This window comes from Paenibacillus riograndensis SBR5, assembly GCF_000981585.1.
Lineage (GTDB): Bacteria > Bacillota > Bacilli > Paenibacillales > Paenibacillaceae > Paenibacillus_AQ > Paenibacillus_AQ riograndensis.
Genome location: NZ_LN831776.1, coordinates 2,148,848 through 2,264,190, shown reverse-complemented (window position 1 = coordinate 2,264,190; position 115,343 = coordinate 2,148,848). Strand labels below are relative to the sequence as shown.

The following is a 115,343-nucleotide window of genomic DNA, read 5'->3' as shown; positions in this document are numbered from 1 at the left end:
TAAATGCCTACGCCGTTACAGATGGGGGAATCGCTCGTATTTTAAGCGGTAAAAGTAATATTTCGGAAGGTTACACTTATAAGATCAAAAAATCGGGCACTTACTATGTCTCGGCAGTTGCTGAATTTTCGATTATGGATAATGGAAATAGTAAAGATGTGAAAATTAAAACAGAGTCTAAAAAGCTGGAGGTAAAGTAAATTTGAAACGGGGTTCTGATCGGGGGGGCTGATCCTGAAACCCGAATTTGGAAATGATGTTCAAGATGAAAAACAGCCCGGAGTTTATAACCACAGCGATTTCCTCACCGTAACAAAATCGACGGGGGCACGCTGGGGGTACGTTGGAGGCACGTTGGGGGCACGGATGGTTGTACCCTAGGCAAAACTAGCGTCATTTGGCCTCTTCGGGATCGATCCGCAGCTCTTGCGGACAGGAGAGCCTTTATTTTGCCGATTCAGACGGTTCAGCAGGTTATGCGGACTGAGATGCCGCTATTTGTCCGATCCCCCCTCATTTCAGCCTCGAATGAACAAAATAACGGCTCCTGAGTCCTTTATCCGTCAGGAAAGCAAACTTTTTGGCAAAATAAAGTCTCCTCTGTCCGCTAATTCCTCCGATGGAGCTTATTCCGCCTGCACCTCCTTATTCATCTGAAGCTTTATAGCTATCCACTTTGTTAGCATTGTATAATTTCCTAAGAAATCACAAAAAGCCGCCGATCGGCGGCCTTTATGATAAAAAAATTTGCTAGCCCTTCGGGCGCACAACGAGTGCGGCCAGGAAAGAGAATACAATGGCGGCCGATATCCCTGCACTGGTTACATCAAATATGCCGGTAACGACTCCAATCCAGCCATCCCGTTCCAGCTCGGTCAACGCGCCGTGCACCAGGGAATTCCCGAAGCTGGTAATCGGCACACTCGCCCCGGCACCGGCAAATTTTACGAGCGGATCGTATATGCCAAAGGCATCAGCGGCAGCTCCGGCCACCACAAGCGTACTCATGGTATGGGCGGGTGTCAGCCCCAGCACATCCATCAACAGCTGGCCGATGACACAGATGGCACCCCCAATCAGGAAAGCCCATAAATAGATCATGCTCCATCACCCCCCATCTCCAGGGCTACAGCATGGGCTACACACGGAATCGTCTCTCCCTGCTGGTAAGACAGCGGCGAGAGCAGTGCGCCGGTAGCCACAATCAGTACCCGCTTCAGCTCTCCTTTTTTCATCCGCTTGAGGATATGGCCGTAGGTTACCGTTGCAGAGCAGCCACAGCCGCTGCCCCCGGCAATTACATATTTCTGCTTGTCCAGATCGTAAATCATCAAGCCGCAGTCTTTGAAATCGGTCTGTTCCATGGGAATGCCTTCCTTGGCCAGCAAATCCTTGGCAATCGGCAGGCCTACACTGGCAAGGTCTCCGGTAACAATCAGATCATAATGCCCGGGTGAAAGGGCAGTGTCGCGGAAATGCGCAGTAATCGTATCCGCAGCGGCCGGAGCCATGGCAGCCCCCATATTAAAAGGGTCCTTGAGGCCCAGGTCCATTATGCGGCCCATCGTTGCCATAACGACATGCGGCCCTGCTGACGTGCCGTCATCCCGGCCGATAACCGCACAGCCTGAGCCTGTAACGGTGTATTGGGCGGTTGGAGGCTTTTGCGAGCCGTATTCCGTGGGATAGCGGAACTGCTTCTCGACCGTACAGTTATGGCTGGACGTTCCCGCCAGTGCATATTTGCCGCCGCCTGAATCCACGATCATTGAGGCAATGGCCAAGCTCTCCATAGAAGTGGAACAGGCTCCGAATACTCCCAGGTAAGGCACACCCAGCTGTCTCGCCGCAAAGGAACTGCTGATAATCTGATTCATCAGATCGCCCCCGACGAAAAATTCCAGTTGTTCCTGCTCCAGCGAAGCATTGATGAGTGCCAGCTTGGAGGCTTTTTCGAAAAGGGTGCGCTCGGCCTTCTCCCATGTTTTCTCGCCCATTTTCAGCGAATCATAAATAAAATCAAAATCTGAAGTCAGAGGCCCCTCCCCTTCCTCCGGGCCAACAACTGCAGAGGAGCCGAGAATAACCGGACGGGTAGTATACTGCCACGTCTGGCTCCCAAGCTGCTTCATAGGTGTCCACCTCCAAAGCCCAAAATGGCATAGATTACGCCTACGACAAATGCGGCGACTACCCCGAACACAATAACAGATCCTGCCAGCTTGAACATGTTGGCGCCTACCCCAAGCACAAGTCCCTCCGCCCGGTGCTCAAGCGCTGCGGAGCACATGCTGTTGGCGAACCCTGTGACAGGAACCGCTGTGCCTGCACCACACCATTGCGCAAGCTTGTCATATACGCCAAAGCTAGTCAGAATCACGGAGATCAGGATCAGTATGGCAACAGTAGGGCTGGCCGCTTGCTTTGAGGTCATATCAAAGATCGCCATAAACGCCTCCTGGATGCCTTGTCCAATCACGCAGATCAAACCGCCCGAGAGGAAGGCACGGATACAGTTTTTGAACACCGGACGGGACGGAACGTAAGGCTTGGACAATTTTTCATAATCGTTCGGGGTCAGAGTGTCAAGCTTCAGCTTAACCCCTGATTTTCTGGTTTTTGCCGGCAAATCGGACACCTCCGTAAAAAGGATGCGAAAGAGAGGCCTGCACCCGTTAAGACTCAGGCATCTCCCTTCGTTAGAAGTTTTTCCTTATTGTTCGCCATTTGCCGTTCCGTTATGTCCCGCCAGTTTCAGGTAAAATACAGCAGCACAATAACCAGCACGATGAATAGAATCAAGATAAGCACAGCTTGGCGCTCAGCAATATAACGCGGGCTGTATCTCCGGCGTATTCTGCGGGCGTCCTGCCTGCCGGATACACTTTGGGCCCATGCCCGGGGAACACTTCCTGCCACCCTCATCCGCTTCGCTTCCTTTCCCGGCCCCTGCCTGCAGAGCCATTATTGCATAGTATTCGCAGCAGTAGTGCCGGGTGTTCATTTTGCCCTCCAGTCATGGACAATTCAAGCTGCAATGTTCATACTAGATGACAGTAAAGGAGCGATATGCACAATGAATCCAGAAACACTTGATCTGTTCAAAACACTGACTGAATTCCCCGCAGCCCCGGGCTTCGAACGCGAATTGCGCGCCTACGTCAAGGATGCACTGGCACCCTATACCGACGAGTTCGTACAGGACCGGCTTGGCAGCCTGTTCGGCGTGCTGCGCGGGGAAGAGAACGGGCCCAAAATCATGGTCGCCGGGCATTTCGACGAAGTGGGCTTTATGGTTACAGGCATTACCGATAAGGGGATGATCCGTTTCCAGCCCCTGGGCGGCTGGCTGGCCTCGGCGGTCGCCTCCCAGCGGCTGCAGATTATCACCCCCAAAGGCACACTTACCGGCGTTGTCGGCAGCACCCCGATCCACCTGCAGAGCGACGAAGAACGGAAGCAGCCGGGCGACATCCGTAAAATGTACATCGATATTGGTGCAGACAGCCGCGAAGAAGCGCAGAGCTTCGGCGTAGCTCCAGGGCAGCAGATTCTCCCGGTCTGCCCGTTCACTCCGCTGGCGAACCCCAAGAAAATTATGGCCAAGGCGTGGGACAACCGCTATGGCGTAGGTCTGGCGATTGAGCTGGTTCAGGCGCTGCACGGCAAGAAATTACCGAATACTGTCTTCGCCGGGGCAACCGTACAGGAAGAAGCAGGACTGCGCGGTGCGCGTACCGCAGCCAATCTGCTGCAGCCGGATATTTACTTCGCCCTCGATGCCAGCGCCGCCGCTGATATGACCGGCGACCGCCAGGCTTTTGGCCAGCTGGGCCAGGGTGCGCTGCTGCGCATCTACGATCCGACGATGATTACACACCGGGGATTAATCGAGTATGTACAGGATATGGCGGATACCCATAAGATCAAATACCAGTATTTTGTCTCGCAGGGAGGCACAGATGCCGGTCAGGTGCATGTCAGCGGGATCGGCGTGCCGTCAGCTGTCATCGGCATCTGTTCACGCTATATCCATACCGCTTCCTCCATCATTCACAGCGATGATTACGCGGCTGCCAAAGAGCTGCTGATCAAGCTGGTGGAAGGGCTGGACCGCACAACGCTGCACACCATACTTGAGAACAGCTAAGAGTGGAGAATCTGCAGCCTAATAGAGAACCGGCTGAACCGGAAAATCTGCAGCTTAATAGAGAGCTGAACCGGCTCTCCCACTCGCCTGAAAGGGACAGTGTGCATTAATTGCACAACGGGCTGACCAGGAATAGCTTTCCCGGTCAGCCCGTTTTTTATGGATATGGGTACGGATCAATCAGTTTCGCGAACGCACCTCCTGGCGCATGAACAAGTAATAGGACAAGCCGAAACAGAGTGCAGTTGCGGCAAGCAGTCCGGTCAGCTGCGGCCAGACCAGCAGCAGGCTCTGCCCCAGGGATAACGGGCTTGAGATCGCGCCCACCAGCTGGTCCATCGTCAGCGGACCCAAGGAACGAATTCCCGGTGAGAGCAGCGTGGTGATGGTCTCGGAGAACAGCTCGGTCGGCGAAAGCCGGTTCAGGGCAAGAATGAAATGGACATGGCGGAGCTGCTCGCCCACCGTGGCCGTCTGGGAGACGGCGGTGGCACTGTCGATCAGGCTGATGATCATGCTGTAGAACAGCGTCAGAAACAGCCAGGCAGCGATACCCGACAAAGCGGAGGTGGCCGCCTGGCGGAACCGGATCGAGAACAGAATGGACAAATTCAGCCAGAAGCCGATATAGACGGTGGCGATGATCAGAAAAAACAGGATGCGCCAGAACTCCTCCGGAGTCGGCGGATAGCCAATAGTAAGCAGGCCAAGCCCTGTAACCAGCAGCCCCAGAGAAAACACCACGACGGCTATCAGCAGCAGTGAAGCGGTGAATTTTGCTTTTAAAAAATCATCCCGGTAAACAGGCTGCGAGAGCAAACGCCCCAGGGTCCCTTTGTTCCGCTCCGAATTCACTGCGTCGAAGCCCAGCGAGATGCCGATCAGCGGACCCAGCCAGGATAAAAAGGTGGTGAAGGTCGGTATGGACAGGGTGCTGCTGGACAGCGTGAACATTTTCAGAAATAAAAAGGTTGCCGGCCCCTGATCCGCCTTCCCTCCGCTCTTGATGGAGCTGATGGAAGAATAAATCGAGCCGATGCAGGCCAGTACGATAATGCCGATCAGGATGGTGAACCGCCAGCTGCGGACATGATCCCCCATTTCTTTTTGCACCATGACCCAGAAGGCTGACCCGCTGCCTCCTTCCCGCCCATCCTGCCTGCTGTCCACCCCCTCGGGGGTTTTGCCGCCTCCCCGCAGCAGGGAACGCAGCCTGGACCAGCCCACACGCAGCGGCGCCGCAGCGTTTTGCGCTTTTACGGTCATCATCCTTCCTCCTTCCTTTCAAAGTAACGATGATAGATCTCATCCAGCCCAAATTCCTTGCGGGTGATGAAATACAGCTCCGCACCGCTCTGTATGACCTGAGCGGCGATGGCAGAGGTCAAGTTCCGGTCGCAGGTCAAGGTGGCCAGCACGCTGCCCGGCGGTGCATTCTCCCCCTTCCAATCCTCTGTTTCCATCCTCTGCACGCCTTCGATCGCCTGCAGTCTTCCGGCCAGCTCCGCACTCCAGGGCTGAACAACCAGCTCCACCTCGAAGCGCAGCTCCTGATTAAGCTCCCTGGACAACGTGGCGATATCCCCGCAGGCGATGAGCCGGCCTTTAACAAACAGTCCCACCCGGTCACAGATTTGCTGCACCTGCTGCAACTGATGGGAGGATAGCAGCACGGTGATGCCTTCATTCCGGCTCAGATCCGAAATCAGCACCAGCAGCTCCCTCACCCCTTCCGGGTCGATGCCGAGCGTCGGCTCATCCAGAATAATGACCTCGGGATTCTTGATCAGCACATCGGCCAGGCCGAGCCGCTGCCGCATCCCGCGGGAATAGGTGCCTACTTTGGCCCGTGCGCTGCCGGACAGCCCGACCTTTTCCAGCAGCCGCTTCGCGCTCCGCTCTGCTTCCTCCGCTTCAATCCCGTTAAGCCGGGCCGTATAGATCAAATTATCCAGCCCGGTACGGTCTTCGTAGAACCCGATATCATCAGGCATGTAACCCACCCGGCGCTTAACCTGCAGCGCATACCGCGCTGGATCATACCCGCAGATCAGCGCACTGCCGGAGGTGCGCTCCGTCAGGCCGAGCATCATTAGTATCGTTGTTGTTTTGCCGGCACCGTTTGGGCCCAGCAGCCCGAAAACCTCCCCTTTGCGGATCGCAAGGCTAAGGCCGTCCACAGCAGTAAAGGTGCCATACTGTTTGGTCAGACCGTTTAATTCAATAACAAATGAATTTTCTTCGTTGTTAACAGAATAATTGTCTCTACTTACCGCTCCCGATGTTAAGCGCTGCTCGATATTTGTATCCATAACATCACCGTCTTCCGAATTTGCGGAACAGGTAATAGATTCCGCCAATGACAGCGGCAATGATCAACACGCCAATCCAGCCCCAGAATACGGAGGTCTTTACGGTAACCCGCATATCGGCCGTGGCTGATTTGGCTGCGGAAGCGGCGCTGAGCGTAACCACATAATCCCCCGGCAGCGAATTGCCGCTGGATTTAATAATGGCCTGGGTGGTGGCCGTCTCTCCCGGCGCAATCGTGCGGACGGTGGAAGGATCGAAGGAAACCTCCCAGCCTGTAGGTGTGCCCTGTGAAGTCAGGGATACATCCTCAAGCGGAGCGCTGCCCGTGTTCGTAATGACCAGATTAATCCGCCGTTCCCCGCCGGCTTTTACATCTGTGCTCAGCAGATTGTCGGAGGTGCTGAGCTGAATCCCATAGGTCCCGGTGACTACCGCTTCCAGCTCAGCCTGGGTACTCGTCGATCCGCTTGTCGCCGTTACCGGGATTTTGTAGGTGCCCGCCTTCACCTGTTCCGGCGGCTTGGCTTCGATACTGATGTTCTTCTCTGCTCCGGCCTCCAGTGCAACAGAAGTCACGCTGTTGCCGTCCGCCTTAATCCGCACATCCCATCCGTCCGCAGCCTGGGCGGCAAGCGCGTAGGACTGCTTCTGTGCGGTATGATTCCGCAGCACCGCACTGTATGTGAAGGTGGTATCGGAATGGCCTTCCATATTGGACTGATCGACGGCCAGCTCGGTTTTGAAGGTTCCCTGCTCCGATACATTGACCTTAAGCGTCAAAGAATCCTGCCCCGGAGCATTTACAGCAAAGGTATAGCTTCCCTTGTTGATCTTCAGCGGCACCTCAAGCTGCAGGTTCACGCTCTGTGTATCCCCGCCCTTGACAGCGAGCTGCTGAACCTGCCGCCCGCCTGCCGTCAGCTCATACTTCCAAAAGTTCCCCCCTGCGTCAAAGGACAGCCCCACCTTCTGGGTAGCCGTGCCGTGGTTGATTACATCCACCGGATAGGACACAGATTCACCCGGAGCGGCAGACAGCTCAACATAGGGTGTATACAGCTCCACCGTTCCCGCAGCCGCCGCTTTGGGCAGCCCTGCATTTGAACTCCAGACCAGGCCGGACAGCAGCAGGATCAGCAGTGCCGCCAGCGGTTTACCGCATCGTTTTAACATCAATAACTCCTCCTTCGGTAGTTCATCCGATAAAGATACGAACGGCAACCGCGTTTGGATTTACTCCGGAAAATAAATTTTTTGAGGACTTTCAAAAGAATAATTTTAGTGGTAAAAAGGAGAAAAGGGCCAGAAAACATGCTGCGCCTGCTCATCTTTTTTGGAAGCGCTCATCCAAGGCCGCAGCGGAACTATCGCCAAGCGGAAGAGTAAAGTTCGACTACCCAAGAGCTACTCCCCCAGAGCTTTGGCTGCTAACGGCTCGGTTGAATGGTGTCGAGCAGGGCAATTCTAGTAGAGTAATTTCGGGTAGATGAGGGCTTCTGATCTCCGGGTAACTTTAAGTTGTAAAAAGTACAACTAAATGGAGGCGTCAGACCTCCTGGTGACTTTTAGTGGGAAAAAGTACAACTAAACAGAGTCAATCGCTGCTTAAGTAGGGAAATCATTCAGAATAAGTGTACAAAATCCCACTAACTTCTCTGAGGAACGGATTCCAAGCAAAATAGTTGTACTAATTCCACTTAGCCTTCAGTTCGCAGGGACAATCCTCCACAGAGCTGCTATATGATGCTGGTTCGGCACCGGTATCGATGGAACATATCTGGAATATTAGGTGTTTTTTGGAGATGGGTTGGAGTTGAATTGGATCTAAATAGAGTTTGATAGAGTTTGTTTGGAGATTGATAGAGCTGGTTTGAAGAGTGGTGGAAATATATGTAAATTAATATTGACTTTTGAGTAGAGTTTCAGTGGAGTTTGATTATGCTTGATCGGAGCTAGAATTAGGTTGAAATGGAGCTGGAATTGAGTTTGAATTAGGTTGGTTAAAGTTCAGTCAGGTAAAAGGTTTAGAGAGAAATTGAACGGCATATGCACCGAGGATGTTGCAAAGGGAGGAGAAACAGCGATGGACCCCCACAACGAGGCGATGGCCGCGGCGCTGGCGAAAATGTGCGAAGGCTCCACAGCCGCGTTTGACGAATTTTATGGCTGCTATGCGCCTTTCGTCATGCAGATCGCCTACCGGCAGACACAGGATTGGATGGAGGCGGAGGATATCTGCCATGACATTTTTCTGGAGGTGCTGCGGAAAGGCAGAGCCTACGACGCTTCACGCGGCACGGTCAAAGCTTGGCTGGCGGTGATGACGCGCAGCCGCTGCATCGACAGGCTGCGGCGCAAGGCCCGCACCGAACCGCTTGCCAATCCCGAGACTCAGCTCAGGAATCAAGACGGGCCGCAGGAAGATGCCGCGGTGCGCAAGCTGCAATGCGAAGCGCTGGGTGATGCGCTGCAATCCCTTCCGGCCAACCAGAAGAAAGCAATTCTCGGCTCCTATTATGCCGCCCACACGCATCAGGAGCTTGCAGATTCCTGGAGTGTTCCGCTGGGCACGGTGAAATCATGGATTAAATACGGTGTTGCCAATATGCGCAGGCAATTCATCAAGCAAGGCTGGATCGAGCAGCCGGAAGGAGACATCTCCCATGAACCGTTACAAAAACGAAAATCCTGAACCTTCGTACAGCGGCAGGGGCTCCCGTGTCCCCTTCCGCCATTACAGCGAGGAGGAATGGATCGATTGGATCGGCAATGACATACAGGGTGACAAACGCGCCGAGATGGGCCGCCATCTGGAAGACTGCCAGGCCTGCCGTGAGCTTTATGACACCTGGCTGCCGCTCCTGGCACAACCGGCCCCGGAACCGGAACCGGCAAGACGCGCGGACGGATACAACGCTTCAGGAGGCGGGTATATCGGCGGCTCATCAGGGCAGCAGTCCCCCCTCTACCCGTCAAGTGCAGTGCGGCGGAGGTTAAGACGCCGCGTCCGCTGGACGGGATGGCGGCGCAGAATAGCAGGCCTGCGTCCGGCCTACCGGCGCGGGGCGGCGGCACTCGCCTTGTGCGGCGCAGTGGGCATCATGCTGCTCGGCCTGTTTGGGACGGAGCAGGACGGGCGCTCGGAGCGCAACCGCTATGTGAGCAGCTATGAGCCCCAGGCTATGGCGGTGCTGAACAGGCCGGAGACGGTTGCCTATCCGCTGGACTGGAGCCGGAAGGACCAGTTCTCCGGGAATGTCTGGTACAACGGCAGCTCCCAGGAACTGTTCGTGCTGATCGAGGATGTCGCGCTCAGCGACGGCCTGTCAATCCAGGCCTGGGCTGTTAAGAACGGCAATCGGAATACGCTGGGACTGATTCAGATTGAAGATGCCAAGGGCCATCTGTATGTAAAAGGCAGCCAGCTGCGAGAAGCGGACAACATCGCGCTGACGGTCGAGCCGACAGGCGGCAGCCTTAGCCCCACTTCACCGGATGCCGCTTGGGTGCATCTGCTTAAGCGATAAACGATTTAGCAGGATGCATTCCATGCAGTAGACATCCATGCCGTTTTTTCGCGGCACTTCAGGCGATGAAATTTCGGGGAAGTGCCCCCAATTCGGCTTTGCCAAATTGCCCCGGAAAGCTATTGCAGAAAATTTAGCTGATCCGGCTGTCGAGCTGAATCCGGGGCTGTTCTATTGCAGAAAATACAGCCTGCCGCGTATTTGGGCAATCTCCCGTGTCCAGCCGATACAGAGGCTAATCTGTTGCAGAAACTCTCTGCACGAAACCTCTGTTCACAACAAAAGAGGCTTTGCGGCTCAGCCGGTGCACAAGCCGGCTGAAGCACAAAGCCCCTGTTTGGACTATTTTTATTTCAATTTTGCATACTCTGACATTATGGACTGGTGCACCGTATGGTCTGCAGCAATACCTGTGTATTTTGTTACAGCGGCTTCGGCGCCTAGCTCTGCAATCGCAGCCTGAAGCTCAAGAGCTTCAGGGTCATCCTTCACATCAAACAGCAAAGCTCCGGCCATGGAACGGGTCAGGGCTGTATAGCCCAGTCCTCTGTCGTACGCTTGCAATGCCGGAGAGACCAGGCGGTCATTCGGAGAAAGCTTGCGCAGCGGCGAGCGGCCGACACGGGACACTTCATCCGTCAGCGCCGGGTTGCGGAAGCGTTCCAGGATTTTGTCGATATACTTGCTGTGCTGCGCCTTATCGAAGCCGTGCTTCTGAATCAGCACTGCACCGGTTTCCTCCAGCACTTCACGGACCTGTGCAGTCAGAGCTTCATCGGCCATGGCCTGCTGGATCGTCTCATAGCCCCGCAGGTAGCCCAGATAGGCCGCCGAGCAGTGTCCCGTGTTCACCGTGAACAGTTTGCGCTCAATGTATGGCTCAAGATTGTCCACATAATGAACCCCCGCTACAGGCACATATCCGGGAATCATCTGCGAGGAATCAATAACCCATTCATAGAATGGCTCCACCACTACCTTCAGGATATCCTCATGCTGCTGCAGCGGCACAATCCGGTCCACAGCCGCATTCGGAAAAGCAACGGAGACATCCGCTTTGGAGCGGGACTCCCCGTCCAGCTTGGCATACACCAGCTCTTTGAGCTGGGCGCTGCCGCCGATGGCATTTTCGCAGGCAATGACATGCAGCGGAGCGTTGGAGACCGCCACCCGTTTGCGGATGCCATCTGCAACCACACCGGCAATATGCTTAAGGATGGTTACTCCGACAGCCGTGGTGACCAGATCAGCTTCAGCAATGGACGCCGCCACTTCCTCTGCATGGGTCACGCTGCTCAGCGCAGTCACATTTTTGACGATCACGGTTTCCTGCCCTTCGCTGGCCAACGTCACCGGATATTCCTTCCGCTCCTGAAGCTGGGATACAAAAGCCTCATTCACATCAACGAAGCATACCTCATACCCTGCCTGCGACAGCAGCAAGCCGATAAAACCTCTGCCGATATTGCCCGCACCGAAATGGACCGCCTTCATTACTCCAGTCCTCCTTCAAAGATTGCAATGACATCGGCCGGGGTAGGGGCATTCATCACCCGTTCAATCGCATCGTCTTCCGTAAAAATCATCGCCACATTCGTCAGCACTTCCATATGCCCGTCTCCGGCGGCTGCAATGCCAATGACCACAAAAGCCGGCTCATCCCCGCCAAAATCCACACCGTCCGGAAAACGGATAACCGACAGCCCGGTGGATTTGATAAAAGGTCTGGCTTCCTTGGTGCCATGGGGTATCGCCAGCCCTCCGCCCATATAGGTCGACACCACCTCTTCGCGCTCCAGCATTTTGGGCACATATTCCTCTGTTACATGTCCGGCATCGACAAGCAGCTTTCCAGCCATAGTGATCGCTTCGTATTTATCTTTGGCGGCACCGTTCATAATCACTTTATTTTCAGACAGTATACTCATATGGTTTCTCTCACTTTCACATTTTATTTTCAAAAAAATGAAGCAGCTCCGACGATAAATACTGCCTGATCTCGGGCTCAGTCCGTTCCTCCAGCAGTTTGACCAGCTCCGAATTCAGCAGCAGGGCGCTGATCTCGCTGAGCACCTCCAGACTCTCCCTGGACAGCCTGCGCGGAGCCAGCATCAGCAAAATAACGCGGACCTCGGTTCCGCCCTCCAATAGCACCGGCTGACTCAGCCGGTACAGTGTCAAGGAGGACATATGGACATGGCTGCTCCGGGTATGGAACAGCGCAAGCCCTGTATCCGGAATCACCTGGCTGGCCATTCGCTCCCGCTCCAGCAGGCGCTCCAGCACGATACCGGCGTCACCGACCACACCGCTGCCATTCAAAAGCTCCAGCGTTCCGGCCAGCGTACGGGATAAGGACAAGCCGGTGTTGTCCAGCGGGTGGAAGCGGAAACGCTCCAGCAGGCTGACTGTCTCATCCAGAATTCCCTTGTAGCTTTTCAGCCGGCCCAGCGCAGCTTCCTCACGGACCGGCTGATCAGACTCGCCGGGTGAAGCCGGCTCCCGGTTCTTCAGCGTGATATTTTGGATATACTTCAGCAGCTTCTCTATCTCTTCCCCTGTAAGCAGGGGGCTGATTTTGATATAGCGTTCCTTGTCGATCGGCAGGTCAATCGTAGAAATAATCAGATCATAATCCGTACCGGGCAGACGCGCGGCCTCATACCAGGAGATGTTGCCAAGCACCTCAATCTGCGGCATCTCCTTGGCCAGCCTTGTGGCGAGCAGCCTGGAGGAGCTGAGGCCGCTGGCACAGACCAGAATTGCCCGGACACTGCGCTTCAGCTGGTTCAGCCTCTCCATGGATGCGCCAAAATGCATGACCAGAAAACCGATCTCTTCGTCCGGAATCGTCAGCTCCAGCTGGATATCCTGGGCAGCCGCACGGACAATAGTGAATAAATAATCATAGTCCTTGCGGATGGGCCCAAGCAGCGGATTACGGATACGCGTGCCTTCCCGGATCCGCTTCAGCGCCGGGTCCATATGCTCCAGCAAGCCTTCCCGCAGCGAACGGTCCCGCTCAAAAGGCAGCCCCGTGCGCTTCGCCACGCTCTCTGTCAGCCTGTATACAATCTCCATCAGCTCCATATCGCCGTAAGCGACGCCGCTTGAGGAGAACGACTCCTGTACCCGGTCGAACAATCCGGCCATGTAGAGAATCTCCGCGCGGGCAAACTCCTGTCCGAGTGCCGCTTCCAGCCGCTTCGCGAACTGCTCCGCACCGGCAATGCTGCGGTGATCGGATACCCGGGAGAATCCGGCTTCTTCGCTGCTGTTAATCCCCCGGCCGATCTCGATCCGCCGGGTGGTCACAGCCAGACCCAGCAGCATTTCCATGTAGACGATTTCGGGAAGCTCCGCAGTCCACTTCCATTCCATGTCCCACAGTATGCTCTCCACAGTCATCAGACTTACTTTGCCTACGGTAGTCAGCAAAAGGCGGAAAACCGGGTTGCTCTCGGTCCGCGGCGTATGTCCTACCAGATCGGACAGGTCCAGATACTCAGCAGCCAGCCTGCAGATGGCCCGGCGCTTGTCGGCTTCCTGACCCGTAATCTCAACACCGTACCCCCGCCTTCGGACCAGCTCCAGACCGAATTTGCGGACCCACGGCTCCAGCTCATCCAGGTCATAGCTGATCGTCGCCACCGTTACCTTGAGCGAATGGGCCAGCGTGAACAGCTTCACCGGTTCTTCGGCTTCCAGCAGCGTGCAAAGCTCATAGATTTTGCGGTCCTCCCCGGAGTATTCCGCAGGCTTTTCTTCCCGCAAAAACAGACGCAGCTCCGCAAGAGCGGCCTCAGATCCGCTCAAAGCGATGCCTTTTCCTGATTTCCTGATCAGATCGAGCCTGAAATCCCCCAGAAGCCGCTCAATATCCTCCATCTCCCGGTGAACCGTCCGCACGCTTACCCCGGTCGACTCGGCGATTTCTGCAGCAGTGATCTCTTCTTTCACACCCAAGAGAATCCATAGAATCTGGCGCTGTCTTGCGGTAATTTTTTTCATCATCTGCGAACCCTCGCCTTAACTGGAGACAAACGCTGGCCTTGCATGAGGGCCAGCGTTTGTCTCCTAATTTAGCTGAATACAGATTGACCCTGCTTTCCTTACTTCAAACGTTCCACCAGCTCGTCATATTTCGGGCTCTTCAGGAAATTGTCTATCGAGATATGCTCTGCGTTCGGATTGCTGGCAATCGCCCGGTCCGTCAGTGTTTTCTGGGTGACTACAATATCAGCATCCGCAGGGATTTCACTGACCGCAGAGTTCACAACCGTGATGTTGACGCCTGCATTCTGCAGCTTCTTCCGCAGAACGGAAGCGCCCATTGCACTGGAGCCCATACCTGCGTCACAAGCAAAGACGATCTTGTTGACATCTGCTTTGTTGCGTACGTTGGCCGTTACATTAGGAGTGATTACATTTGCTGTAGTTGCAGCTGCTGATGGGTTAGCCGCAGTGCCGGCAGCTTTCATTTCACGCATTTTTGCAGAGGCTTCTTCCAGATCCACATCATCCTCGTTGTTCTTGCTGCTGGTCTTAAGCAGAAGCGCAGCGAGCAGGAAGGAAACAACGGTTGCTACAATAACACCGGCGAACATCGGTCCATAACCGCCCTTAGGCGTCATGGCAAGGTAAGCGAAGATACTGCCCGGAGATGGCGAAGAAGTGAGTCCCGCTCCAAGAAGCTGGAAGGTAAATGTACCGCTTACACCGCCGCCGATGACTGCCAGAATCAGACGCGGATTCATCAGGATATACGGGAAGTAAATTTCATGGATACCCCCCAGGAAGTGAATGATCACCGCACCAGGTGCGGAGGATTTGGCCGAACCTTTGCCAACCAGCCAGTAAGCAAGCAGGATACCAAGACCTGGACCCGGGTTGGATTCCAGCATGAACAGGATAGATTTCCCGATCCGCGCCGATTCTTCAGCAGCAATGGGACTCAGAATTCCGTGGTTGATCGCATTGTTCAGGAACAATACCTTTGCCGGCTCGATAATGATGTTAACCAGCGGCAGCAGGTTATGATTGACAAGAAATTCAACACCGTTAGACAAAATATTGGTCAGCCCCTGAACCAGCGGCCCGATCCCTTTGTAGGCTCCCAGCGTCAAAATACCGCCGATAATCCCGAGCGAGAAGTTGTTGACCAGCATTTCAAAGCCTGCCTTGATTTTCCCTTCAACCGCACGGTCGAAGAGTCTCAGCACCCAGCCCGCCAAAGGCCCGACAATCATGGCTCCAAGGAACATTGGAATGTCTGCCCCGACGATAACCCCCATGGTCGCAATCGCACCGATGACACCGCCGCGCTTCCCGTTGATCATCTGCCCGCCTGTATAACCGATAAGCAGCGGCAGCAGGAACTTGATCATTGGGTCAACCAGCATTGCCAGATCTTTATTGGGTAACCAGCCGGTCGGAATAAATAAAGCCGTAATTAACCCCCAGGCGATAAAAGCGCCGATGTTCGGCATAACCATACCGCTGAGCATGCGGCCGAATTGTTGAACCTTCACCCTTACACCACCGGATGAAGTTTGCGTTGTTGCTGTTGTGGCCATTTAAAATGCCCCCTTATGTTAGTGAATGGGACGCCCCATCTTGAAGCGTTTTGAAAGGTTATCCCTTATGCAGACATCGTAAATCAAAGCGCTTTCTTTGTCAGCAAATTGAAAACACGGTTTCGTCATGAACATTGTTGACAACATTTAAGAGTTCCTGCCAAAGGGCTATTTACCGGCATTTTTCCTCCTCCGAACGGCCTAATGTGCAAAAACGGAAGCCTGCATTTTACCGCAAGGCTTCCGCCATTAGATTCATTATTCAAATGTAAAAACCGTTAATCGAAACCTTATTTTGGTAAAAGTTATCCTTTTTTGTTCTGGCGGGTGTCTTTGTAACCCCCATGGATCAGACCAAGCCGCATCGTGTAGCAGCAGGTCCGTTCAAAGTGATCCATACTTTTCCGATCCGCCGCGCCCCCTCACCGGCTCGTCATTATAGGATGCACCATTCTCCGTAGTATAAACCGGAATATCTCCATACAATTCATAAATGCGGCTAGAACGGTGTAAAACCCCTGCGGATAGATCGGCCAGCCGATATCCGTGTGCTCATCCCCCACGTTCACCGTACTGATCTGCATTAGCCCGCCTTCGCTGACATGCCGGGCATCAGTCCCGTTAAATAATAGTTGATGCCCAGCATATCAAGCGGCTCGCTGATCAGCTGCATATCACCTTCCGCAATCTGCCAGGAGCGGATAGAGCTCCAGCGGCCCGCTTGGGGCGGAATCAGAGGTACTTTTACCTCTCATTTGGCTCAGCGGCCTGCTTGGGGCGGAATCAGAGGTATTTTTACCTCTCATTTGGCTCAGCGGCCTGCTTGGGGCGGAATCAGAGGTATTTTTACCTCTCATTTGCCTCAGCGGGCCGCTTTGAGCGGAATCAGAGGTACTTTTACCTCTCATTTGCCTCAGCGGGCCGCTTTGAGCGGAATCAGAGGTATTTTTACCTCTCATTTGCCTCAGCGGGCCGCTTGGGGCGGAATCAGAGGTATTTTTACCTCTCATTTGGCCTAGTAGCTGGGCGCACTGTGAATAGCGAAGAATCCGAACTAGCCGCGCCCAGCAATAGCACCTTTGCCGTTGTTTCCTCCTCTGCCGGCTTCGCCGCGCCCAACCAAAAAAAGGCCGTCCCCAAACTCCCGGGACAGCCTCTCCATAACTAAACTCAAATCATATCCAGCGGCACCTTCCAGGCAGGCTGAGGAAAAGCATCATCGAGCTTCCAGCATTCCTCTTCGCTCAGCCGGATCTTCGCGGCTTCGGCGTTTTCGGTGACATGCTTGCGGCTCGATGCTTTGGGGATGGCAATGATATCGCCTTCCCGGATGCTCCAGGCCAGCATGATCTGCAACGGGGTTGCCCCATGTTTCTCTGCTATCTCGCGTACCGTCTCATTCTCAGTCACTCCTTTGCGGAGCTTGCCTGCCTGGGCCAGCGGAGAGTATGCCATTACAGGGATCTTGTGGGTACGCTGCCATGGCAGCAGTTCATGCTCAATGCCCCGGGAGCCGAGATGGTAGAGGACCTGATTTACAGCACAGCGGTCTCCACCAGGAATGCGCAGCAGCTCCTTCATATCCGCGGTATCGAGGTTGGATACGCCCCAGCGGGCGATTTTACCGGAGGCTACGAGCTGCTCCATCCCCTTCACCGTCTCTTCCAGCGGGACTTTCCCCCGCCAGTGAAGAAGGTACAAGTCCAGATGATCCGTTCCCAGGCGCTTCAGACTCTCTTCACAGCTGCGGGTTATCCGGTCCAGACCGGCATTTTGCGGGTGCACCTTGGAAACGAGAAAAACCTGATCCCGGATGCCCCGGATGGCTTCACCCACCATTTCCTCGGAACGGCCGTCCCCATACATTTCGGCGGTATCAATGAGATTCATGCCCAGCTCCACCCCCAGCCTGAGAGCAGCTATTTCTTCGTCACGCGTGGCTGTGCTGTCGCCCATGTTCCAGGTTCCCTGGCCCATTTTTGTCACGGCGGTTCCGTCCTTGAGTGTGATAGTACCGGATATATTGGTGTTCATGAACAAAGTCTCCCTTAACCATTAAATTGGATTACCTTATTATACCTACTATATATACTTACCATGTTACCTCAATCGAAACATCGTACAGGTATCCATTTCGTGAAAACTGCTGCCGCATAGCCTGCTATGACCATCCGAAAGTATGCTGCAGACAGCCGGGCATGTCCATTTCATTGCCTTCACTGCAAAATCAGCCTAATAATTTGAGGCCGACGGCTGCTCCGAGAATCATTACGATGCAGATGATCCGCCGTAATTCGCGTCCCTCCCCATAGAGCAGCATACCGAGCACCGCTCCCCCGGAAGCGCCAATCCCTGTCCATACCGCATAGGCCGTCCCCATCGGGAGCGTGTTCATCGCCTGGGACAGCAGCAGCAGACTGCCGCCAAAACCCAGCAGGAACAGACAGAAGGTCGGCCAGGTCCGGTCCCGCTGCAGCTTGCCGAGCATAGCCACTCCGAGCATCTCGCAACAGCCTGCGGCAATCAGCATCAGCCAATCCATGTTAAGACACCTCCTTTGAATGGGAATTTCCGGTAACCAGCTTCAATCCAATGACTCCGGCCAGCAGCACCAATATCAGCACCAGCTTGATCAACCGGAACGGTTCACCGAACCAGAGCATATCTGCCAAAACAGTACCGGCCGTGCCTAATCCGACAAATACAGAATATACCGTCCCTACCGGCAGCTTTCTGCTCGCCGCGATTATGGTATAGAAGCTGACCAGCAGCGCCAGCCCCGTAATCAGCCATTCCCAGGGAACAGAAGCATGCTTCAGTCCGATCACCCACACTACCTCCAGACAGGCGGCGCCTGCGATTTTGAACCATGCGCTGTTGTTTTTCATGCTTGAATCTCCTCCTCTTTTTCCAAAAAAATAAACCCGGAAGGCCATCGTCCAACGACGATACCTCCCGGGCTTTTATCCCTCCGTGTAGACACGGAACTATAATTCCGTGCGTTTTCCCTCGGACCTGCCGGCCTGAATGCGCCGCGGAACCCTAGAAAACTAAAAAAAGAATTATTATGTTACAACGTATGTTAGCAAATTACCGGGCGAAAGGCAACCCCTAGATTCCGGAGCAATTTCCGCCCGTCTAAGGACGGAGGACACCTCTTTAGACCAAAAGAACCGCTGCCGCATCACTGCGTCAGCGGGTACTTATGGCATCTGCGAATTCAGCTTCTTCAGCGGATCACGTTCTCCCGATCCCCTTTATTTCGCTGCCGCCAGCGCATTCAGCTGCCGCAGATCCTGAGCCAAATCCTCCTCGGTGTAATTCCCCTGCCCGAAGCCGATCATGGCCCGCAGCGGCATATATTTCATCATCGCGACGAACATGTCCGGATTATCCTCCATCGCACTTTCGAGTCCGAAAATACTGCTGAATTTCTTCGCGTGCTCTGCTGTAAGCGGATTGTCCAGCAAATCCCCGACGGTAGTATTGCGGTGAAAGCTCACTGCTATCTCCGTCGTCGAAGCCACTTCAAGGAAAGCATTCAGACGGATATCGCGGGAGGAAGCGCCGACCCCAATCCGGAAAGCTCCGCTCTCGACATGCCAATCGCCAAGCTGCACATTGTAATAGGCAAAAGCCCGTTTATCCAGTGTAAAAGACACCCCCCGCGCCTCTCCGGGCTGCAGTGCTACCTTCTGGAAGCCTTTCAGCTCCTGCAGCGGCCGGATGACACTGCTCTCCACGTCACTGACATAGAGCTGCACGATCTCCTGCCCGGTCCGGCTGCCGGTATTCTTCACGGTTACGGTGACCTGGACGGTTTCAGTATCGTTTATGCCGGTTTTATCCAGCACCAAGTCACTATATTCAAATTCGGTGTAGCTCAGCCCGAAGCCGAACGGGAACAGCGGCTCCATCTCTTTTTTGTCATAATAGCGGTAGCCGACGAACAAGCCTTCCTTGTATTCCACCTTGTCGCCTTCACCGGGAAAATTCAGGAACGACGGGTTGTCGCTTAGCTTCACAGGGAACGTTTCGGCCAGCTTCCCGCTTGGACTAACGACGCCGAAGAGCAGGTCGGCAACCGCGCCGCCGAAAGCCTGACCGCCCAAGTAGCCTTCCAGAACGGCCTTCGTTTTGCCGATCCAGGGCATTTCTACCGGGGAACCATTGCTCAGCACTACGATAATATTGTCCTGCACCTCAGCCACCGCCCCGATCAGCGCAATGTGGCTGGCGGGCAGCGACAGATGGCTGCGGTCATACCCCTCCGACTCGTATCTGTCCGGCAGCCCAAGGAACAGCACTGCGGCATCCGACTTGGCGGCTGTGTCGCGCGCTTCACGCAGAAGATTTTCGTTCACATCATCGCTGCCCAGCTCATAGCCCTGCGCATACAGGAAGCTTGCAGCATCTCCCGCCACCGCCTGCAGTTCTGCAAAAGCATCATCCAGCCTCGTCGGATTCACATGCGAGCTGCCGCCCCCCTGATAACGCGGCTTCTTGGCGAACTCACCGATGATGGCAAGCGTGCCTTGCGGGGCCAGCGGGAGAAGGCCGTCTTCATTCTTCAGCAGCACCATGCTTTCCCTGGCCACCTCACGCGCCAGACGGTGGTGCTCGTCCGGCTCAAACGGGATGTTCTCTTGGCGGTTCTCCTCCCGCTTGAAAATAAAGCCAAGCAGCCGCTCCACCGCAAGGTCCAGCGTCTCTATGGACAGCTCGCCGCTGTTCACAGCAGCGACGATTTTGGCATCTCCGATCCCTCCGCTTGAAGGCATCTCCAGTTCAAGCCCGGCCTGCAGCGCCTTCACCCGCTCGTTCACCGCTCCCCAGTCGGACACTACGAAGCCTTCAAACCCCCACTCGTCCCGGAGAATCCGTGTCAGCAACGTTTCACTTTCCGAAGCATATTCGCCGTTCACCCGGTTGTAGGAGCACATGACGCTCCATGGCTGGCTTTGCTTCACCGCCCCTTCGAAGCTCGCCAGATAAATCTCCCGCAGCGTCCGCTCGTCAATCACCGCATCGGTGGACATTCTGCGGTGCTCCTGGTTATTGGCGGCAAAATGCTTCAGCGATGTGCCCACTCCCTGGCTCTGCACACCCTGAATATGATTCGCGGCCATCTCCGAAGACAAATAAGGATCTTCAGAAAAATATTCAAAATTTCGCCCATTGAGCGGGGAACGTTTGATATTGGTGCCTGGTCCCAGCAGAACGGCCACATCCTCAGCCTGGCATTCTCTGCCCAATGCTTCACCGACCCGGCGGATCAGCTCCCGGTTCCAGGAAGAAGCGAGTCCTGCCGCTGAAGGGAAACAAGTGGCAGGCACGCTGTTATGAAGACCCAGATGGTCTGCGCTCTCCGCCTGTTTGCGCAGGCCATGCGGACCGTCTGTCATCATTACAGACGGGATGCCCAGCCGCTCAATCCCTTGGGTATGCCAGAAATCAAGGCCTGAGCAGAGTGCGGCCTTCTCTTCAAGCGTCAATTGCGAAATGAGATGTCGAATGTCAGTAGTCATGGGGAAACCTCCTTGAAAGTGCTTTCTTATTTTTCATTCTAATATACTTCACGGCAGATTTATGGCAGAATATTTGTATTCTTGGTATTTTCATTAGGTAAAGGGGGAGGGAACATGCTGGAGCTTCTGGAGGATCATGAACGGATTCCTTATATTTGCAGGCTGCTGTACGAAGCTTATCGGCTGCCGGTGGCATGGATGAATTCCAAAGGCGAAACGGAGCAGACACCCCATCCGTCTGCCCACATCCGGCCTCCGGTTGAAGGCGTCCAAGGGCTTCCGGCTGAAGTTCTAGAAATGATGCAAGAGGCCGCAGACAGCCGGAAGGATTCAAGGACTGCTGCTTTTCCGCTAATCTGCACAACGGCTTACCTGGAGAATTTCATCGTCCTCCCTCTATACGGAGAGCTGGAGCCGGCCGGGGCCATCGTTATCGGCCCTTCGCTGTACGCTCCCCTGACCGAAGAAAATGCGGGCATCTTGCTGCGTGACCACAACATTCCTGCTGGAGGGCAAGAGGCCTGGCTGCAATATTACCGCAGTCTGCCCGTGCTGGACCGGATGCGGCTGTATCATGCGGCCATTCTGCTGTATACGCTGGCTACCGGCCAGGCTCTGTCCATCAGCGAGCTGCTGCAAGATTCGCAGCCCCTCCAGACTGCGCAGCTTAAGGACAGCGCACCTGATCTGAATCTGTCCTACCGGCGGGAGAATATCTGGCTGCACCATGATCCGAGCCAAGAGCGCGAGCTGTTCCGGCATATCCGCAGCGGAGACAAGGGCGGGCTGCTCCAGACTCATGCAGGCTTCAACGAAGATCAGTACGGGCTGCTCTCCAAGACAAGCCAGCTGCGCAGCAAAAAGAACCTCGCCATCTCCTCCATCACCCTGGCGACCCGCGCCGCCATTGACGGAGGGCTGTTCTGGGAGATCGCCTACACGCTGAGCGATTTTCATATTCAGCACATTGAGGAGCTGAAGGATATTCCGGCGGTGGACCGTGCCCAGCTTGCGGCTCTGTGCGATTTTGCCGATCATGTGAAGGACAACCGCAGGTCCAAGCTGTCCCGCACCTCTGCGCTGTGCCAGAATTATATTTTCAACCATCTGTATGAAGAGCTTACTTTGAGCAGGCTTGCGGGCGTTGCCGGGCTGAATGCCAGCTACCTCTCCCAGCTGTTCAAGAAGGAAACGGGCCTTGCCGTCAGCGATTACATTCAGCGGGAACGGATCGAGGAGGCCAAACGCCTGATGGAGCTGCCGGGGATCACCCTGTCGGATATCGCTACCCGGCTGCATTTTAACGACCAGAGCTATTTTACCAAAGTATTTAAGAAATATACCGCCACCACCCCCAAGCAGTTCCGGCATGACCGGGGGATCATCTGATAGCTGCAAAGGACTTGCCTGTGGCTGGTTCTTTTGGTTCTTTTGGTTCTTTGTTTTTTTGTTGGGTTTCTTTTCAATTTGGGTGAAAATGCAATCCATCCTTGCAAATTCATCTCACGCTCATAGTTGCTTCTATAGTGTGCCGCGCTGCGGCTGGATTCTATTGCACTTTCTGCAGCTGATTATCCCCAAATCAGACAAAAAACAGATTCTGTTGCACTTTATACAGCAGAATCAAGGAAATACGCTTAATAGGAGCCTAACTCAAGAAATCAATTGCACCAAATACAGCAGAATGCCATTTTGCCGCAGCAGATTGAGATTCTATTGCACAAAATACAATCAAGCTGCAGTTTACTGTCGTTTCTTTTCCTCACCTCCCCTCCCTTACTCCCTCACCTAGCCGTAATGCAAACTCTGCCACACTCTCCGCACAGGATAGAGGCATGGCTGCAATATTATGGTACAATTCTGATAAGTGACCTTAAATTTAGGAGGGATCGGATTGGGTATTGGCATAATTTTTGTTGTAGTGTTCGTTTATATCGTCGCTAAGGCCATTCTGAGAGATAACAACAAACGCGGTACTAGCGGGAGATACAGGAATAATTCCGCCGACAGCTTCTTTTTCACAGGAAACGGAGCGGACCTCACCCCGGGAGACAGTCATAAACATCATCCCGGACATCCTCATCATGACGAGAACAACAGTAATGACAGCCACAACAATCACAGCCACGGCGGGAGCAGCTGGGGCAGCGGACATGGCGGTCACGGCAGCTGGGACAGCGGACATGGCAGTCACGGCGGCTGGGACAGCGGAGGCCATAGCGGAGGCCACGACAGCGGGGGCTTCGGCGGGGGCGATTCCGGCGGCGGAGATGGCGGTGGTGGCGGTGGTGGGGACTGAGCCTCACAGACTTAAGAACCCGCTGGCGAAATGCAGACAGCGGGTTCTTTTTGGCCAGATTATTGAATCAACCCGCCATGAAACCTGCACTCATAGACTTTGTCTGCCCCGTTCCAGATCTCCTCGTACCCGCTGAACCACTGGAAATCACCATCCACCGTACATTTGTATGTAAAACCGTCTCTCCGGTAAGTCTCCGGACCTCTGAAGGGTTTGTCCTCAGGCACATGCAGCAGAGCTTCCTTCAAAAAATCGCCGCTAAAGCCATCCGCAAGCACCCTTCCAGCATAGTTCAACGCCCAGACCGGTTTCCCATCCTCCCACAGGGCTTCTTCCCCGGCAAACTTTTTTGTTCCCAGGTAGGTATCCAGATACTTTAGATTTCCTTTTTGAAATGCCAAATCATGCGACTGCGGGCGGGACGGCGGCGTTTCCGGGCCTTTACCCGCATAAGTTTCCTTTTTGGCCACCAATAAAAAATCAATGATTCCCTTCATTTCTTGTCCTCCTCTGAACTTTGTGATCCGCTTCATTATAGAACATCAGTTCCCATCTATACAGTTAAATAACTTACACCCCATGACCCCAGAACATGCAAAAAGCCCCGCATCTTCTGAATCACCAGAATATACAGGGCCATGCTGTATTTCATTCTACGCGCTGAAATGGAAACGGCTCAGCAAAACCTCGCCGCCAAAGATCAGATAAACATCTGTGTTCCCGGCATCAATGCCTACTAGGACGGACTGGCTTTTCCAGTCCTGAATTATACCGCCAGCTGGAATCTCCAGCTTACCTGCCAATTTCCCCGCCGGACCTCCGGTCCGGATCTCCAGGCTGCCGCCTTTGGCCGAGGATACAAGGCCCTGGAACTCCGCTGCACCCTGTGCGAAATCCACATCCTTAAAGGCGATCCAGGCTCTGTCCGCTGCCGGGTGAATGGATGCGCCGCCCGCCTTGCACTCATCCAGATATACTTTGTCATAGTCATCGTAGTTCTCGGCTTTGACCGTGGTATACAGATTACGCGGAGGTACAGTATCGCCCTGCACATACACGCGGCCGGTCAGTTGAATGTCGCCCGAGGAACGGCCAATCATGATCTCGTATTCACCTGTTTCCACACAGTATAACTCCCGCGTCACATCCCAGAAGGCCAGCTCGGCCACTGGCAAAGTGAATGCAACCGTCCGGGATTGCCCGGCGGCAAGATGAATTTTTTCGAAACCCTTGAGCTGCTTCAGCGGACGCTTCACCCGGGAGGACAAGGCGCGGATGTAGAGCTGAACCACTTCGCCGCTGTCTACCGTACTGGTATTTTCAATTTCCACTGACAGGTTAATCATTCCATCCGGCTGCAAGTCCCCCTCCGCCAGCGACAGATTGCGGTAAGCAACCTGGGCATAGGTTAGGCCATGACCGAACGGATACAGCGGCTCCCCGTCAAAGTACATGTAGGTTCTTTTGCCTTTGATGATATCGTAATCCATGAGGTCAGGAAGCTGATCCACGGAACGGTACCAGGTCATATTGAGCTTGCCCGACGGACTATAGTCACCGAACAGAACATCCGCCACCGCGTTGCCCAGCTCCTGTCCGCTGTGGGAGGTGTACAGCACCGCCGGAATATTGTCATCAATCCATGTAGAAGAAATTGGATAGCTGCCCACGATAACTACTACAGTATTGGGATTGGCTTCGTACACTGCCTTGACGAGACGCTCCTGCTCTTCCGGCAGCACAATATCCGGTCTGTCGATTTCTTCCTTGCCGTTCAGCAGCGGATGGTTGCCGACGAACACAATAGCGACTTCAGCGGCTTTGGCCGCTTGGACTGCCGCCTCCACGCCGTTGACAACGATATTTTTATGGAAGGTACGGTCTTCGGCACTGGCATCCTGCTCACCAGCCTGAAGAGTACCATCTTCCGCGCTAACAGAGATCAGCTTGTCATTCCAGGTGCGCAGGCTGACTGCTCCCCCGTCTTCCGGCACCAGATTCAGCGATTCCTTCACATACCAGCCATAGATTTCATCCGCAGAAGCTGTCAGGGTGCCGGCATCACTCAGCGTAACATATTGCCCCCGGCTGGTGGCTTCCAGCGTATGGGCCGTCCAGCCCCAGGCCGTATGGCGGAACATTTCTCCGCGCTCCGGCACATCATGCAGCACCGCCAGCCTTCCTTCTTCCCCGGTCATTCCCACGGCCTTGCCGCTGGCTGCCGATTTCAGAATAATGCGGTCGTCCCCGCTCTCAAAAACAACCTGCTTCCCGGCCAGCTTTTTGGTCACACCCTGCAGCGGAGTCACGCCATAAGCCAAAGTGCCGGAATACCAGTCTCTGAAGGCTTCATCCGCCAGCGGCCCAATGACCGCGACCTTGGACAACTCTTTGGTGCTGAGCGGAAGGGCCGCATTGTCATTCTTCAGCAGGACGATAGACTGCTTCGCAGCCTCCAGGGACAGCTTGCTGTGTTCCGTGCTGAGAATGACAGAATCGTCTATGGCTGCGTACGGATTGCCTTTTTCAGGATCGAACTCGCCCAGCCGGAAGCGGACCCGGAACGTATTGAAAAGCGCGCGGTCCAGATCCTCCTCAGTCAACAGACCTTCGTGCAGCGCCTGATGAATAACCTTAATCGTCTCCTCCGTTTCTTCAGTAACACTGTCGATGCCGTTTTTGATCGATTCTGCCATAGAGCGGGCGAATGATTCGTAATATTTATGGTCTTTTACAATCCCGAACAAATCTCCGGCATCGCTTACAATAAAACCATCCATTTCCCATTCACCCTTCACAATCTCCATGACCGCCGGATGCAGGATCACCGGGACACCGTTCACCGAGTTGTACGCCGTCATCATCGACTGCGCGCCGCCTTCCTTGAAGGCAGGCTTGAAGGCTTCCAGGTAATACTCGCGCATATTGCGCGGATCAATGCTGGACGAAGCCACTCCACGGTCAATCTCATTGTTGTTGCCAAGAAAATGCTTGAGCGTTGCTACCGCTTTCAAATACTTGGGATGGTCGCCTTGAATGCCCTTCACGAGCGCAGTGCTGAGACGGCCCGTCAGTTTGGGGTCCTCGCCATAAGCCTCTTCCGTTCTGCCCCAGCGCGGGTCGCGCTCCATATCTACTGTAGGCGCCCACAGAGTCAGGCCATTCACTGCCGGATTTTTGCGGTAAAATGCTCTGGCTTCATCCCCGATCGCTTCACCGATCTTCTGCAGCAGCTCCGGGTTCCAGGTGCAGGCCAATCCGCCCGGCTGCGGAAAAGAGGTGGCTGCGCCAAGCCAGGAAATCCCGTGCGCCCCTTCCGTACCATGCTTATAGCCGCCTATTCCTAAACGTTCGATAGCTGCTTGGTATTGGGGCATCAGGCTTACCTTCTCGTCCAGCGTTAATCTGGAGAGCAGGTCCTGCACACGTTCATTCAGCTGCAATTCCATTTGTTGAAAGGGAAAGGTTCCGGTTTCCATTGAGCAGACACTCCTTTTGATCTTTATGATAACGGTTTCATCTATCTTTCCTATCATAAAAGATTCCCGCCGGGAGCAACACCTGAACAATTGACAGAAAAATCAGTTCAAAATTAGAGATTCGGGCGGAGATCTGCGTCTCAGCCTGAATTTAGGGCGGGCATGGCGCCTGCGCGCGCTTCAACAACGGCATTTCTGCCGTTGTTTCACTCACCTATGACCGGCCAGCCCCCTTTCACCACAGCTGTTCGTCGGAGAAGGAATGAATCACCTCATATCGGCAAACTCTCCTTCCACTATTCGTAGGCACAGGTCTGAGCCTCCCTTTTGCACAAAGCGCCTGCAGCATATTTCGAACCGTCCGCAGGTTGACTCCAAGCTCCTTGACTACGTCAACCGGGCGGATCAATCCATCCCGGGAAACCGCAAGCCGGATCATCTCCCGCTCCAGACGAGTAAAATGCTCCATTGCGTTATTCCCGCTGATAAACGGGGCCACCAGGGTCCTTATCAGCGAAATTATAAGCTGCGGGCTCGCTTCGAGGTCATCATAGGGAATCGAAACTACCCGATAGCCGGCAATTTGCAGAAATGTTTCACGGTTGAGCTCTTGCCGGTAACGGGTACGGTCCATATTCTGCACATGCGGGCCGTAGCCCTTCACTTCGAACGCGAATTTCACTTGCCCCGGCCTCCAGACAAGATCAACAAAATAGGGCCTCCCTCGCCAATCTACGACCTCATATTCGGGGTGAAGGTTCTGTAGTGTTCCCATCATCGGCCACCATATCTGCTCCAGAAACATGCGCTCTCCGTGACCATGTCCCCGTTCCAGGCGATCTCTTCTTTCCCCTTTCCTACGGTCCAAGTGATACTTGAGCCAAGTGCTGTGTTCTTCTTGAAATCCCATAACATGCAAACTCCTTCCCGTGGACGCAAAAAAGTCCCGGACCCATGAATCCATGAGTACGGGACGTGCTTCGTCCTTTTGGAAATAAGTATAGGGTGGCGTGCCCGCGGCTGTCAATGAACCTGCTCAATAAGCAAACCCTGATCCGGCTGACCTTGATCCTGTAACAGCAATTGATCCTTCCCGTTACCATGTACACAGCAGCCATATGCCGCTTACTATTGTGCTTTGCGGCTTCCGGTGTGCTGTTCGCCGCTTACTATTTGTGCTTTGCGCTTACTGCTTGCTGTTTGCCGCATACTGTTTGCGCCTCAACGCTTTTATGTTTGAGCCTTTCTCTCTACATTTTGAGCAGCTCGCGGATATCCTCTTCAGACAATCGGGAGGCCTTGTTCTCGCCTGACTCAATGATTTCTTCGATCAGATTCTTTTTGCGCTGCTGCAATTCCAGAATCTTCTCTTCAATCGTCCCTTCCGTTATCATACGGATCACCTGCACCACATGGCGCTGGCCCATCCGGTGGGCACGCCCAACCGCTTGTTCCTCCACTGCAGGATTCCACCACAGATCATATAAAATAACAGTATCTGCACCCGTCAGATTAAGCCCGGTTCCCCCTGCCTTGAGTGAGATCAGGAAAACTTCCCCTTCCCCCTCATTAAAGCGGCGGCAGAGTTCAACGCGTTCTCCTGCTGGCGTCGATCCATCCAGATAAAATGGAATAATCCCTGAAGCAGTAAGACTTTCCCGTATCAACTGCAGCATGCTTGAAAATTGGGAGAACACGAGCATTCTTTTACCGGAAGCACGGCATCCCTCTACCAGTTCCAGCAATTGGTCAAGCTTACCGGAGCCCCCTGTATAGTTCTCTACAAAAAGAGAGGGGTGGCAGCAAAGCTGCCGTAAGCGGGTAATGCCCGCCAAAATTTTCATGCGGCTTTTCTGAAAGCCTTCCCCCTGTAAATCCTGCTCAGTATCCTCACGAAGCTTGGACAAGTATGCAAGATAAAGTTGTTTCTGCTCCAGCAGCAGTTCCGTTCTCTGAACCGTCTCAATACGGTCCGGCAATTCCTCCAGCACATCCTTTTTCAGCCTGCGCAGTATAAACGGAGCAACGATACTGGAAATGCGGTCTGCCGGGAGCTGCCTGAACGATTGCCGGCCGGAGAAGAGGAGCGGGGACACCGTGCCGATAATAGACTCCAGCTCATCAATAGAATTCTCGATAGGTGTTCCTGTCAGAGCAAATTTTCTTGCGGCCTTAATGGATTTTACTGCCTGTGCTGTCTGGGAGGCGGCATTTTTGACCGCCTGAGCCTCATCAAGTATCAACGTATGAAAGCTTTTACCGGAATATAGATCAATATCCCGTCGCAACAGCGGATAAGAAGTGATGATTACCTGCGCTTCTTCGTTGTCAATTCCGTCCAGCAATTCGCTCCGCTCTTCCTTCTGCCCGGCGGCTACCAGAATCTTAACCTCTGGAGCAAAGCTGGCAAACTCATTGGCCCAGTTGTACGTCAAGGAAGCGGGACAGATGATCAATATCTTGGTTTTCTCCGGGTTTTCTTCAAGCTCTGAGCAAATATAGGCGATACTTTGAATGGTTTTGCCAAGCCCCATATCATCCGCCAGTATCCCGCCAAACCGGAAGCGCGATAAGGTTTTCATCCATTGGAACCCTTTCACCTGGTAGTCGCGAAGAATGTCTTTCATCTGTCCGGGAAGCTCGAAATCCATATTTTCCGGCTCCTTTAACTGATCCAGAAAAAGCCGGAGCGACTTGCCCCACTTCATAGCTTTGGTGGAAGTCCTCCGCTCGGGAAGCTGCAAGGCATGAACGGAGGGAAGCTGAATGGACGGCGCTTTAAGATCCTTTTTACCCAGATTCAGCCGGTCAGCCATGGTGCGGAACTCATGAAAACCCTCTGTCTGAAGAGACAGGAAGGCCCCGCTGCGAAGCCGGATATACTTCTTCTTTTCCACAATGGCCTGCATGACGCGAGTGGTTTCCTTTTCATCCAGTCCTTCCATTTCAAAAGAAATATGAAGCCAGTCCAGCCCTTCATTCAAGTCTGCCCGGACTTTCGGCGAAGCCTGACGCTTCATAATCAGATTCTGTGCCGCTGCGGTCAAGTAAATATCCGCATATTCTTCAAGTGAGGGTACGAATTCATGGAGGGCTTCATACATCCCTAATTCACTTGCGGAAACCCACTGCCTGCCTTCCCTGTTCATGGAGGAGCGATCCAGCATCCCAATGATCTCATCTTCCTTTTGCACATTTCGGACAAGAATAATCTCGCCATTCTTCGCATAATCCTGATGGCTGCTTAATGGATCAATGACAATGTCCCCGTAGTGAAACTCAAGAGTAGTCAGTAGCTTGCCTTCCGTATAATCCAGGTAGATTTTGCACTGCAGCTCCGGCTGAATGATCCGTTCCTGAACGGTCTTGTCCACCTTGACAGCACCCAGCTCCCTTAACGCAGGAACTACCCGCTGTATAAAAGGTTCTATTTGCTGAGAAGAGATTGCCAGCCCTTTGGAGGCAGAAAGAGTCTGCTGCAATTGCTCAATCCTGTGAAGCGCAGCAGGATCCTGACTGTAGATTTTCCCTTCGACAATCATACTGGAATATTCCGGGAAAACATTGCATTTCTCAATTCCCGAAGCTGACAAAACATAGTCCTTCGGCCCGCCTTTGCCAATGGAGAAGCTAAACGGAGGAGCCTCATTTATAAGTTCCGCCCGCGTTCCCGGCTGTCCGAAACTTCCCAGTACAACATTTACTTCCGAAAGAAGCGGTTTAAGCTTCTCCCAGCCCAGCGGAGGAACCGCAATGGCTCTGCCATCGGTTGTTCCTGCATAATCATAGTAACCGTAAGCGGAGGTTCTATAGACTTTCTCGGTATTTTTGATTAAAATCAACGCATTCAAAAAGGCTAAATCAGCAGGATTTATTTGCTGCTTTTTCGGATCAAAAGTGAAATGACTGGTGAAATAATAAGGCAAATGCTGCTCCACATGCTCCAGGAAACGGTTGATTTTGGATACCACATACAATCGCTTGACACCGACCCTCATTTCAAGCGAAAACGCTGCAGTTCTATGGGAAATACCGGTTTTTAAAATAAACTCAAACTGCAGCTGCTCAGCATCACCGAATAAAGAGCTACTGTCGTGAGCAGGGCCCGTATTGGACTCCGAAAAGGATGAAATAAGCTGTTCTGCCGGTTTATAGGCCTGCCCAGCTGCTGGTTTGCCCTGAGCAGTTTGTTTCTTCAATATAGAATCAAGCATTAGGTCAAGGTCAAAGGAAGTTGTCTGTTCTAGATGCTGTGGCTTATCCTTAACTGAATCCTTCTGCCCAAGTCTGGAAATGGCAATAAGCGTTGCCGCCTCATGTTTGCAGGAGCCGTAGTCCTTAAAGGCAGGGCAGGCACAGTCAGAATCGACTATAAATGCTTCTTCATCAAACTCAATCCTCACCTTGTAGGATTTGCTTCCCTTTACCTCAGCGGTATAGCAGTTCCCTATTTCATTGCACTCCAGATTATGGACACGTCCGGCTTCATAATAGGCCTTGCCGCGCTTGTAAAAAGTATCTCCGCATGTTTCCCTTATCTCTTTCAAAGTAATAAAAATCATAATCGCCCTCTTTCATTCCTTGGCAACCCTCAAGTCGTCAAAAACTTCCGCGCATCTTCCGAAAGTCCGGAGAGGTCCTGATCCCCGCCGGTGATGACATAGGTGCCTTCCAGCATAGAATCAGGCGGCCGGTTGCGCGCTTCCTTAGGTGAGATGCCGTATCTGGCCTTGAACACCTTGTGAAAATAGGAGTACGTGCCAAATCCGCAGGTCCCGGCGATATTTTCCAGGCTTAAGTCGGTATAGCGGATACGTTCCATGGCGTTGGACAGCCGGATCTCCTGGGTATAGCGGATAATCGTAAAGCCGGTCAGCTTTTTAAAAAGATGGACCGCCCGGGACACGCTCAGTCCGGCAGCCTTGGCAACCTCCTCCACCCGCAAGCGGCGCAGCGCATTCACATTAATGTACCTCCGCATGAGCACCACCAGCTCATTGGAACGCCCCTCCGGGTCCTGCCGGGAGACGGCATCTACCGCTAAGCGGTCTAGCGACAAACATAAAGCGCAGAGCAGATGACGGATCAGTTCAGGATTCCTCTGCACGATCCGGTGCTGCTCAATATAGAGCTGCTGCCATAAGGACAGCATTCCGGTATCCATATGTATCCGCTGCTGGATCGGACGGGACTGGGCTTTCCACCACTCTTCGATCCATGAGCCTTCGCACAGCAGATAGTAATCGCCGCTCTCAATCTTCCCGTCCATTTCCTCCACCTCTAAATGGTACGGTTCTCCGGGGCGGTAGATCAGCAGATCTCCAGGTTCAATGATACTCATTTTCCCGTTCACCAGCGCTCTGCAGCTGCCCACTACCTGGAGCCGGAACAGAAAAAAGGGCGGCGGTGTAAAGGAGGTTTTAAATGGAAGGGTATGAAAAGAGTACGCGCAGGCATGCAGCCTCAAATCCATGGCATTCACCGTCCCAGCCAAATAGTAGAGATTTTCGAGCAGATAAAACATTCTTTAATCATCGGTAATTAACTATACTATAACCAAATGAAAGATAAAGCTGCAAGCTGCTTCTGAAGGAGATCCTACCGCTGATATGTTGAAACGAACCCGTAATCTTTTCCTGATTCCAGGCTATCCCGTCTTTTTGAGCTGCATGATGCTGCAGGGGATGGCTATATCCATCAGCTCCCCTTTTTTGGCTGTTTATTTCACAACAAAGCTTGGCGTATCCGCAGGCACCTTTGGTATTTTCACAGCAATAACCATCATAAGCGGCGTATGGCTCAGCATGTGGATTGCCCAACGTTCCGACAGCGGGCTGAACCGTAAAAAGCTGATGGTCACCGCCATGTTTTTTAATGCGCTTGCTTTTGCCGGCTACCTCTTGATCCATGAGTTCTATGGGCTGCTGCTGTATATGGCCGTATTCACAGCTCTTGGCGCTCCGGCCATGCCGCAGCTGTTCGCCAGTGCGCGTGAGGCTGTCAATGCCAGCAAGTCCGCAGATCACGCTTTTGCCAATTCTACGCTTCGCTCCATGTTTTCACTCGGTTTTATTGCCGGTCCGCTGGCCGGCTCGGCTCTGATCCATTATTTCGGATTCCCGGGGATCTTTATGAGCACTGTGCTGATTTTTTTGATGAACGCCCTGCTGATTATGATCTTTGTAAAAGCCCCTGCCGCTCCGCCGCAAACCGCGGGCAGCAAGCAGCAGCAGCAGCCGGTCAGGCTCCTTCAGAACTCCCGGGTCCTGATTCCCTTTCTGGTATTGACGCTGCTCTATTCCGGGCATTGGATCAACAACTTGAACATTTCCTTGTTTATTACAGACACGCTCGGCGGGGACACACAGAATGTGGCATCGGTATCGAGTATTTGCGCACTGCTTGAGATCCCGCTGATGCTTGTGCTGGGCCTCCTGTCCGCCAAATATTCCGCCCGCCTGCTTATGGTCTGGGGGATAACGCTGGGAGCGGCTTACTACATTGTCGTGCTGTTCTCAACTTCATTGTGGCAAATCCTCGCCGGACAGGTGCTGCTTGCCTTCTTCGTTGCGGTTATTTCCGCCATCGGCATCAGCTATATTCAGGATTTGCTCCCGGACCTGCCTGGATATGCTTCAACGCTGTATACCAACTCCACTACCATCGGAAGGCTGTTTGGAAGCTTGGCTGGGGGAGCGGCAGCGCAGTGGTTCGGGTACAGAAACGCCTATTGGGTATGCCTGCTGCTGGGAATGGTCTCGCTGGCCTTGCTTGCACTCCCCCGGCATTCGGCGGCCGAAGAGGCCGCCCATTCAACCAGCATCACATAACAGGAGGAATCTGCAATGAAAATCATACTTGTTGACGACAAACCCCAAATGCGCAGTGAATTGAAGCTTTTGCTGGAGACGCTGCCCTTTGCATATGAAGCGATTCTGGAAGCCGCCTGTGATTCCGGGGCCATCCGGCTGATCGAGCGCCATAACCCGGATATCATTGTGACCGACGCCAAGCTGCTGATCAGCGAAGCAAGTGCGCTGGAACGGGTGAATGCCAGCCAGACTCATGGCACAATCATTGTCACCAGCAGCTATGAATTTATTCTGGATGCCTTCTGCAAAGGCGGGATGGACACTCTGCTCAAGCCTGTTGCCAAGGAAGAGTTGAAATATGCTGTACTTAGAGCGGCCAATGGCATAAGGCAAGAATGCTTGTATGGTGAGCCGGGGGTTGCTCCTGCGAGGTAGTGGATTGAGGGGGAGGGCCTCTGATTGCAAGCAGCAAAAGCCGGCTATAGTGGAAAAAGTAAACTTAAATCTCCCCATCTCCTTCTCCAACAAGCGCATGTGGGAAAAAGTACACTTAATCCGGCCGATTTGCCTCTTAGGAGGTGATTTCACTAAAAATAAGTCTACTTATTCCAACTAATGCCTCTGTGTAACGCGATTTGAGCACATTTAGGTTCACTAATTCCACTTAAGCAGCCACTCCCTTTTGTGGGCGAACATATCAGTTCTGGCCTCAGGGCTCCTCTGTCCGCTTCTGGTCCGCTTCAGCCCGCTGGTAGAGCCCAATCCTCCTGCATCGCTTATATCCCTGAGGCTTCCAAAATCTCCGCATTTTTTGACATTGCATAATCTCCTATACAAGAACAAAACCAGCCATCACCGGCTGGTTTGCAGCAAATCCACTCCCTCTTCTTCTAACGTTTCTATTAGATTTCCCTCCAGAAAAACGCTTATCCCCCAGTTACACCGTCGGAATCGTTCCTCCGTCAATCACATATTCACTGCCTGTAATCGAAGCCGCCCGGTCAGACACCAGGAATGCCACCAGCTCACCAACCTCCTCCGGCAGGCCGGGGCGGCCAAGGGGGATGCCGCCAAGTGAATCCATCAGCTGCTGTAAGGCAGCCTCGCGGCTTCCTGCCGCCTGGACGATCCGGTCAATCATCGCTTCCGCCGCTTGGGTCTGGATAAAGCCCGGAGCCACGGTATTAATGCGGATGCCGCGCGGCGAAAACTCATTGGACAAGCCTTTGCTGTAGTTGGACAGAGCTGCTTTGGCTGCGGCATAGGCCAGCGTAGTTTCATACAGCGGCAGACGTCTCTGAATAGAGGAAATATGGACGATGGCACCGTAGCCCTGCTCCAGCATCATCGGCAGCAGCCCGCGGTCCAGCCGGACAGCAGCGAGCAGATTCCAGTTCAAGGCCTGCAGCCAGTCTTCATCGGTCAGGACAAGCGCCCCGCCCGGAGGCGTGCTGGAGCCTCCCACATTGTTCACCAGAATATCAATGCCGCCGAGCACTTCTTTTACCCCGCGAATGACCTGCTCCACTCCTTCAGGTGTGGCAATATCCGCCTGCACGAACAGCCCCGGCTCCTGAAGATCAGCAGGTAGCGTGCGGGCCGTCGTCAGTACTGTTGCACCGCTGGCTGCCAGTCTTTTGGCAATGGCTTCCCCCATGCCCCGGGTTCCTCCGGTCACCAGTACTCTTTTCCCTTCAAATTCATGTAACGGGTCTTTATAAACTGCTGACATTTCTGCTTCCTCCTTATGATTGTGATGCTGCTGCGGGCACACCTTCAATAATGATCCCGCGGTAGGTTCCGCCCCGGAGCCGATGCTGTACCGCATCCTGGTAAGCAGGACTGTAATACCAGACCTTAGCCTCCTCAAAGCTGGGGAACTCAAGAATGGCCGCTCCTTCAATAGCGGGACCCTCGATCACTTCATGGGTTCCATACACCGCAAGCGGGGTTACGGGATGGCCTGCCAGACCGTCAGGCGCTTTTTGTGAATAGATGCGGAGCTCTTCCGGGTTATGGCTCTGCTCACGGATAAAAATAACATAGGCGCTCATTGCTCCCCTCCGTTCATGTCCTGTAAGTGTTGTACTGCCGTGTCTGCTTGTCAGGCACACCGTTAGTTTACATCGCCTTTTCATATAAGTATAATTTATCTTATTCATCTGATTGATTACTATTATTCATATAAAATGGAGGGGCTTCTCCTGGAACTCACACAATTGGAATACTTTATTACCGTCGCCAAGCTTGAGCATATGACCAAGGCCGCCAAGGCACTTAACCTGACCCAGCCTGCCTTAAGCCATGCCATTTCCAAGCTGGAGGATGAATTGGGGCTGCCGCTGTTTGACCGGGGCGGGCGGAATATCCGGCTTAACCGTTACGGGGTGCAGTTCGCCAAGCGGGTGGAAGAGGCGCTGCGCAGCATTGAAGGCGGGATGCAGGAGATCAGAGAGTGGTCCGATCCGGATACCGGCCTGATCTCCATATCCTATCTGAACATTCTTGGGGTGGATCTGGTGCCTAACCTCGTCCAGAAGTATATGCAGGAGCACCCTAAGGTCCGTTTTGAATTGTTTCAGGGCAACCTTGGGGATCTGGATGAGCATTTCGAGCTGGGCAGCTCGGACCTGATAATCACTTCCCGGGAATCCACCGTGATGAAGCACGAATGGCTGATTATTCAGAAGGTACCGTTATATATCGTTGTTCCCGCCCGTCACCCCTTTGCCCGGCAGTCTTCACTTAGTCTTACCAAGCTGTCCGGCGAGCCTTTTGTCGGTCTCAAAAAAAACTGCGGCCTCAAAGCCACCATCACCGCCCGCTTCGAAAATACCGGATTTCAGCTCGCTTCCACCTACGATGCGGAGGATCTGGTTACAGTAGCCGGCTTCATCAAAGCAGGACTCGGCGTATCTGTCCTTCCGCAAACGCCGGGGCTCATGCTGGAGGGGCTTGCCTGGATTCCGATTGCCGAGGAAGGCTGGGTATGGGAAATCGGCCTCAAATGGAGAAAAGACCGCTACCTTCCGGCAGCGGCCAAAGCATTTATTAATTTTATTGAACAGCTGCAGGTCAGCTCCGCCACAACTACACAACCTTAATCCGAAACGCTTCAATACTGGCTTGATTCCCGTTAATCGTCAAAGCTGCATCATAGTAACCCCGGTCCCCGTTCGGCTTGCATTTATAATCCCCGGAGCATCCGCAGACGAAAAACTTAGTTTGGGTAAAGCCGGGGTAGATATTGTTAAGCTTGCGGTAAAATAAATGTCCATGGTGGGTAAAAATCGCCAGCACCTTGTCTCTGGCCTTGGCAGGAATCGAAGCAAAAAATCTGCCCGTCTCGGCCCCGCTTAACACATGGCTGGACTCAACCGTAATCCCGCTTACCTTCAAGGGCCAATGAAAATCAATAATATAAAAATGCTGGTCATCCAAATTCGTAAGCAGATTTATACTGGCTGGAGTGAACCGTCCAAGCGCACAATCCAGCCACACATACTTCACCTTGCCCTGTGTCCCCGGAAAATTCATTTTCCCTGAGACGGCCCCCAGATATTTGGTGAACAGATTCACCGTACTTGCCTCCCAATTGCCTATCGAAGCTTTGTAAGGAATATTGCCAAGTGTGCTGGTCACGGTATCCTTGAAGTCTTTGTAAAAAGCATCCGCATGATTCCCATGATCCGCACCTGCCTGCGCGTTGTCGCCTCCGAATATCACGAACCTCGGCTTGACGCCAGCGACCGCTTTAGGCAGAAGATTCTTGAAGATGCTGGAGCTGTTCCCATATCCCACATGGCTGTCCCCGATCACCGCAAAACGGATAATCTGGGCTTTGGCCGATGGGCCGGCTGTCCGTGTACGTACAGTTCTGGAGGACAGTGTTCTTTTTTTGACAGGTGAAGCCTGCTTTTTCATCGCTTTTCCCGCCTCTCTCTTATCGGTTAATAATATGTAATAGTATGTATATTCAATACCAAGTTACATATCTTGGACAAAAAGAGGCGGGGCCGGAGAAAATAACAGCCAGCAGCCAAGCTGTATTCCTATGTTCCGGGAGTCCGTTCCATTTCCTGCAGAAACTGTTCAATTTGCTCCATATACCCGTTAACCGTAATTTGTCTTGGGGGTAGTCATTCTATGATTACAATGGCTCGGCTTTGATCAGGCCGTATAAAACAATATCACTCATAGCCTTGATGCCGGATTCGAAGCTGACCTGATGGCCCGCAATAAACTCATAGTCCAGCAGCTTTTTCAGAGTCTCATTCAGCATAAGCTTGAGAATGACGGTGTCCACCTTATGCAGCTCGCCGCGGTTCATTCCTTCCTCCACCAGTTCAATGACGCCGTCCCAAATCCTATCCAGGTGATGATTCGCCTTCTCGTAGAGCCGGGGATAATACCGCTGAAAGTCATCCATGTGCCGGATAATCGTGCCAATCGAATAGGCGTCGGGAATATTCTGAAAATACAGCCGGATCTTCTCCTGAATCGGAAGTCCCTCATCTTCCAGGATGTCCGTATCGGATTGGATAATCTGCGAAAAGACGAAGTCAATCGTTTTCTCTATCATTTCATCCTTGCTTGAAAAGTAGGTATACACTGTGCGTTTACTCGTGCCCAGCTCTCGCGCCAGATCCTCTGTAGTAAACCGCGTGCCTTTGGCTCCAAAGCATTTTAAAATTTTCAAATAGACCTGGTTGTCCATGTCCTTGCCAGTCCACCCTTCATTTATACAAGTTGAACTTTAGTTTTACATTGTCGGGTATGGTCGACTACGGGGAATGTTTGGACTTCCAGCCGCTGTTGTCCCCAGATTTCTTGATTGGAACCGCCTTTAGCGGTTGAAATCCGGTGACAAAGGCGGACGCTACCGCTCTTCCAGTTCCAAACTTCCCCTCCGCACTTCTACCCTTTTTATGAATTTTTCAAGTTCAACTTATATCTTACCGTCTGCACCTGAACCCTCAGGTAAGGATACGCGGAAGGGGTTTTACCATACGGTACAGATAATACGGTTTCTTCTCTATGGAATCCGTAATCTTGTATCCCAGCCGTTCATACAGCTTGATGGCCCGGAAGTTCTCTTGCCGGACGGTCAGGGAGCATTTGCCGTAGTTGCTTAACCTGGCTTTGTCCTCTGCATAATGGATTAGTCTGGAACCTACCCCGTACCCCCGGCTTTCCGGCAATGCTGCCAGCGCTCCGATATGGTATTCATCCGCTCTTCCCTCATTCAAGCTTACCATAGACCACAGCTCCTGCAAATGCAGCAGCGAATGCTTGATGAGCTTCCATTTCCGCAGTTTGATCAGCTCACGGGCGGTGGGCCAAGCCAGCTTATCCATCACAGATACCGGGTAGCAGGAAACGATGCCTATCGTCCTGTTGTCCAGCCTTGCTTCAAAAGCATATTGATGGCTGAAACGGTTTTTTCCGAGAATCCATAACTTTTGCAGGGTGTTCTCAATTAATGCTTTATCTGCCGTTCCGATCACCGGGTAAGCCATATAATCCAGTGCCATTCCCAGGAGTCTGCCTCCGGACGCCGATTTGGGGCTGCCATGTGTGATTGAAATATGATCCATCTAAAAGCTCCTTCCGATATTACAATGGTACTATAATGGTTTTTATAGTACCAAAATACCTGAATCCCTGCCTTTTGTCAAACAGAGCCTGTTAACGGGTCACACCTAAGGATTCATGTTTCCTGCTACGTCCAATCCTTTACATGCCAAAATACATAATGTATCAGGACCAATATTGTAATAAGGAGCTGAGTACCGTGGCCCAGATTCTCGATTTCAATAAAAGCATTACCGCCAGCTTCAGCCAATCCATCTCGATTCCCGTTGTTGCTTCGCCTTCGAGCAATACGCTCGCCCAATTCGGTCTGACAACCGGGACAGGCGGAAATGTATGGCTTGATGCTTCGGTCGGCACCCAGACCACCCTGGGCAGTCCGGATCTGCTGTTCACCATTTTACGGGGAAGCACGACAATTTTTTCAATTACGGCCAGTGCGCTAAGCATCAACCAATTTGATCCGATCAGCTTTTCTTTTGTGGACAGCAATTTTACTGCGGGGTATTTTGCCTATACCCTTACCGTATCTCAGGTTAATTCCGCTGTCCTGAACAGTGCAAATCTGGTAGGTCCCGTGTTGTTCTCGGGCCTGTCCCTGGTGTGACCGCCATGCCGCAGATTATTGATATTGGTAAAAGCATCCCGTCCAGCCTCTCCCAGTCCACCTCATTATCCGTTATAGCATTTCCAAGCAGCCTGATTCTGGGGCAATTCGGATTAAACGTCTCCACTGGCGGATCTGTCCTGCTGGAAGCAACCATCGGCCTGCAGAATACCGGCAGCAACCCTCCCGATGTGGTCTTTACGATCGTGCGCAATGCGGTGCAGATCAGCACCTTCCGGTCCAGCAGTACCGCTGCCAATGCGTTTGATGCGGTCAAGTTATCTTATGTAGATTCAGGACTTACTTCCGGCTACTACGCTTATGCAATAACTGCCTTTTCTGTATCGGGCGGAAATCTTCCCAACATAATCGGACCCATTGTATTTCAGGGCCTGTCCATTCTTTAAGCCCCGCAGAGGGAGTACGTCCTCCCTCTGTGATTATACATATTCTGGAATCCCGGTATAGGACAAAACCGCTCCACATACGTTTTACTAAACGCCTTTCAACCAAGGCCGGAAGGAGTTCATGCCATGCCTTTTACAACGGGAGCGGTATACAATCCCCCGACAGGCTCCACCCATTTGGACAGGATCCAAATCTCCTGCTTGAACGATTCCATCATTTCCCCCATTAATCTCTCCCTGCAGATTTTTCATTTCCGGGGAGCAAGCTTCACACGTGTTGCCGTCGGAGAAACCCTTTTCCAGCTTAATCCCCAGCAGCTTCTTGCCCAGACCTATTCCGTTACGCTTGCCGATTATTATGAGGTCCAGATCAATTTCTACAGTGCAGTAGACACCATTATCAACATCTTTGCGCTGGATGCGGGCGGGAACATTCTGGACCGGATTCTGCAGCCAGAGCTTACATATATTGACCGGTTATCAATTATTTCTACCTAGAAATGAGGGGATCCATTGGCTAACGTGAACATTACTGCCGCACTGCCGGGGAATCATATCGAGCCCTCGATTGCGGTAAGTACGCTGAACCCCAATATTATGTGTGTCGTGGCCGTTGAAGACAGTACAGGAACCGCATTAACAGGCTTTTACCGCTCCATCGACGGGGGAGCGACCTGGTCAACTACCGTATTGCCGCAAGCACCAGGGTACATGAGTGCAGAAGCCCCGACGATCGACTATACATTTCCCGACACGTTCATCGTGGCAGTTCATTACTTCAATGAATTTATGGATGGTACGATTGCTACCTACACTTCTTTTGATAACGGAGTCACGTTCAATCCCCCGGTCATTGTACAGCGGGGGTTTGGATTATATGTCCACAATGATGAGCCTTTTATCGCTGTTGACCGTTCTCCCTCCAGTCCGTACCGGGGAAATGCATATGTAGGCTATACGCCCATTTATGATCTTTCCCAGAACTCGGCTATCTTCTTCCAGCGTTCTCTGGATGAAGGAATAACCTGGGAACGGCCGCTGCGCATCTCCGATCCCAGAGGCGAGCTTGACCGCGCTGCCCTTGCTGTCGGACTGGCCGGAGAGCTGTATGTCGGTTTTATTCAGACCCGCTCTGACCTCCCGACCAACGCATATGTCAGGGTATCGCTGGATGGAGGTGTTTCCTTCAACCCTCCGGTAACCCGGGGAGCTACGTTCATCGCCAGCACGGTTCCCGTGCCGAGTCCCCTGCCTGTGCCCAATTATGCGTTCCGGGTGCAGACGAACCTCAGCCTGGGAACCGACATTTCCGCCGGGCAGTTCGGGGGATTTGTGTATGCGGTCTGGAATGATTTCCGCCTGGGGTACGCAGATGTCTTTTTTTCCCGTTCCCCGGACGGGTTGCTGTGGTCCACGCCTGTTACGATTACAGGAGCACCGGCAGGCTCACAGAACTTCTCCCCTTCCATTACCGTCTCCCCCTCCAACGGAACTGTACGGGTGATTTATTACACCAACCGGGTGAACGGGTTTCTTCTGGATGTTTTTGTGGCCGAGTCCTTCAATGCCGGCGTCTCCTTCGCCAACCGGCGGATATCCGACGTTTCCACCAATCCCAACGGCAATTCTCCTACGCCTGTTCCGCTGATTGGCGATTATATCACTGCGGCCACCAAATTCCCGGATACGCTGGCCGCCGTCTGGAACGATTCACGGCTTGGCAAGCAGGATATCATTTTCGGAAACTAAAGGCTTCACATGAATTAGTTTGCTCCAGGACATACTATGCTGCAAGTAGAAACGGCTGCGCCGGCCTTTTGAACGCGCGGGCTTTCTAAAATTAAAGATAAAAGGAGCATATGTATGTCTGGGATTTTAGGCGGAAATGCAAAAGATGAACCGATGCATTATGGAGAAATCTATAATGTCTGGCAGGCTTCGATGGTCGCAAAGGGGGCTATTTCCTATTACCGTGCCTTTCTGAACCATGCGGGTGACCATGATCTGAAAAAAATCCTGAGCGCATTGATTGATCAGGCTGAACTGGAAGTAAGCGAATGCGACAAATTATTGACAGACAACGGTATTGGCACTGCTCCGGCATTGCCCGACCGACCCCAGGCCAAGCTTGAAGACATTCCCGTGGGGGCAAGATTTACAGATCCCGAAATTGCCGCCAAAATTGCCGCCGATGTGGCCACTTCCCTGGTAGCCTGCAGCCAAGCGATGGGACAAAGCATCCGTGAGGATGTCGGCGCCTTATTCGGCAAATATCACATGACCAATGCAGCCCTTGGAGTCAAAATTCTGAATATGCTTAAAGAAAAAGGCTGGCTTATTCCTCCGCCGCTCCAAGTCAAAAGACAAGAGACTGTGAACGCTTAAAACAGGATCAGCCCTTTCGTTTCCAGACGGGAACAGAAAGGGCTTTGTCTTTGTTTGCTCCCCGGAATAACGGGGTACAAGATCATTAGCCGCTCGGATGAAATCCAATCTGTTTCAAACGGCTCAGCGCTGGACTGGGTCTTTTTGTCATAACCTGGAGTTTACTTTTGAGCGGGACGGCTATAATATACATCATTCGAGTGTTTGGAGGAACTTCTATGCATACCAGAGAACAAGCATTCCAAGCGGCAGGCAACGGTACAACAATTCAGCGTGAAGCACTTCATCATGTTCCCCACAGCAACTGGGCGTATCTCTATGACAAGGATACCTTCCATCTGCGTGTCCGGACAGGAAAAGCGAATGTGGACCAGGTCTTTGCGCTCACGGGAGACAAATATGACTGGGAGCATTATCATGAGGAGCACAGGATGCAAAAAATAGCATCCGACCAGTTCTTTGATTATTGGGAAACGGCTGTGAAGCCGGAAAACAAGCGTTTCTCTTATGCCTTCCGCATGCAGGCAGGAGACGAGACCCTCTGGATGACGGAAACCGGGTTTTTCACAGAACTGCCGGCACCGCCCGAAGGTTACTATGAACGGCCTTATATCCATGAGGCCGACCTGTTCAAAGCCCCCGAATGGGCCAAATCGGCCGTGTTCTATCAGATCATGCCGGACCGTTTTGCCAATGGAGATCCGGGAAAGGACCCGGTGAATGTGGCGGCATGGGGAGATACGCCCACAGCGGAAAGCTTTTTTGGAGGCGATCTGCAGGGCATTATGGATCATCTTGATTACTTGGCCCGGCTCGGGATTACAGCCATTTACCTGACGCCGATCTTTGAAGCGCCAAGCAATCACAAGTATGACACAACCGATTACCGGAAGGTTGATCCGAATTTCGGTGATGTGGAGCTGCTCAAGAAGCTGGTGACAACCGCCCATGCCAAGGGAATCCGGGTGGTCCTTGACGCCGTATTTAACCATATCAGCGCACAATCCCCCCAATTCCAAAGTGTGATTGAGCATGGGGAACAATCGGAATATGCCGGCTGGTTTCATATTCATAATTTCCCGGTGAAGGTTACGGACGGAAAGCCCAATTATGATGCCTTTGGTTTTTTTGCGGACATGCCTAAGCTGAATACAACGAACCCGGAGGCCCGGAAGTACCTGCTGGATACCGCCGGCTACTGGCTCGAGGAAGTGGGGATTGACGGCTGGAGACTGGATGTGGCCAACGAAATTGACCATACATTCTGGAGGGACTTCCGTAAGCTTGTCAAAGACATTAACCCGGAGGCTTTTATTATTGGTGAGGTCTGGAGCGACTCCATGCGTTGGCTGAACGGGGATCAATTCGATTCCGTGATGAATTACCCGTTGACCAGCCGTTTGATTGAATACCTCAACAATGGCGATATAAATGCCGGGCGTTTTGGCGGGCAGCTCGGGAATCTTCTGATGCGTTACCCGCAGCAGGCCAACGAGGTGCTGTTCAACCTGCTGGCCAGCCATGATACCCCGCGGATTCTCACACAGCTGGGCGGGGACCCGGGAAAGCTGAAGCTGGCCGCCGCCTTCCTGTTCACCTTCACAGGCACTCCCTGCATCTTTTACGGCGATGAAATCGGTCTTGAGGGTGAGGGTGATCCGGATTGCCGCAAATGTATGATCTGGGAGGGGGAACGCCAGAACCGCGATCTCTTCGAAAGCTACCAGTCTCTGATCCGGCTGCGCAAGGCGTTTCCGGCTTTGCAGACCGGCCGTTTCCGCATCCTGTCGGCTGATCCGCAGCAGCGCGCTTTCGTCTATGAGCGGGTGGATGAGAATGCCCATTTCGTCATTTCCCTGAATCCCTCGGAGCAGCCTGCCACCCTGCGACTTCCGCTTGAAGACCGCTTTCAGGATGCCCTGAACGGTGAGAAGCTTATTCCTTCGGACGGACAGATGGTGCTGGATCTTGCTCCATACAGCTACAAGATTCTGATCAAAGAGACGGACCGGCCGCCAGCCCTATCTCAACCGGCGCCAACGCGCGGGTATGATCCAGATAAATAAAAGCGTCATAAACGTCTAGGAAGGATTGAGGGGACATAATTGCCCCTCTCCCTTTCAGGATGGTAGACAACACCAATAGCCCGGTGTCTAGCTGCCCGGTCTGAAGCTATTGAACATTGGGAAGGGACAAGACCTTGTCTGCTATCACTGATCTGCTGGGGATTGTACTTTTGAATATACCCAAAACTTCGCCTCTCCTCTCCATCCTGATCGCTTAGCGTGCACGCTGCCGCAGCAGCGGGTTGCTTCTGACCCTCCCGGACTTCAAGGGCTTATCCTCCTTATTCCCGCCTTCGCTCGGCTTCACCGCGAACAGCGTCAGCAATCCGCCGACTGCGCCGGTAGCCGCCATCGTCCCGAACAGCACCCAGTGCCCCCGGGTCATCAAAAGCGAAACAACAGGCGGACCCAATGCTACACCAATAAACCGCATGCTGCTGTATAAAGAGGTAATCGTCCCCCGGTTTTCCTTCTCAATGCTTTCCGTAATCAAGGCGTCCATGCAGGGCAAAGCCACCCCAATCCCGATTCCGCTTAGACTCAGAAACCCGACCATGAAATAAATATTTTTATTAAAGCCGGTAATGATCATGGCTGCCGTCAGCAGCACCATGCCTCCAAAACCAAGCCATTTCATAAGCGCTTTGTTTTGCCCAATGATTTTGCCGCTGCCATAAGAGGCCAGACACAGCAAAGCCAGCGGAACCGCCAGCACAAAACCCTTGGAGGAGCCGTGCAGATTGTATTTCGCTTCCAGGGTTTCGGATAAATAAAACAAGACCCCGAACGTAACAAACATACAGATTCCGCCTATCGCAAAAATGGCATAGAGCCAGCGGCCCCTTTCATGCAAAATATCCTTGATTTCCCCTAAAAACCGGCGCAGCGCTTTCTTCTCCGGCTGCTCCCCGGCCTCCGGTTTCTTGACCAGGAACACAACCAGCCCAAACGAGATCAGGCAAAGAATCGGGATTGCCATAAACGGGGCATACCACACCACTGTTCCCAAATAAGCGCCGAGAATGGGGCTAAGCACCTTGCCAAAGGTATTGGAGGTCTCCACAACACCCAGGCCTTTGCTGACTTCCTTCTCATCCTTGAACAAATCGCCAATAAAAGGAATAACAATCGGGAAGGCTCCTGCAGCCCCGATCCCCTGGATGAAGCGCCCGGCCAGTATGACCCAGTAGGCACTCACTCCATTCATAAACCACGCTGCGGCAACACAGCCGGCTCCGCCTAAAGCGGCAATAATCAGGCTGGGCAGAATAACCTTTTTCCGTCCGAAACGGTCGGATAAGTACCCGGCAATCGGAATCATCAGTATTGCAATTAGTCCGTAGACGGTGATAATCATACTGACCTGAAAAGCGCTGATCCCTAGCTCATTGGAGATTTGCGGCAGGATGGGCAGCAGCATGGAGTTGCCCAGTGTCATGATCAGCGGGATGGAAGCCAGTGCCGCCAGAGCCCCTTTCTTTCCCTTCATGATAGGACCACCTTTGTCGTTATTCACATGTTGATATTGTGGTTTCTTCTGGGCGATTTATGCACACATAGCCAGAAGGAAAAATGTCCCTGAGGCTTATTTTTGTTGTCCTAGAACCCTGCCTGGAAGAATAAGCTAGCTACAGAATAGTAAAAGGAGGGCGGGGACTATTAATGTATTCATAGGGTATATCTTTTTGGGGCTCTCCCTTTCGGCTCCGATTGGTCCGATTAACGCCGCACAATTGGACAAGGGTATCCGCGGGGGCTTCCTGCACGCCTGGTTAGTGGGGCTGGGGGCTATCAGTGCAGATATCATTTATATGCTCCTGGTATATTTTGGAGTCATCCATCTGCTGGATGCGCCGTTTGTCCGGGCTTTTCTATGGCTGTTTGGTTTTTTTGTGCTGGTCTATACAGGTGTGGAGAGCATCAAAAGTGCAGGGATGATTACTGCTTCGGAAATGCGAGACAGTGAAGCCTCCCTCGCCAAATCCTATCTGGCAGGCTTCCTGATGTCTCTATTTAATCCGCTCTCCATCCTGTTCTGGCTGGGGATTTACGGCTCTATCCTCGCCAAAGCGGCCAGCGAATATCCTCTTCAGCAGCTGCTGATTTACAGCGGGGCTATTATCCTGGGAATTCTTCTCTGGGATGTAAGCATGGCGGCAGCCTCCAGCGTGTTCCGCAAATTGCTGACGGCCCGGGTGCTTAAGGCGATCTCCGTGCTGTCCGGCCTCTCCCTGGTCGCCTTTGGCTTTTATTTTGGGGTACAAGCCATGCGGATGCTGTTTTTCCATTAGAGCCTGCTTTACTGCGTACCTTATGAACAATGAGGTCAGTCCCTACAATCAGCGCTACGAGCAGCAAGCTGATGTAGAGTCCAGGGCGGCTGAGCTTGTGAAAAAGAGTCCCGGCAACCGCCAGAACGATGAGCACCAGCCCGGTCCAGCGTTTCAATCCGCTCCATTTCACAGGCTCCAGCAGCTTCCCTGAAGACAGCAAAATAAAAGACCAGTTATACAAAAGCATCAACCCGGCTGCCGTAGTGATGTATTCATAGACTTTCCCCGGGAGCAGCAGAGACATCACGATTGCGGCAATTAACCCCCCGGAAATCAGACACAGGGCGTACAGCGGATATTTTCCCTTCAGCTTCTTGGAGAACAGCCGGGGCGCATCGCCCTCCTGTGCCAAGGTAAGCATCATTGATGTCACAGCGTAGAGCGAAGCGGTCATCGTTGAAAATCCGGCGATGATCAGTACACCGTTGAACAAATGCGGCACAAAGGCCAGATGATCGCTGCTTAAGGCAAGCACAAATGGGCTTTCTTTAGGATTAAAAGCGCTTAAAGGCACCATGGTCACCGCCAAGCCGATCGAGATGACATAGACGGCTGTCAGCGTCAGCAGCATCACCTTTCCTGCCTTCGGCGCCTCCTCCGGTTTGTTCAGCCGGTAAGACATAATTCCTAGTACTTCAATGCCGCCATAGGCGTAAAAAGCAAACAGAAATGCCGACCACAGGCCTATCCCGCCAGCTGGAAACAATGCCTTAGCCGTAAGCGGAAGCTTCGGTGTATATTTGCCGCCCCCGATCCATCCCGCCAGCAAAGCCGCTGCCAAAACCATAAACATAAGAATGGCCGCCACCTTGATGACTGCCAGCACATTTTCGACACGGTCAAACCCTTTATTGCCGAAGAAGACAATCAACAGCCCCAGCAGGCCAAAGCCTGCGGCGAAGATCCACATAGGCACTGCCGGAAACCAGAACCGGGAAAAAATAGCCAGGGCGGTCAGCTGGCTGCCCATGATCAGCAGCTCCGAGAACCAGTACACCCAGCCGCTGGCAAAGCCCGCCCAGCTCCCAAAGGCTTTTTTGGCATAGGAACGGAAAGACCCCTGCTCCGGGTGATCCGCCGTCATTCTGGATAAGGCGTCAAATACAACATAAGTACCTGCGGCGGCAAGAATATACACCAGCAAAACCGCCGGTCCTCCAATGGAAATCGCCAGACTGGACCCCAGAAAGTAACCGGTGCCAATGGTACCCGCAACGCCCAGCAGACTTAGCTGCCACCATTTCAGTTTTTTGTCATCTTTTGCCTTCCCGGAAGCTTTATCCAAATCAATTCATTCCTCACCTGTTTGGGATTTTAAATGCTCACCTTCCTTAGGCTTCCCACACCTGTTAGTTTTCATTATTGGCCAGGCATTTAACAATGCAATCCATGATGCTATGATGATGTACGCAGAAGTCAAATTGATTTTTCAGACGGTTACAAGGAATTGGAGGACCAAAGAAATTATGGACGATATCCGGGAATTCTCCCATGTGTGGATGGGCAAGCAGCCGTTCTACCGGATGAAGGCCCGGGCTGTTTTCCAGCTGATCGTGTACCGGCTGCTTAGCATCGCCCACCATCAGGAGGCGCCCTCCCCCCCCTTCTAGATATCCATGTCTTTGCCTGTATAATCCACGAACCTGAACCGGCCTTGCGGAGCAATGCGCTGCTCCATCAGGCTGATAATCCCCCCGGCGCTGCGGCGCGGGTCTGTCGGTGCCTCTGCCCCGCCCATGTCCGTATGCATCCAGCCGGGATGCACACTGAACACCTGTATGCCGCGTTCCTGCAAATATACATGCAGCTGCTGTGAGAACATATTCAGCGCCGTTTTGGAAAGGGCATAGGGATAGTCACCAGGATACGCATTGGAGATGCTTCCCGCTTCGGAGGAGATGTTGATAATCGAGCCTTCCGGTTCCGTGAGGAGCGGCAGAAAATGCTTCACCACCCGCATCGGCCCGTACAAATTAATATCCATCGTGGTCAGCATATCCTGCAGATCCAGCGCTTCAATCGGTGTGTCTCTGGCTGTCAGGACCGCCGCATTATTAATAATCGCGCCGAGCGTCCGTCCTTGCCCTTTCAACGCCGCGGCCAGCGAGGCAATTCCCGCTTCGTCCGTCACATCCAGTGCGGCAATGGTCAGCTTCGCTCCATGGATTGCAGCAAGCTGAGCCAATGCCTCCGGTTCCTGCCCGGGATGGCGGATCCCGGCGATGACTCCATGCCCGCGGTCCAGCGCTTCGGCTGCCAGCTCAGCACCCAGCCCCCGCCCGGCACCGGTAATTAGAATATTCATAGTGCATCCTCCTGTCTTTACATCCGCTAGTTGTTATCGTTCTCCAGAAGTTCCACCAGCACCTTCAATTCCTTGAACGTATCCATATAAGCATAACGCCCTCCGGTATACTCCCCCTTCTGCTGGAGCGGGAAGCCCTTGCCTTCGAGCAGCATGATCTTTTCCTTCATTCCTTCAACGACAAAAGCAATATGATGCGGACCTTCCCCATGCTCATTCAGGTAATCGCGCCACGTGCTCGGGTGATGATCCGGTTCAATCAGCTCCAGCTGCAGGGAACCCATATCGAAAAAAGCGAGCTTGGCCCGCGCCTCCGTCGCCCCGCCGTTATACCGGGTCTGAGCAAGATCTGCCGTATCCGTCACAACAATATCCGGCTTTTCCAGTCCAAAAAAGTCTGCATATGCCCCGCTAACCTTCTCAATGTCGTTCACCAGAATTCCAATCTGCGTAATCACATGATTGCCCAGCCATCCTGACATGTATCATAACCTCCTTGTATTCTGACCAGTCTACCATACCTGCACGATGAAAAGGCTGTCAAGCCTGGGAGGGAGGCCGGTTGCGGGCAAATCAGAGGTATTTTTACCTCTCATTCTGCTCCGTAGGCCGGTTGCGGACGGATCAGAGGTATTTATACCTCTCATTTTGCTCCGTTGGCCGATTCTGGGCAAATCAGAGGTATTTTTACCTCTCATTCTGCCCCGCTGGCCGGTTGCGGGCGGATCAGAGGTATTTTTACCTCTCATTTTGCTCCGTTGGCCGATTCTGGGCAAATCAGAGGTATTTTTACCTCTCATTCTGCTCAGCTGGCCGATTCTGGGCAAATCAGAGGTATTTTTACCTCTCATTCTGCCCCCTAGGCCGATTCTGGGCAAATCAGAGGTATTTTTACCTCTCATTCTGCTCCGTTGGCCGGTTGCGGGCGGATCAGAGGTATTTTTACCTCTCATTTCGCCCCGCTGGCCGGTTGCGGGCAAATCAGAGGTATTTTCACCTCTCATTCTGCCCAGTGGTTTGCTTACACCTGCTCGTAGTAACCCTACCATAACTCGTCTTCCATAAAAGAATGAATATATTCATACCGACACACTCTATTGCTGCCAGGGGCCAGAATGGGTCTGAATCTCCCTTTCACACATAAAGAATTCATCAGTTTTTTAACTGTGCGCGGATTCACTCCAAGCTCGTTTACGAGATCAACAGGCCGGATGGATCCGTTCCAACGTGCCGCTAACCGCAGGATGTCGCTCTCCAGCCTTGTATACGGACGGCCCTCTCCCTCCGCGTTCTTCAACATACATGGCGCGAGCAAGGATTTGAATAGAGAAATGGTCAACTCCGGTGCGGCCTCTAGATCATCATAGGGAACCGCCACCACACGATACCCGGCGATTTGCAGATAAGTTTCTCTGTTTAATTCCTGCCGGTACCTGGTCCGATCCGTCTGCTGCACATGAGGCCCGTACCCCTTGATCTCAATGGCAAACTTAACCTGTCCCGGTTTCCAGACCAGATCAACGAAATAAGGCCGGCCCCGCCAATCCGAGACCTCGTATTCCGGATGAAGATCATCCATATGACCAAAAATCGGCCACCACACCCGCTCCACAAACATTTTCTCACCATGCCCGTGCCCTCGCACCAACCGGTCTAGTCGTTCTCCTGTTCTACGTTTCTTATGAGAATCCAGCCACTTTTGGTGTTCTTCAGCAAAACCCATTCCCCAACTTCCTCCTCTGCACAAAAAAATCCCGCACCCCAAAAAGCCATGGGATACGGGACGTTCTTCGTCCTTTTTCTAGATTATAGTGTGCACACTTCTCCCTCGTCAATGACATCACAGTAAGGTAATGCTATGAGAATAACCCTCACTGCCAAACACCGGATCTTCCACCCTGTTCAGCTCCTTTGAGCCTTTCCGTAATTAATGCCGTTGTCAGGCATCCCAGCGAGTAAAATTTGGAAAATTCTAGATTTTTTGTTTCGGTTAATCGGCGTCCGGTTATTTAATGGAATCTCTACAATACATCAAGGGGTGAAGAGCGATGGACCTTAAAAGAAGATCACGCCTGATGCAGCAGTTTATTTTTGTCGGGCCAACTTCGCTGTTTTTCTTTGTGATTGTACTGATTCCATTCTTTTTGGGGCTTTATTACTCGTTTACCAGCTGGAACGGAATCTCGCGGCATGTCGGGTGGACCGGGCTGCGGAACTATATCCATATTTTCACCAAGGACCCTTCTTTCCTGAATTCATTCTGGTTCACGGCCAAATTCACTTTTTTCGGCCTCGTGCTGACGAATCTGCTGGGCTTCATGCTCGCTTATGTGCTGACCCGCAAGCTGTTTACGCGCAATGTGCTGCGAACGGTGTTTTTTGTCCCCCATGTCATTGGCGGCTTGCTGCTCGGGTTCATCTGGCAATTTATCTTCGTCAGAGGGTTCGCCTCGGTGGGGCAGGCTACCGGCTGGTCCTTTTTTAATCTGCCTTGGCTCGGTACAGGAGCTACATCGTTTTGGGCTATAGTAATCGTTTTTGTCTGGCAAAATGCGGGTTATCTCATGGTGATCTACATCTCGGCCATCAACAACGTTCCGCAGAGCCTGATCGAAGCCTCCAAAGTAGACGGAGCCGGACGGATGCAGGCCTTGCGCCATGTTACCATTCCGCTGGTGATGCCGGCTGTAACCGTTTGCCTGTTCCTGTCCATCTCCTGGTCCTTCAAGCTGTTCGACCTGAACCTGTCGCTGACCAAAGGCGGCCCCTTCAAAGCCACCGAGTCGGTCGCGCTTAATATTTACAACGAGGCCTACACGATCAGCAGGTTTGGGATGGGTTCGGCCAAAGCGATGATTTTCTTCGTCATTGTCGCCGTCATCTCGCTGCTGCAGGTTAGGGCAACCAAGAAAAGAGAGGTGGAGCTGTAATGGAGACAACCGCCAAGAAATTCAATGTCCCCCTGCTGCTGACTGAGCTGCTGATGATTCTGCTGGCTCTTGTTTTTCTCGTTCCGTTTTATTTCCTGCTGGCCAATTCGGTCAAAAGCTACAGCGAAATTCTGTCGGATTCCTCCGCACTGCCCACGGTGTTCCAGTGGAACAACTACGCGGAAGCCTGGAAAGCTACCGATTTCCCCCATGCCTTCCTGAACTCTTTGGTGGTCACGGTGACCAGCAATGTGCTGCTGGCCTTTCTCTGCTCTATGTGTGCCTATAAAATGGTGCGCAACAACAGCAGATATAACCGCATTCTTTATGTGGCTCTCGTAGCGGCGATGGTCATTCCTTTTCAGGCGATTATGATCCCGCTGGTACAGATCGTCAGCCGGCTCGGTGTGATGGATTCGACGGCTGGCCTGATTCTGGCCTACCTGGGTTTTGGTGCTCCCATGACCGTCTTTCTCCTCCATGGATTTGTGAAATCCGTCCCGATCGATATCGAGGAGGCTTCGCGGGTGGATGGAAGCAGCCCTTACGGCACCTTTTTCCGGGTCGTTCTGCCGCTGATGCAGCCGATCATCGTTACGGTCATTATCCTGAACACCCTGTGGATCTGGAACGATTACCTGATGCCTTCGCTTATTCTGCAGTCCCCGGCGCTCCGCACCATTCCCATCGCCACCTACACTTTCTTCGGGCAGTATACGAAGCAGTGGGATCTGGCGCTTCCGGGTCTGGTGCTCGGGATTACGCCGGTGGTCCTCTTTTTCCTGCTGATGCAGAAGTATATTATTGAAGGCATTGCCCAAGGCTCTGTCAAGGGCTGAGAATAGCAGTAACTTTCAGGCAGAGAGGATGAATGAATATGAGAAAAATCCGTGGACTTCTCCTCGCCTGCTCCCTGCTGCTGGCTGCGCTGACAGCCGGCTGCGGACGCGGCACGGACGAGGCGGGCGGGATCAAAACCGTGCATATCTACCAGTTCAAGGTCGAAATATCCGAAGCGCTGGCTAAGCTGAAGACTGAATTCGAGAAGGAACACCCGGACATCCGGCTGGAGATTCAGAGCGTCGGCGGCGGCAGCGACTATGGCGCCTCCCTGCGGGCGAAGTTTTCTTCCGGGGATGAGCCGGATATCTTCACCATCGGCGGCAATAATGAACGCGATATGTGGCTGGAATATCTGGAGGACCTGAGCGGGGAAGCCTGGGCCAAGGATGTGAAGCCGCTGGCCGCTGAACAAATGACCGTAAACGGCAAACTGTACGGCATGCCGATGAATCTGGAAGGGTACGGCTTCATTTATAATAAGGATCTGTTCAAGCAGGCCGGAATTACCCAAAAGCCGCTCACCCTGACCGCGCTGCGGGAGGCGGCCGAAAAACTGAAGGCCGCGGGCATCACTCCTTTTGCCAACGGGTATCAGGAATGGTTCGTGCTCGGCAACCACAATGTGAACGTAGCCTTCGCCCAGCAGCCCGATCCTGAAAGCTTCATCGCCGGTCTGACAGACGGCTCCAAGCATTTCGCCGGAGATCCGGTGTTCTCCAAGTGGCTTGATCTGCTGGACCTGACGGTAGAATATGGCAACAAAAACCCGCTCTCGACCGACTATAATACCCAGGTCACTATGGTGGCCAGCGGGGAGGCAGCGATGATGCAGCAGGGCAACTGGACCCAAGGCCAGATCGACGGCATCGACCCGGATCTGAATCTGGGCATCCTGCCGATGCCGATTGACGATACGCCGGAAGACAACGACAAACTCTATGTAGGGGTCCCAAGCAATTGGGTCGTCAACAAGTTCTCCCCCGTCAAGGAGGAGGCCAAAGTCTTCCTCGACTGGCTGGTCACCTCGGAAACGGGCAAAAAGTATATCACCAAGGAATTCCAGTTCATTCCTGCGCTCGACAGCATCCAGGGAACCAAGGAGGATCTGGGTGCCCTTGGATCAGAGGTGCTGGAATATACGGATAAGGATCAGGCCTTGACCTGGAACTGGTCGCGTCTGCCTAACGGCATGCCGCAGGAATTATCCAGCAACATCCAGGGTTATCTCGGCGGCAAGCTGACCAAAGAAGGAATGCTGAAGGAGTTCCAGGTCAACTGGGATAATCTCAGTGTGCAGTAATGGAGGTACGGCTGGTCAAAATCCGGTTGTTGATTTCAGAGTGCCAAGGAGCATCCTGGGCGTGATTTTCCCTTCTGAATGTGGCTGTACTTTCTTTTGAGCGTGACTGATCGTGACTGCACCTTTCTCTGAACGTGACTGCACTCCCCTCTAATCGCAATTGCACTTTATGCAGCAGAATGCTCCTTATTTTTGGGTAAACCGCATTCTGCTGTATTTTGTGCAATTGATTTCTTGCCTGCTGCTTAAAAACACCTTTTCCGCTACCTTCTGCTGTACAGAGGGCAATAGATTAGTTTCGAATCGAATCGGCGCACAAGCGGCCCGATAGGCCCATCTTAGCTTTTCAGGCTCGCATGAAAGAATTAAATGCTTGTACGCTTGCGGTATTGTGTCGGGGTCATGCCTTTTAAGCGCAGAAAGGTCCGGTAGAACTGAGTAACACTGGAGAATCCCAGGCTGAAGCTGATGTCTGTTACCGATTCCTCGGACAGCCGCAGCCTTTTTCCGGCTTCGTTTATACGAAGTCTCAATACATACTGATAAGGCGTGAACTGCGTCAACTGCTTGAATGAACGGATAAAATGATACCGGCTCTGCAGGGCAATGGCAGCCATGGACTCAATATCAACAGCTGTCATATAGCAGCTATGCAGATAATCGAGTACCCGGGTCATGTGGGGATCAGACGTATAGGGACGAGAGACAGAATTTTGCAGGCCGGGCCGGTCTGATTCCCCTTCTCCCTGCAACAGCCGCTCAAGGTATAGCTGCACCTGAAACTCCATTTGCTGGACCATTAGAGAGTCCGTTTCATTCCCCAGCAATTCATATGACCAGCTGCGGAAGAGCGCAGTGATCTCTTTGGGGTTAAAATCCCGCGCCAGCCTGTATTCCTGTGAGTCTCCGGGCGCCTTATGATTCAGCAGACTGCCGCGGAACTTAATTACGATCACCGCCGATAAAGCTCCAACCTGAAAAGAATGTTCGGTTCCGGGATGCTGCAGCAGACCTTCACCCGGCTGAAGAAGATAGGTTTGCCTGTTCTGCAGTAAGTCACATGTCCCTTGTACGGGCAAGGTGACCTGATACCAGTCCGCATGCGCATGCGGAGTGTTCGCAAAGCCGTTTTTGCCTTTCCACAGTTCAAAGGTATCGGTCAGTAAATTAATCTCCATACGATCATCACCTGCTGCCATTATAGCAAAAAGTGCTCCATTTACGAGCACTTTGCACAATGACTTTCAGCTTGGAGCGGTTTATGATATGAACAATATAGCTGCAGAAAGAAGGTCACTCTCATGATTATTGATTTGCACGATGTAACGTGGACCCAAGGCATCCACACCTTGCTGAACGGAGTTAACTGGACCGTACGTCCAGGTGAGCATTGGGCGCTACTCGGCTTGAACGGGTCCGGCAAAACCACGCTGTTAAATATGATCACCGGGTACCTCTGGCCCACAACCGGCAGCATCTCTGTGCTGGGTGAACGTTACGGCGAAGTAGACCTGCGTGAAATGCGCAAATCCATCGGCTGGGTAAGCTCCTCCCTGCAGGAGAAGCTCTATGGCACCGACCGTACACAGAACGTTGTCATCAGCGGCAAACATGCCACTATTGGCCTGTATGACCACTTGACAGAGCAGGACACCGTGCGTGCCGGAGAGCTGATGAAGCAGCTGGGCTGCTTTCACTTATGGGACCGGGAGTACAGAACCTGCTCCCAGGGCGAGAAGCAAAAGCTGCTCATTGCCCGTGCGCTGATGGCAGATCCCCGTGTGCTGATCCTGGACGAGCCCTGCAACGGCCTGGATCTGTTCTCACGGGAACGGCTGCTGGACAGCATCCGTGAATTAGCCCTGTCAAAAGAAATGCCGACGCTAATCTATGTTACCCACCACACTGAAGAAATTCTGCCAGTGTTCAGCCACACCCTGCTGCTGCGGAGAGGCCAAGTCGTGCAAAGCGGCCTGACCTCTGAAGTTCTGACAGCCGGGGTGCTGAGCGATTTCTTTGAATCCGAAGTGATCGTGGAACGGCATGGAGAACGGGTCTATGTGCGTGCCGCTCAAAATTGACTGACAGGACTGATTTCTTACAGCTCTTGTCCGCCCTGATAGACCGTTTCGTCCTGACGAACCTCCCTACCCGCTGCTTTGGCTTGCTCAAGCAGCTTGGTAGCGTCATCTTGCGGCCTATATCCGATTAAATCCTCCAGGTAACCGATGTTGTAATAGTTGTCGCTATTGGCAGAGGTACCATATAGATTCAAATATTTCAGCCCCTCATCCGCTTCAATGCAGCAAACGATCAGTTGCAGCATGTCGCGTTCAGAAATCCAGATATGCCCCGCGCGTTCCGAATGAGGACGGTCGTCCCCGGGAAAGTTGCCGATTCGGATATTGAAAGATGAGATTTTGCCTTGGTCGGAATATAGGCGGCCAAGCAGTTCAATATAGCATTTGCTCAGCCCATAAAAGCTATCCGGCCGGTAAGGGTCCGTCGGCTCCGTTTTTTCATCTGTCTTATAAAAGCCGGTAGCATGGTTGGAACTGGCGAATACCATGCGCCGCACTCCGTTTTGCACCGCCGCTTCAAATAACTTGTACGCCCCACTCACATTTCCCGGCAGCACCTTTCCCAGGAAATCTTCATTATCCTTGATCCAGGCGAAATGAAGCACCGTATCGACACCCTGTGTCAACTCCGCCAGACGTGCTTCATCCGCGACATCCATTTGGACGATTCCTTGTGATTCATCTGCTTGTATATCCGCACCCGCAACATCATACCGGCCGTCTTCCTGCAGCCCCCGGTAAATCACATTTCCTATTCTGCCCGCAGCTCCCGTTATCAATAGTTTACGTTTCACTGGTCACACGCCCCTTTCCCGTTCCCGCCTAACACGAACTGGTTAACTGTTAGTTATTACCCGCAGGGATAAGGAAATATACAATGAATCCTACTATGATATCGCTGAAGCTCCTTACAATGAATTCGGGTTTATTTCGAGCGCAGCGAAGTGATCTGTTTCGCAAGGTAAGAAGGCGTATACGGCATGTCATTCCGCAGCCAGGCGATAATTGTACCAATCAAGGCGGCGGAGCCGTACCAGGTCGCAATATCCTTCTGTATAGATACTTGGGAAGTGTCGGCGGCACTCACCCCTCTCTCCACCCGTGCAGCAATCATATCAGCAATCAGATTGAACAGGCGATCCGAAAAAATCGAGCTTCGTCTTGAGGTAAGCACCGTCTTGTAGAATCTCGCATTTTCGGCAATATACTTAAGCAGGTTCTCAAGGACGGGCCAGTCCTCATGTTCTCCCGGCTCTGAATTCCCCGCAGCATTGCTGTTCACTACCCTGGTTATGTCCTCGACCATTTCATCCGCCATCTTTTCCAGCATGTCCGGGATATCCTTATAATGAAGATAAAAAGTAACCCGGTTAATCTTGGCCCGCTCTGCAATCCGGTTTACCGATATTTTCTGGACATTCATTTCTTCCATCAGTTCCACAACAGCATCTTTAAGCAGCTCACGCGTTCGGACTACACGGGGATCCGTACGGGGCGTTGTATGATTCATCCTGCTCTCTCCATTCTTCTACCTTTTACAGGCAGACTACATTTTCTTCAAATTTGTAGTTTTTCAGGCTGAAAAGCTACAAATATCAACCGATTGTAAACTAATAAACACTTTCACGAAAATCGTTGCTTGCTTGCATGAAAATTTCATCTATAATCAACTTTATACATTGTAAACTATACAACACATTGTAAATTTAGTCTATGATCGGCGATTTGAAAGGATGGAGTGGAGTGAGTAACAAGACAGAAGCAATAAGCAGTTCCGTGAAAAAAGGCCCCATATTGTTCATTATGATTTTGGGCGCCTTTCTGGCGACACTGAACCAGACGGTCATGAGCGTTGCCACGCCGGAACTAATGCATGATTTTAATATTACGGCTGCTACGGCGCAATGGCTGACCACCGGGTATATGCTGGTTAACGGGGTACTCATCCCGATTACAGCCTTTCTGATGCAGCGGTTCACCACGCGTGAGCTGTTCCAGAGCTCGATGTTTATATTTTTGGCCGGAACGGTTGTATCGGCCCTGGCAACCAGCTTCCCCATTCTGCTGACCGGGCGAATGATTCAGGCCGCCGGCGCCGGGATTATTATGCCGCTGCTTACCAACGTCATCTTAACCCTCTTCCCCCGCGAAAAACGCGGAGCAGCCATGGGTATGGTCGGGTTAGCGATTATTTTTGCACCTGCAATCGGCCCTACGCTGGCCGGATATATTTTGGAGCATTATTCATGGGAGACTATGTTTTACGGGATGCTCCCGCTGACTGCCATTGTAATTATCTGCGGATTTATCTATTTGAAGAATGTAGCGGAACGCTCGTACCCCAAAATTGACCTGGCCAGCGTCATCCTCTCCACCGTCGGCTTCGGAACATTGCTGTATGGCTTCAGCCGGGCAGCCAGCGCAGGATGGTCGAGCGCAGAGGTAATTGCTACTCTGGCAGCCGGCGTCCTGTCGCTCGGTTTGTTCACCTGGCGGCAGCTGGCTTCTTCCAGCCCGCTGCTTGATCTCCGGGTCTTTAAATACAACATGTTTTCGTTAACTACGATTATTAATATCGCAGTTACGATCATCATGTATGCGGATATGATGCTCCTGCCTCTGTATCTGCAGAATGCCCGCGGCTATACAGCGATGGAATCCGGCTTGCTGCTGCTTCCCGGCGCGCTTGTCATGGGGCTGCTGATGCCGGTCACCGGCAAGCTGTTCGACCGGTTCGGAGCCAAATGGCTTGCCGTCACCGGTCTGCTGATCACCATTGTAACGACTCTGAGCTTTGTGAACCTGACGGATTCGACCAATTACACGTACCTGGTGCTGATGTCAACCGGCCGGCGGATCGGGATGGCATTGCTGCTCATGCCTATTCAGACCTTAGGCTTGAATCAATTGCCTTCCAAGCTGAATGCGCACGGAACGGCGATCTCCAATACGATCCGGCAAGTGGCCGGTGCCGTAGGAACTTCCCTGCTCGTCACCGTGATGACCAGCCGTACCACAACACACTTGATGGATATGATGGCTGCAGGCGGAGCAAAAGGCGCCTCCAAGGAACATATGATTATGGAAGCTTCTATCCAGGGGATCAACGATGCCTATCTCGTCATTGTAGGTATCGGCATCATCGGCTTGCTGCTGGCCTTCTTCATCAAACGGGTCGGGCAGGCTTCCGATCAGGAGCCCGGAGCGCAGCTGAAGCAGGCTATTGCTGAAAAAGCGTGAGGGCTGCAAAAGTGGCTTCAGAACCAAAACGGCTGTGCGGTCCTCCACGGGACAGCGCAGCCGTCTTGGTTCTAGCGTTACCTGGAGAACGACTCCCCATAAATCCTACGGCAACTTTTTAAGTGGAAAAAGGTACACTAATTTGCGGGAGTACCCTACCCTCGGGCAGATGAAGTGGAAAAAGGGACACTAATTCAGCTCATTTCGCCATGAGACAGGAGAAGTAGCCCAATTAAGTTTACTTTTTCCACTTCAATCTCAGGATTTCTTGATTTTTGGAAAAATAAGTTCCCTTTTTCCAACTAGCACCTGCGAGGAACCGGTAAAGACGGATCGCCCTATTCCTTCTCGATCGATCCGCAGCCGTTACGGACAGGAGAGCAATTATGGATAGAAGATTCGGCTATTCCGCAGGATTACGGACGTCACTTCCCCCAAAACATATAAATTTTTAAAAAAAGAGATCAACGGTAATGACTCCGTTGATCTCTTTTTGCCGTCTTGCTCTACTTTTCTTGACCGGATTTCGCTGCCGTCCCTTCAGCACTCATTCGTCTTCTCTGTCCGCTTCACTCCGCTGACGGCCTGATTTCTTCTGTGCCTTTGAAGCTTCCATGTGAATCAGGGTTTATTCTCCACTTCTGACGCATTTCATCTGTTCGATACTCCTCTAAAGTAAGTTTGGAGCCATCCCCGGATATGGCCAGAGCCAGATGTTGATGGGCAGAGATAATGGCAGCCGAGCCATCCTCATTCTTCTGGATGATCCACCGCTGATTATTGTAGCCCAGATAAGAATATAGCTGGATTCTATTCTGTCCGGTGTCCAGATCAAGCGCCTGTCCGGCAGTCGTGCGGATGGAGTAGGAGCCTGCTTCATCTCCTGTCGGCACAAACACCCATTTCTGATCCGTGGCTTCATTGGCATTCCGCACTTTAACAGCTTCGCCATTTGTCAGGCTGTCTGTATACAGGGATTTCCCGGAGGCAGTATTCACCAGGCTTGAGGTCATCAAGTCCGCTGGCGCTCCCCCGGTCACCTTTACATTCTGAAAAGAAGCCTCCCCGCCAAAAACATGAAGCCCGAAATGGCCCTCCGCAAACGTACCGTCCTTCAGGTCCATGATCTGCCGTCCTCCCATATACACGATGATGCGCGGGCCTTCCGCTTGAATCTTGATGTTGTAGGTTTGACCCGGCAGGATAAAGGCCGGATATTTCGCCAGAACCTGCCGTTCCTCGAACCGCCCGTCGAGCTTGTAGAACAGGCGGACAGACTTCATGTTCGGGTCCAGATTCAAGTAGTAGCCGCTGCGCCCATCCCCGCTTGCACGGAACAGAAGCGAACCCGCCCCGCCGGATTCACCAAGCTTCATGTCGGCTTCATACGTAAAATTACCCGCCTGCTCTTGGGCCATGTGATTTGCGTCGCTGGAGTATTTCCCGCGAATGCCATCCCCTGTGGCGATCCATGAAGCCATGGACAAGTCCTGGGTCCAGCCGCTGAGATTGGTATGAAATTCGCCGCCGTATACTTTTACCACCAGGCTGGCAGATGCCTTGCCGTTCGGGGTGGATACCGTAATGACGGCCTCCCCTGCTTTTTTCGCCTGAAGGGTTGCCTGGGAAAAATCCGCTGCACTAATACCGGCCACCTCTTCATTGCTCGACTTCCACTTCAGCGGGTGAACCCCATTGCCGGGCCCGTTCTCCACTGCCGCCTGCAGCGTCACGCTGTCCCCGGTCTCCAATTCACGGTCAGCGGTATCCATGGCAATCCGGGTGGCTGCGCTGCTGTCTGAATTCCATACCGGTCCCAGCTTATTCACTTTCAGCGATATCACCTTCACCATGCCGCCCTGGCTGTAGAAGCTCATTGCCCTGCTGGCCGGGTCAGGAAAAATGACTTCAGAGAACACCGCCTTGCCCCCATTGCCAAAAACCTCAACAGAAGATTCATCCACCAAAATCCGCAGCTTGATCCGCTTGTTCTCCGCTGTCATAGCCGCTTCATGTCTTGTACTAAAAAGACTGGAGAAATCCGTTACCCCGGAAGCGGACCGGTCAACGAATAGCTGGCTTTCGCCTACCTTGTAGCCAACAACCGTCTTCTGATCCGCTCCTTCACGCACGTTAAACCCAAACTCTGTTGCGGTGCTGCCGTCCGGAATCTCCAGTTCGGCTTCAATTTCATACGCACCGGCTACAAGACCCTTCAGCAGGTTGGGAGAAGAAGAATTGACCCTCTTATCCGCTGCAGTGAACAGCCTGCTCCGCAGCTGCTCTATTTCCTTAACCGGACTCTGGGCAAGCCGGAGCCCCTCAGGGGTCATGACCAGGGTAACCTCTCTCGGAACCGTCAACTCACCCTTCCAGCCTGAAGTAGGGAAAGCAAACGGATAATCCCAGTTGGACATCCACGCCAGCATCACTCTGCGCCCATCCGGCATGTCCGAGAACGACATGGAGGCATAATACTCTTTGCCAAAGTCTGTCCGCAAGACCTTCCCGGCCGGGTTGTCATTCACGAATTTACCTTCAGCCGTCAGACTCCCCACAAAATATTCCGAATCCGAACCTCCAGTTGCCGGATTCGCGCCCGTGCTGATCATGAGCACCCATTTCTTCTGCGATGTCCCCTGTACAGTCAGCGGGAACAAGTCCGGGCATTCCCATACACCGCCGCGGACATAATCCCCATACCCCCAATTATCGGTCAACGTCCAGTCCAGCAAATTGGTTGAGGTGAAAAACCGGATATGATCGCCACCGGACACCACCATCACCCAGCGGTTATTCCCGTCATCCCGGACCACCTTGGGATCGCGGAAATCCCAGCCTCCCGGATCTTCTCCGTTTTTACCGGGGTTCTCAATCACAATCGGACGGTCCTTGGCGTATTCCCAGGTGCGCCCCTTATCCTTGCTGTAAGCCAGGCCAATCCGCTGGTTGCCGTTCGGGCCATCCGGGTTATAGGAAGTATAATAGGCAATCAGGCCTTTGCCCCCCGAATCTGTGAACAGACCTGATGCATTCGCTGCATCCGCTACAGCAGCCCCGGACCAGATATGCCCGTAATCATTCCATGGAAGGGCAATCGGCAAGCGTTTCCAGTTCAGCATATCCTTGCTGACGGCATGAGCCCATGTGCCTCCATCCTGATGGAAGAGATGGTATTCGCCTTCGAAATAGACCAGCCCGTTCGGGTCACTGGCGGAACCGCGGACCGGCGAATAATGATACCGGGGACGGAAAGTTTCATTATAGTAGCTGTCCGCGTCCGTGAGATAGGTTTCCTGAAAGTAAGCGTTTCCCGTTTTCACCACAAGTCCGGCGTGTCCGGTTGAATACGCGGTATCTTGTATATCAATTGCCGCCGGGGTATACCCGTCGAGGAACACTTGAATCCGGCTGCCCTTGGCCTTGATTTCCACATGATGTTTGGCTCCGGTTCTGCTCGGATAAAGGTGCTCTGAGCTTGCAACTACAGTTCCGTCCGCTTTTGCCAGCTTGACACCGACCTGGTCCCCTTCCCTCGCAAGGACAGCTTCATAGCCGCGGACGCCATCGGCAGAGGAACGGAAAGCCAGTGCCGCAGCAGCATTGGAGCCCAAAGAGATGGTTCCTTCATATACCAAATCGGCGGCTTGCCTAGAATAGATCCGCTGTGCTTTGCTCCCGTTTGCAGAGGTACCTTTTTGACCTCTGAGGTCAGGCTGCCACTGTCCTTTATTCATAAGCACCGGACCCAGGTTTCCTTTCAGATCACTTACCGTTATATTCTGGAACAGAGCAGAACCATCCCGCACATGGAGTCCAAGACGGCCGGAACGGTATGTACTGTCCTGAATCTCGATCACAGGTTTGTACTGATTCCCCCAATATACCTTCAGCGATGTCCCTTCAGCCTTTACTTTGAGATGATAGATTTCCCCTTCCTTGAGGGAAACCTGTCGTTCTTCGTATAATTTGCCCGCCCCTCCTGCCGCATCTTTCAGGCGGATTACCCCGGACCCGGGTGCAAGCTGCAGCATATACGAATTCTTCCCGTCATCATCCGAACGGAAGATCAAAGAAGTATCCGCTTTCAATTCCTTGAGCATCACATCGGCTTCGTACAAAAAATCCTCTGCCGCTGTTTCGGACACAGCCATTACATTCTGCTGCGGATCGGATGTCAGCAACAGCCCTTCTGCGGTATTCTTCATCTCTCCTTTTCCTTTGACTTGCCATCCCGTCAGATTTGTTATTACCTTGGCAGCGTTCTCATTAATTGCAAGCCCCTCCTTGTCCGGTTCCCCTGTCCCCTGATCTGCTGGCGCAGCCCAGCCCGTGGCAGGATTTACTGCGTAAAGGCCCGAGGAAGCCATCACGGTTCCTATAACCAGCAGAAAGCACAGTACTGTCCTGAATTTCTTCTTCATCTGTTGTCCTCCATTTCCCGTCTGCGCAATTTTCATCCTCTTGTTAAAAAGCTGGCCAGTTACGGTTGCATAACTGGCCGGATGCCTATGGCGAAGCTTTTCTACACAGGTGTCAACACATTCTATTGCACTTTCTGCAGCAGATAACCCGTAAATTGGCCGAAAAATTCAATCTGTTGCACTCTGTACAGTAGAATCCCGTAGAATAGCTGGTTTTGACTCCAAATCTGAAAATCTATTGCACGAAATACAGCAAAACGCGATTTGTTACAGAACCATAAGTATTCTATTGCAATAAGTGCAGTCAGGAAAAATCTGCAAGGGTTATTTAGCTGCCTCATGCTTCCAAGCCGCAAGCCCCAACGCCAGAGCGCCGTATAATCCCGCCTGCGGGCCAAGGCCCGGCGGAACAATATACTCATCCATGTGATCCAATAGGGAACTTGAACGGACATAACCGTTCAGGTTCCGCAGCACCGCCTGCCGGATCAGCGGGAACAGCTGCTGCTGCTGCATCACGCCGCCGCCCAGAATAATTTTGTGCGGAGACAGCAGCAGAATGGCACTGGTTATGGACTGGGCAATATAGAAGGCTTCCATTTCCCAGGCGGCATGGTCCAGCGGCAGCTCATGGCCCTTTTTCCCCCATCTGGCTTCAATGGCAGGACCTGCCGCCATCCCTTCGAGGCAGTCCCCATGATAAGGGCACACTCCCGCAAATTTATCTTCCGGGTGCCGTCTGGTCAGCACATGCCCGCCTTCAGGATGCACAAGGCCATGGATGATGGTACCTTCCGAATACACGCCGACACCGACACCGGTACCTACGGTATAGTACAGACAGCTGGACAATCCTTGCGCAGCCCCCCACTTGGCTTCGCCATATGCGGCTGCATTAACATCGGTATCCCAGCCAAAGGGGACGGGAAAGGCATGCCGTAAAGTCCCCAGCATATCGTAATTCTCCCACCCTGGCTTAGGGGTGGACGTAACGCAGCCGTAAGTCGGACTCTCCGGGTTGATATCGATCGGGCCAAAGGAGCCCACTCCGATCGCCTCTACCTCTTTGTCCTGAAAATATTCAATCACCTGGGGGAGGGTCTGATCCGGATGTCCGGTTGGAAGGCTGAGCCGGTCCAGAATTTCCCCCTTTTCATCCCCGATCCCTAATACGAATTTGGTTCCGCCTGCTTCAATGGCTCCTATACGCATTCCGTCAGCCCTCCGATTGCCGGTCATCGCCGATTGCGGCAGGCAGAGCTAATTTGTAGACCTCCAGTGAAAGAAACGGCGTCTCTTCATGTTCGGCAAACGCAGCAATACCCGCAGATTCAGGCTTAGGGAAGATAAGATCTGTAATGACCGCCTGGCCCCCATTGCCGAACACTTCAACTGAAGTACGGTCGACATAAATGTGAAGATCATGGATCTCTCCCGGAGCCTGCAACGCCGCCGAATGACGTCCGGGGTACCGCTCATGGAAGCCGGTCAGGCCGGAAGCCGCCCGGTCTACATACAGCTCTCCGGTCTGCGCATCGATTCCGGTCACGGTTTCTTCCCCCGCCCCGACTCTTACCTTGAATCCGGCAGACATGCCACGGGGCAGCTTCGCGGCGATCTCGTAAGCATCCAGCTGAAGACCGGCTAAAGAAGCATTGACTTCTTGCACAGTAACGTCTTTGAGTGAAAGCACCGGGATGCGGGCCGCCTCCAGTTCTTGGGCCGGCTTCTGAACAAGCAGGATGTTCCCTTCTCTGGATTCAAGGTACAGTTCTCTTGGCAGGGTCATCGCCCCCCGGAACTCTTCTGCAGGAGTCTGCTGCGCATACATCCAGTTGCTCATCCAGCCGATAAACAGGCGTCTTCCATCGGCTTCAGGCACATCCGACCAGCTTACTCCTGCATAATTGTCCCTTCCATAATCCAGCCAGCGGATCGTCCGGGAATCCTCGTCCGGAGTAAACACATTTCCATCGAAATCACCGGTGAAGTACTGCGTTCTGGAGCCTTCAGCAAAAGCGGGGTCCGCGCCGATACTCACCAGCATCACCCATTTGATATTCGATGTGTCTCCATCCACGTGCAGCGGGAACAAGTCCGGGCATTCCCACACACCGTCATGAGAGCCGATGCCCTTGCCGAATTCACTGGCAAATGTCCAATGGATCAGATCCGGGGAATGATACAGGCATACCGTTTGACCGCAAGCAACGATCATTACCCATTTGCCTGTCTCCCGGTTCCAGAACACCTTCGGATCACGGAAATCGATAAAGGCATCATCCTCCAGCACCGGATTGCCTTCGTATTTGGTCCAGGTTCTGCCGTTGTCATGGCTGTAAGCGAGACTTTGGCGCTGAACAGGCGGTTGCCCTTCGGGCATATCCAGGTGGTGGGTAAAGATGGCAACCAGCCCCGGCTTATCCGCAAAAAATCCCGTCGTATTGTTCCAGTCCACAACAGCACTTCCCGAGAAAATCATCCCAAGCTCATCCGGAAAGAGTGCGACAGGCAGCTCTTCCCAGGTGACAAGATCCTTGCTGACCGCATGGCCCCAGTGCATGGCCCCCATGGTCATTCCATCCGGATGATGCTGAAAAAACAAATGATATTCTCCTTCAAAATAGACCATCCCGTTCGGGTCGTTCATCCACTTGGCCTGGGGCGAGAAATGATAGACCCCCCGGTAGTTTTGTTTTGTACTAGCTGGCATGATGGCTCTCTCCTTTACTCCACTCGATTGTTTATTTTTTGGTTGCTCTGTCATAACCGTCTTGTTTGATTTTCAGCCATTCCTGCAGGCCAAGACGGTCCAGCTCTTTCAGATATTCTCCCCACTGCTCATTCACTTTGCCGTTCTGGTACCATTCTGTACGCATTCTAAGGACGTAGGCAAACAAATCCGTTTCAATCGTCGTCAGGCGGTCCAGCTCTTCAATCGAATTGAACACGCTGGGCATTACATTCTCCGCTTTCATCTTCGGTGCCATGATGTTCTTGATAATATCCATTCTGCCTTTGGCATCATCCGGCATGGTGGTATATTTGCCATAGTAGGAATCCAGGACAGCCAGCGGCCCGCCGATGCTTGTTTTCTCGCGAAGCTCAACAGGAGCCGCACCTTCCAGCGGCAGATGCTTCAGCATGCCTTTGGCCTCATCCAATTCGAAGATGTTCTGCTGGGTTTCATCCCCGTAGGTGCCCCAGTTGTCCTGTACGGATTGGAGCGGATCATACAGCTGGTCCACCCATTTCGCCGTCGTTTCCAGGTTTTTGTTGGCGCTCGTCACGACCATTTTGCCGCGGCCAAGACCCAGTCCGTTGGTTCTCGTTACGTTCACTTCACCATCCGGGCCGGCGAGCGGCGGCATTACATCATAGGCATCATTAGCTCCGGAGATGTTAGCTTTATCCCAAGAGAAGTACAGGCCGTAGCGCTGCTCCTTCCCTTTGGCCAGATACGTACTCCAGTCCTGCGTGTAAGCCTCGATGTCAATAAGCCCTTCTTTATACAGCTCATTAATAAATGAAATAGCGTTTTTGTAGCCTTCTTCCGCCGCGGTAAAGATCACTTTGCCGTCATCGCTTACCACCGCATGGTCGGGGTTCTCCCCAAGCCCGAAGGAAGCAAAGAGGAAGGCCAGATCTTCCGCACCCGGCTTATTGATGAAGGACAGCGGGATTTCATCCGCCTGGCCGTTGCCGTTCGGGTCCTGGGTTTTGAACGCGATCAGCACTTTTTTCAGCTCATCCGTCGTTTTTGGCATCTCCAGGCCCAGCTTCTTCAGCCATTCGACGTTAATCCAAGGCATGCTGTCTACAGCCTGGATTCGCTCTTTTCCATTGCCCAGCTCTTCAATCCAGGGAAAAGCATAGATATTGCCGTCCGGCGCCGTAATCATGCTCTTGTATTCAGGAGCTTCTTCCAGCACCTTTTTAAAATTGGGCATATTCTTCTCAATCAGATCGTTCAGCGGAATGATCGTACCGTCCTTGGCGAGCTTCAGCAGTTCATAATCGCTATAATCAGCATTAAAAATTGCATCGGGAAGGTCGCCGCTGGCCACCGCCAGGTTTCTTTTTTCCACAAATACGTCCTTGGTGAAGTTTTTCCAGTTAATATGAACATTTGTTTTTTCTTCAAGGCGTTTATTGATCAGCTTGTCATTCGGGTCGGCAGGGGCCAGCGGGGAGCTTTGTGTAATAAAGTTCAGGGTAACTTTGCCGCTGGGGTCCTGTTCTTTACTGGCTGCACTTCCTCCTCCGCCGCCGCTGCATGCACTAAGGAACATGAGAGAGGCAAGCACAGACGCTGAAGCTGCTTTGGTTACCACTTTTGATTTTGTCGTTTTTTTCATGGACATATGACCTCCTGAGTAGGATGAATGTAAATCTGTATCTATGTTCAGCCCGTCCCCTATTTCAGGGAACCGAGCATGACACCTTTTTCAAAATACTTCTGGAAGAAAGGATACATAATGATCAGCGGCAGACTGGACACCACAATGGCAGCATATTTGATGATCTCGGACAACCGTTTCATTTCCGCCATGGCGAGCTGATCACTGATCATGCCCGGATCGACCTGGTTCTGAATCAGGATGGAACGCAGTACAAGCTGCAGCGGATGAAGGTTCGGATTATCCAGATAAATCATGGCATCAAAATAGGAATTCCACTGGCCGACAAAGGCGTACAGGGCAAGCACGAAGATAATGGGTTTGGAGAGCGGCAATACAATACCGATGAAAATCCGCCATTCTGATGCCCCGTCCACATTGGCTGCCTCCCTCAATTCATTGGGCACACCCTTGAAAAAGGTACGGGACAGGATAATGTTCCATACATTGACTGCACCGGGAATGATGACGGCCCAGACGGTGTCGAGCAGGCCCAGATTTTTGACCAGCAGGTAAGTCGGAACAAGTCCCCCTCCAAAAAACATCGTGATAATGAACAGGGTCATAAAAAAACCTCTGCCCTTCAGCCTGTCATCCGACAGGGCATAACCTGCGCAGATGGAGACCAGAACAGTAAGTATGGCAAATGCCACAGAGTAGAAAACAGCGTTTCCAAAACCGCGGATCATCGCCGGATTGGTCAGAATCATTTTGTAGCCGTCTAAGGACCAGTCCGAGATTTTGAAGGATAATCCATGGCTGAGCAGTACCGACGGGTCCATGAAGGAAGCAATCACCACATAAACGAGCGGAAGCACCACCACCAATACAGCGAGCGTCAAAAACGTGGCATTCAGCGCGAGAATAAAGCGGTCCAGCCGGGAATGTTTGATGAACATGAACAGGTGCTCCTTTCTTAGTAAAGGCCGTCGCCCTCATTCAGCTTCTTCACAATGAAGTTCACTGTAATGAGCAAAACAACGTTGATAAGCGAGTTGAACAACCCCACTGCGGCTGAGTAGGCGTAGTCGCCCGACTGCAAGCCAATTTTGTACACATAAGTCGGAATGATCTCGGAAGTCGGCAGGTTGGTCGCCGTTTGCATGAGATAAGCCTTTTCAAATCCAATCGACATGATGCCGCCCGCAGCGAGAATAAACACAATGGCCATAATCGGGCGAATGGTCGGAAGATCAATATGGCGTATTCTCTGCAAAAGATTGGCGCCGTCCAGATTTGCTGCATTATGTAGCTCGGGGTCAACGTTGGCTAAAGCCGCCACATAAATAATCGAAGCCCAGCCTGCACTCGTCCAGATATCCGACAAAATGTAGATCCAGCGGAAATACTCCGGACGGGACATGAACATCACAGGTTCACCTGTAGCCCAGGTAAGGAGCTGGTTGATCGGCCCAGTCGGGGACAGGAAGATAAACAGCATCCCCACCACAACCACTACAGAAATAAAGTTAGGCGCATACAGAAACAACTGTATGTTCTTCTTGATTGCAGACTTGCGCACCTGATTCAGCATCAAGGCCAGCAGAATGGGAACGGGAAAGCTCAATATCAGACCGAAAAAGCTTAATTTAAGCGTATTCATAAAAATGACTTCAAAATTGGGGGAAGAAAGAAACTTATTGAAGTTGTAAAAACCTACCCACTCACTGCCCAGGATTCCTTTGATGGGACTGAAATCTTTAAAGGCGATGATCGCGCCATACATAGGACCGTATTTGAAAATTAGGGTTAGGATCAACGCCGGAGCGAGCATTAAATAAAGAAAGTAATGCTTCTTTACAAAATTCAGCAAGGACCCCGAAGATCTGGGTACCGTACTTCCGGCATTCGCTTTTATTGTGTTTTGCAATGCCTTTGCCTCCATTTCTTTTACAAATTTAATTTGTGATGCAAATACAGCTAACCGGTTCAGCGGCCTTCAAGCCCTGCTGCATTTACAATTTATCAGAGAGTTCACCATGCGTCAATACAATATGTAAAATCATTTTTGTTCATTTGACAATAAACAAAATTCAAAAACAGCTATTTTCCTTTGTAAAATAACAAATTGTGGATGAATAGTAGGGTTTTTTTGTAATTTCCGGCTTAACATATGGATGCAGCGTAGTGATTTGCATGATATTTTGCACATGTGTACATCGTAAAATGTAAACTTATTTGTTCATTTGTAAATTTTATATTGCTATTTTTGGAAAACTATTATACATTTAAGAAAGTTAAACTGACGAGAAGATATGATATAGAGGTGAACGTACAATACATGGCTAGAGATAGAGTAACCATACAGGACATCGCGGATGCTTTGGGAATCTCCAGGAATACGGCTTCCAAAGCGCTTAACGGAGTGGACAGTATTCCTGCCGAAACCAGAGACAAGGTGATCAAAAAAGCGGTTGAACTTAAATACAAACAATTTTCTTATATGGAAACAACCATTGGTACCTCCGAAAAACAAGGCAATATTGCATTATTGACCTGCAATCTGCCTAACGGCTCACACTTCGGCTCCCTGCTGATCAGCGGGTTAGAGAAGGAAATCAGCACCAAGGGCTATACTTTATCTATTTATTTCGTCCGCGAGAATGATATCAATGGCATGACCCTGCCTGGTAACTTTGAACCCTCGAGTGTGGATGGCATCATCTGCATTGAAATGTTCAATAAGGCTTACAGCAAGCTGATCACGGATCTTGGCATTCCGACTATTTTTATTGACTGCGCTGCCGATATGGTGTATCCGGAATTGAAGGCCGATCTGGTTCTAATGGAGAATGAGCACAGCACTTACTCTGTAACCCGGAAACTGATAGATCATGGATACACCAGCTTCGGTTTTGTAGGCGATTACAATCACTGCAAAAGCTTCAATGAACGCTGGACCGGATTTAACAGAGCTCTTACAGAATGTGGAATAACCCTGGATCCCGCCCATAACATTGTAGCGCCAGACCGGAACTTCAATATTAATATGGAGGAAAACTGGATGGGGCATCAACTGGATGCCCTGGAAGCGTGGCCATCCGTCTTTATCTGTGCCAATGATTTCATTGCCATCAGTGTTATGAAGTCTCTGAAGAACAAAGGGATTAAAGTACCGGAAGAAGTTGCTGTCTGCGGATTTGATGATGCTTCGGAATCACGGGTTGTCGAACCCCATCTGACAACCGTACATATTTACAGCAGCCAAATGGGGATTATTTCAGCCGAAATTCTATTGTCCAGAATCAAAGACAACACCAAGCCGTACCAGGTGACCCATGTTGCAACGGATATGATATTCAGGGGGTCCACGCCTGCTTTAAACTAACTGACCGGAATGCCTCACTCCCCCAATCGAGGATCGAAGCGTAGAAACAGCCCAAGGGTCCGGCGGACTTAACAGAACGCCGGACCCTTGGGCTGTGATTCAAAGTAGTGTTACAGCTTCCATCTGCTGTTCATGATATCATAGTTGCCATTCTTCACTTAAAGATCAATTTTTTTAATCACTTTTGCTGGATTACCACCGACAATCACGTTGTCCGGAACATCCTTAGTTACCACGGCTCCTGAAGCGATAACGACATTATCGCCAATTGTTACACCCGGATTAATAATTGCTTGTCCACCAACCCATACATTGTTGCCAATCGTTACTGGCTTGCCATACTCGGGACCTTTAATTCTTTCCGATGGATCCACAGGATGTGTAGCCGTATACACCTGAACCCCGGGTCCGAACAAACAGTTATTACCTATCCGCACCTCGCAGACATCCAGGATCGTGCAGTCGAAATTCGCATAGAAGTGTTCCCCAACGTGAATATTGTAGCCATAGTCAACCCGTATATTCGGTTCCATACCCAGGTTTTCACCCGTCGAGCCCATAAGCTCTTTGAGAATCTGCACCCGCAGCTCATCATCCAATTCGGTAGTCTGGTTGTATATGCGCGTCATCCTTCTGGCATATGCCCGCTCACGTGTCAGCTCAGGGTCCCAACCCATATACAGTTCTCCATTGAGCATCTTTTGTTTTTCTGTTTTCATGTTATACACCTTGTCCTCTCTCATCATGAAGTGAAGTATTCTGAATAACCATCTACGCAGATGTCACAGGCTTCGCCTCACCTCCGTTTTTCTATAAGTTGCAGTGAATAGGAAAGGCTCTCCAGTGTCATTGTAATCAACCCATACATGTAATTCTCATGGGGATTTTCGAGCAGCATTAGCTGCGGCATATGCATCTCTGGTATATACTTCAGGCATTCCTGACGGATCAGTTCCACATCAGCGGGCTCTACCAAGCTTCCCGTCAGCGCAATCGTCTCCGGGTTCATTATTGCAATCAAGCTGGATACGGCACGGCCAGCCAGTGAATAAAAAGTAGTCCGTTCGTGCAACTGCCGGAACTGCTCTTCATGGGACATGCCAAATGGTAAAAAGGCGATCTCCCCCGCAAAACGAGTACTGCCTCTGAGGATATGCCCATCCACCATCATGCCTGCTCCCGGGAAGCAGCCTTCAATAAAGGTCACCACCGCAACTGACTTCTCTTCATCATATCCCTGCTTCTGATAGAAACCATACACGGTCAGATTCATGTCGTTATCCATAATGACTTCCACCCCATGCTTATCACGAATGGAAGCCTCTAGCGGAACATTAATCAGTTCCTTGATATCGCTGACATTAATGATTCCCTGATTAACAGCGCCCGGCACCCCGATCCCAACAGCTCGAATTTGCGGGAATTCACCTATGAGCTGATCTACCAACTTTTCGATCATATCAGGCTCCATCCGATCGGTCTCCTGATAACCTTCCTTTATTGCCTCTCCTGCAAGGTTGGCGACCGTATAAGTAAGTGAATGGGTCTTTACTCCAGCTCTGATAATAATGCAGGCAATATAAGAAAAGTTCACATTATACCTGTACAATCTGGCCGGGCGTCCACCGCTGGATTCCTCCATATCCAGCTCCAGAAGCTCGCCGGTGTCTATCAGTTCATTTAGAATGTTACCGCAGGTGGCTACACTTAAACCTGTAGCTTGTGCAAGCATAGATTTTGTACCCTGCTTCATCGTTTTTAGAGCCTGCCGGACTAACTCCTTGTTCATTTTTTTGACCCGCATTGTATTGTTTGTAATTGGATTCATTAATGGTACTTTCACTCCCCCACATTTTAGTTAACTCTTTTAATAAGTATTAAATTAATTGATTTTGACCTTGATGTCAATATAGAGTGAACTTAAGATAATTAAATAAAGTTTGGACATGCATGGTTAACCGTGCGGATTTTGCCTGGCTCCTCTGGGACATTATGGGGTCCCTTACCGATCTATCTGTAAGTGATCCGGACAGGAAATCCGCTATTTGGGGCGGACCAGGTTATTCCGAGGTCAAACGGACAGAGATTCCGTTATTTCATGGATCTCCACTCATTCCGGGCTCAAACGAACGATATAACGGCTCCTGAGTCCGAATCATCCAGAAAAGCAGGATTTTTCACAAAATAAGATCTTCTCAGTCCGTTTCATTCCGCAGATGGCCCCCATCCCTCAGGCATCACCTGTAGCCTTTGCAGCTTCCAAGATATCCACATTTTTGGGTATTGCATAATTTCCTAAACCATAAAAAAAGATCACACAGCACTCATTACTTGATGAGAGCCATGCGATCTTTCCTTGTTCTCTCCTTTTTCCAAAGGAGAGAACAAGGAAGAGAATTCAGTAAATGAGGTTGTAGACAACCGGGGGTAATGACAAAGTCCAAGCCCCAACGTCTTCAGGTCACTAGGATGTAACTGTAACGCTTGGTCCGTATTATCTCTTTACAAGCAGGCGTACACGATATTTCTCAATCGCGGATGCACAAAAGGCTCCTGATTGTTCAGCATATGCTGCGCATACATAACGGTCAGCTGCGAAGCCGGATCGATGACGGCCAGGCAGCCGGCGGCGCCGCTCCAGCCAAATTCGCCGAGCGGGCTCAGCGAGCCGCTGCGGGCCTGGGAGATATGGGTTCTGACGCCCAGCCCATAGCTGTAGCCTTTCAGCTGCTCCCAGGAGAAATCGCCGCGCATGCTTTCGGTCAGCTGCTCGGTCCGCATCAGCTCCACCGATGCCGGTGACAGAATACGCACACCGTCCGGGCTTGTTCCCAGATTCGTCAGCGTATTCAAGAATTGGGCGTAGTCGGTCACAGTAGACAGCAATCCCGCCCCTCCGCTCTCGTACTCGGTTCCGAGCCGGAACCCGTTCCCGTCCTTCCGGACGGGCTTGCCCAGCTCATCGCTATATTCGTACTGCGGTGCCAGACGGCTCCGCTTCCCGTCCGGGAGATCAAAGCCTGTGTCGGTCATGCCCAGCGGCCCGGTAATTTCCTCCCGGATATACGTGCCAAACCGCCGGCCATCCACAGCCTCCACGAGGGCTGCAAGGACATCATGGCATAAGCTGTAATTCCACCGGGTACCCGGCTCGAACTGCAGCGGCTCCTTGGCAAGAGCCTCCGCAATGGCACGTGTCGGCATTTTGCCGCCTGTGCGGCTTACTGCTTCCTTAATGGAAGGCAGCTCCAGATCATAGGAGAACCCAGCCGACATGGTGAACAGATCGCGCACCGTAATCGGGTTCACCGCCCGCTCAAATGCGAGTTCGCCTCCCGGCAATCTTTTCTTTACATTCATTTCGGTGTATTCCGGCAGATAGTCTGACAACCGGTCATTCAGCAGGAAGGCACCCTTCTCCAAGAGTTGGAGTGCTGCCGTGCAGGTCATGATCTTGGTCAGCGAGTAGAGATTGATAATCCGTCCATCGTCGATTGGCGTCTTCTCTTCCAGGCTGGCATAGCCGTTACGGTAACGGTAAACCGGTTCGTTGCGGTGCATAACAAGCACCTCCGCCCACGGGATACGCCAGGAGGTGATGCGGTCGATAAATGAAGATAAAGGTTCAAAGTTCATCATTCGTCATCCTCTTTTGGCAAAATATAATTATCAAAATTGAGGCTCATTCATAATCAAGAACCACCATTTGATGGCACTCCAGCACGGGTACCGTGTAGTGAATATTCTGTTCTTCCCGGCTGAAAGAGAGCGGTGTCATCTGCGGAGCCAGATACACATTCTTAACCCGGCCCTCCGTCCGGACAGACACCTGGACATCATATAGCGGGATAATGTCCTCAATCACTTCGATGTTCTCGCCTCTGCGGACCGGCGACGCATACAGCAGATGATTGACCAGGCGCTTCTCCTCCTTCTGTTCCTGCAGCGTGACGACGCCCTGCGCCGGGAGATTTGTATGCAGGGTTTTCTCAGGAAGCAGCCGGTTCAGCGCGTGCAGAACGGTTTCCTTCACAATCAGGCTGCCTTTGGCAGCGTAATCTTCAAATACATTCCATGCGATATAGATTCCATTGCTGTTTTCGACCATGCCGGGTCCACCATTAGTGTAACTGCTCGGGCTATGCTGGTGCGAGCAGAAGGTAAATACATCGCGGTTAAAATACGGGTCTTCACGGCGTCCAAGCTCTGTGCCGCCGGCAAGCTCGATCTTCTGCCCCTGGGCATAAAAGATGAAGGAGGCCTTCTGCAGGCTCCCGGGCTTGAAGGCAGGACGGAAATAATCGGGACGGTAAGGATTGGCTTCCACATGCCGCGCCCCGAAATCGACCGCAAACTGTGTCCCTTCCGGATCAAGCCCGGACCAGCCTGTCGCCAGAATTTTACCGCCATGCTGCAGGAACAGCTCCAATTGGCCGCGCAGCCCTTCATCCACAGCCACATAATCCGGCAAAATCAACACCTTATAGGCTGTGAAATCATGCTCCTTGTCGATGACGTCAAACAGGAATTTCCCCTCCAGCAGTATGCGGGCGGCGCCTGCATCCGATGGCGGCTTGCGCCCGCCGGTCTGTGCCTGCGGGTGAACACCGGCCGCTTCAAGCGACAGCAGCGCGATATCCGCAACGTTCGTCGCCTGAGTGCACCATGCTTCTTTGCTCTCGACCTCTCGGTAAGCTTCTCCGATCAGGGCATAGGTCGCTTCATCCATATGTCCGTCGGGATGCAGCTGATCACCGATTGAACATCCTGCGCCGTTGGCGATGCTGAGTGCGGTTTCATAACGGAGCGCGTTCGGATGCTTATAGCCGCCGAATTCTCCCCAGGACGTATGGAATTTCCCGGTCATGCCCAGGAATTGGACGCCCAGCGTCTGCGCATATCTGGCCGACAGCGGGAAATGGTCATAACCCCAGCCGCCTGTCGGCAGCGATTCCAGCTCCAAATGGTCATTCATAAAAGCCAGATCCCGGCGGCCGCGCGCGATATGTCCGCCGTTATGGAAGATCGGCAGCCCCGGCTTGATGGCTTCGGCCGCTTCCTTCACCCTGGCCGTATAATTGGCATAGGTTCTCTCCCAGAGTCTGCGCATCGCCTGCTCATCCCGCGGATCTCCGCCCTCGCGCCGCACGCTCTCTATACAGCTGTGACAGTAACATTTGCGCACACCGACAATATCGAAGAACAGGCCGTCCAGATCATAGCGTGACACGACCTCGCGGGTCTGGGCAATCAGGATATCCAGGTAAGGCGTGTTCATGCAGAACTGGTGATATCCCGGTTCCAGGAAGCCTTTCACCCAGTTCGTCTGATCGTTTTCGTCCCGGATAAGCCATTCCGGATGGCGCCTGGCCAGCTTCTCATCCAGACCGGCCGACAGATATACCGGCGTCTTTACGTTAATTTCATGGGCGGCTTCAATCTGGGCTCCAAGTAAATCGAAGCTCAGCCCGGGATGAATCTCATTGGCCTCCGACGGATGATAGGCCCAGCCATGGTGGCATTTGGAGAAGACTGTGACAGAATCCACGTTGCCCAGCTTCAGCATCTCCTGAAACTGTTTTTTGTCAAAACAGGCTCCGATTGGTGTTATGGCTTCGGAGGTGTGATAATCGAGATGAACCTGACGAAATCGCATGTTTTCCCTTCCTTTCCGGATCTTATACCTTCAGTATAATGACTTCTTCCGGGATCTTACAGGTCCTGAATCGACTTATAGTAGCACATTTTCTACCTTATTGAATTTTACCATGCTACAATGAAACCATTGATAACAGGTTCTGAAAGGAGCACCCTGCAATGAATTGCCTGGAGCTTGCCATCCCCCCGCTGCCGCAGCTGGTGACCATCGGCCATGCCTTTTGGCCGCCGGGGCAAAAACATGAAACCCGTTCGTTCGATGTATATGACATGCTGTTTGTCATGAAGGGCACCCTGTATATGACGGAAGATGAGGTGCCCTACGAAATCAAGGCAGGCACCATGCTGGTGCTCGAACCGGGCCGCAGGCATACCGGGCATCGTCCTTGTGAAGAAATCACGGAAATTTACTGGATTCATTTTGTTCATCCGGCACCGGTCCGAACAATCGATAGCGGAAAAATCCCCTGGTCCTTTCCCTATGTCAAAGGGACAAATCTCGATGTGGCTCCGCAGCAGCAGGTGATGTATATTCCGAAGTTTACCGTTTTGCATCCTCCCGGCGTTCTGCCGTTCCTGGAGCAGATGGTGGAGCTTCATCAGGCCTTGTCTCCGGCAAGCTCCTTACCGCTGCAGACGCAGCTTGCCGGTCTTCTGGTCCAATTGCAGGCTGCCGCAAAAATGCAATATGCCCCCCGCGCAAGACAGCTCTGCGATCAGACAATCGCCTACCTCCAGCAGCACCTGACCCGGCCCTTCGACGCCAGGCACATGGAGCAGACGCTTCATTTCCGGTTCGATTATCTCGCCCGGTGCCTCAAAACATACACAGGGATGAGTCCGCTCCAGTATCTGCATGATCTGCAAATCAAGAAGGCTAAATCATTGCTGGAAAACATGGAGCTTTCCGTATCGGAAGTAGGCCGGCAGGTTGGCATTGAAAATGCCAATTACTTCATCCGGCTGTTTCGGAAACAAACTGGGGTCACCCCCGGAAGCTACCGCCAGATCAGGAACGGAAAGGCTTAAAAGCCGGGACAAATCCGGCTTACCCGGTGCCGGGATAAGGCCGGCGCGGGAACCCGTCCGCTATTTGGCCGTATGGTGAAGCGCCGAACGGTAGTCCAGGGGCGTCATGCCTTTGTGTTTTTTGAACAGCTTGCAAAAATAAGGGGCGCTTAGCCCCCCGACCTCGCGGGCGATTCTCTGTACGGACTGCCCGGAGCTCCCCAGCAGCACGCAGGCTTCACGGATTCTTCTGGCCGTGACATAATCCGTGAGCGATACCCCGGTGTACTGTTTGAACAAATGGGATACATAGTAGGAGGACAGATGCAGCTCCCCTGCCAGCAGCTCCAGACTGAAGGGCTGCCGGAAATGATCTTCGATCCAATCCATAACCGATTCGATATGGGCCGTTGTTTTAACAGACCAGCCTTCCGGCGGCAGTTCCTCCCCGGAGATAACCGCCAGCTGGAGATACCGCAGCAAGGAGATCAGGAACAGGATGCGGGCCTCCTCCTGCCCCTCCCCCGGTTCAAGTACGGCCTGAACATGACTCTCCACCGCTCCCATCAGCCGGCTGTCATCAACAGCAAATCTGGGCGAAGACAGCGTCCCCCTGGATAAAAAGCGGAGAAACGCCTCCAGCTTGGGATATGGAGCCAAAAACGGCTCCAGATACCGGGGCTCAAAGGTCAGGTTCGTCCGGACATAGCGGACATCCCGGGCATCCCTTGGGGCGGGAATCTCCACCTTGTGCAGCTGGTACGGCTGGAAGCAGAACAACGATCCTCCTTGCAGTTCATAGGTGCGGCCCTCCACCTCCACGATCCCTTGCCCTTCATGGATAAATAACAATTCCAGACCCTGATGTGCATGAAATTTATGAAAGTGGTCCTCCTGCAGCTCATCCCGGAAAGCCAGAAAAAAGCTGCTGTGACCCGGATCCACATGTTCAATGTGTGACGCCAACGCGAACGCCTCCCCGTTGCTATAATCGCAATTTGGTTACATTTTAGCACAACCGGCAATCATTCGTCCGGTTATATAATAGAGGCAGCATGATAACGCGAAATGGAGGATACCACTATGTGGGCACAAGCCATCGAAGACGCCTTGCGCGTAGTTTCACACAATATTGAGCGATTTGGAGACAAGTTCCCCGTTACAAGCACCCAAGGAGACCGGATCTACCGGCTGACTCCCGGTAACGATTGGACCGAGGGCTTCTGGACCGGGATGCTCTGGCTGTCTTATGAATACTCCAGAGACCCCCGGTTTCGGACGGCCGCTATGACAACCTTGGACAACTTCCGGGAGCGTCTTGAGCACCGGGTGGGCCTGGAGCATCATGACATCGGATTTCTCTATTCTCCCTCCATCAAAGCCCATTGGATTCTGGAACGGGACGAAAGCTCCCGGTCCGCCGCCTTGCAGGCAGCGGATGTTCTGCTGGAAAGATGGCGCGAAATTCCGGGAATTCTCCAGGCGTGGGGCCCCAAAAATGATCCCGAGAACGGCGGCCGCATTATCATTGATTGCCTGATGAATTTGCCTTTGCTGCATTGGGCTTACCAGCAGACCGGCCGGGAAGCCTACCGTCAGGCCGCCGAGCAGCAGACGGCCATGAGCCGCCGTTTTCTGGTCCGTGGAGATGACTCCACGTACCATACCTTTTACTTTGATCCGGTGACCGGAGACTCGATCCGCGGAGGGACCCACCAAGGGAGCCGGGACGGCTCGACCTGGACCAGAGGCCAAGCCTGGGGTATTTACGGTTTCGCGCTGGCCTACCGGTATATGCGGCAGCCCGGGCTGCTGGAAACCTCCAAGCGGCTCGCCCGCTATTTTGTGGACCGGCTTCCTGAGGATAGCGTGGTGTTCTGGGATTTCGATGTGCCGCAGATTCCCGAGACCAAACGGGACAGCTCCGCTGCAGCCATTGCCGCATCGGGCATGCTGGAGCTGGTTGAGCTGCTTCCAGAGCACGACGCTGACCGGGAATGGCTGGCGCAAGCTGCCCGGAGAATCGTTGCCTCCCTTGCCGCCAACTACTCCACGAAGGGGGAGCCGGATGCACAAGGACTGCTGAACCGAGGTTCCTATGCCGTCCGGCTTGATATTTCGCCTGATGATTATGTGATCTGGGGGGACTATTTTTATCTGGAGGCCTTGATGCGGCTGGAGCGCGGAGTGCCGGGCTATTGGTATGAACGGTAACGACTTGAGCCGGAAACCGAAAGGATAGATGCACTTATGAACACCCAGCCTGCATTACAACAGCTGCTGCAAGTTGCAAATGACAGTATGTCCGTTAGCTGCCACGCCGTTCCGGCATGGGATATTCCCGGCTTTTATTTCGACATGGCCGGCCATCAGGCAGCCAAACGGTTGATGGAAGAGGATGCCCAGGCGGCCTGCACAACGGCGTTGGCCTTCGGCCACACCGGCAGGGCCGAATATGCGGATAAAGCGCTGGAATTGATTGATGGCTGGGCGGCCATCAACAAGGTGCTGACCGGTGATGACGGCCCGCTGGTCTCCGCCTATCTGGGAACAGGGCTGATCCAGGCGGCCGGGCTGCTCCAAGGCTATTCCGGCTGGCGCAAGGAGAACCAAGACCAGTTCATTGCCTGGATGACCGGTGTGTGCCTGCCCGAGTGGGATCGCATTCCGCTCCGGAACAACTGGTGGAGCTGGAGCTTGTATGCCCAATTATCCTTGTTCCGCCTGATGGGCGACCAAGCCCGTTTTGCTGAAGAAGTCGCCAACCTCAAGGAGCATATAGACAGCTCTCTTGAAACTTCCGGACTCATTCCGGAAGAAACAACAAGAGGAAGCAATGCGGTCTGGTATCATTATTTCTCCCTTGCTCCCCTCACGGCTGCCATCAAGCTAGTCGCTGACACTACCGGCGAGAATTTGTTCCACTGGACCTCTCCGGGCGGAAAAAGCGTCAAGAAGGCACTCGATACCTTCTTTTATTATGCCGATGGGCGCATAGCGGAATGGCCTTACGGCGACGCTCAGAAATTCCCGGCTCCGCTGGCTTCCGATACATGGCCGCTGGATTTGTACGAAGCCATGTCCAGGATTTACAGTGATCCTGAATATGAACGTTTCGTTTCCCCTTATCGCCCGATAACCGGGAATAAAAACATTAACAGCGGCTATTATCAGTCCTACGCCTGGATTTTTCCCGAGCTCCAGTTCACACCCGGATAGCGGGGTGCTGCGCAGCTAGATGCTGTACCTCCAGACACTGCGTTGACAGACCCAACAGAGCCTTGGACAATTTCGTCCAAGGCTCTGTTTTTGTACAGGATGGCATGATCTCCCTGCGTTAGCAAGGTATGAACTCCCTTCATTGCAGACTAAGCAAGTGAAGCGGTTGGAAGAAGTGTTTGGTTTTTAAACACATCCAAGTAAGTTAATTTGTGTAATGAAGAAGGGAAGCGGATCTATCCGTAAGCTGCCCCTGTTCGAAATGATTTGATGCTCAGGCTGGGCCAGCAACATTCAATTGCAATTTATCCAGCAGTATTAGGCGAAAAAGGTGCTTTTGACTCAAAATCAAGAATTTTAATAATTTTGCTACTCAAGTCTCAAGACCTATTCACCAAATAATTTTAAAATTGAAAAGATGTTTTTTACAATCAACATTGATATGCGGCGAAGAGGGAATTTAATCGGCCAGAAGAGACCAGTTGTTCCCCCTCCTATTCAGACATCTTACAAAAGAAAAGCACGTTAAATTACTCAGTCGGAGGAATCACTTTTTGAGAAAACTATCATTCGTTATTGCTGTTATCCTGTTAGGTGCAATGTTGTCCGCTTGTTCTGCCATTACATCCACCGTCGATCAAGCGCCTGCAGGCGTTACGTCCGGCGAGAGGAAAGAAATCGATAAATACAATGCGTATGTGGGGCTGAATAACCTGATGACAGGTAGAATTAATGAGGTTCTGGTTCATTATTTCGAGAAGTTCGGAGTTGATACACAGCCTGTAATCGAGAAGAACTTCAGCTTCATCATGCTCGACGTTGCTGAAACTGAGCGGGAAGTTGTTGATAAAGCGAACGGCTATACTGCAAGCCAGCCTGCTTTTGCGGACGCAGACCCTCTAGTGATCAAACTGACACCGGTCATCAAAGATTTGTTGTCCGTCCTGGACGATATGAAAGCCTACTATGATACAAGGGGCTACGTGGATGATGATTTCGCAAAAGGAAAACAGCTGCATACCAAGGTGGTAAGTGCCAATATCGCTTACGAGACTGTCGCCAACCAATACTTCACGGCTTTGCAAAAATTGGGTAATGAGCAGCGGCTGGCTGAACTGCAAAAACTCAAGGATGCAGACCAGCAGATCAGGTATAATGCCTTGAAGTTCATGATAGATGCCGAGGCTACGGCCATTGAAATGGATGAACAGGGAATCACCGCCGGCAATGTGCTGCAGCTTGATATGACGAAGTTTAAAGCCAAATACGACATCATGACCGCAGATCTGAGTGCGCTCATGACAATCTTAAAAGACAAGGAACGAATTCAAAAAGAAGGGATTAACAGCTTCAGTATCGAGAGCTATGTTCATTCAGCCACTGAGGCAAAGGCAGCCGCTTCAAAAATCATTGAACGCATCAATAAGAAGGAACCTGTATCTGATTCTGACCTGAACGGCCAGTTCTTGAACACTACAGATGGTACACCTGAGAATTTCAATTATCTTCTAAGCAAGGCAGTCGAACGATATAATGAAATGAATTAAGCGTGTCTAATGGCTGAGCCTGCGAAATCAATAGAATGATAATTGGATTCAGACACGACGGCAGCCGGCCAGATGATCGGCTGCCTTTTCGTTACGCTCCCTCGGGCAGGATAGTTTAGTTATACCTGATGTTTACCTTATATAATAAAACTTCCAATAGTAAACTGTAGGAGTGTGAACATAAAGACCATAGGGGGAATAGTTGTGTTTTCTAATGAAAATATAGATATTGATGAAATAGACTTAATTAATGATTACAAAGATCGTAAAGTTTACAGAGATAGTTTTAATGATCTAGCGTCTCTGGTCTTTGATCTTAACTTTGAAGATTGGTACCAGAAAGGATTCTGGGATGATCGTTATATATGCCATTCCTTCATCAGAGAGGATGTCGTCATTGCCAATGTTTCAGTTAGCAAAATGGACTTGTTGATAAACGGGTCAAATAAAAAAGCGATTCAAATTGGAACGGTTATGACTCATCCCGATTTTAGGGGGAAAGGACTTTCTGGAAAATTGATGAGGCATGTTCTAGATATTTATGAGCACGATTGTGATATCTTTTTCTTATTCGCTAATAGTACTGTGATTGATTTTTACCCAAAATATGGATTTAAATCTGTTGGTGAATCACAATTGAAGCTTAAATATTATCCCACTCCACATGCGGATACCACCTTGCGCAAGCTGAATTGCTCCAATAAAGAAGACTTGGCATTTATCAAAAAAATGGTTTTGTCTCGCAGACCTGTTTCAGATCAATTTGGTGTTAGTAATAACCAAGGACTCTTTATGTTTTACGCTATAAAAGTATTTCCCGAATCAATATATTATTCGCAAGAGGACGAGGCTATTATTGTCTATCAACAAGAAGATCATGTACTAAATCTATATGATGTAGTTAGCCAATCTTACGTTAACTTAAATCGATTAATTAATCGTATTGCTAATGAACAAACAGGATATATTCATTTTCATTTCACACCGGATCCATTCACTGATAAAGTACCGTATGAGTGGATGGACAACAACGGTGATGTGCTCTTTATAAAGTCTAACTTTACCTTAGACAAAAATTCAAAGTTCTGTGTGCCTTTATTAGCACATGCTTAATATTATATATTACGGGGAACAACGGCTGCGCTGTCCAGTAGAGGACGACGCAGCCGTTGTGTTCATTCTTACTCCAATTCAACCGCAGATCGGTCCTAAGCTTAGTCCTGCGTTCCCACCCTTCCCAAGATATCGTTCGCATCCCGCAGCAGATAGGAAGCGGCTTCAGACTGGATATGCTTGCCGTTTTGGGCCTGCACCTGATGAATGAAGGCCTCCACTTGACCGTGGTCCAGTTTCGTGCTCAGACTGTTCGCAATGCCGTGGTTGTCAATCCACGATTTTTGCCTGAACAGGCTGACCAGCGCTTTCAGCGAATGAACGTCGGCATAGGTGGAGAACGTCACTGTGCGCTCCTGCGTATTCCCCGCGCCATCGCTGGCGGACACGGCCAACGTGTGGCTGCCAAGATCCAGCGTGTACAGCGGAACCGAAGCCCCCTGCTCTACCGCTTCACTATCCAGCAGCGCAGCGGTCTTGCCGTCAGCCACCCCGGATATGACATCGGCGGCGGTCCACGATAATGTCAGCGTTTCCGCACCTGCATAAGCTCTCGCGGCCGGTTCCGCAACGGTTAGTTCAGGGGCGCTGCCATCCAGCTTGAAGCTCAAGGTCTGAATGTCGCCCGTATTTCCGGCGGAGTCAACCGAGCGGTACTGTACCGAATAGCGTCCATCCCGGCTGAAGGTTACCGGCCCCTGGTATGGCAGCCAATCTGTACCGCCATTTACGCTGTATACGGTGTCAGTCACACCAGAATCCGTATCTGAAGCTTTCAGCTCTACTGTCACCGGGTGAGTATACCAGCCGTCCGAACCGTCAGGAAGTGCAGGGGTCATAACAGCTGTAGTTACAGGAGCGGCCCGGTCAATCATTGTAAACTTGACGTCGTCAATCCACATTGCGCTGAAGCCGCCCACATAGAAACCTACCGTTCCTGACGGGTTATGGGCAGAATCTGTACCATCCAATCTCAGTTCACCGTTCACATATACGCGGATGCTGGAACCCTCGGCCAGAACACGGATGTTGTATTCCGTATCCGGCTGCAGGTCTGCGGCTGCAAAATTCTTGGTTTGAAGCACCGTCCAATTCGGGCTGTACAGAATCCACTGCGAGGTGCCATCTGCCAATTTTTTGTATGCGATCTTGCCGGAGTTGCCGGAGGCGGTACGGTCATACACATAAAATGTACCCGCTTCCGGCATGTCCGCTGGTGTTTTCAGCTTGAAGGTCAGATCGTAGTCCGTAAAAAGCTTCGGATGAAGCGCGGAAGCCCCCTTCAGTATTTTGTACATTTTGTTTCCGTTCACCGTCACAATGCTGCGGTTCGGATCTACCGGCCATCCGTTCGCTCCTGTATCGTAATCCGTGAAGTGAAGGATATTCGAAACCACGATCCGGGCTGAGGCTGAAGCCGACGGATTGACGGCCGAGGCAACGGTTACCACAGCCTCCCCTGTGCCCAGAGCCGTGACGGTTCCGTTCCCATCGACAGAAGCGATCTCCGGATGGCTGGACTTCCAGACAACAGCACGATTCTCGGCGTCCGACGGGTCGAACTGGACCTGCAGCTGCTGCTGCTCATTCATCACCATGTTGACGCTGCTCTTATCGAGCAGCAAGCCAGCCACATCCTTTGTCGGCACCGTAAATTTGATGTCGTCGAACAAGAGATAGTCGAAGCCGCCGGCGTAGAATCCGACTTTGCCGGAAGGATTAGAGGTCGGATCAGTGCCCTTCAGCTTGAGCTTGCCATCCAGGTAGACACTGATCTCGTGGCCCTTGACAATGATCTTCATGGTGTAGACGGTATCCGGCAGCAGGTCCTGAGTGGCCAGCGTATTCTGCTTCACCGTACCCCAGGCCGCATTATAGAGAATCCAGGAAGAGGTTCCGTCGGCCAGCTTCTTGTATCCGATTCTGCCTCCGCTGCCGCCCGGATTCAGCCGGTCGAACACATAGAGCGTCGCCGATTCCGGGATCACCGGAGGCGTCTTCAGCTTGAAGGTCAGCTCGTAGTTGCTGAAGTCGTTCTCGTTCAGCGTTGTAGCACCCTTCAGCAGCTTATACATGTGGTTGCCGCCGTCAGTCTCCACAATGGTCCGGTTCGCATCCATCGGCCAGCTGTTCCGGCCGTTTTCAAAAGTCGTTTCATCCATTATCCCGTCTCCGACCTCGACCGTCACCTGGACTTCGTCCTTCAAGAGAGGGTTGTCTGCGGAGGCTGCCGTGATGACTGCATTCCCCAGATTAACCCCCTTCAGCTTGCCGTCTGCGTCCACCTTCACTACAGAAGGATCGCTGGAGGTATACTGCAATTTATTATTCGTTGCATTCCAGGGAAGAACTGCCGAGTACAAGCTGTACGTTTTTCCGATACCCAGGGTTACCGCATCCTCATACAGCACGACTCCTTTGACAGGGATCACATCCGGAGCCAGATAAGGGCCGGCCTTGCCTATAATCCCCATCTCGCTGAAGGGAACCGTCTGGAAGCCGGGAATCTGCTGGAACACCTCGGCATTCGCCTTCAGATTCAGATCACCGCCCGCCAGGTTTACGAATCCCGGATCGCGGTCCGTCACCCAGTTGTTCGCGTATTGAACCAGTTTTAACTTATCGTAGGCTCCATTCTCATTTAGGTTGGGGCCTCTCGTTTTGGTCGGATTGTAGATCACATTGTTCTGGAACGTGTTGGTGTCAGGATAATACCGGTTCTCCGTGAAGAAATCGGCCAGCTCCGGGTACTTGGTCAGATGCGGCATGCCGGCGAAGTTGTTGTATTTTTCGAATAAGGCATGCCACGGCTGCATATAGTTTTTGTTGATCTGCTGCTCCGGCCCGTCACCCAAGTACATATCCGAGTACTCATAAGGAACCTTAGCGTCAATAAAGAGATTGTTCTTGGTGCGGATATGCGATCCGCCGTTGTTCAGAATGGCGGAATTGCCCATCCGGTAGAAAATATTTTGTTCAATCGTCATCCCCATCGTGAAATTGTCCGGATAGACGCCCTGCACACCCGCTTTGCTTTCCCCGATATGGTGGAAGTAATTCCCCCGGATGACCGAACCCCGCTCCTGCGGCGCAGCACCCAGATTCATGTAGATCGCGCCGAGATCCGAAAAGGTTTTGCAGACATCATAGATGTTGTTGTATTCCACTACCTGGTCGTTCCCGAAGATCAGAATACCGGGATGCGGGGCATCGTGAATTTCATTATGGGAAATGCGGTTGCCTGCTCCCGTCAGAATCACGGCCGGGTTGTACGCTTTATGGTAATAGGCAAAATCATGGATATGGCTGTTCTCCACCACATTATTGCCTGGCGCAAGCGTCAGCCTGTCCCCGCCGTTCAGAATGACTCCCGTTCCTCCGACATGATGGATATGCGTGCTGACAATCGCATGGTTAACCCCTGTGCCCTTGGCGAAGTCATTGTACAGCCAGCGGCTCTGGGTATTGATCCGTACGCCGCCTTCGGTGAAGTTGCGGATTTCGCAGTGCACCAGCCGGACACTGTCGCCGCCCATGATGACCGCCCCCGAATCCCGCCCATTCTCCAGAATCAGATCCTCAAAGGTGACAAAAGACGTATTTAACGTACTGATCATGGGGGTCTTCAGCATGGACACGGTAATTTCCGGGTTTGCCGCCTGGAAGGCTGCTGTGGGCATGAAATACAGCTTGCCTTTGCTCCGGTCAATATAATATTCTCCCGGCATGTCGATCTCTTCCAGCAGGTTCTGGGCGAAATGGAAGTCCGGGTACCAGTTTTTAAAAAGTCCGCTCATCTCCCCGTAAGCCAGCGTGATGGACTTGTTCTGCGTATCAATCGAAGCGATTTTGTTATATGACCATTCCCAGCTGTAGCCGAAGATCCCGTCCAGCCAGATATCATCCGCCTGGGTCCAAAGATCAGGCCGTTCATAGGTGTACGTAAAGGTGCCTCCGCGTGTCTGCAGATCAGCATCTTTACGGGTCGGACCGGGGTCAATAATATTGCCCATCTGGACCGTCCCTTTGTTGGGCCACCGGGCCAGGGTCATTCCTTCGCCTTCGATGTACAGCTCCATGGGCGGAGTCTGGCTAACATCGTTGGCTTTGTAATATCCATGGCGGCTCATGACCCCGTAATCGGTAATGCCATGCCCCTTCAGGTCTGCCTGCAGAACCTTGGATCTTGCGTCTGTGCTGATGATCCGGTTCAGGACCGACGGGTCTGTCACCGGGGTGAACCACCCTTTCTGGAGCTGCCGGCCACCGCTCAGCCTCACGGATTCGCCAGGATAAGCCTTGTAGGTAACCGGTTTGTCCGCCGTCCCCGAATCCTGCTCCTCCAGCAGGAAGCTTCCGGTCCGGTTGTATGTGCCGCCCCGCAGATACACGGTAACGCCGCCGTCAGGCAGTCCCGCGCCCTGCTTCAGCTGGCGGATAGCATCTCTGGCCTTCTCCAGGGTAAGGAAGGGCTTATCCTTGGTCCCTGAATTGGAATCGCTTCCATTTTCAGATACATAATAGACTGCTTCGGAACTGTGTGACTCCTCTGCTTGAATCGCCGCGGCCGGGAAACATCCTACTATTAACGCAATGATCGATAAGACAATGAACGTTCTTTTTTTCATTTTATTTACATACCTCCTTATCGATTGGAGTATCTGAAAGGGAACCGTGAGGTTCCCTCGAAGCGGAGCTTACCCTTTCACTGAACCAATCATCGTTCCTTTCTCAAAGTATTTAAGCAAGAACGGGTAGAGAACAAGCACCGGCAAGGAGCATACGATCACTGATGCCATCTTTAGACTCTCCGGTGCAGGAGGTGTCAGATTCGTAGCCGTAGTGAACGGGTCCAGCTTGTTCTCAATGAGAATCTGCCGGACGACTTGCTGCAGCACGTACTTCGACTGATCGGTGACATACAGCAGATTATCCATAAATGCATTGATGTGGTGAACGAGCGACCAGAGCCCGATCGTCACCAGGGACGGGATGGAGAGCGGCAGCACAATGCGGAACAAGATCCGCATGTCCCTGGCTCCGTCGATGCGGGCCGCCTCAATCAGCGCATCCGGTATGGACCGGAAGAATGAGAGCATCACCAGAACCTGGAAGGCATTAGCTGCTGTAGGCAGTACATAAACCCACCGCGAATTCAGCAAATGCAGTTCTTTGATGAGCAGATAGTTCGGGACGATGCCCCCCTCAAAGATCATAGTGAACAGTATCAGCATGATCAGGACACGCTTCATAGGAAAATCCGGGCGTGACAGCGGATAGGCGGCGCAGACGGTGACCAGCAGCGTCAAGAGCGTTCCCACCACCATGCGGAACACGGTATTGGCATAACCCGACCAAATGAACGGATATTCCAGCAGCTCCCGGTACGCCCTCCATTCAAAGTCCCGTGGAAAAAAGTGAAATCCGCTCCGGAGCGCTTCCCCGCGTCCGCTGAAGGAAACCGCCGTAACATGAATGAATGGGTATACGACGATCAGCGCGAGCAATGATAACACCAAATAGATGATAGCGGGTGTAATAAGATCCTGCCATTTTCTCGTCTTCATGACTGACTTCCTCCTGCTCCTACCATAATCCGTTTTCCCCTTTGCTCAGCTTCTTCACGGTCAGATTGGCACCCAGAATGAGCACAAGTCCCACAAGCGACTTGAATAAGCCGATAGCTGCTGTGTAGCTGTATTGGAATTGCTGCAGGCCGACCCGGTAGACGTAAGTATCGATAACATCGCCTGTTTCAAAGGTGACCGGGTTAAGCAGATTGATGATTTGTTCAAAATTTGCACTTAAGAAACCGCCGAGACTGAGGATAAACATAATCGATATGGTAGGCATGATCGACGGGACATTGATCCGGATGATCCGCTGCCAGCGGTTCGCCCCGTCGATGATGGCCGATTCCTGAATTTCCGGGTTAATCCCCGACAAAGCGGCGAAATAGATGATGGAACCCCAGCCCAAGTCTTTTAGTATGGAGGAGCCTACGACGATGGACCGGAAATATTCCTTTTTGCCCATGAAGAAGATAGGCTCCTTTCCGAACCAGCCCATGATGTCAGCCATAATCCCTGTAGTCGGCGACAGAAAATAGATGAGCAGACCCGACATGATTACCCAAGAGACGAAATGGGGCAGATACATCGTCGTCTGAATGAATCTCTGGAAATACCGGGAGCGGACCTCGTTCAGCAGAATCGCCAGAATAATCGGAGCCGGGAATGCAAAGACCAGCTGATAAAAGTTCAAAAGCAGGGTGTTTTTAAGAAGACGGTAAAAGTCGCTGCTCTGAAACAGCTCCTGGAAATGCTGAAATCCTACCCACGGACTCCCCCATATTCCATCCACGACCTTGAAATCCTTAAATGCAATGACCACGCCATACAGCGGACCATATTTAAAAACAATGAAAAACGCAAAGGCAAACAGAAACAGCGCCAATAATTCTCCATGCTTTCGTATGGTTTTCATCTTACACTCCCCTGAAACGCTATTTATTTTTTGAATTGAGCCTGGTACATCTCGTTGGCTTCTTTGGTCAATTCATCGCCGCCTCTGGATTTCCATTCCGCAACGAACTTATCGAAATCTTCGAGCGGAATTTCACCGCTGATGATTTGGGCGAAATATTTCTGCATCAGTGAAGTCAAATCGTTTTTGTATTTGCCGTCGGAAGGCAGCGCCGAGAACAACAGCGCATCCGTCTGTCTGGGAGCGGAGGAATAGGTTTTAATCGCTTCATTCAGAGCAGGATTGGAATACTTCTCGCGGTATGCCTGCGTCGTGATGTTGCCGAGCGAGAAGAGCCGGATGCCGGCCTGGTCGCGTTCCTCTGCCTTCTCGAAGCCGGCCTTAAACTGGGTAGCTCCTGAAGTTGCTCCGCTCTCCGTGAAGTCCCAATGGGTCCCTTTTACCCCGAGGCTGGTCATATTGATGGTTTCTTCGTCAGTGCTCTCTGCCCTCAAGATCTCGAACAGTTTGTTGAGCTTCTCCGGCTGGTCCTTCACTTTGTTGCTGATCACGATAAAGTTGCTCTTCACTCCCCAATCCCACGAGCCGTCGCCGCCGGGACCCTTCGGATTCTTGGTGAACACCAGCTCCGCACTCGGATTCAGGGACTTCATTTCCGTCACGGTCGCTGCATCCGGGAGCGCACCCTTAGCAATCTGCTCCTCGATCACACCGATCCGGTTATTGTAGAGTTTTTTGCGGTAGGAATCCTGGGTATCGGTGATAAATTCAGGATCAATAACCCCGTCAGCGAACCACTGCCGCAGCTTAGCCAGGGCTTCCTTCGTTTCCGGCATGACAGAGCCGTTCATGATCTCCCCGTTCTTCTCATGCCACATCGTCGGCTCCACACCGAACGCACCGAAGATGGAGTAGAAGCCGGATGACCAGGTGGAGGTTGCCGTACCTGTCAAGCCGTACGTATCTTTTTGGCCATTTCCGTCCGGATCCTTCTGTGCAAAGGCATAGATGGCCTTCTCGAACTCATCCAGCGTCTCGGGAGCCTTCGTTATGCCTACCTTATCCAGCCAATCCTTGCGCCAGAGCATCCCTAAATCATATGGCTTCAAATCGATGAACATGGGGATGGCCCATAGCTTATCGTCAATAGTCACCGTTTGGAACAGCGCATTGTTTTTTTCAATATCCGCGTAATATTCCGGCATCTTTTCCTTCAGCATGTTCTGGTCCAGGTTCATCAGGACGCCCTGGTTCTGATATGCCGTCACATTGGCGGGATCGCCAAGCATGAAGATATCGGGAACCTCACCGGAGGCAATACTGGCATCCGTTACCTTTACCGGCTTGATCTTTACATTGAACTTCTCTTCCAGCCACTTCTGGACTTGGGAGTTTTCTACAACCCCCGGAGCCTGAAGATGGATGCCCCAGGTAATTTCCATAGGAGCTTCTGCTTTTGTTCCGGCATTTGCGCCTGCGCTGGCATCCGGTGCCGCCGCATTGTTCCCGCCGTTGCCGCCGCAGCCGGCCAGCAGGCCCGCTGTCAACATTGCGGGTAGAAGGGTTTTGCTGAATTTCTTGAGTTTCATCTGCACTGGTAGTCCCCCTATTAAAACAAGTATGTTCACCGCCATGTTCACCGCCGCCCGGCTTTGGTCCGGGTGATGGTAGCGGTTACAACATTTACGATAAGCTTCTCCGCCAAGGTACACAATCCTCTGTTTCGATTCTTTTTATGTTTTTGGCCACTTCTGCGGCTGAAACCGCATTATGTTTTTCTGTTTTTTTAATGTTTTTCCGGCTTCCCCTTCCCGGAGGACACTTCTGTGATATAATCCCCGTATTGATGTTTCGTTTTTGCCGCTTGAATTTGAAAGCGTAATCATCTTAAGAAGTGGAGTGAGTGCATTGCCGGGATACCGCTCGATCAAACATAACACGATGTTCGTCAAGCTGCTTCTTTCCTTGACCGCAATTGCCGTGATCACCGTCATTCTCATCTCCACGGTCACTTATTCCATTTCGGCGGACAACAGCATCCAGAATGCCATCGCATACAATGAATCGATCCTGACCCAGCAGCAGGAACTTATTCACAAAGAGCTGACCGCGATCAAATATGCCGCCTCCGGCATGATCACAACCCAGTCGTATCTGTACCATACTAATGGCAGCGGCAAGCTGAGTGTAAGCTCCATGATTGATTTATCCAATTTTGTGGAGGCGCAGAAAAAAATCAGTCCCTACATTGATTCCATCTATTTGTATTACGCTCCTTTGGAGCTTGTCCTGACATCGCGTCCCGAAATCCGGACCTCTCCTATCTCCACTTTTGCCGACCGCTCCTGGCTGGAAGTCTGGAAGCAGCAGTCCGACAACCGCACGCTCTGGTTAACCGGACGGATGGACGGCTTCGAGCCGGATCAGCCTGCCGCCAGCCTGCTGCAAAAGATGCCGTTAATCGGTCAGGTGAACGGCGCCATCGTTATGAATCTGAAGCTGCAGCTGCTGTTCGACGACTATTTGAGCCATTACCATAATAAAAAAGGCGCCACTCTTGTATTAGGGCCCCATTCTGAGCTGCTCTATTCCGATTCTGCTGACGGGGATTCCCTGCTGGCGCAGCTGGACCCTGCCCGCCTGACCGGCGGAAGCGGCTACTATATGGATGATTCCGACCGGATCGTTTCTTACACCACCTCGGAACTGACAGGCTGGAGATTCGTTGATATTACCAAACGCTCCAGTCTTCTGCAAGGGATGGACCGGATCAAGTTCATTGTCGTCACTGTTGCGGCTACCTACCTGACGGTGGCATTTGCGATTTCTTTTTATTTGTCCAGAAGATTGTACCGCCCGCTGCAGAGCGTGATCTCCTATATCGGCGGTTCCGAGGCCGGCCAGCGGGGCGGATCAGGCAGCCCTCTTCCCGCCGGCGACGAAGCGGGCTTCATCCGTCATATCTATGATCAGCTGGTCCGCAACTGGGAAACCCTGATGACAGAGAAGCGGAAGGTGGATTCCCTTCTGACCGATAACCATACAGCGATCAAGGAGAAATATCTGAACGGCCTCATCCAGGGAGACAGCACAGATCAGGCAGCGGAGCTGCTGGGGCTCCGGCTGGATTTCACCCGGTTTGCCGTACTGACCCTTGAGCTGGAAGAGCCTTATCCGGTAAAAGGGCCTGACGGCATCCAGTTCTATCTGTTCCGTTATGGGCTTATGGAAGAGCTCGGAGCCGATATCGACGGCGAAATCTTCGCCAAGGATGACAAGCGGACCGTCATCCTGCTGAACGTTCCTGCGGAGGAGGACGACTTCCCGCTGGAGCAGGCCAAGCGGCTGAAGCAGCTTCTGCTGACCCGCTACAGCCTGAACGTGACCATTGCCGTCAGCCGGAATTATAGCGGTGAGCAAAGCGTGTGCTCAGCCTACGAAGATACCCTGGAAGCACTCAATCTGAAAATGTACATCGGCAAGGGCGAAATTCTGCCATACGGCATCCTGGGCGACTGGAAGTCACAGGAAGAAGCTTATTATTATCCGTATGAGCTGGAAACGAAGCTGCTCCAGGCCTTGCTGCAGACAGACAAGGAGCAATGCTTTGGTGCCATCCGGCAAATCACCCGGACGGCGATTGACAGAAAGCTGGGGAAGGCGAATATCCAGCAGCTGTTTTTTCAGCTGAGCGGGGAGATCATGAAGACGCTTGTCCAGACCCGTGGCGACATGTCCGCCGTCTTCGGGGACAGACCGGCTTACGCAGATGTGCTGTCGCGTGCGGAAACGCTGCCGGATATGGAAGAGTGCCTGCTGGACATGTGCGGCAGGATCATCGCCTACCACAAGGAGAAACGTTCGAAGATGACGGATGTGACCCTGCAGCTGGCAACGGATTATATGGATGTCAATTTTAATAAAAATATTTCTGTAGACACGGTTGCTGAACACGTGCAGCGCAGCTCCTCCTATCTAAGCCGTATCTTCAAGGAGTCTACAGGGATGACGATTAACGATTATTTAATCCAGCTGCGGATCAAGCGGGCCATGGAACTGCTGCAGCTCGATCTGACCATCGAGGAGATCTGCCGGGATGTCGGGTATGCGAATGTAAGCTACTTCAATAAGATCTTCAAAGCCCGGACAGGGCAAACTCCCGGACAATACCGGCAGCAGCAGGCAGCAGACCGGCTGCTCTCCCAGAGGAAGGAGCAGGCGGAATAGCTGCTTGGCCTGCTGGCATCACAGCCGCAGGGCAGCGCCGCTCTTCAGGGAACGTGCAGGCGCTTCCGGATTTCATCCTCAAGCGCGAACCAAAACGGCTGAGCCGTCCTCCACGGGACAGCCGTCTTGGTCTAGCGTTACCTGAAGAACGACTCCCCATGAATCCTACGGCAACTTTTTAAGTGGAAAAAGGGACACTAATTTGCCGGAGTACCCTATCCTCGGGCAGATGAAGTGGAAAAAGGGACACTAATTCAGCCCGTTTCGCCATTGGACCAGAAAAGTACCCCAATTAAGTTTACTTTTTCCACTTCAATCTCAGGATTTCTTAATTTTCGGAAAAATAAGTTCCCTTTTTCCAACTAGCACCTGCGAAGAAGCCGGTAAAAGCGGATCGCCCTATTCCTTCGCGATCGATCCGCAGCCGTTACGGACAGGAGAGCCCTTATTGAGAGAAGATTCGGCTATTCCGTAGGACTAACGGACTGAGATGCCCTTATTTGTCCCTTTCCCCTTGATTCCAGGCTCATTCGAACGAAATAACGACTCCTGAGTCCGTAACTGTAGATAAAGTAAGATTTTTGGCGAAATAAGGGCTCCTCTGTCTGCATCAGTCCGCGGATGGAGCCCTATCCTCCTGCATCGCGGATATTCCTGTGAGGCTTCCGGTACATCCATATTCTCCCACACTATATTACAATTAAATAAGGGGAAGTCAGTTCCCCCAAAACATATAAATTCTTTCAAAAAAAACCGGCACCGTATCTTACAGTGCCGGGGGCTTTTCAAGCGGAACAGGCCGCATCATTCTGCGGGCAAAACATCGATATGCGCAAACTGCGAAAGATCCTCTACGAAGCCCGGATAGGAAACGTTGATACAGCCGCAGTTGCGGATGATCGAAGGCTCATCCAAGCTGCTGGCCAATACAGCGGCGGTCATGGCGATCCGGTGATCACCACAGCTGTTTACGATGGCAGGGGATAGAGGCCGGCCGCCATGAATGACCATCTCGTCATCACTGCAGGAGGTTTCCACGCCAAAAGCTTTTAGCACCCCTGCGGTGGTCTGAATCCGGTTCGTATCCTTGTCTCTTAATTCCCCGCAATCGCGGATCACAGTGTTCCCTTCCGCAAATGCCGATACCGCTGCCAGCAAAGGAACTTCGTCAATCAGGCTCTGTATGCGCCCGTTGCCTTCAGCTAAGACAGAGGACAACCGGGTTCCCGGTGTGCAGTAGATATCTGCGACCGGTTCCCCGGAGATCAGCTCCGCTTCCGCTTGCAGCGTCAAATGAAGTCCCATCTCTGCAAGCAGCCGGATGAACCCGCTCCGGGTTGGATTGACACCCACCTGCTTGATCAGCAGGCTGCCCTTGCGGTCCACTCCCCGAATAGCGTATGCAGCCAGCAGAAAAGCCGCCGAGGACATATCACCGGGAACCATTACATCCTTGGCGCAGAAGGCATTCCCTCCCTTCAGGAAGGTAACATCGTTATCGGAATGAATATCTATGCCGAAATAATGCATCAGGCGTTCGGTGTGATCCCGGCTTTGGCAGCGTTGCCGGTAACGTGTGATTCCCTCTGCATATAATCCCGCGAACAGCAGGGCTGACTTTTCCTGTGCGCTGAATACAGTGGCTTCCATGTCTATAGGGGACAATGGGGACGCTCCCTGTATCCGCAAAGGCAGGCAGCCTTTGGCCCCAAGATATTCAATCACCGCCCCCATATCCGTCAGCGGCTGAACAACCCAGTCCATGGGTCTTGCCGAGAGCAGTGCGTTCCCGCCCAGTTCCGCTGCAAAGGACTGTCCCGCCAGTACAGACAACATCAAACGGGCCGAAGTGGCCGTATTCCCGACCTCAAGCCTGCCAGCCGGTGCCTGCAGGCCCCGCAGCCCTTGTCCATGCACGGACAGCTCATCCCCATTCCAGGCAATCCTTACACCCAATTGGCGCAGAATCGTGATGCAGCTCTCAATGTCACGGGAACGCAGCACATTGTACACCGTACCTTGGCCTTCGGCGATAGCGTTCAGGACAATGGCCCGCTGGGAGATGGATTTGTCTCCCGGAACCGAATGGAATTCGAAGGAGCACACCTCCCGCTTCGCCTTAATCTGCAAATCACATTTGGCCGGCAGGCCGACCCTGTTTCGGACCAATCCCAATTCTGATCACCTCGTCATCGGAGAGTATTTGCGAATAATCCATATCTCTGCCGGGAGCCAGCGGAATCCGCCGGTCGCCCATCGCCGCATAGCTGCGGTACCGCTGCCGTTTCCGCTCCAGTCCAAGATTATTATCAAACGTGTAATCGACCAGCCGGGCCGCATTCCGGCGCACCGCAAGCTCAAGCAGGCGGGCCCCTGTTTTCGTTCGCACCATTACCGTGGAGGATGCCTTAGCAGATATTCCTTCTTTGCTGGAATCAAAAATATTAGGATCTCCATCCGAAATCGAAATATCGGCGATCCCTGACCACCAGTCCGGGCAAGCGAGGCAGCGGAAGGTTTTGAACTTTTTGAATTCCTCCACCAGCCGGTAAAAAGGCAGATAATGCTCCTGCCCCTGCCGGGTCTTGACCATGAATTGCCCCGGATATTGCCCCTCCCGGTAGCGCATCACAGCAACGTCAGCCAATTCAATCCCCAAAATCTCCGTAATCAGATGCTCGGTACCGCCCAGTGAGGTGCTGGAGGCGCAGCCCAGCTCAATCGTGAACGCCACTTTGTCTGCCAGCACAGAGGACGGCAAGTGCTCCGGCAGATTCAGCAGCTTGTGGATTCCTTGAATCTGGCAAGGCACGCCTATAATGCCGATCTTGTCATATCTGTCATCCTGCAGCAGATCCAGGTTGGGAGTGATGCAGTAGCTGGTCTGCGCACACTCGATAATCCGTTCCACCGAATCGGCCAGGTAGGCCTTCGGTACCCAGGGACGCTCCTCATCTCTCCCCACAACAATCACTGCGTCAGCAAGCTTCTCCTCCAGCGCGGTAACCGCCAGGATCGTTCCCGCCCCGCCGGCTGCCGCCCGGCCGAGAATTTCCGGGTCCGCCGCCGAAAACTGATGGGTAGATAAGTAGATACCGGTCCAGCGTTCAAGCTCCGAACGGTTGCGGCCAAAGATGCGCCGCTCGGATTCCATCACACCTGTATCATAGCCCGGACACACCTCCGAGCAGAGATTGCAGCTGCCGCAGGTGTCCTCCGCCTGGCTCTCCAGACCCTGAAAGACCGGAAGCGAAACGGAATCGCCGTTCATCGCAAGCAGGCCTTGGGGACATACTGCAGCGCACAATCCGCAAGACGCGCAGAGCGATAGATCAATAATCTCTTCCTTGAGCGTTATAAAAGATGTCATCCGGCATCTTCCCTTCCTTATAATCTCACGCCGCTCAGCGTGGAATAGACTTCTCCGGTTCTGTCCGCAATGGGCTGCCAATCATACCGCAGCAGAACTTCCCTCCGGGCTGCTTCCGCAAGCAGACTTCCCTCATCAGGGTCACGGAGCAGCTGCAGAATCCGGGCCGCCAGCATGCCAGGGTCTCCGGACATGCTGGTGAGTCCGGTCCGCCCATGCTCAACAATCTCGGCCAGCCCTCCCGCTTCTGACACAATTACCGGTGTACCGCTCCCCATCGCTTCCAGCGCCACAATGCCGAAGGGCTCATACAAACTGGGAAATACACAGACATCGGCAAGCTGGAGCAGAAAGCTTTTCTCCTGGCTGTCTACGAAGCCGGTGAAGCGTATGCTTGTCCCCAGCTCAGCCGCACGGTCCTCAAGCTCGGCGGACATCGGTCCCCGGCCTGCGATAATACAGGTGCAGTGCGGGAATTCGCGCAGCACCTCATGTATACTTTGCAGCAGCACCTGTACCCCTTTTTCCTTCACCAGTCTTCCAATGAACAGGACGATCTTGCCGCCATCCTGCGCGTAATGCTCCCTTCTGAAGGAATGCGCCGGAATCAGCTCCAACGAACAGAGATCAATGCCGTTAGGGATAATCTCCGTCCTGGACTTGTCAAGACCATGCACAGTGCAGACCTCCCGCTGCATATGCATGCTGCATACAATGACCTTGTCTGACGAAGTGACCAGTTCATGCTCGATGGCATGAATCATGTGCTGCTGAGGCGTGAACAACCCCTGATTCCTCCCAAACTCTGTAGCATGGATCGTTGTCACAAGCGGTAATCCCAGCCGCTGATGCAGCAGAAGGGCGGCATAGCCGACCAGCCAATCATGCGCATGAATAAGATCAAGCCTTACGTTCCCGCTGAGCCGGGAGGCAACGTAATCTACAATTGCCAGATTGAACTCAAGCACCCAATCCTCGAAATCGGTCAAGTTCTCATAAGAATTCACACGGTGCACGTATACGCCGTTCTCCACTTCCAGAACGGGCCGTCCTGGGGCGCTATTGGTAATTACATGGACCTCGGCCGGCCCGCAGGCCAAATGCCTGGACAATTCATAGACATGCGGGGCCATTCCTCCGATCACCACAGGCGGATACTCCCAGGACAGGATTAAGACAGATGTGCTTGATTGCATAGGTTGTCCCCTCCGAATCTCTCAATGTGCAGAAAGTGAATACCCCGTGAAGAATTCCCACCATGTATTTTGCTCCAGCAGCGGAGGCGAAGCATGATCTCTTTGGAAGGAGAACCAGTCCGAATACATCGGGCTGCCGTCATCACAAATAAATAACACATTAGATCTCAAAATTGGTACAAACGTTTGCACTTTTTTAATAATCCCTAAATCCGCGTAATAGTAGCGGCTGCCCGGCCTCGGAACCCGCATCTCCAGCGTTTGCCCGAGCGGCCTGTCCACCGGGAACAGAAACTGCGCAAATTTATTCTCGGAAGAGAGAGTGGTCAGCCGGACAGCCTGCTGCAGCTCAAGCCAGCTGCTTTTAAAATGCCAGGCAATCAGCCGTCTTCTCTCTTCATCCAGCGCAGTTTGAAAGGTCAGGTGTGTTCCGTCAAACTGCAGTCTCTCATCCATATGCAGCATCTCCTTCGGACAATTGAAAGGATTCCTGGCAGGCTCCCTGCCACTCCGCTATTATTTCGGATACTCCCTCCGCAGGTGTATGAAAGCAATGAGCCTCTCCCTGCTCCAAGCGCATCATTCCGGAGCCGCTCCTAAGCATAATTTTGAACTCGATCCGGGAATCCGCCGGCAGGCTGATATCGCAATACCAGGTTGGATACCGGTAGACGATCTGGTTGTAAAATGGCCCTGCCGCCCTCTCCGCCTGCCAGGCTCCAAGCTCATACACATTCCCCGTCACATAGACCCGGGTATCAAAATCAGTGTGTACGTTCTTGAGCACCAGCCTTACCGTAACCAGCATTCCTGTCCACACCTTCAGTTCTTCCGGGAGCCGGAACTTCTGCCCCCCTTCTGACAGACCCTGTACAGGATGTACGCCTGCCGGAACCGCCGGAACCCTGGCAACGATCTTCCCGGATTGCCATGAGATTACAGCCGCCTCACAGCCGCCAACCGTCAGACAGCCGGTATCGCCCAAATGTCTGCCCCGGATTATAAACTCGCTTCCCGGCGCCGCTGCTTTGGGATAGACATGGACGGCTGCCGGCTTCTCAAGATCAGACTCATAAGAATAGACAAAGGCAGACCGCGGTGCCAGCATTACATTCTGCATGTCTCCTTCGGCTCCCGCAACCGCCGGGTGGTCTGGATAAATATCCTTAAGGAGGCTGGAGTAAGCACCTTGCGGCAGCGAAGTTGCCAATGAAGGCAGAATTTGCGCATTGTCTTCCTGGTTAATTAGGATCAGTGCCACATCCCTCTTGCAGCTGCGCTCGAATACCAGCACCCCCGAATTGACATACAGCAGCTTCGTACTGCCATAACCAATCGCAAGATTACAGGCTCTTAAGCGATTAAGCTGCGCCACAAGCCGGTAGGCCGTTGTCTCCCTGCTGAAGGAGCTCATCATGGCACGGTTGTGGGGATCATCTCCACCGCTCATGTACTGCTCGGTTCCATAGTACACTACAGGCAGGCCTGCGGGATTGCCTTCACAGAACCGGTCGGTGACAATCTGATAGATGCATTCGCCCGGATGCAGCATAATTACTTACCAGAACCGGCCGGAATGGCATCCGCTTCCTCCAGGAGAAGGTTCAGCGCCGCTTCCGCCTGTTCGATGAAGAGGACATGAATTTGAAATTTCTGTTCCAGTTCAAGCTTCCGGGCCATTCTCCGTTCGTGGGGATAGATTTCGTATTGCCCGTAAGAGGTTTCCAGCTTATCCGGCAGCAGCAGGGCAAGCGGCCGTCTGGAGTAGATTCTTAACATTTCAATCGCATCATGAATGGCGCCGTCATCATCATAATCGGCAATCAGCAGAACATATTCCGGATCAAATGCCCGCAGCATCGCATATCTCAGAGAATTGAACGCTATATTCATAGTGGGAAGAATGGAGCTTTGCCCCGCCATAATGATCCAGTCACTGCCGCTGTCCTGGGCATGATGAATCACAGTATCGATATAGTACGGATACTGCTCCAACGGGCGTTGTGCCAGGAACTTGAAGATATCCCCTTCAGGCTGCCCGAACAGGAACCCGGTCGGCTCTGTGATGAAAGCTGTCGCCGGAATGCCCTCCGCTGCGAATTGCCTGTAGAGATTCATCTGTACGGTAAACTTCCCGATGCAACCCCGGGTGGCAAAAATCCCGACTCTCTTAATTGATCTGGGACGGGAAAACATCAAAGCTTCCTTTTCGAACTGTTCCAGATAGCGCTCAATATCCGTTCCGCCCGTGCCATAGCGCTTATCCATCTCCTGAAAAAGCTGCTCCCTGGGGCTGTGAACCACATCGATCTGTATTTGCTGCTCCGCCATCCAGTCCAGGGTAGCCCGGTCATAAATTTCATGCACACTGACCACCTTTAAGCCCCGGCCGGATGCGTATAAGACCAATTCCCGCCATAATCCGGCAAGATCATGTTCAGCGAATACACTTGAATTCCCGCCAAAAGTGGTGCCGGGATCATTCAGAATCAGGGTGTCCGCGTCCTTCAGACCGTCTGCCATCGACGAATGGATCAGAATCCCCGAATGCTTCCCGTCCACCTGCGCTCCGGCATCCTGCCCGTCTTCCTCCACAAAGTCGATGACCGATACGATCTCGACGTCCAGCAGGTCACGGAAACGCAGCAGGCCCTGCGTGATTTTATTGAAGGGATACAGTACAACTCTCTTCATCTTCGCCGCCTCCCCCGGATCATAATCTGACAGTCTTTTTATAGTTAGCCAGCTTGCCTGCCAGCCTGCCAATGTCCAGCACCGATTCCACATGCGCGGCATCAAAGCGGCTGCGGATTTCTTCCTTGCGCTGCTCTATTTCCTCCGGGGTCTTCGAGATGTATTCTCCAAAATCAACCTCGTATTTATCCGGAATCAGAATAGCAAACGGCCGGCTGGCATTTCCGTAAATGCGGAGAATATCGAGGCTGTCTCTGATCTGCTCATCATCATCGTAGCCTGCAATCAGGATCGTCAAGTCCGGCTGCAAGGCCCGTAAATAAGAGACTTTGGTTGCTGCAATCACGAAATTCTCATTCGGGAGCAACGAACCTTGACCTGACAACAGGACATAATCACAGCCTGTGCTCTCCGCTTCCCGGACAGCCGCGTGAATGTAGTACGGATATTGGTTCAGCGGATTATGGGCAATAAATTTCATGATATCACCGCCCGGCTGGTTGAAGAGCGCAGCCGTAGGCTCGGTTATAATCGCCTGGACCTTCTCTCCTGCCTGCCGAAGAGCCCGGAACAATGACATTTGAGCCGTGAACTTTCCGAGGCAGCCTCTTGTTGCGAATATCCCCACCTTGCATATATTGCGGTTATAAGCGGTTATTTGTGCGTCTATATCAAAATAGGATAAATAAGTGGCTACTTCATCTCCAGGGGAAGGAAATATATATTCTGTATGGAGCCGGTGCTGCAGACTTGCGGGGATTTGCGGCAGAATCTCAATCGTAATTCCATTCTTAAGCAACCAATCCAGGGTAGGGCGGTCAATAATTTCATGCACACTGATGATTCTCAGCTTATGCTCATGGGCAGAGGCAACCAGCAATCTCCACAGCTGACTGAGGTTATGCTCGCCGTATACGCCTTCGTTATTTCCGAACGAAGTTCCCGGATCATTCAGAATCAGGGTATCCGCAATGCCGAACATCTCTTCAAAATTGTCCGTAATTGGAATTCCTGCCGCTTGGCCTTCCACCAGTTCAGCTGCGTCTTTACCCTTATGCAGGACAAAATCAATAACCGCCCTTACCGTAAAATCTGTTAAATCCCTGAACCTGATGATCCCTTGCGTAATCTTGTTGAAGGGATACAACACCACATTGTCCATGCATAACCGCCTCCCGTAATAGAGTAAAGGATAGACAACAATCGGTAGACTTAACCGATTAAGCTGATACTACAATAATTTACATATTATATCAATACCAAGAAATAAAAGGTTTTTTATGACACGAATTTCGAGGATTGACTCCCGGGCTAAGCTAATGTTAATCTTTAGGAAATTGACAGATAGGAGATTGGGCTGTTGAAAAAAACAACTATGAAGGACATCGCCATCCGGGCCAACGTATCCGTTGCCACCGTAAGCTATGTGCTGAATCGTGTGGATAATCAGACCATTCCTGAAAAGACACGCCGCCAGATCCTGCAGCTGGCCGAAGAGCTGCATTATATTCCGAATCTGGCAGCCCGTTCACTCGCCAACCAAAAAACCGGTCTGGTAGGTGTATTGGTCCACAGATCCAGGCAGTTGCCTTACTGGAAGCTGCATGCCCAGCTCGCCTTCATTCATACTTTGGAGCAGCGGCTTACAGCAGCCGGTTATCATACGCTGCTCTATTCTCTGGATACCGGCAACCCTTCGCTGGACATTATCGTGGAACGCAAGCTGGAAGCCGTGTTTCTCATCGATGCACAGGACGCCTCCTTCTACTCGATTTCCAGACACTTTGTCGAGGGCATTCCCCTGATCCTGATCGACAGCATGATTGAAGATAAGCTGTTCAAGCAGGTGGTGTACAATTACCGTTCAGCGCTTGAAAAGGCTCTGCCGGACGATCTGTCGCAGGTCTGTTTGATTATGGAGAGCTTCAATAATTCACTCCTTACCCGCTATATCCGCAGCTGTGTTCCTCTGTCTGACGATGCAGTCTTCGAAATCCGCGAGCTTCAGGATCTGCTTTCGGCGACGGCTCATCACCGCTTCAAGCAGGCGATTGTGATCAATGAATTCATTGGCAGCTATGTGGAGAAGTCTGGAGATTTTGAGCATCTGACCGTAATCTGCACCTGCAATTCCCCGCAAATGCTGGGGGAGCGTGTAGAGAAGATTCTTTTTCAGGGGGACAAAGCGGAGGTCGCATTTGAACTCATGCAAGAGCTGTTGTACCATCCGGACTACTCCGAGCAAGAGAATAACTGTTATTATGTAGACTAATTTTTTTTGACCGTCAACTTAAGCGCTTAAGTTGAAAGGAGGATAAACATGACAGAACCCGTTATAGCCAGCCAGGCAGCCCCTGCGGTACACTCCTATCCAAAACTGTGGGCCAACAAAAAATTCATGCTGCTGCTCTGCTCTTTTTCCATTTCCCTGTTCGGCAATACTTTTCACAGCATCGCCCTTAGTCTCTGGGTGCTCCAGACCACCGGCAGCGCCAAACTGGTGGCTGTACTGACGATTATTAACCTGTTGCTCAGCTCGCTGCTCGGGTCCATTGGAGGAACGTTCGCGGACCGGACCAACCGCAGAAAGATCATGCTGATTACAGATCTGGTCAGCTGCTCACTGGTAGTCACCCTTGCCCTCGTCCTCTCTGTTCCTTCGGCTTCCTTCATTATTGTAGCTGTGCTTACAGCGCTAACTACGGTGTCAGCCCTTTTCCAGTCCCCTGCCTATCAGTCCTCCATTGTCACCGTTGTCGGCAAAGAGCATGTCCAGCAAGCCGTTGGCATGCTTAACCTGTCGGAGAACATCTGCCGGACGGTTGGCTTTTCCGTAGGCGGAATCTTCGTAGCGGCTTTCGGAGCGGCGGATGCCATTTTATTCGACGGAGCCACGTTTCTGGTCTCCTTCCTGCTCGTTCTTGCTGTCCGTTCCCTGCCGATGCCGGCACGCGCCAATCCAGAGCCCCAACAGAAAAAGAAATTTATTCAGGACCTTGGAGAAGGCATACGTTATATCTGGAAATTCCCCTTTGCCAAGGCCGTCATCATTATGCTTCCGACGCTCACTCTATTCTTCATGCCCTCAATGATGCTGACCCAGGTCATGGCCGTCAACGTCTGGAAGTCCAGTCCCTTTCAGTTCGGGCTTATGGAAGCTTGTATCCCGCTCGGCTATATGGTCGGCTCAGGCCTGATTATGATTCTGGGCTCCAAAATCAGACGGCGGGGATTACTCATTATGACCGGCCTGCTCTGTCTGGGCCCGATGTATATCCTGTTATCCTTCATCACTTCTGCGGCTGCAGCCATTCCCGTGGTGCTGCTGATCGGATTCATGTTCTCGTTCTGCACACTCCTTATCAACATCGTCCTCAGGCTGGAAATTTCCGAAGAAATCCAGGGCAGAGTCTTTGGGGTACTGGGGTCGATTATGAGTGTGGCTCCATCAATCGGCCTATCCGTTGTCTCCTATCTCTCGGATCATTTCAGTCCCGGCCCTGTTATGGGGTCCATTGGACTGCTGCTGCTCCTGTTCGCCTTATATACCTCCACCAAGCTTAAGATCATTCGGGGCTATAGATAGCCCATCAAGCTATATAAACTGAACTTTTTGGGTTTTGGATTTCAGTTTAGCGTTGTCCGGAAAACCCTTTATAAATCCTTCGGCAATTCCAAGTGGAAAAAGGGGCACTAATTTTTGCTGGGGACCCTGTTTTACGCAGGTGAAGTGGAAAAAAGGTAACTAATTCGGCTCATTTCGCAACTGACGAGGTAATATGGCCCAATTAAGTTCCCTTTTTCCACTTAATTCTCACAGTTGTCCATTTTGGGGTGAAATAAGTTCCTTTTTTCCAACTAGCACTGCTCACCTGCTTATTCGCATACCCTAGTTGGAAAAAGGCTATCGAATCCGACTGATTTCAACCCTTTTGGGTGAATTCGCTGAATTCACGTCTACTTATCCCCAACTTTCCACAAGAAAGGGAAATCATAATTCCCTAAATAACCAAAAAATCCAAAAGGATCATATCCCTCTGGATTTCTCGAAATTCACTCGGTACTCACTCAGAATTCCGCAGACTTTTATTCGTTCTGAGCTTAAACCCCAAACGCCTGCACCTCAAGATTCCTCAATCGTTGATACGGCTGTCATCCTTTTACCGCTGAGCCTACCGTCATGGCCCGCTCCACCTGATCGCTGAGAAGCAGATAGACCAGTACCATCGGAAGCGATGCAATAGTCATGACCGCCCCCATTGCTCCCCAGTCGGTACTGTACGAGCCCTGGAAGAAAAGCAATCCCAGCGGCAGTGTCTTCATGTTCTCGTCCGAGATTAGAATGTACGCCAGAGTGAACTCATTCCAGTTGTTCAGGAACTGGAAGATGGCAATCGTTGCGATAGCCGGCAGCGCCAGCGGCAGGATGACCCCGAGAAACAGCCGGTAAATACTTGCACCATCGATGCAGGCTGCCTCTTCAATTTCCCGGGGAATGCTGACCAGGAAGCCGTAGAACACCATGGTTGAGAACGGCAGGCCGATGGCAATGTAGGGAATAATAAGAGCCCCGTAGGTGTTGGTGAGATGGAAATCCCGGACCAGCAGCGCAAGCGGGATCATAATCACCTGCAGCGGCATGAACATACCGACAAGCATGTAAGTTCTGACAGCCGAGCGGAATCTCCACTGCATCCGGGCCACGGCAAAGGCGAACATAAGCGCCAGAAGCAGAATGAAGACTGTGGATATGATGGAAACGACAAAGCTGTTCCAAAAGTAACGTGGAATATTGAACTGCGTCCAGGCATTGATATAGTTCTCGAAACGAAAATGAGTCGGCAGGCCAAACGGATTGGTAACGAAAATTTCGTCATTGTTCTTCAGGGAATATGAAATCATCCAGAACAGCGGATAGATGGATACGGCAAAATACAGCCACAACGGAATTTGCAACAGGAACTGCCCGATGGACCGGAATGTTTTTGGGCTCATATGGTTTATGGTTCTCCTTTCCATTATGCATTCTGTCCACGGTCGAACACCTTGTTGATTACAACCGTCGCAATGAGCGAGATCAGCACCAGCAATACCGATACGGCGCATGCGTATCCGTAGTTACTCTCCATAAAGGCATACCGGTAAATCATGAAGGTCATCGTGTAGTTGGTGGTGCCCGGGCCTCCATTGGTCATGATCAGCATCTGTACGAACGCGCCGATCCCGGAGGTGATCGCGATGGTGAAGCAGAATTTATACGTTTCCCGCATCAGCGGCAGCGTAACATGCCAATGCGCCCGCCACTTTCCGCAGCCATCGATGGTCGCGGCCTCGAAGTAATCCTCCGGAACAGCCTTGACGCCGGCATACAGCAGGGAGAACTGATAGCCCATAAACTGCCAGGCGTTTACAAAAGCGATGGCAATGATCGACTGAGTCGGTGAGCTCAGCCAATTCTGCCGGTAGGGAATATTCAGCAGCTCGAAAAGCTTATTCACAAGACCGTTGGTCGGGTCGTACATGGCGATCCACAATTGGCAGACAACCGTTACCGACAGCACCACGGGGATGAAATAAGCAGTCTTCAGCAGCTTGCGTCCGCGGGTCCGCGGATTGGCGCATACGAGCGCCAGTACCGTACCAAGTCCAATCTGGAATCCAGCCAGCACCAGGGCAAAGATCAGCCCGTTTTTCAGGGAAGTTGAGAGCAAAGGATCGTTAAACAGCTCGCGGTAATTGGCAATTCCCGAGAAGGCTGCCGTGCTCAGCCCGTCCCAATCGTAAAAACTTCGGACAACGGTCTGCAGCACAGGATAAATAAGGATCACGCTATATAACAACAGGGCAGGGAGCAGAAACAGCGCCAGCGCCGATTTATTTCCCAGGTATTTATTCATGCGGTTCTTTCCCTCCTTGTTCCGTTAAAGCTGAACCCCTGGGCGAAGGCCGCAGGGGTCCGGCAGATTCCGGTCTACTGGTTTTCCTTGCCCAGCGCACGGTTCAGGTTCGTGATAAAGTTCTCGGTTGCAAAACCGTCCACCAGCAGGTTCTGTGTGTTGTCGTTGATGGCATTCTGAATTTGCGTATTGCTTAGCAGCTTTGCGTATTCTTTGGCGTTCGGCAGCAGCTCCGTGGCGATCCGCTGCATCATAACCGGCACGTCTGCCGCAATCGGCTTGTCCGTCTTCGGCGAAATAATCGGGCTGCCCAGCTTCGAATATTTATATTCAGCTGATTTCGCGGCAAGGAACGCTGCCACCTTCACCGCAGTCTCCTTATTCTTGCTGCCGGGCGAAACGGCGTAGCCCTGCGGAGATCCCGCACCGTCGATATTATATTTGCTTTGTTCATAGGTCGCTTCATCTTTGGCCGGCCAGTACATCCAGTCAACCTGGTCGCCAAGTTTTTCTTCCGAGCTGTAGATTTCCCATTGGCCGTTGACGAACATCGCGGACTTGCCCTGATAAAACTGCGAGGACGCCTGGTCATAGTTCGTGTTCGTCGCGTTGGCGTCAAACAGTCCGGCTTCCTGAAGCTGCTTCATTTGCTCTGCGGCCGTGACAAAAGCCTGCGGCAGCTCCGTTACCCCCTGTGCCTCCAATGCGCCAAAGCCAGCAGCCTGTTCCCTAGTGACGAGACCGTTATAGAATGCGGCTGAAATCCATTTTTCCTTCCCGAAGATGGACATCGGGATGTAGCCCGCCGCTTTCAATTTTTTGGCCGCTTCAGCCAGCCCGTCAATGGTTTTGATCGGCACTGCAATGCCAACCTTGTCGAAGATCGACTTGTTATAATAAATCAGCTGAAACTCAATGCCGGTATCGGGATAAGCGTACACATGTCCATCCGGGGCAATCAGGCGGGATTCCACGCCCGGATTAAGATTTTGCTTATACTGTGCGGTTGATTCATAATCGTCCAGCAGCTCTACATTTTTTGATTTGGCAAAGGTCTGCAGGGTCGGCCAGTCGGTGAAATAAACATCAGGCATATTCCCAGTGGCAGCATAAGTCTTGAGTTTTTGATTACCATCCTGCACCGCGGAATCCAGCTCGATCTCGACGTCCGGCATTTCCTTCTTCAGTTCTTCCACTGCATAGTCGAAAGGGCCTTTCGTATCTTCATCAAAGTGCTGGGCGTATACCTTCAGCTTGACCTTGCCGCTGTCAGCCGCCGCAGCCGGGTCCTGATTTTGGTCAGAGGCTGTGTTGCCGTTGCCGCCGCCGCAGGCAGACAGCGCCAGCACCATGGAAAACGCTATCATTAGTGCGCTTAAACGTTTGTGCTCAATTTTCATTGTGTATATCCCCCTCATTTGTGCAGCTACCCCTCATGCGAGTGTGTGCCGTAAGTCTGTGACCTGCCGGCCACATTCACATTATAGCCTCCGGCCAGCCAGAACATTAAGGGATAAAACGGGTCTTACCCGTAAAAAACGGGACAAAACAAGTAGAAACAGCTAGGCCGTCCTTATAAGGGCGGTACCTGTTTCAGCGGAAAATAGAAGGATCATTTATAACGTGAAGCATATAAATTTCTATATTTGAACAAAATCACCTTGGCGGGTGAATAGCAGCATGGGGCTTACAGCCGCAGGGATTTCCAACCACTCCAAAATCAACGGGGTCATGTTGAAGACGGATCGTTGACTTCCTTTACGTTCGATCCGCAGCCGTTACGGACAGGAGAGCCGTTATGGATAGAAGATGCGTCTATTCCACAGGACGGACTGAGATGCCTTTCTTTGTCCCTTTCCCCTTTAGTCCAGGCTCCATCGAACGATATAACGGCTCCTGAATCCGTAACTGCTGAAAAAGCGAGATTTTTGGCAAAATAAGAGGGATGTCGCTTCCCCCACAACATATAAATTATCTTAGAGCAAAAACGGCTGTGCCGTCCTCCACGGGACAGTGCAGCCGTCTTGGTTCTAACGTTACCTGGAGAACGACTCTCCATGAATCCTACGGCAACTCTTTAAGTGGAAAAAGGGACATTAATTTGCCGAAGTACCCTACCCTCGGGCAGATGAAGTGGAAAAAGGGACACTAATTCAGCCCATTTCGCCATTGGACAAGAAATGTAGCCCAATTAGATTTACTTTTTCCACTTAAAGCTCAGGATCTCTTAATTTCCGGAAAAATAAGTTCCCTTTTTCCAACTAGCACCTGCGAAGAAACCGGTAAGTACTTGCTAATTGGAATTAGGATATTTAGACCGGCTAATCCCTCAGAACTCTGCCTTCGGCGCTCCAACAACGGCATTTCTGCCGTTGTTTCTGGGCTAACCGGTCTTCGACGCCCCAACAACGGTATTTCTGCCGTTGTTTCCGGGTAAACCGGCCTTCGCCGCTCCAACAACGGTATTTCTACCGTTGTTTCCGGGCTAACCGGCCTTCGGCGTCCAAAGTATTTATTCTACAACTTTAAGCCTATTTTTATCCACATGTGGAAGTAAACAAAGGTACCCGTTTCAGCGGGAAATAGAAGGATCATTTATAGCGAGAAGCATACAAATGCTTATATTTAAATAAAGCGGTCCCCACCGGGAACCGCCAGCATTTTACATGGGAACATCTGAAGCAGGGTTACTTCCTGACCAGCTGCTCGTATTCTGTCGGAGTCACGCCGAAGCGCTTCTTGAAGCTTTTGCTGAAATAATTCGGGTCCGCATATCCGACACTCTCCGAAATATCGGCCAGTTTGCGGTTGCCTTCGAGCAGCAACACTCTGGCTTTTTTCATGCGGATATGCGTAATATGGTCGACAATCGAATACCCGGACTCCTTGCGGAAAACACGGCGCAAATAGCTGGGATCGACATATACGCCGCCTGCCACCTGTTCGGCTGATAGCTCTGCGTCCGCATAATGCTGCTCAATATATTGGATAGCCGCAGCAAACAGATTCGAGGCCTTCGTGGGCTTCACATCTTCTGTCAGTTGTATCACCCTGCGGTACAAGGCGGTCAGCCACTCTTCAGCCCCCTCCCAGGACCCGCATGCCTTTAGCCTCTCGAAAGGTGACTTGTCGCCTTCGCTGTCCCACACCCGGCTGTAGGAGAAGCCCCGTTCACCCGCAAAGGTTAACACCAGCGAGACAAGCCCCATCATCATTGCATCCGCATATTCGCTCCCCCACTTGCAGCCGCGGAGCTGGCGGATCGCCTTGCGGACTTCGTCCAGAATATCCGCATCTTTCATGCGGAGGCCAAGCACAATGACGTCGCGGATGCTGCTGAGATCCGGCGCCTCTTGTCCGGCGGGGCTTGCCCCCGGCCCGTTCCCTTCAGCCCCTTCCTGCTCAGCCTCCCGCTCACGGGGCAGCTGCGGCAATTTCGGCCGGATACGGGCCAGCATAGCGGACATCTCCTCTTCGTTAAACGGCTTGAGCAGATAATCCTGTACGCCTGTCCGCACGGCTTTTTGCAAATACTCAAATTCGTTGTGTCCCGAAATGAACACAATCACGACGCGTTCAAACCGTTCCTTCAGCTTGACCGCCAGCTCAATGCCGTCCATAAACGGCATGTTAATATCAACCAGCGCCAGATGGGGCTGATGCTTCTCCGCCTCAAGCAATGCCTCCCGGCCGTTACGCGCTTCGCAGCATACCCGGAAGCCGTGCCGCTGCCAGTCCATCTTAAGCCGGAGATAGTCGCGGAACAGCGGCTCGTCATCAACGATCATCACCTTGTACATCCTGTTCATCCCTCTTTTCAGTTCCAAGCATAGGCAATGACAGCTCCACCACGGTCCCTTCATCAACAACGCTGCGGACAGTCAAACCATATGGTTCCCCGAAGTACAAGTTCAGCCGCTGCTGGACACTGTAGGTACCGATTGAACGGGTCTCCTCCTCCGGTGAATAACCGGACATGATGGCCTCTATCCGCTCCTCATCCATGCCAATGCCATTGTCCGTCACTTGGACAAGCACCTTGCCGCCGGTACTGCAGGCCTGGATGCGGATGAAGCCCTTGCTCCCTTTTTTCTTCAACCCGTGATAAATAGCATTCTCGACAAGCGGCTGCAGCGACAGCTTCGGAATCGGCGTGCCAGACAGCTCAGCCGGGATGTCAATCTCATAGCGGAACACATCCGGGTACCGGATCTGCATAATGGCCAGGTAATCGTCCGTAATCCGTGCTTCCTTCTCCAGAATGATGAGCTCCCTTCCCTTGTTAAGCACCATCCGGTAAAAATCCGCCAGCGCTTTGGTCGTATCCCGGGCCTCTTCATTGCGGTCGAGCTCGTTCAGGACATATATGGTGTCAAGCGTGTTATATAAAAAATGCGGCTTGATCTGCGCGCTGATCAGGGCGAGCTCATACTCCCGCTTGCGTTTCTGCTCCTCGGTCACCTTTTTCAGCAGCTCCCGCACGCGGCCGACCATGAAATTGAACGCCTCTGCAATCGTTCCGATCTCATCTTCCGTTCTCGCAGCCGCGACCGGGCGGAGATCACCGCTGACCACCTGCCGCATCGCTCGGGTCAGCCTCTCCAGCGGACTGGCAACCATCCGGGACAGGAAGCTGGCCCCGAACAGGGAAAAGATCAGGCACAAAGCGCCTACCAGCGCCGTCAGCCGCACATTCTGCTGCACATCGGCTGTGAGCAGCTTAAGCGAAACCACGTTGATCAGCTCCCAGTCCATCCGTCCGAAACGGCTGACCGTGACCAGATTACCGTCGTCCTTGTAAGAGAAGCTGGCGGCTCTGTCCGCTCTCTCACGATCCCCGATTCTGGCTGCCATCGATGGCTCCAGCGGCTGAAGCAAGCTGCTCTTATCCGCCGCAGCCACAACGCGCCTATGTTCATCCACGAAATAATAGGCCTTGGAGGCTGCCGGATCGCTGGACTGCAGAAACGCTGACAGCTGTTCTTCCCGGACAATCAGAAACAGGGTGCCTAAAGGCTCGCCGGTATCGATATTGATGACCATCTTCCCCAGTGTAAGCACAGGAGAATCCGGATTGGAGGTCAGATAACTCCGCTTCTCCATGCCGAACCAATGCGAGTATCCGTAGCTCCCGGCCTCTCTCACCGTGTTCAGCATACCGCTTGCGGCAATGCCCTTGGCCTCTTCCTCCCCGCCGGATGTATAGGAGGTATAGACGGTTCCGTCTTTGCCGACGAACACAGCGGCATCCACCTCCCGGAAGATCGACAGGTCGATCGACAAGCGGCTCTGCATCAAGTTGGCAAAGCGGAACTGCTCCAGCGGAACCGCCTGAACGGCCGGATATGATTCGTAAAGACGGTTGATGTTGGTAACCATAATATTCGCCGCAGTCTCTGCGCTGCGGAGGATATAATCGGTACGGGAGAGGATCAGCTGGGATTCGTCGGCTACGTTGCGTGTAGTCCGCTCAATCAGGGAGCGGCTGAACAAGTGGCTGGACAGGGCACCCAGAATAAGCAGAGAAAGAATAAGCAGGGGAAGAAATATCGCAATGACCTTGCTTTTGAACCGGAGCCGGCCAAACCATCTCCGGATGAGTGCTGTAAATTTCAAGCCTGTCCCCTCCGCCCTCCAATGAATATTCAACATGGTATCACAATTGCCCGGGGTTTAGAAGCCGCCGGGGTTGACGATATTTGGGAGTGCATTCCAGAAATATAACCACTTGAAAGTACGGAATGGGGATGGTAGGATAGAAGCGATATTTAGTAAATTTATTAACTAAAAAAGGCGTGAGCGGCTTGCCAACGATTAAAGACATCGCCCGCGAGGCCGGCGTATCGGCCGCGACGGTATCGAGAGTGTTAAATAACGACCTTTCCCTCGCCGTCAGCGAGGTTACGCGGACCCGTGTGTTTGCCGTCGCCGAGCAGCTGGGCTACAAGCCCGCCCGGTTAAAGCAGCTGAAACGGGATACCGAGCGCAGCGGCAAAACCGTCTCGCTCCTGCTCAGGTGTTCGGTCGAGGAGGAACGGGATGACCCGTATTACGGCTCTATTCGCCGGGGGATTGAGCTCCGCGCGGAGGAGCTGGGCATTGTACTCGGCCAAACCCTGCGCGGGCATGGACAGCTGCCTGCCCTTCGGGCCTGCGACGGCCTTATTGTTGTAGGCGGTTTTGATCCCCGGGAGCTGGAGAGCCTGCATGCTGACCCCAGCACGATTGTGCTTGTCGACCAATATGGGGAGCAGACGGATTATGACTCTGTGCGGACGCATTTCCGCCAGGCCGTTGAACAGGCGCTTGGCCACCTGATGGCTTTGGGCCACCGCGATATCGCATTTATCGGCGGCGGAGGGGACGGGGAGCGGCGGGCGCATCATTTTGAGCGGATCATGCTGGAGCGGGGCTGGTTCGACGACCGGCTGGTGCGGACGGGAGGCTGGAGCAGCGCCGACGGCTACCGGATGATGAACGAGCTGCTGGCCGGTGCGAAACGGCCGACAGCCTGCTTCGCGGCCAGCGACCCGCTGGCGGTCGGCGCCCTGCGGGCCCTGCACGGCCAAGGCGTACGGGTGCCGGAGGAGATGGCCATCGTCGGCTTCGACGATATCGAGATGGCCGCCTACGTCCAACCGCCGCTGACAACCGTACGCGCCTATCCCGAGCAGATGGGCAAGGCGGCGGTCCAGCTGCTCGTCGAGCGGTTCGAAGGACGTGAAGCGCCTTCACATACGATCACCGGGACGAAGCTGATCGTCAGGGAGAGCTGCGGCGGAACACCTGATTAAGCCGCCGCCGCGATGCACACCTCACCCATGACCAAAGCAAGGGCGGTCCCCGCCAAGAGACCGGATCACATTCACAAGGAGAGTAATACGCATGAATATTTACGCAGACGAAACGCTAGGCCTGTTTCATCTTCAATCCAAAGATACCAGCTATATCATACAGCTGGTTGAAGGCTACCCTTCCCATGTATACTGGGGCGCACGCCTCC

At 52.4% G+C, this 115,343-nt stretch carries 95 protein-coding genes and 1 riboswitch (2 of these 96 running past the window's edge); of the genes, 33 read left to right on the top strand and 62 right to left on the bottom strand.

Annotated elements, in window-relative coordinates:
* Positions 1-200, top strand: partial view of a hypothetical protein gene (locus PRIO_RS09220; protein ID WP_046501990.1) — the final stretch only. Its footprint begins 283 nt before the window's first position; the window shows 200 of its 483 coding nt (coding positions 284-483); its start codon lies beyond the left edge, outside the window; it ends in the stop codon at positions 198-200.
* 550 nt (positions 201-750) lie between these two features.
* On the opposite strand, the gene spoVAE is transcribed toward PRIO_RS09220, so the two are convergent.
* The 4 genes from spoVAE to PRIO_RS35985 all read right to left on the bottom strand — a co-directional run bounded on the left by spoVAE (position 751) and on the right by PRIO_RS35985 (position 2,925).
* Positions 751-1,101 (bottom strand): stage V sporulation protein AE, encoded by a 351-nt coding sequence (gene spoVAE, locus PRIO_RS09215; protein ID WP_020432904.1) that lies wholly within the window; start codon positions 1,099-1,101, stop codon positions 751-753.
* The gene (gene spoVAD / locus PRIO_RS09210; RefSeq protein WP_020432905.1) at positions 1,098-2,132 is read right to left on the bottom strand and encodes a stage V sporulation protein AD; all 1,035 of its coding nucleotides are present in this window, start codon (positions 2,130-2,132) and stop codon (positions 1,098-1,100) included. The genes spoVAE and spoVAD overlap by 4 nt, the downstream gene beginning before the upstream one ends.
* Positions 2,129-2,629: a stage V sporulation protein AC gene (gene spoVAC / locus PRIO_RS09205; RefSeq protein ID WP_020432906.1), complete on the bottom strand. Its 501-nt coding sequence runs from the start codon at positions 2,627-2,629 to the stop codon at positions 2,129-2,131. The genes spoVAD and spoVAC overlap by 4 nt, the downstream gene beginning before the upstream one ends.
* Before the next feature lie 125 nt (positions 2,630-2,754).
* On the bottom strand, positions 2,755-2,925 hold the full coding sequence (locus PRIO_RS35985; RefSeq protein ID WP_020432907.1) for a hypothetical protein: 171 nt from the start codon (positions 2,923-2,925) through the stop codon (positions 2,755-2,757).
* Positions 2,926-3,076: 151 nt separating this feature from the next.
* On the opposite strand from PRIO_RS35985, the gene PRIO_RS09200 reads away from it, so the two are divergent.
* Positions 3,077-4,150 (top strand): M42 family metallopeptidase, encoded by a 1,074-nt coding sequence (locus PRIO_RS09200; protein ID WP_046501988.1) that lies wholly within the window; start codon positions 3,077-3,079, stop codon positions 4,148-4,150.
* Between the two features lie 180 nt (positions 4,151-4,330).
* Here PRIO_RS09200 and PRIO_RS09195 read toward each other — a convergent pair whose 3' ends face one another.
* The 3 genes from PRIO_RS09195 to PRIO_RS09185 are packed head-to-tail and all read right to left on the bottom strand — an operon-like array spanning position 4,331 to position 7,636.
* Positions 4,331-5,419, bottom strand: a complete 1,089-nt coding sequence (locus PRIO_RS09195; RefSeq protein ID WP_085981663.1) for an ABC transporter permease — start codon at positions 5,417-5,419, stop codon at positions 4,331-4,333.
* Positions 5,416-6,462, bottom strand: coding sequence for an ABC transporter ATP-binding protein (locus PRIO_RS09190; RefSeq protein ID WP_020432910.1), 1,047 nt, complete (start codon positions 6,460-6,462; stop codon positions 5,416-5,418). The genes PRIO_RS09195 and PRIO_RS09190 overlap by 4 nt, the downstream gene beginning before the upstream one ends.
* A gap of 4 nt (positions 6,463-6,466) precedes the next feature.
* Positions 6,467-7,636, bottom strand: coding sequence for a COG1470 family protein (locus PRIO_RS09185; protein WP_020432911.1), 1,170 nt, complete (start codon positions 7,634-7,636; stop codon positions 6,467-6,469).
* Positions 7,637-8,546: 910 nt separating this feature from the next.
* On the opposite strand from PRIO_RS09185, the gene PRIO_RS09180 reads away from it, so the two are divergent.
* A complete protein-coding gene (locus PRIO_RS09180; RefSeq protein WP_046501985.1) occupies positions 8,547-9,155 on the top strand; it encodes an RNA polymerase sigma factor in 609 nt (202 codons plus the stop codon).
* Positions 9,127-9,990 (top strand): anti-sigma factor, encoded by an 864-nt coding sequence (locus tag PRIO_RS09175; protein WP_046501983.1) that lies wholly within the window; start codon positions 9,127-9,129, stop codon positions 9,988-9,990. Before PRIO_RS09180 ends, PRIO_RS09175 begins: the two co-directional genes overlap by 29 nt.
* 348 nt (positions 9,991-10,338) lie before the next feature.
* On the opposite strand, the gene PRIO_RS09170 is transcribed toward PRIO_RS09175, so the two are convergent.
* The 9 genes from PRIO_RS09170 to PRIO_RS09130 form a co-directional block, all read right to left on the bottom strand.
* Positions 10,339-11,484, bottom strand: a complete 1,146-nt coding sequence (locus PRIO_RS09170) for a mannitol-1-phosphate 5-dehydrogenase (protein WP_046501980.1) — start codon at positions 11,482-11,484, stop codon at positions 10,339-10,341.
* Complete coding sequence (locus PRIO_RS09165) at positions 11,484-11,918, bottom strand: PTS mannitol transporter subunit IIA (RefSeq protein ID WP_020432921.1); 435 nt, start codon at positions 11,916-11,918, stop codon at positions 11,484-11,486. The genes PRIO_RS09170 and PRIO_RS09165 overlap by 1 nt, the downstream gene beginning before the upstream one ends.
* Before the next feature lie 16 nt (positions 11,919-11,934).
* Entirely contained in the window at positions 11,935-14,004 is a 2,070-nt protein-coding gene (locus PRIO_RS09160; protein WP_020432923.1) for a BglG family transcription antiterminator, read from the bottom strand.
* A gap of 98 nt (positions 14,005-14,102) precedes the next feature.
* On the bottom strand, positions 14,103-15,566 hold the full coding sequence (locus PRIO_RS09155; RefSeq protein ID WP_020432925.1) for a PTS mannitol transporter subunit IIBC: 1,464 nt from the start codon (positions 15,564-15,566) through the stop codon (positions 14,103-14,105).
* 674 nt (positions 15,567-16,240) lie between these two features.
* A complete protein-coding gene (locus tag PRIO_RS35980) occupies positions 16,241-16,576 on the bottom strand; it encodes a hypothetical protein (RefSeq protein WP_167345598.1) in 336 nt (111 codons plus the stop codon).
* Positions 16,577-16,736: 160 nt separating this feature from the next.
* Positions 16,737-17,600, bottom strand: coding sequence for an aldo/keto reductase (locus tag PRIO_RS09145; RefSeq protein WP_020432933.1), 864 nt, complete (start codon positions 17,598-17,600; stop codon positions 16,737-16,739).
* Positions 17,601-17,793: 193 nt separating this feature from the next.
* A complete protein-coding gene (locus tag PRIO_RS09140) occupies positions 17,794-18,108 on the bottom strand; it encodes a DMT family transporter (protein WP_020432935.1) in 315 nt (104 codons plus the stop codon).
* Position 18,109: 1 nt separating this feature from the next.
* Positions 18,110-18,454: a DMT family transporter gene (locus PRIO_RS09135; protein ID WP_020432937.1), complete on the bottom strand. Its 345-nt coding sequence runs from the start codon at positions 18,452-18,454 to the stop codon at positions 18,110-18,112.
* 62 nt (positions 18,455-18,516) lie between these two features.
* Positions 18,517-18,623, bottom strand: a riboswitch (guanidine-I (ykkC/yxkD leader).
* A 200-nt stretch (positions 18,624-18,823) separates the two neighbouring features.
* Positions 18,824-21,094, bottom strand: coding sequence for a glycoside hydrolase family 3 C-terminal domain-containing protein (locus tag PRIO_RS09130; RefSeq protein WP_046501973.1), 2,271 nt, complete (start codon positions 21,092-21,094; stop codon positions 18,824-18,826).
* A 114-nt stretch (positions 21,095-21,208) separates the two neighbouring features.
* On the opposite strand from PRIO_RS09130, the gene PRIO_RS09125 reads away from it, so the two are divergent.
* Together PRIO_RS09125 and PRIO_RS36375 are read left to right on the top strand one after the other, a co-directional pair.
* Positions 21,209-22,483, top strand: coding sequence for a helix-turn-helix domain-containing protein (locus PRIO_RS09125; protein ID WP_020432945.1), 1,275 nt, complete (start codon positions 21,209-21,211; stop codon positions 22,481-22,483).
* Between the two features lie 505 nt (positions 22,484-22,988).
* Complete coding sequence (locus PRIO_RS36375; RefSeq protein WP_052741433.1) at positions 22,989-23,393, top strand: hypothetical protein; 405 nt, start codon at positions 22,989-22,991, stop codon at positions 23,391-23,393.
* A 59-nt stretch (positions 23,394-23,452) separates the two neighbouring features.
* On the opposite strand, the gene PRIO_RS09115 is transcribed toward PRIO_RS36375, so the two are convergent.
* The 5 genes from PRIO_RS09115 to PRIO_RS09095 form a co-directional block, all read right to left on the bottom strand.
* Complete coding sequence (locus PRIO_RS09115; protein WP_020432950.1) at positions 23,453-23,890, bottom strand: DUF5680 domain-containing protein; 438 nt, start codon at positions 23,888-23,890, stop codon at positions 23,453-23,455.
* A 156-nt stretch (positions 23,891-24,046) separates the two neighbouring features.
* Positions 24,047-26,872 (bottom strand): glycoside hydrolase family 3 protein, encoded by a 2,826-nt coding sequence (locus tag PRIO_RS09110; protein WP_046501969.1) that lies wholly within the window; start codon positions 26,870-26,872, stop codon positions 24,047-24,049.
* A 235-nt stretch (positions 26,873-27,107) separates the two neighbouring features.
* On the bottom strand, positions 27,108-27,650 hold the full coding sequence (locus PRIO_RS09105; protein WP_231869846.1) for a helix-turn-helix domain-containing protein: 543 nt from the start codon (positions 27,648-27,650) through the stop codon (positions 27,108-27,110).
* Between the two features lie 472 nt (positions 27,651-28,122).
* Positions 28,123-31,419: a DEAD/DEAH box helicase gene (locus PRIO_RS09100; RefSeq protein WP_231869845.1), complete on the bottom strand. Its 3,297-nt coding sequence runs from the start codon at positions 31,417-31,419 to the stop codon at positions 28,123-28,125.
* A gap of 44 nt (positions 31,420-31,463) precedes the next feature.
* The gene (locus PRIO_RS09095) at positions 31,464-32,345 is read right to left on the bottom strand and encodes an AraC family transcriptional regulator (protein ID WP_167345597.1); all 882 of its coding nucleotides are present in this window, start codon (positions 32,343-32,345) and stop codon (positions 31,464-31,466) included.
* Between the two features lie 136 nt (positions 32,346-32,481).
* On the opposite strand from PRIO_RS09095, the gene PRIO_RS09090 reads away from it, so the two are divergent.
* Positions 32,482-33,702 (top strand): sugar efflux transporter, encoded by a 1,221-nt coding sequence (locus tag PRIO_RS09090; RefSeq protein ID WP_020432960.1) that lies wholly within the window; start codon positions 32,482-32,484, stop codon positions 33,700-33,702.
* A 15-nt stretch (positions 33,703-33,717) separates the two neighbouring features.
* Positions 33,718-34,119: a response regulator gene (locus PRIO_RS09085; protein WP_020432962.1), complete on the top strand. Its 402-nt coding sequence runs from the start codon at positions 33,718-33,720 to the stop codon at positions 34,117-34,119.
* 502 nt (positions 34,120-34,621) lie between these two features.
* On the opposite strand, the gene PRIO_RS09080 is transcribed toward PRIO_RS09085, so the two are convergent.
* Positions 34,622-35,416, bottom strand: coding sequence for an SDR family oxidoreductase (locus PRIO_RS09080; protein ID WP_020432966.1), 795 nt, complete (start codon positions 35,414-35,416; stop codon positions 34,622-34,624).
* Between the two features lie 13 nt (positions 35,417-35,429).
* The gene (locus PRIO_RS09075; protein WP_020432968.1) at positions 35,430-35,738 is read right to left on the bottom strand and encodes a DUF1330 domain-containing protein; all 309 of its coding nucleotides are present in this window, start codon (positions 35,736-35,738) and stop codon (positions 35,430-35,432) included.
* Between the two features lie 165 nt (positions 35,739-35,903).
* Here PRIO_RS09075 and PRIO_RS09070 point away from each other — a divergent pair, with 165 nt between their 5' ends.
* Positions 35,904-36,788: a LysR family transcriptional regulator gene (locus tag PRIO_RS09070; RefSeq protein ID WP_020432970.1), complete on the top strand. Its 885-nt coding sequence runs from the start codon at positions 35,904-35,906 to the stop codon at positions 36,786-36,788.
* On the opposite strand, the gene PRIO_RS09065 is transcribed toward PRIO_RS09070, so the two are convergent.
* The 3 genes from PRIO_RS09065 to PRIO_RS09055 form a co-directional block, all read right to left on the bottom strand.
* Positions 36,775-37,608 (bottom strand): metallophosphoesterase family protein, encoded by an 834-nt coding sequence (locus tag PRIO_RS09065; protein WP_039790844.1) that lies wholly within the window; start codon positions 37,606-37,608, stop codon positions 36,775-36,777. The two genes, PRIO_RS09070 and PRIO_RS09065, sit on opposite strands and share 14 nt — an antisense overlap.
* A 226-nt stretch (positions 37,609-37,834) precedes the next feature.
* Positions 37,835-38,383, bottom strand: coding sequence for a TetR/AcrR family transcriptional regulator (locus PRIO_RS09060; protein ID WP_231869844.1), 549 nt, complete (start codon positions 38,381-38,383; stop codon positions 37,835-37,837).
* A gap of 277 nt (positions 38,384-38,660) precedes the next feature.
* A complete protein-coding gene (locus PRIO_RS09055; RefSeq protein WP_020432977.1) occupies positions 38,661-39,281 on the bottom strand; it encodes a GNAT family N-acetyltransferase in 621 nt (206 codons plus the stop codon).
* A gap of 197 nt (positions 39,282-39,478) precedes the next feature.
* Between PRIO_RS09055 and PRIO_RS09050 the strand changes: the two genes are divergently transcribed.
* From PRIO_RS09050 to PRIO_RS09025, 6 genes are all read left to right on the top strand, one after another.
* Positions 39,479-39,883, top strand: coding sequence for a hypothetical protein (locus PRIO_RS09050; RefSeq protein ID WP_020432978.1), 405 nt, complete (start codon positions 39,479-39,481; stop codon positions 39,881-39,883).
* Between the two features lie 5 nt (positions 39,884-39,888).
* On the top strand, positions 39,889-40,290 hold the full coding sequence (locus tag PRIO_RS09045) for a hypothetical protein (RefSeq protein WP_046501964.1): 402 nt from the start codon (positions 39,889-39,891) through the stop codon (positions 40,288-40,290).
* A gap of 126 nt (positions 40,291-40,416) precedes the next feature.
* Positions 40,417-40,788 (top strand): hypothetical protein, encoded by a 372-nt coding sequence (locus PRIO_RS09040; protein ID WP_020432982.1) that lies wholly within the window; start codon positions 40,417-40,419, stop codon positions 40,786-40,788.
* Positions 40,789-40,803: 15 nt separating this feature from the next.
* The gene (locus PRIO_RS09035; protein ID WP_020432984.1) at positions 40,804-42,039 is read left to right on the top strand and encodes a sialidase family protein; all 1,236 of its coding nucleotides are present in this window, start codon (positions 40,804-40,806) and stop codon (positions 42,037-42,039) included.
* 114 nt (positions 42,040-42,153) lie between these two features.
* Positions 42,154-42,675: a DUF3231 family protein gene (locus PRIO_RS09030; protein ID WP_020432986.1), complete on the top strand. Its 522-nt coding sequence runs from the start codon at positions 42,154-42,156 to the stop codon at positions 42,673-42,675.
* A gap of 218 nt (positions 42,676-42,893) precedes the next feature.
* On the top strand, positions 42,894-44,741 hold the full coding sequence (locus PRIO_RS09025; protein ID WP_020432988.1) for an alpha-glycosidase: 1,848 nt from the start codon (positions 42,894-42,896) through the stop codon (positions 44,739-44,741).
* Between the two features lie 214 nt (positions 44,742-44,955).
* On the opposite strand, the gene PRIO_RS09020 is transcribed toward PRIO_RS09025, so the two are convergent.
* The gene (locus PRIO_RS09020; RefSeq protein WP_020432989.1) at positions 44,956-46,230 is read right to left on the bottom strand and encodes a bacillibactin exporter BcbE; all 1,275 of its coding nucleotides are present in this window, start codon (positions 46,228-46,230) and stop codon (positions 44,956-44,958) included.
* Positions 46,231-46,399: 169 nt separating this feature from the next.
* Here PRIO_RS09020 and PRIO_RS09015 point away from each other — a divergent pair, with 169 nt between their 5' ends.
* Positions 46,400-47,032, top strand: a complete 633-nt coding sequence (locus PRIO_RS09015) for a LysE family transporter (protein WP_039790847.1) — start codon at positions 46,400-46,402, stop codon at positions 47,030-47,032.
* On the opposite strand, the gene PRIO_RS09010 is transcribed toward PRIO_RS09015, so the two are convergent.
* Positions 46,941-48,359, bottom strand: a complete 1,419-nt coding sequence (locus PRIO_RS09010; RefSeq protein ID WP_020432991.1) for an amino acid permease — start codon at positions 48,357-48,359, stop codon at positions 46,941-46,943. The genes PRIO_RS09015 and PRIO_RS09010 overlap by 92 nt on opposite strands.
* A gap of 112 nt (positions 48,360-48,471) precedes the next feature.
* Here PRIO_RS09010 and PRIO_RS34745 point away from each other — a divergent pair, with 112 nt between their 5' ends.
* On the top strand, positions 48,472-48,684 hold the full coding sequence (locus PRIO_RS34745; protein WP_197545402.1) for a hypothetical protein: 213 nt from the start codon (positions 48,472-48,474) through the stop codon (positions 48,682-48,684).
* Here PRIO_RS34745 and PRIO_RS09005 read toward each other — a convergent pair.
* From PRIO_RS09005 to PRIO_RS08990, 4 genes are read right to left on the bottom strand one after another with little or no spacing between them, the layout of a single operon-like run.
* Positions 48,681-49,379 carry an SDR family oxidoreductase gene (locus PRIO_RS09005; RefSeq protein WP_020432995.1) on the bottom strand — a complete coding sequence of 233 codons (699 nt, stop codon included), beginning with the start codon at positions 49,377-49,379 and terminating at the stop codon, positions 48,681-48,683. The two genes, PRIO_RS34745 and PRIO_RS09005, sit on opposite strands and share 4 nt — an antisense overlap.
* A gap of 26 nt (positions 49,380-49,405) precedes the next feature.
* Positions 49,406-49,861, bottom strand: a complete 456-nt coding sequence (locus PRIO_RS09000; RefSeq protein ID WP_020432996.1) for a VOC family protein — start codon at positions 49,859-49,861, stop codon at positions 49,406-49,408.
* 30 nt (positions 49,862-49,891) lie between these two features.
* Entirely contained in the window at positions 49,892-50,383 is a 492-nt protein-coding gene (locus PRIO_RS08995; RefSeq protein WP_167345596.1) for a hypothetical protein, read from the bottom strand.
* A gap of 38 nt (positions 50,384-50,421) precedes the next feature.
* Positions 50,422-51,102: a hypothetical protein gene (locus PRIO_RS08990; protein WP_020426312.1), complete on the bottom strand. Its 681-nt coding sequence runs from the start codon at positions 51,100-51,102 to the stop codon at positions 50,422-50,424.
* A 325-nt stretch (positions 51,103-51,427) separates the two neighbouring features.
* Here PRIO_RS08990 and PRIO_RS08985 point away from each other — a divergent pair, with 325 nt between their 5' ends.
* The 3 genes from PRIO_RS08985 to PRIO_RS08975 are packed head-to-tail and all read left to right on the top strand — an operon-like array spanning position 51,428 to position 54,452.
* Positions 51,428-52,309, top strand: a complete 882-nt coding sequence (locus tag PRIO_RS08985; RefSeq protein WP_039785655.1) for a carbohydrate ABC transporter permease — start codon at positions 51,428-51,430, stop codon at positions 52,307-52,309.
* The gene (locus tag PRIO_RS08980) at positions 52,309-53,148 is read left to right on the top strand and encodes a carbohydrate ABC transporter permease (RefSeq protein WP_020426314.1); all 840 of its coding nucleotides are present in this window, start codon (positions 52,309-52,311) and stop codon (positions 53,146-53,148) included. Before PRIO_RS08985 ends, PRIO_RS08980 begins: the two co-directional genes overlap by 1 nt.
* 38 nt (positions 53,149-53,186) lie before the next feature.
* Positions 53,187-54,452 (top strand): ABC transporter substrate-binding protein, encoded by a 1,266-nt coding sequence (locus PRIO_RS08975; protein ID WP_020426315.1) that lies wholly within the window; start codon positions 53,187-53,189, stop codon positions 54,450-54,452.
* A 365-nt stretch (positions 54,453-54,817) separates the two neighbouring features.
* Here the strand turns inward: PRIO_RS08975 and PRIO_RS08970 are convergent, their stop codons facing one another.
* Entirely contained in the window at positions 54,818-55,630 is an 813-nt protein-coding gene (locus PRIO_RS08970; RefSeq protein ID WP_046501952.1) for a helix-turn-helix domain-containing protein, read from the bottom strand.
* A gap of 123 nt (positions 55,631-55,753) precedes the next feature.
* Between PRIO_RS08970 and PRIO_RS08965 the strand changes: the two genes are divergently transcribed.
* A complete protein-coding gene (locus tag PRIO_RS08965) occupies positions 55,754-56,533 on the top strand; it encodes an ABC transporter ATP-binding protein (RefSeq protein ID WP_046501949.1) in 780 nt (259 codons plus the stop codon).
* Between the two features lie 17 nt (positions 56,534-56,550).
* On the opposite strand, the gene PRIO_RS08960 is transcribed toward PRIO_RS08965, so the two are convergent.
* Positions 56,551-57,327: an NAD-dependent epimerase/dehydratase family protein gene (locus PRIO_RS08960; RefSeq protein ID WP_020426318.1), complete on the bottom strand. Its 777-nt coding sequence runs from the start codon at positions 57,325-57,327 to the stop codon at positions 56,551-56,553.
* A 131-nt stretch (positions 57,328-57,458) separates the two neighbouring features.
* The gene (locus PRIO_RS08955) at positions 57,459-58,043 is read right to left on the bottom strand and encodes a TetR/AcrR family transcriptional regulator (protein ID WP_020426319.1); all 585 of its coding nucleotides are present in this window, start codon (positions 58,041-58,043) and stop codon (positions 57,459-57,461) included.
* A 293-nt stretch (positions 58,044-58,336) separates the two neighbouring features.
* Between PRIO_RS08955 and PRIO_RS08950 the strand changes: the two genes are divergently transcribed.
* Complete coding sequence (locus tag PRIO_RS08950; protein WP_407944488.1) at positions 58,337-59,773, top strand: DHA2 family efflux MFS transporter permease subunit; 1,437 nt, start codon at positions 58,337-58,339, stop codon at positions 59,771-59,773.
* Between the two features lie 569 nt (positions 59,774-60,342).
* Here PRIO_RS08950 and PRIO_RS08945 read toward each other — a convergent pair.
* From PRIO_RS08945 to PRIO_RS08915, 6 genes are all read right to left on the bottom strand, one after another.
* Positions 60,343-64,197 (bottom strand): GH32 C-terminal domain-containing protein, encoded by a 3,855-nt coding sequence (locus PRIO_RS08945; protein WP_052741432.1) that lies wholly within the window; start codon positions 64,195-64,197, stop codon positions 60,343-60,345.
* A 324-nt stretch (positions 64,198-64,521) separates the two neighbouring features.
* Positions 64,522-65,409 carry an ROK family protein gene (locus tag PRIO_RS08935; RefSeq protein WP_020432424.1) on the bottom strand — a complete coding sequence of 296 codons (888 nt, stop codon included), beginning with the start codon at positions 65,407-65,409 and terminating at the stop codon, positions 64,522-64,524.
* Positions 65,410-65,413: 4 nt separating this feature from the next.
* On the bottom strand, positions 65,414-66,910 hold the full coding sequence (locus PRIO_RS08930; protein WP_020432426.1) for a glycoside hydrolase family 32 protein: 1,497 nt from the start codon (positions 66,908-66,910) through the stop codon (positions 65,414-65,416).
* A 31-nt stretch (positions 66,911-66,941) separates the two neighbouring features.
* Positions 66,942-68,555, bottom strand: a complete 1,614-nt coding sequence (locus PRIO_RS08925; RefSeq protein ID WP_020432428.1) for an ABC transporter substrate-binding protein — start codon at positions 68,553-68,555, stop codon at positions 66,942-66,944.
* Between the two features lie 59 nt (positions 68,556-68,614).
* Complete coding sequence (locus tag PRIO_RS08920; RefSeq protein WP_020432430.1) at positions 68,615-69,496, bottom strand: carbohydrate ABC transporter permease; 882 nt, start codon at positions 69,494-69,496, stop codon at positions 68,615-68,617.
* Between the two features lie 17 nt (positions 69,497-69,513).
* Complete coding sequence (locus PRIO_RS08915) at positions 69,514-70,467, bottom strand: ABC transporter permease (protein WP_020432432.1); 954 nt, start codon at positions 70,465-70,467, stop codon at positions 69,514-69,516.
* A 411-nt stretch (positions 70,468-70,878) separates the two neighbouring features.
* On the opposite strand from PRIO_RS08915, the gene PRIO_RS08910 reads away from it, so the two are divergent.
* Positions 70,879-71,925, top strand: a complete 1,047-nt coding sequence (locus PRIO_RS08910) for a LacI family DNA-binding transcriptional regulator (protein ID WP_020432435.1) — start codon at positions 70,879-70,881, stop codon at positions 71,923-71,925.
* 158 nt (positions 71,926-72,083) lie between these two features.
* On the opposite strand, the gene PRIO_RS08905 is transcribed toward PRIO_RS08910, so the two are convergent.
* The 4 genes from PRIO_RS08905 to PRIO_RS08890 all read right to left on the bottom strand — a co-directional run bounded on the left by PRIO_RS08905 (position 72,084) and on the right by PRIO_RS08890 (position 77,581).
* Entirely contained in the window at positions 72,084-72,644 is a 561-nt protein-coding gene (locus PRIO_RS08905) for a sugar O-acetyltransferase (RefSeq protein ID WP_039790753.1), read from the bottom strand.
* 77 nt (positions 72,645-72,721) lie between these two features.
* Positions 72,722-73,753 (bottom strand): ROK family protein, encoded by a 1,032-nt coding sequence (locus tag PRIO_RS08900; RefSeq protein WP_020432439.1) that lies wholly within the window; start codon positions 73,751-73,753, stop codon positions 72,722-72,724.
* Positions 73,754-74,427: 674 nt separating this feature from the next.
* Positions 74,428-75,564: a serine hydrolase domain-containing protein gene (locus PRIO_RS08895; RefSeq protein WP_020432441.1), complete on the bottom strand. Its 1,137-nt coding sequence runs from the start codon at positions 75,562-75,564 to the stop codon at positions 74,428-74,430.
* 43 nt (positions 75,565-75,607) lie between these two features.
* Positions 75,608-77,581 carry a beta-galactosidase trimerization domain-containing protein gene (locus PRIO_RS08890; RefSeq protein WP_020432442.1) on the bottom strand — a complete coding sequence of 658 codons (1,974 nt, stop codon included), beginning with the start codon at positions 77,579-77,581 and terminating at the stop codon, positions 75,608-75,610.
* Positions 77,582-77,742: 161 nt separating this feature from the next.
* Here PRIO_RS08890 and PRIO_RS08885 point away from each other — a divergent pair, with 161 nt between their 5' ends.
* On the top strand, positions 77,743-78,612 hold the full coding sequence (locus tag PRIO_RS08885; RefSeq protein ID WP_020432443.1) for a helix-turn-helix transcriptional regulator: 870 nt from the start codon (positions 77,743-77,745) through the stop codon (positions 78,610-78,612).
* A gap of 60 nt (positions 78,613-78,672) precedes the next feature.
* On the opposite strand, the gene PRIO_RS08880 is transcribed toward PRIO_RS08885, so the two are convergent.
* Positions 78,673-79,557: an AraC family transcriptional regulator gene (locus PRIO_RS08880; protein ID WP_020432444.1), complete on the bottom strand. Its 885-nt coding sequence runs from the start codon at positions 79,555-79,557 to the stop codon at positions 78,673-78,675.
* Positions 79,558-79,659: 102 nt separating this feature from the next.
* On the opposite strand from PRIO_RS08880, the gene PRIO_RS08875 reads away from it, so the two are divergent.
* The 4 genes from PRIO_RS08875 to PRIO_RS08860 all read left to right on the top strand — a co-directional run bounded on the left by PRIO_RS08875 (position 79,660) and on the right by PRIO_RS08860 (position 84,470).
* The gene (locus PRIO_RS08875) at positions 79,660-80,805 is read left to right on the top strand and encodes a glycoside hydrolase family 88 protein (protein ID WP_046501942.1); all 1,146 of its coding nucleotides are present in this window, start codon (positions 79,660-79,662) and stop codon (positions 80,803-80,805) included.
* A gap of 36 nt (positions 80,806-80,841) precedes the next feature.
* Positions 80,842-81,810 carry an alginate lyase family protein gene (locus PRIO_RS08870; RefSeq protein ID WP_020432451.1) on the top strand — a complete coding sequence of 323 codons (969 nt, stop codon included), beginning with the start codon at positions 80,842-80,844 and terminating at the stop codon, positions 81,808-81,810.
* 554 nt (positions 81,811-82,364) lie between these two features.
* Complete coding sequence (locus tag PRIO_RS08865) at positions 82,365-83,357, top strand: YiiG family protein (RefSeq protein WP_020432458.1); 993 nt, start codon at positions 82,365-82,367, stop codon at positions 83,355-83,357.
* A gap of 204 nt (positions 83,358-83,561) precedes the next feature.
* Complete coding sequence (locus PRIO_RS08860) at positions 83,562-84,470, top strand: GNAT family N-acetyltransferase (protein WP_052741431.1); 909 nt, start codon at positions 83,562-83,564, stop codon at positions 84,468-84,470.
* A 101-nt stretch (positions 84,471-84,571) separates the two neighbouring features.
* Here PRIO_RS08860 and PRIO_RS08855 read toward each other — a convergent pair whose 3' ends face one another.
* The 4 genes from PRIO_RS08855 to PRIO_RS08840 form a co-directional block, all read right to left on the bottom strand.
* Positions 84,572-89,098 (bottom strand): OmpL47-type beta-barrel domain-containing protein, encoded by a 4,527-nt coding sequence (locus PRIO_RS08855; protein WP_046501940.1) that lies wholly within the window; start codon positions 89,096-89,098, stop codon positions 84,572-84,574.
* 69 nt (positions 89,099-89,167) lie between these two features.
* Positions 89,168-90,037 (bottom strand): carbohydrate ABC transporter permease, encoded by an 870-nt coding sequence (locus PRIO_RS08850; protein WP_020432009.1) that lies wholly within the window; start codon positions 90,035-90,037, stop codon positions 89,168-89,170.
* A 19-nt stretch (positions 90,038-90,056) separates the two neighbouring features.
* Positions 90,057-90,956, bottom strand: a complete 900-nt coding sequence (locus PRIO_RS08845) for an ABC transporter permease (RefSeq protein WP_020432015.1) — start codon at positions 90,954-90,956, stop codon at positions 90,057-90,059.
* A gap of 23 nt (positions 90,957-90,979) precedes the next feature.
* Positions 90,980-92,551, bottom strand: a complete 1,572-nt coding sequence (locus PRIO_RS08840) for an extracellular solute-binding protein (RefSeq protein WP_020432016.1) — start codon at positions 92,549-92,551, stop codon at positions 90,980-90,982.
* 313 nt (positions 92,552-92,864) lie between these two features.
* On the opposite strand from PRIO_RS08840, the gene PRIO_RS08835 reads away from it, so the two are divergent.
* Positions 92,865-95,183: a helix-turn-helix domain-containing protein gene (locus PRIO_RS08835; protein ID WP_020432017.1), complete on the top strand. Its 2,319-nt coding sequence runs from the start codon at positions 92,865-92,867 to the stop codon at positions 95,181-95,183.
* A gap of 804 nt (positions 95,184-95,987) precedes the next feature.
* Here the strand turns inward: PRIO_RS08835 and aroA are convergent.
* The 7 genes from aroA to PRIO_RS08800 are packed head-to-tail and all read right to left on the bottom strand — an operon-like array spanning position 95,988 to position 103,605.
* Positions 95,988-97,358 (bottom strand): 3-phosphoshikimate 1-carboxyvinyltransferase, encoded by a 1,371-nt coding sequence (aroA, locus tag PRIO_RS08830; RefSeq protein WP_020427647.1) that lies wholly within the window; start codon positions 97,356-97,358, stop codon positions 95,988-95,990.
* Positions 97,315-98,553, bottom strand: a complete 1,239-nt coding sequence (locus PRIO_RS08825) for a Coenzyme F420 hydrogenase/dehydrogenase, beta subunit C-terminal domain (protein ID WP_046501935.1) — start codon at positions 98,551-98,553, stop codon at positions 97,315-97,317. The genes aroA and PRIO_RS08825 overlap by 44 nt, the downstream gene beginning before the upstream one ends.
* Before the next feature lie 17 nt (positions 98,554-98,570).
* Entirely contained in the window at positions 98,571-99,749 is a 1,179-nt protein-coding gene (locus tag PRIO_RS08820) for a glycosyltransferase family 4 protein (RefSeq protein ID WP_020427649.1), read from the bottom strand.
* Between the two features lie 21 nt (positions 99,750-99,770).
* Entirely contained in the window at positions 99,771-100,205 is a 435-nt protein-coding gene (locus PRIO_RS08815; RefSeq protein ID WP_020427650.1) for a hypothetical protein, read from the bottom strand.
* Positions 100,198-101,301, bottom strand: coding sequence for a carbohydrate-binding module family 20 domain-containing protein (locus tag PRIO_RS08810; protein WP_052741430.1), 1,104 nt, complete (start codon positions 101,299-101,301; stop codon positions 100,198-100,200). Before PRIO_RS08810 ends, PRIO_RS08815 begins: the two co-directional genes overlap by 8 nt.
* Positions 101,302-101,303: 2 nt before the next feature.
* Positions 101,304-102,443 carry a DUF1611 domain-containing protein gene (locus tag PRIO_RS08805; RefSeq protein ID WP_020427652.1) on the bottom strand — a complete coding sequence of 380 codons (1,140 nt, stop codon included), beginning with the start codon at positions 102,441-102,443 and terminating at the stop codon, positions 101,304-101,306.
* Between the two features lie 19 nt (positions 102,444-102,462).
* Positions 102,463-103,605 (bottom strand): DUF1611 domain-containing protein, encoded by a 1,143-nt coding sequence (locus PRIO_RS08800; protein WP_046501931.1) that lies wholly within the window; start codon positions 103,603-103,605, stop codon positions 102,463-102,465.
* Between the two features lie 198 nt (positions 103,606-103,803).
* On the opposite strand from PRIO_RS08800, the gene PRIO_RS08795 reads away from it, so the two are divergent.
* Together PRIO_RS08795 and PRIO_RS08790 are read left to right on the top strand one after the other, a co-directional pair.
* Complete coding sequence (locus PRIO_RS08795) at positions 103,804-104,715, top strand: LacI family DNA-binding transcriptional regulator (protein ID WP_020427653.1); 912 nt, start codon at positions 103,804-103,806, stop codon at positions 104,713-104,715.
* A gap of 48 nt (positions 104,716-104,763) precedes the next feature.
* The gene (locus tag PRIO_RS08790; RefSeq protein ID WP_046501928.1) at positions 104,764-106,029 is read left to right on the top strand and encodes an MFS transporter; all 1,266 of its coding nucleotides are present in this window, start codon (positions 104,764-104,766) and stop codon (positions 106,027-106,029) included.
* Positions 106,030-106,595: 566 nt separating this feature from the next.
* On the opposite strand, the gene PRIO_RS08785 is transcribed toward PRIO_RS08790, so the two are convergent.
* The 5 genes from PRIO_RS08785 to PRIO_RS08765 form a co-directional block, all read right to left on the bottom strand.
* On the bottom strand, positions 106,596-107,438 hold the full coding sequence (locus PRIO_RS08785; protein ID WP_020428888.1) for a carbohydrate ABC transporter permease: 843 nt from the start codon (positions 107,436-107,438) through the stop codon (positions 106,596-106,598).
* Positions 107,439-107,461: 23 nt separating this feature from the next.
* Positions 107,462-108,340, bottom strand: a complete 879-nt coding sequence (locus tag PRIO_RS08780) for a carbohydrate ABC transporter permease (RefSeq protein ID WP_020428886.1) — start codon at positions 108,338-108,340, stop codon at positions 107,462-107,464.
* A 74-nt stretch (positions 108,341-108,414) separates the two neighbouring features.
* A complete protein-coding gene (locus tag PRIO_RS08775) occupies positions 108,415-109,740 on the bottom strand; it encodes an ABC transporter substrate-binding protein (RefSeq protein ID WP_046501924.1) in 1,326 nt (441 codons plus the stop codon).
* Between the two features lie 1,287 nt (positions 109,741-111,027).
* Entirely contained in the window at positions 111,028-112,140 is a 1,113-nt protein-coding gene (locus tag PRIO_RS08770) for a response regulator transcription factor (RefSeq protein ID WP_020434149.1), read from the bottom strand.
* Positions 112,118-113,956, bottom strand: coding sequence for a sensor histidine kinase (locus tag PRIO_RS08765; RefSeq protein ID WP_020434150.1), 1,839 nt, complete (start codon positions 113,954-113,956; stop codon positions 112,118-112,120). The genes PRIO_RS08770 and PRIO_RS08765 overlap by 23 nt, the downstream gene beginning before the upstream one ends.
* Before the next feature lie 188 nt (positions 113,957-114,144).
* Between PRIO_RS08765 and PRIO_RS08760 the strand changes: the two genes are divergently transcribed.
* Together PRIO_RS08760 and PRIO_RS08755 are read left to right on the top strand one after the other, a co-directional pair.
* Positions 114,145-115,134 (top strand): LacI family DNA-binding transcriptional regulator, encoded by a 990-nt coding sequence (locus PRIO_RS08760; RefSeq protein ID WP_046501919.1) that lies wholly within the window; start codon positions 114,145-114,147, stop codon positions 115,132-115,134.
* A 91-nt stretch (positions 115,135-115,225) separates the two neighbouring features.
* A protein-coding gene (locus PRIO_RS08755) for an alpha-galactosidase (RefSeq protein WP_020434152.1) crosses the window boundary here: on the top strand, positions 115,226-115,343 show its start. Its footprint extends 2,177 nt past the window's final position; the window shows 118 of its 2,295 coding nt (coding positions 1-118); its start codon is at positions 115,226-115,228; its stop codon lies off the right edge, out of view.

Coding starts and splice junctions, on each gene's coding strand:
- spoVAE (WP_020432904.1), bottom strand. CDS start 1,101: ATGATCTATTTATGGGCTTTCCTGATTGGGGGTGCCATCTGTGTCATC.
- spoVAD (WP_020432905.1), bottom strand. CDS start 2,132: ATGAAGCAGCTTGGGAGCCAGACGTGGCAGTATACTACCCGTCCGGTT.
- PRIO_RS35985 (WP_020432907.1), bottom strand. CDS start 2,925: ATGAGGGTGGCAGGAAGTGTTCCCCGGGCATGGGCCCAAAGTGTATCC.
- PRIO_RS09200 (WP_046501988.1), top strand. CDS start 3,077: ATGAATCCAGAAACACTTGATCTGTTCAAAACACTGACTGAATTCCCC.
- PRIO_RS09195 (WP_085981663.1), bottom strand. CDS start 5,419: ATGATGACCGTAAAAGCGCAAAACGCTGCGGCGCCGCTGCGTGTGGGC.
- PRIO_RS09190 (WP_020432910.1), bottom strand. CDS start 6,462: ATGGATACAAATATCGAGCAGCGCTTAACATCGGGAGCGGTAAGTAGA.
- PRIO_RS09185 (WP_020432911.1), bottom strand. CDS start 7,636: ATGTTAAAACGATGCGGTAAACCGCTGGCGGCACTGCTGATCCTGCTG.
- PRIO_RS09180 (WP_046501985.1), top strand. CDS start 8,547: ATGGACCCCCACAACGAGGCGATGGCCGCGGCGCTGGCGAAAATGTGC.
- PRIO_RS09175 (WP_046501983.1), top strand. CDS start 9,127: ATGAACCGTTACAAAAACGAAAATCCTGAACCTTCGTACAGCGGCAGG.
- PRIO_RS09170 (WP_046501980.1), bottom strand. CDS start 11,484: ATGAAGGCGGTCCATTTCGGTGCGGGCAATATCGGCAGAGGTTTTATC.
- PRIO_RS09165 (WP_020432921.1), bottom strand. CDS start 11,918: ATGAGTATACTGTCTGAAAATAAAGTGATTATGAACGGTGCCGCCAAA.
- PRIO_RS09160 (WP_020432923.1), bottom strand. CDS start 14,004: ATGATGAAAAAAATTACCGCAAGACAGCGCCAGATTCTATGGATTCTC.
- PRIO_RS09155 (WP_020432925.1), bottom strand. CDS start 15,566: ATGGCCACAACAGCAACAACGCAAACTTCATCCGGTGGTGTAAGGGTG.
- PRIO_RS35980 (WP_167345598.1), bottom strand. CDS start 16,576: ATGAGAGGTAAAAATACCTCTGATTCCGCCCCAAGCGGCCCGCTGAGG.
- PRIO_RS09145 (WP_020432933.1), bottom strand. CDS start 17,600: ATGAACACCAATATATCCGGTACTATCACACTCAAGGACGGAACCGCC.
- PRIO_RS09140 (WP_020432935.1), bottom strand. CDS start 18,108: ATGGATTGGCTGATGCTGATTGCCGCAGGCTGTTGCGAGATGCTCGGA.
- PRIO_RS09135 (WP_020432937.1), bottom strand. CDS start 18,454: ATGAAAAACAACAGCGCATGGTTCAAAATCGCAGGCGCCGCCTGTCTG.
- PRIO_RS09130 (WP_046501973.1), bottom strand. CDS start 21,094: ATGACTACTGACATTCGACATCTCATTTCGCAATTGACGCTTGAAGAG.
- PRIO_RS09125 (WP_020432945.1), top strand. CDS start 21,209: ATGCTGGAGCTTCTGGAGGATCATGAACGGATTCCTTATATTTGCAGG.
- PRIO_RS09115 (WP_020432950.1), bottom strand. CDS start 23,890: ATGAAGGGAATCATTGATTTTTTATTGGTGGCCAAAAAGGAAACTTAT.
- PRIO_RS09110 (WP_046501969.1), bottom strand. CDS start 26,872: ATGGAAACCGGAACCTTTCCCTTTCAACAAATGGAATTGCAGCTGAAT.
- PRIO_RS09105 (WP_231869846.1), bottom strand. CDS start 27,650: ATGATGGGAACACTACAGAACCTTCACCCCGAATATGAGGTCGTAGAT.
- PRIO_RS09095 (WP_167345597.1), bottom strand. CDS start 32,345: ATGGATTTGAGGCTGCATGCCTGCGCGTACTCTTTTCATACCCTTCCA.
- PRIO_RS09090 (WP_020432960.1), top strand. CDS start 32,482: ATGTTGAAACGAACCCGTAATCTTTTCCTGATTCCAGGCTATCCCGTC.
- PRIO_RS09085 (WP_020432962.1), top strand. CDS start 33,718: ATGAAAATCATACTTGTTGACGACAAACCCCAAATGCGCAGTGAATTG.
- PRIO_RS09080 (WP_020432966.1), bottom strand. CDS start 35,416: ATGTCAGCAGTTTATAAAGACCCGTTACATGAATTTGAAGGGAAAAGA.
- PRIO_RS09075 (WP_020432968.1), bottom strand. CDS start 35,738: ATGAGCGCCTATGTTATTTTTATCCGTGAGCAGAGCCATAACCCGGAA.
- PRIO_RS09065 (WP_039790844.1), bottom strand. CDS start 37,608: ATGAAAAAGCAGGCTTCACCTGTCAAAAAAAGAACACTGTCCTCCAGA.
- PRIO_RS09055 (WP_020432977.1), bottom strand. CDS start 39,281: ATGGATCATATTTCAATCACACATGGCAGCCCCAAATCGGCGTCCGGA.
- PRIO_RS09045 (WP_046501964.1), top strand. CDS start 39,889: ATGCCGCAGATTATTGATATTGGTAAAAGCATCCCGTCCAGCCTCTCC.
- PRIO_RS09040 (WP_020432982.1), top strand. CDS start 40,417: ATGCCTTTTACAACGGGAGCGGTATACAATCCCCCGACAGGCTCCACC.
- PRIO_RS09030 (WP_020432986.1), top strand. CDS start 42,154: ATGTCTGGGATTTTAGGCGGAAATGCAAAAGATGAACCGATGCATTAT.
- PRIO_RS09025 (WP_020432988.1), top strand. CDS start 42,894: ATGCATACCAGAGAACAAGCATTCCAAGCGGCAGGCAACGGTACAACA.
- PRIO_RS09020 (WP_020432989.1), bottom strand. CDS start 46,230: ATGAAGGGAAAGAAAGGGGCTCTGGCGGCACTGGCTTCCATCCCGCTG.
- PRIO_RS34745 (WP_197545402.1), top strand. CDS start 48,472: ATGATGATGTACGCAGAAGTCAAATTGATTTTTCAGACGGTTACAAGG.
- PRIO_RS09005 (WP_020432995.1), bottom strand. CDS start 49,379: ATGAATATTCTAATTACCGGTGCCGGGCGGGGGCTGGGTGCTGAGCTG.
- PRIO_RS09000 (WP_020432996.1), bottom strand. CDS start 49,861: ATGTCAGGATGGCTGGGCAATCATGTGATTACGCAGATTGGAATTCTG.
- PRIO_RS08995 (WP_167345596.1), bottom strand. CDS start 50,383: ATGAGAGGTGAAAATACCTCTGATTTGCCCGCAACCGGCCAGCGGGGC.
- PRIO_RS08990 (WP_020426312.1), bottom strand. CDS start 51,102: ATGGGTTTTGCTGAAGAACACCAAAAGTGGCTGGATTCTCATAAGAAA.
- PRIO_RS08985 (WP_039785655.1), top strand. CDS start 51,428: ATGGACCTTAAAAGAAGATCACGCCTGATGCAGCAGTTTATTTTTGTC.
- PRIO_RS08980 (WP_020426314.1), top strand. CDS start 52,309: ATGGAGACAACCGCCAAGAAATTCAATGTCCCCCTGCTGCTGACTGAG.
- PRIO_RS08975 (WP_020426315.1), top strand. CDS start 53,187: ATGAGAAAAATCCGTGGACTTCTCCTCGCCTGCTCCCTGCTGCTGGCT.
- PRIO_RS08970 (WP_046501952.1), bottom strand. CDS start 55,630: ATGGAGATTAATTTACTGACCGATACCTTTGAACTGTGGAAAGGCAAA.
- PRIO_RS08965 (WP_046501949.1), top strand. CDS start 55,754: ATGATTATTGATTTGCACGATGTAACGTGGACCCAAGGCATCCACACC.
- PRIO_RS08955 (WP_020426319.1), bottom strand. CDS start 58,043: ATGAATCATACAACGCCCCGTACGGATCCCCGTGTAGTCCGAACGCGT.
- PRIO_RS08950 (WP_407944488.1), top strand. CDS start 58,337: ATGATTTTGGGCGCCTTTCTGGCGACACTGAACCAGACGGTCATGAGC.
- PRIO_RS08945 (WP_052741432.1), bottom strand. CDS start 64,197: ATGAAGAAGAAATTCAGGACAGTACTGTGCTTTCTGCTGGTTATAGGA.
- PRIO_RS08935 (WP_020432424.1), bottom strand. CDS start 65,409: ATGCGTATAGGAGCCATTGAAGCAGGCGGAACCAAATTCGTATTAGGG.
- PRIO_RS08930 (WP_020432426.1), bottom strand. CDS start 66,910: ATGCCAGCTAGTACAAAACAAAACTACCGGGGGGTCTATCATTTCTCG.
- PRIO_RS08925 (WP_020432428.1), bottom strand. CDS start 68,555: ATGAAAAAAACGACAAAATCAAAAGTGGTAACCAAAGCAGCTTCAGCG.
- PRIO_RS08920 (WP_020432430.1), bottom strand. CDS start 69,496: ATGTTCATCAAACATTCCCGGCTGGACCGCTTTATTCTCGCGCTGAAT.
- PRIO_RS08910 (WP_020432435.1), top strand. CDS start 70,879: ATGGCTAGAGATAGAGTAACCATACAGGACATCGCGGATGCTTTGGGA.
- PRIO_RS08905 (WP_039790753.1), bottom strand. CDS start 72,644: ATGAAAACAGAAAAACAAAAGATGCTCAATGGAGAACTGTATATGGGT.
- PRIO_RS08900 (WP_020432439.1), bottom strand. CDS start 73,753: ATGAATCCAATTACAAACAATACAATGCGGGTCAAAAAAATGAACAAG.
- PRIO_RS08895 (WP_020432441.1), bottom strand. CDS start 75,564: ATGATGAACTTTGAACCTTTATCTTCATTTATCGACCGCATCACCTCC.
- PRIO_RS08890 (WP_020432442.1), bottom strand. CDS start 77,581: ATGCGATTTCGTCAGGTTCATCTCGATTATCACACCTCCGAAGCCATA.
- PRIO_RS08885 (WP_020432443.1), top strand. CDS start 77,743: ATGAATTGCCTGGAGCTTGCCATCCCCCCGCTGCCGCAGCTGGTGACC.
- PRIO_RS08875 (WP_046501942.1), top strand. CDS start 79,660: ATGGAGGATACCACTATGTGGGCACAAGCCATCGAAGACGCCTTGCGC.
- PRIO_RS08870 (WP_020432451.1), top strand. CDS start 80,842: ATGAACACCCAGCCTGCATTACAACAGCTGCTGCAAGTTGCAAATGAC.
- PRIO_RS08855 (WP_046501940.1), bottom strand. CDS start 89,098: ATGAAAAAAAGAACGTTCATTGTCTTATCGATCATTGCGTTAATAGTA.
- PRIO_RS08850 (WP_020432009.1), bottom strand. CDS start 90,037: ATGAAGACGAGAAAATGGCAGGATCTTATTACACCCGCTATCATCTAT.
- PRIO_RS08845 (WP_020432015.1), bottom strand. CDS start 90,956: ATGAAAACCATACGAAAGCATGGAGAATTATTGGCGCTGTTTCTGTTT.
- PRIO_RS08825 (WP_046501935.1), bottom strand. CDS start 98,553: ATGACATCTTTTATAACGCTCAAGGAAGAGATTATTGATCTATCGCTC.
- PRIO_RS08820 (WP_020427649.1), bottom strand. CDS start 99,749: ATGCAATCAAGCACATCTGTCTTAATCCTGTCCTGGGAGTATCCGCCT.
- PRIO_RS08815 (WP_020427650.1), bottom strand. CDS start 100,205: ATGGATGAGAGACTGCAGTTTGACGGAACACACCTGACCTTTCAAACT.
- PRIO_RS08810 (WP_052741430.1), bottom strand. CDS start 101,301: ATGCTGCATCCGGGCGAATGCATCTATCAGATTGTCACCGACCGGTTC.
- PRIO_RS08805 (WP_020427652.1), bottom strand. CDS start 102,443: ATGAAGAGAGTTGTACTGTATCCCTTCAATAAAATCACGCAGGGCCTG.
- PRIO_RS08800 (WP_046501931.1), bottom strand. CDS start 103,605: ATGGACAATGTGGTGTTGTATCCCTTCAACAAGATTACGCAAGGGATC.
- PRIO_RS08790 (WP_046501928.1), top strand. CDS start 104,764: ATGACAGAACCCGTTATAGCCAGCCAGGCAGCCCCTGCGGTACACTCC.
- PRIO_RS08785 (WP_020428888.1), bottom strand. CDS start 107,438: ATGAGCCCAAAAACATTCCGGTCCATCGGGCAGTTCCTGTTGCAAATT.
- PRIO_RS08780 (WP_020428886.1), bottom strand. CDS start 108,340: ATGAATAAATACCTGGGAAATAAATCGGCGCTGGCGCTGTTTCTGCTC.
- PRIO_RS08775 (WP_046501924.1), bottom strand. CDS start 109,740: ATGAAAATTGAGCACAAACGTTTAAGCGCACTAATGATAGCGTTTTCC.
- PRIO_RS08770 (WP_020434149.1), bottom strand. CDS start 112,140: ATGTACAAGGTGATGATCGTTGATGACGAGCCGCTGTTCCGCGACTAT.